The 115,343-nt window shown below is 70.6% G+C and carries 102 protein-coding genes and 1 pseudogene; 61 read left to right on the forward strand and 42 right to left on the reverse strand.

What is annotated here, in order from left to right; genetic code table 11:
* Positions 1–32 precede the first annotated feature (32 nt).
* The 3 genes from EF387_RS49760 to EF387_RS18980 form a co-directional block, all read right to left on the reverse strand.
* Complete coding sequence (locus EF387_RS49760; protein WP_128377760.1) at positions 33–500, reverse strand: hypothetical protein; 468 nt, start codon at positions 498–500, stop codon at positions 33–35.
* A gap of 323 nt (positions 501–823) precedes the next feature.
* Positions 824–1,288 (reverse strand): PaaI family thioesterase, encoded by a 465-nt coding sequence (locus EF387_RS18975; RefSeq protein WP_128377761.1) that lies wholly within the window; start codon positions 1,286–1,288, stop codon positions 824–826.
* 47 nt (positions 1,289–1,335) lie between these two features.
* The gene (locus EF387_RS18980; protein ID WP_128377762.1) at positions 1,336–3,618 is read right to left on the reverse strand and encodes an FdhF/YdeP family oxidoreductase; all 2,283 of its coding nucleotides are present in this window, start codon (positions 3,616–3,618) and stop codon (positions 1,336–1,338) included.
* Positions 3,619–3,821: 203 nt separating this feature from the next.
* On the opposite strand from EF387_RS18980, the gene polA reads away from it, so the two are divergent.
* Together polA and EF387_RS18990 are read left to right on the forward strand one after the other, a co-directional pair.
* Positions 3,822–6,545, forward strand: coding sequence for a DNA polymerase I (gene polA, locus EF387_RS18985; protein ID WP_128377763.1), 2,724 nt, complete (start codon positions 3,822–3,824; stop codon positions 6,543–6,545).
* A gap of 518 nt (positions 6,546–7,063) precedes the next feature.
* Entirely contained in the window at positions 7,064–7,558 is a 495-nt protein-coding gene (locus EF387_RS18990) for a hypothetical protein (protein ID WP_128377764.1), read from the forward strand.
* Here the strand turns inward: EF387_RS18990 and EF387_RS18995 are convergent.
* Positions 7,461–8,333, reverse strand: a complete 873-nt coding sequence (locus EF387_RS18995) for a DUF4184 family protein (RefSeq protein WP_128377765.1) — start codon at positions 8,331–8,333, stop codon at positions 7,461–7,463. The two genes, EF387_RS18990 and EF387_RS18995, sit on opposite strands and share 98 nt — an antisense overlap.
* Positions 8,334–8,689: 356 nt before the next feature.
* On the opposite strand from EF387_RS18995, the gene EF387_RS19000 reads away from it, so the two are divergent.
* From EF387_RS19000 to pgfA, 3 genes are all read left to right on the forward strand, one after another.
* On the forward strand, positions 8,690–10,444 hold the full coding sequence (locus tag EF387_RS19000) for a lytic transglycosylase domain-containing protein (RefSeq protein WP_128377766.1): 1,755 nt from the start codon (positions 8,690–8,692) through the stop codon (positions 10,442–10,444).
* 207 nt (positions 10,445–10,651) lie between these two features.
* Entirely contained in the window at positions 10,652–10,786 is a 135-nt protein-coding gene (locus EF387_RS19005; protein ID WP_128377767.1) for an SPW_0924 family protein, read from the forward strand.
* A gap of 36 nt (positions 10,787–10,822) precedes the next feature.
* Complete coding sequence (gene pgfA / locus EF387_RS19010; RefSeq protein WP_128377768.1) at positions 10,823–11,815, forward strand: cell envelope lipid trafficking protein PgfA; 993 nt, start codon at positions 10,823–10,825, stop codon at positions 11,813–11,815.
* A gap of 63 nt (positions 11,816–11,878) precedes the next feature.
* On the opposite strand, the gene hrpB is transcribed toward pgfA, so the two are convergent.
* Both hrpB and EF387_RS19020 read right to left on the reverse strand, forming a co-directional pair.
* Positions 11,879–14,398 carry an ATP-dependent helicase HrpB gene (hrpB, locus tag EF387_RS19015; RefSeq protein WP_128377769.1) on the reverse strand — a complete coding sequence of 840 codons (2,520 nt, stop codon included), beginning with the start codon at positions 14,396–14,398 and terminating at the stop codon, positions 11,879–11,881.
* Positions 14,399–14,402: 4 nt separating this feature from the next.
* Complete coding sequence (locus EF387_RS19020; RefSeq protein ID WP_128377770.1) at positions 14,403–15,242, reverse strand: class I SAM-dependent methyltransferase; 840 nt, start codon at positions 15,240–15,242, stop codon at positions 14,403–14,405.
* A 396-nt stretch (positions 15,243–15,638) separates the two neighbouring features.
* On the opposite strand from EF387_RS19020, the gene rpsA reads away from it, so the two are divergent.
* The 4 genes from rpsA to EF387_RS19040 all read left to right on the forward strand — a co-directional run bounded on the left by rpsA (position 15,639) and on the right by EF387_RS19040 (position 19,605).
* Positions 15,639–17,141: a 30S ribosomal protein S1 gene (gene rpsA / locus EF387_RS19025; RefSeq protein ID WP_128377771.1), complete on the forward strand. Its 1,503-nt coding sequence runs from the start codon at positions 15,639–15,641 to the stop codon at positions 17,139–17,141.
* Positions 17,142–17,506: 365 nt separating this feature from the next.
* On the forward strand, positions 17,507–18,445 hold the full coding sequence (locus EF387_RS19030) for a PAC2 family protein (RefSeq protein WP_128377772.1): 939 nt from the start codon (positions 17,507–17,509) through the stop codon (positions 18,443–18,445).
* Between the two features lie 120 nt (positions 18,446–18,565).
* Complete coding sequence (gene coaE / locus EF387_RS19035) at positions 18,566–19,174, forward strand: dephospho-CoA kinase (protein ID WP_128377773.1); 609 nt, start codon at positions 18,566–18,568, stop codon at positions 19,172–19,174.
* Positions 19,175–19,224: 50 nt separating this feature from the next.
* Positions 19,225–19,605 carry a tetratricopeptide repeat protein gene (locus tag EF387_RS19040; RefSeq protein ID WP_128377774.1) on the forward strand — a complete coding sequence of 127 codons (381 nt, stop codon included), beginning with the start codon at positions 19,225–19,227 and terminating at the stop codon, positions 19,603–19,605.
* A 5-nt stretch (positions 19,606–19,610) separates the two neighbouring features.
* Here the strand turns inward: EF387_RS19040 and EF387_RS19045 are convergent, their stop codons facing one another.
* Entirely contained in the window at positions 19,611–19,877 is a 267-nt protein-coding gene (locus EF387_RS19045) for a DUF6343 family protein (protein ID WP_128377775.1), read from the reverse strand.
* Positions 19,878–20,057: 180 nt separating this feature from the next.
* On the opposite strand from EF387_RS19045, the gene EF387_RS19050 reads away from it, so the two are divergent.
* Together EF387_RS19050 and EF387_RS19055 are read left to right on the forward strand one after the other, a co-directional pair.
* Positions 20,058–20,960, forward strand: a complete 903-nt coding sequence (locus tag EF387_RS19050; RefSeq protein ID WP_128377982.1) for an acyltransferase domain-containing protein — start codon at positions 20,058–20,060, stop codon at positions 20,958–20,960.
* 195 nt (positions 20,961–21,155) lie between these two features.
* A complete protein-coding gene (locus EF387_RS19055) occupies positions 21,156–21,617 on the forward strand; it encodes a DoxX family protein (RefSeq protein ID WP_128377776.1) in 462 nt (153 codons plus the stop codon).
* Positions 21,618–21,730: 113 nt separating this feature from the next.
* Here EF387_RS19055 and EF387_RS19060 read toward each other — a convergent pair whose 3' ends face one another.
* Positions 21,731–22,267: an RNA-binding S4 domain-containing protein gene (locus EF387_RS19060; RefSeq protein WP_128377983.1), complete on the reverse strand. Its 537-nt coding sequence runs from the start codon at positions 22,265–22,267 to the stop codon at positions 21,731–21,733.
* Positions 22,268–22,503: 236 nt separating this feature from the next.
* Between EF387_RS19060 and EF387_RS19065 the strand changes: the two genes are divergently transcribed.
* Both EF387_RS19065 and pip read left to right on the forward strand, forming a co-directional pair.
* Positions 22,504–23,247, forward strand: coding sequence for a uracil-DNA glycosylase (locus EF387_RS19065; protein ID WP_128377777.1), 744 nt, complete (start codon positions 22,504–22,506; stop codon positions 23,245–23,247).
* A 10-nt stretch (positions 23,248–23,257) separates the two neighbouring features.
* Positions 23,258–24,238, forward strand: coding sequence for a prolyl aminopeptidase (pip, locus tag EF387_RS19070; protein ID WP_128377778.1), 981 nt, complete (start codon positions 23,258–23,260; stop codon positions 24,236–24,238).
* Between the two features lie 174 nt (positions 24,239–24,412).
* On the opposite strand, the gene EF387_RS19075 is transcribed toward pip, so the two are convergent.
* Positions 24,413–25,069, reverse strand: a complete 657-nt coding sequence (locus EF387_RS19075; protein WP_128377779.1) for a GntR family transcriptional regulator — start codon at positions 25,067–25,069, stop codon at positions 24,413–24,415.
* A 190-nt stretch (positions 25,070–25,259) separates the two neighbouring features.
* Here EF387_RS19075 and EF387_RS19080 point away from each other — a divergent pair, with 190 nt between their 5' ends.
* Together EF387_RS19080 and EF387_RS19085 are read left to right on the forward strand one after the other, a co-directional pair.
* Positions 25,260–26,741 (forward strand): NCS1 family nucleobase:cation symporter-1, encoded by a 1,482-nt coding sequence (locus tag EF387_RS19080; RefSeq protein WP_128377780.1) that lies wholly within the window; start codon positions 25,260–25,262, stop codon positions 26,739–26,741.
* A 2-nt stretch (positions 26,742–26,743) separates the two neighbouring features.
* The gene (locus tag EF387_RS19085) at positions 26,744–27,466 is read left to right on the forward strand and encodes an aspartate/glutamate racemase family protein (protein ID WP_128377781.1); all 723 of its coding nucleotides are present in this window, start codon (positions 26,744–26,746) and stop codon (positions 27,464–27,466) included.
* A 57-nt stretch (positions 27,467–27,523) separates the two neighbouring features.
* Here EF387_RS19085 and EF387_RS19090 read toward each other — a convergent pair whose 3' ends face one another.
* Both EF387_RS19090 and EF387_RS19095 read right to left on the reverse strand, forming a co-directional pair.
* Positions 27,524–28,153: a gamma carbonic anhydrase family protein gene (locus EF387_RS19090; RefSeq protein ID WP_128377782.1), complete on the reverse strand. Its 630-nt coding sequence runs from the start codon at positions 28,151–28,153 to the stop codon at positions 27,524–27,526.
* A gap of 11 nt (positions 28,154–28,164) precedes the next feature.
* Positions 28,165–28,566, reverse strand: coding sequence for a RidA family protein (locus tag EF387_RS19095; RefSeq protein ID WP_128377783.1), 402 nt, complete (start codon positions 28,564–28,566; stop codon positions 28,165–28,167).
* Positions 28,567–28,902: 336 nt separating this feature from the next.
* Between EF387_RS19095 and EF387_RS19100 the strand changes: the two genes are divergently transcribed.
* The 6 genes from EF387_RS19100 (at position 28,903) to EF387_RS47495 (ending at position 36,110) form a co-directional block, all read left to right on the forward strand.
* Positions 28,903–29,286 carry a hypothetical protein gene (locus EF387_RS19100; RefSeq protein WP_128377784.1) on the forward strand — a complete coding sequence of 128 codons (384 nt, stop codon included), beginning with the start codon at positions 28,903–28,905 and terminating at the stop codon, positions 29,284–29,286.
* Positions 29,287–29,354: 68 nt separating this feature from the next.
* A complete protein-coding gene (locus EF387_RS19105) occupies positions 29,355–30,119 on the forward strand; it encodes a nucleotidyltransferase domain-containing protein (RefSeq protein WP_128377785.1) in 765 nt (254 codons plus the stop codon).
* Between the two features lie 326 nt (positions 30,120–30,445).
* Positions 30,446–31,177 (forward strand): DUF7873 family protein, encoded by a 732-nt coding sequence (locus tag EF387_RS19110; RefSeq protein WP_128377786.1) that lies wholly within the window; start codon positions 30,446–30,448, stop codon positions 31,175–31,177.
* A gap of 894 nt (positions 31,178–32,071) precedes the next feature.
* The gene (locus tag EF387_RS19115) at positions 32,072–33,925 is read left to right on the forward strand and encodes an FUSC family protein (RefSeq protein ID WP_128377787.1); all 1,854 of its coding nucleotides are present in this window, start codon (positions 32,072–32,074) and stop codon (positions 33,923–33,925) included.
* A gap of 373 nt (positions 33,926–34,298) precedes the next feature.
* The gene (locus EF387_RS19120; protein ID WP_128377984.1) at positions 34,299–35,648 is read left to right on the forward strand and encodes an amidohydrolase; all 1,350 of its coding nucleotides are present in this window, start codon (positions 34,299–34,301) and stop codon (positions 35,646–35,648) included.
* Between the two features lie 288 nt (positions 35,649–35,936).
* A complete protein-coding gene (locus EF387_RS47495; RefSeq protein ID WP_128377788.1) occupies positions 35,937–36,110 on the forward strand; it encodes a hypothetical protein in 174 nt (57 codons plus the stop codon).
* 276 nt (positions 36,111–36,386) lie between these two features.
* Here EF387_RS47495 and EF387_RS19130 read toward each other — a convergent pair whose 3' ends face one another.
* Together EF387_RS19130 and EF387_RS50040 are read right to left on the reverse strand one after the other, a co-directional pair.
* Positions 36,387–36,845: a hypothetical protein gene (locus EF387_RS19130; RefSeq protein WP_128377789.1), complete on the reverse strand. Its 459-nt coding sequence runs from the start codon at positions 36,843–36,845 to the stop codon at positions 36,387–36,389.
* A 61-nt stretch (positions 36,846–36,906) separates the two neighbouring features.
* Positions 36,907–37,332: pseudogene (locus EF387_RS50040) on the reverse strand (ATP-binding protein); the annotation flags it as partial.
* A gap of 407 nt (positions 37,333–37,739) precedes the next feature.
* On the opposite strand from EF387_RS50040, the gene EF387_RS19145 reads away from it, so the two are divergent.
* Positions 37,740–38,600 carry a helix-turn-helix domain-containing protein gene (locus EF387_RS19145; protein ID WP_128377790.1) on the forward strand — a complete coding sequence of 287 codons (861 nt, stop codon included), beginning with the start codon at positions 37,740–37,742 and terminating at the stop codon, positions 38,598–38,600.
* Complete coding sequence (locus tag EF387_RS19150; protein WP_128377791.1) at positions 38,601–38,855, forward strand: DUF397 domain-containing protein; 255 nt, start codon at positions 38,601–38,603, stop codon at positions 38,853–38,855.
* Between the two features lie 127 nt (positions 38,856–38,982).
* On the opposite strand, the gene EF387_RS19155 is transcribed toward EF387_RS19150, so the two are convergent.
* The 5 genes from EF387_RS19155 to EF387_RS19175 all read right to left on the reverse strand — a co-directional run bounded on the left by EF387_RS19155 (position 38,983) and on the right by EF387_RS19175 (position 44,734).
* Positions 38,983–39,723: a protein-tyrosine phosphatase family protein gene (locus EF387_RS19155; protein WP_238431591.1), complete on the reverse strand. Its 741-nt coding sequence runs from the start codon at positions 39,721–39,723 to the stop codon at positions 38,983–38,985.
* Between the two features lie 379 nt (positions 39,724–40,102).
* Positions 40,103–41,512, reverse strand: a complete 1,410-nt coding sequence (gene pdxR / locus EF387_RS19160) for a MocR-like pyridoxine biosynthesis transcription factor PdxR (protein WP_128377792.1) — start codon at positions 41,510–41,512, stop codon at positions 40,103–40,105.
* 322 nt (positions 41,513–41,834) lie between these two features.
* Entirely contained in the window at positions 41,835–43,316 is a 1,482-nt protein-coding gene (locus EF387_RS19165; RefSeq protein WP_128377793.1) for a glutamate synthase subunit beta, read from the reverse strand.
* A gap of 113 nt (positions 43,317–43,429) precedes the next feature.
* Complete coding sequence (locus EF387_RS19170) at positions 43,430–43,909, reverse strand: anthrone oxygenase family protein (RefSeq protein WP_128377794.1); 480 nt, start codon at positions 43,907–43,909, stop codon at positions 43,430–43,432.
* 138 nt (positions 43,910–44,047) lie between these two features.
* Entirely contained in the window at positions 44,048–44,734 is a 687-nt protein-coding gene (locus tag EF387_RS19175; RefSeq protein WP_128377795.1) for a DUF2293 domain-containing protein, read from the reverse strand.
* A 74-nt stretch (positions 44,735–44,808) separates the two neighbouring features.
* On the opposite strand from EF387_RS19175, the gene EF387_RS19180 reads away from it, so the two are divergent.
* Positions 44,809–45,450 carry a nucleoside/nucleotide kinase family protein gene (locus EF387_RS19180; RefSeq protein WP_128377796.1) on the forward strand — a complete coding sequence of 214 codons (642 nt, stop codon included), beginning with the start codon at positions 44,809–44,811 and terminating at the stop codon, positions 45,448–45,450.
* 379 nt (positions 45,451–45,829) lie between these two features.
* Positions 45,830–46,258, forward strand: coding sequence for a CBS domain-containing protein (locus tag EF387_RS19185; RefSeq protein ID WP_128377797.1), 429 nt, complete (start codon positions 45,830–45,832; stop codon positions 46,256–46,258).
* 64 nt (positions 46,259–46,322) lie between these two features.
* Here the strand turns inward: EF387_RS19185 and EF387_RS19190 are convergent, their stop codons facing one another.
* Positions 46,323–47,450, reverse strand: coding sequence for a magnesium and cobalt transport protein CorA (locus tag EF387_RS19190; RefSeq protein ID WP_128377798.1), 1,128 nt, complete (start codon positions 47,448–47,450; stop codon positions 46,323–46,325).
* Between the two features lie 187 nt (positions 47,451–47,637).
* On the opposite strand from EF387_RS19190, the gene EF387_RS19195 reads away from it, so the two are divergent.
* A complete protein-coding gene (locus tag EF387_RS19195) occupies positions 47,638–48,432 on the forward strand; it encodes a methyltransferase (RefSeq protein ID WP_128377799.1) in 795 nt (264 codons plus the stop codon).
* Between the two features lie 259 nt (positions 48,433–48,691).
* On the opposite strand, the gene EF387_RS19200 is transcribed toward EF387_RS19195, so the two are convergent.
* The 7 genes from EF387_RS19200 to EF387_RS19230 form a co-directional block, all read right to left on the reverse strand.
* Positions 48,692–49,636, reverse strand: a complete 945-nt coding sequence (locus EF387_RS19200) for a carbohydrate kinase family protein (RefSeq protein WP_128377987.1) — start codon at positions 49,634–49,636, stop codon at positions 48,692–48,694.
* Between the two features lie 26 nt (positions 49,637–49,662).
* Positions 49,663–50,601, reverse strand: a complete 939-nt coding sequence (locus tag EF387_RS19205; protein ID WP_128377800.1) for a pseudouridine-5'-phosphate glycosidase — start codon at positions 50,599–50,601, stop codon at positions 49,663–49,665.
* 109 nt (positions 50,602–50,710) lie between these two features.
* Positions 50,711–51,937, reverse strand: coding sequence for a formaldehyde dehydrogenase, glutathione-independent (gene fdhA / locus EF387_RS19210; RefSeq protein ID WP_128377801.1), 1,227 nt, complete (start codon positions 51,935–51,937; stop codon positions 50,711–50,713).
* A 131-nt stretch (positions 51,938–52,068) separates the two neighbouring features.
* Positions 52,069–52,338, reverse strand: a complete 270-nt coding sequence (locus EF387_RS19215; protein WP_128377802.1) for a GlsB/YeaQ/YmgE family stress response membrane protein — start codon at positions 52,336–52,338, stop codon at positions 52,069–52,071.
* A 197-nt stretch (positions 52,339–52,535) separates the two neighbouring features.
* Positions 52,536–53,828 carry an MFS transporter gene (locus EF387_RS19220; RefSeq protein WP_128377803.1) on the reverse strand — a complete coding sequence of 431 codons (1,293 nt, stop codon included), beginning with the start codon at positions 53,826–53,828 and terminating at the stop codon, positions 52,536–52,538.
* Between the two features lie 153 nt (positions 53,829–53,981).
* The gene (locus tag EF387_RS19225) at positions 53,982–54,536 is read right to left on the reverse strand and encodes a methylated-DNA--[protein]-cysteine S-methyltransferase (RefSeq protein WP_128377804.1); all 555 of its coding nucleotides are present in this window, start codon (positions 54,534–54,536) and stop codon (positions 53,982–53,984) included.
* Between the two features lie 78 nt (positions 54,537–54,614).
* The gene (locus EF387_RS19230; RefSeq protein ID WP_128377805.1) at positions 54,615–55,484 is read right to left on the reverse strand and encodes a glycerophosphodiester phosphodiesterase; all 870 of its coding nucleotides are present in this window, start codon (positions 55,482–55,484) and stop codon (positions 54,615–54,617) included.
* Positions 55,485–55,763: 279 nt separating this feature from the next.
* Here EF387_RS19230 and EF387_RS19235 point away from each other — a divergent pair, with 279 nt between their 5' ends.
* From EF387_RS19235 to EF387_RS19255, 5 genes are all read left to right on the forward strand, one after another.
* A complete protein-coding gene (locus EF387_RS19235; RefSeq protein ID WP_128377806.1) occupies positions 55,764–56,630 on the forward strand; it encodes an MHYT domain-containing protein in 867 nt (288 codons plus the stop codon).
* Between the two features lie 39 nt (positions 56,631–56,669).
* Positions 56,670–58,814, forward strand: a complete 2,145-nt coding sequence (uvrB, locus tag EF387_RS19240) for an excinuclease ABC subunit UvrB (RefSeq protein WP_128377807.1) — start codon at positions 56,670–56,672, stop codon at positions 58,812–58,814.
* Positions 58,815–59,044: 230 nt separating this feature from the next.
* Entirely contained in the window at positions 59,045–59,623 is a 579-nt protein-coding gene (locus tag EF387_RS19245) for a TerD family protein (protein ID WP_128377808.1), read from the forward strand.
* A 48-nt stretch (positions 59,624–59,671) separates the two neighbouring features.
* A complete protein-coding gene (locus tag EF387_RS19250) occupies positions 59,672–61,726 on the forward strand; it encodes a TerD family protein (protein ID WP_128377809.1) in 2,055 nt (684 codons plus the stop codon).
* A 292-nt stretch (positions 61,727–62,018) separates the two neighbouring features.
* Positions 62,019–63,029 carry a TerC/Alx family metal homeostasis membrane protein gene (locus EF387_RS19255; protein WP_128377810.1) on the forward strand — a complete coding sequence of 337 codons (1,011 nt, stop codon included), beginning with the start codon at positions 62,019–62,021 and terminating at the stop codon, positions 63,027–63,029.
* Between the two features lie 76 nt (positions 63,030–63,105).
* On the opposite strand, the gene EF387_RS19260 is transcribed toward EF387_RS19255, so the two are convergent.
* Complete coding sequence (locus EF387_RS19260; protein WP_128377811.1) at positions 63,106–64,383, reverse strand: MFS transporter; 1,278 nt, start codon at positions 64,381–64,383, stop codon at positions 63,106–63,108.
* A 93-nt stretch (positions 64,384–64,476) separates the two neighbouring features.
* On the reverse strand, positions 64,477–65,526 hold the full coding sequence (locus EF387_RS19265) for a S66 family peptidase (protein WP_128377812.1): 1,050 nt from the start codon (positions 65,524–65,526) through the stop codon (positions 64,477–64,479).
* A gap of 109 nt (positions 65,527–65,635) precedes the next feature.
* On the opposite strand from EF387_RS19265, the gene aroQ reads away from it, so the two are divergent.
* Positions 65,636–66,109: a type II 3-dehydroquinate dehydratase gene (gene aroQ / locus EF387_RS19270; RefSeq protein ID WP_128377813.1), complete on the forward strand. Its 474-nt coding sequence runs from the start codon at positions 65,636–65,638 to the stop codon at positions 66,107–66,109.
* 413 nt (positions 66,110–66,522) lie between these two features.
* Here the strand turns inward: aroQ and EF387_RS19275 are convergent, their stop codons facing one another.
* Positions 66,523–67,179, reverse strand: a complete 657-nt coding sequence (locus EF387_RS19275; RefSeq protein ID WP_128377814.1) for an MBL fold metallo-hydrolase — start codon at positions 67,177–67,179, stop codon at positions 66,523–66,525.
* A gap of 36 nt (positions 67,180–67,215) precedes the next feature.
* A complete protein-coding gene (locus EF387_RS19280; RefSeq protein ID WP_128377815.1) occupies positions 67,216–67,905 on the reverse strand; it encodes a maleylpyruvate isomerase family mycothiol-dependent enzyme in 690 nt (229 codons plus the stop codon).
* Positions 67,906–68,149: 244 nt separating this feature from the next.
* Between EF387_RS19280 and uvrA the strand changes: the two genes are divergently transcribed.
* Positions 68,150–71,143, forward strand: coding sequence for an excinuclease ABC subunit UvrA (gene uvrA, locus EF387_RS19285; protein WP_128377816.1), 2,994 nt, complete (start codon positions 68,150–68,152; stop codon positions 71,141–71,143).
* A gap of 214 nt (positions 71,144–71,357) precedes the next feature.
* On the opposite strand, the gene EF387_RS19290 is transcribed toward uvrA, so the two are convergent.
* From EF387_RS19290 to EF387_RS19300, 3 genes are all read right to left on the reverse strand, one after another.
* Positions 71,358–72,266: a carbohydrate kinase family protein gene (locus EF387_RS19290; protein ID WP_128377817.1), complete on the reverse strand. Its 909-nt coding sequence runs from the start codon at positions 72,264–72,266 to the stop codon at positions 71,358–71,360.
* The gene (locus tag EF387_RS19295) at positions 72,263–73,351 is read right to left on the reverse strand and encodes a LacI family DNA-binding transcriptional regulator (protein WP_128377818.1); all 1,089 of its coding nucleotides are present in this window, start codon (positions 73,349–73,351) and stop codon (positions 72,263–72,265) included. The genes EF387_RS19290 and EF387_RS19295 overlap by 4 nt, the downstream gene beginning before the upstream one ends.
* Before the next feature lie 373 nt (positions 73,352–73,724).
* Complete coding sequence (locus EF387_RS19300) at positions 73,725–74,669, reverse strand: hypothetical protein (protein WP_128377819.1); 945 nt, start codon at positions 74,667–74,669, stop codon at positions 73,725–73,727.
* A 509-nt stretch (positions 74,670–75,178) separates the two neighbouring features.
* On the opposite strand from EF387_RS19300, the gene uvrC reads away from it, so the two are divergent.
* From uvrC to EF387_RS50045, 12 genes are all read left to right on the forward strand, one after another.
* Positions 75,179–77,215: an excinuclease ABC subunit UvrC gene (gene uvrC, locus EF387_RS19305; protein WP_128377820.1), complete on the forward strand. Its 2,037-nt coding sequence runs from the start codon at positions 75,179–75,181 to the stop codon at positions 77,213–77,215.
* Positions 77,212–78,210, forward strand: coding sequence for an RNase adapter RapZ (gene rapZ, locus EF387_RS19310; protein WP_128377821.1), 999 nt, complete (start codon positions 77,212–77,214; stop codon positions 78,208–78,210). The genes uvrC and rapZ overlap by 4 nt, the downstream gene beginning before the upstream one ends.
* Positions 78,207–79,250 (forward strand): gluconeogenesis factor YvcK family protein, encoded by a 1,044-nt coding sequence (locus EF387_RS19315; RefSeq protein WP_128377822.1) that lies wholly within the window; start codon positions 78,207–78,209, stop codon positions 79,248–79,250. Before rapZ ends, EF387_RS19315 begins: the two co-directional genes overlap by 4 nt.
* Positions 79,241–80,230, forward strand: a complete 990-nt coding sequence (gene whiA, locus EF387_RS19320) for a DNA-binding protein WhiA (protein ID WP_128377823.1) — start codon at positions 79,241–79,243, stop codon at positions 80,228–80,230. Before EF387_RS19315 ends, whiA begins: the two co-directional genes overlap by 10 nt.
* 686 nt (positions 80,231–80,916) lie before the next feature.
* Positions 80,917–83,868, forward strand: a complete 2,952-nt coding sequence (locus EF387_RS19325; RefSeq protein WP_128377824.1) for a M14 family metallopeptidase — start codon at positions 80,917–80,919, stop codon at positions 83,866–83,868.
* 274 nt (positions 83,869–84,142) lie between these two features.
* Entirely contained in the window at positions 84,143–85,150 is a 1,008-nt protein-coding gene (gap, locus tag EF387_RS19330) for a type I glyceraldehyde-3-phosphate dehydrogenase (RefSeq protein WP_128377825.1), read from the forward strand.
* Positions 85,151–85,338: 188 nt separating this feature from the next.
* On the forward strand, positions 85,339–86,550 hold the full coding sequence (locus EF387_RS19335) for a phosphoglycerate kinase (protein ID WP_128377826.1): 1,212 nt from the start codon (positions 85,339–85,341) through the stop codon (positions 86,548–86,550).
* Between the two features lie 41 nt (positions 86,551–86,591).
* Positions 86,592–87,347, forward strand: a complete 756-nt coding sequence (tpiA, locus tag EF387_RS19340; protein ID WP_238431600.1) for a triose-phosphate isomerase — start codon at positions 86,592–86,594, stop codon at positions 87,345–87,347.
* A 153-nt stretch (positions 87,348–87,500) separates the two neighbouring features.
* The gene (gene secG, locus EF387_RS19345) at positions 87,501–87,731 is read left to right on the forward strand and encodes a preprotein translocase subunit SecG (RefSeq protein WP_128377988.1); all 231 of its coding nucleotides are present in this window, start codon (positions 87,501–87,503) and stop codon (positions 87,729–87,731) included.
* Positions 87,732–87,957: 226 nt separating this feature from the next.
* The gene (locus tag EF387_RS19350; RefSeq protein ID WP_128377828.1) at positions 87,958–88,293 is read left to right on the forward strand and encodes an RNA polymerase-binding protein RbpA; all 336 of its coding nucleotides are present in this window, start codon (positions 87,958–87,960) and stop codon (positions 88,291–88,293) included.
* A gap of 283 nt (positions 88,294–88,576) precedes the next feature.
* On the forward strand, positions 88,577–90,229 hold the full coding sequence (pgi, locus tag EF387_RS19355; protein ID WP_128377829.1) for a glucose-6-phosphate isomerase: 1,653 nt from the start codon (positions 88,577–88,579) through the stop codon (positions 90,227–90,229).
* A gap of 118 nt (positions 90,230–90,347) precedes the next feature.
* Positions 90,348–90,830 carry a DUF2087 domain-containing protein gene (locus tag EF387_RS50045; protein ID WP_128377830.1) on the forward strand — a complete coding sequence of 161 codons (483 nt, stop codon included), beginning with the start codon at positions 90,348–90,350 and terminating at the stop codon, positions 90,828–90,830.
* A gap of 48 nt (positions 90,831–90,878) precedes the next feature.
* On the opposite strand, the gene pgl is transcribed toward EF387_RS50045, so the two are convergent.
* Genes pgl through tkt form a run of 5 tightly spaced genes read right to left on the reverse strand, consistent with a single transcriptional unit; the run spans position 90,879 to position 97,676 of the window.
* Positions 90,879–91,661, reverse strand: a complete 783-nt coding sequence (gene pgl, locus EF387_RS19365) for a 6-phosphogluconolactonase (protein WP_128377831.1) — start codon at positions 91,659–91,661, stop codon at positions 90,879–90,881.
* Positions 91,658–92,881: a glucose-6-phosphate dehydrogenase assembly protein OpcA gene (opcA, locus tag EF387_RS19370; RefSeq protein WP_128377832.1), complete on the reverse strand. Its 1,224-nt coding sequence runs from the start codon at positions 92,879–92,881 to the stop codon at positions 91,658–91,660. Before opcA ends, pgl begins: the two co-directional genes overlap by 4 nt.
* Positions 92,878–94,416, reverse strand: coding sequence for a glucose-6-phosphate dehydrogenase (zwf, locus tag EF387_RS19375; RefSeq protein ID WP_128377833.1), 1,539 nt, complete (start codon positions 94,414–94,416; stop codon positions 92,878–92,880). The genes opcA and zwf overlap by 4 nt, the downstream gene beginning before the upstream one ends.
* 4 nt (positions 94,417–94,420) lie before the next feature.
* Positions 94,421–95,539, reverse strand: coding sequence for a transaldolase (gene tal / locus EF387_RS19380; protein WP_128377834.1), 1,119 nt, complete (start codon positions 95,537–95,539; stop codon positions 94,421–94,423).
* Positions 95,540–95,573: 34 nt separating this feature from the next.
* Positions 95,574–97,676, reverse strand: coding sequence for a transketolase (gene tkt / locus EF387_RS19385; protein ID WP_128377835.1), 2,103 nt, complete (start codon positions 97,674–97,676; stop codon positions 95,574–95,576).
* Positions 97,677–98,084: 408 nt separating this feature from the next.
* Between tkt and EF387_RS19390 the strand changes: the two genes are divergently transcribed.
* Genes EF387_RS19390 through EF387_RS19400 form a run of 3 tightly spaced genes read left to right on the forward strand, consistent with a single transcriptional unit; the run spans position 98,085 to position 100,609 of the window.
* Positions 98,085–99,032, forward strand: a complete 948-nt coding sequence (locus tag EF387_RS19390; RefSeq protein WP_128377836.1) for a heme o synthase — start codon at positions 98,085–98,087, stop codon at positions 99,030–99,032.
* A 57-nt stretch (positions 99,033–99,089) separates the two neighbouring features.
* Entirely contained in the window at positions 99,090–99,437 is a 348-nt protein-coding gene (locus tag EF387_RS19395) for a hypothetical protein (protein ID WP_128377837.1), read from the forward strand.
* Between the two features lie 56 nt (positions 99,438–99,493).
* Positions 99,494–100,609, forward strand: a complete 1,116-nt coding sequence (locus tag EF387_RS19400; protein ID WP_128377838.1) for an amidohydrolase family protein — start codon at positions 99,494–99,496, stop codon at positions 100,607–100,609.
* 110 nt (positions 100,610–100,719) lie between these two features.
* Here EF387_RS19400 and EF387_RS19405 read toward each other — a convergent pair whose 3' ends face one another.
* The 3 genes from EF387_RS19405 to EF387_RS19415 form a co-directional block, all read right to left on the reverse strand.
* A complete protein-coding gene (locus EF387_RS19405; RefSeq protein ID WP_128377839.1) occupies positions 100,720–101,736 on the reverse strand; it encodes a COX15/CtaA family protein in 1,017 nt (338 codons plus the stop codon).
* 66 nt (positions 101,737–101,802) lie between these two features.
* Entirely contained in the window at positions 101,803–102,576 is a 774-nt protein-coding gene (locus EF387_RS19410; RefSeq protein WP_128377840.1) for an ABC transporter permease, read from the reverse strand.
* 180 nt (positions 102,577–102,756) lie between these two features.
* The gene (locus tag EF387_RS19415) at positions 102,757–103,689 is read right to left on the reverse strand and encodes an ABC transporter ATP-binding protein (protein WP_128377841.1); all 933 of its coding nucleotides are present in this window, start codon (positions 103,687–103,689) and stop codon (positions 102,757–102,759) included.
* A gap of 216 nt (positions 103,690–103,905) precedes the next feature.
* Here EF387_RS19415 and EF387_RS19420 point away from each other — a divergent pair, with 216 nt between their 5' ends.
* The 8 genes from EF387_RS19420 to EF387_RS19455 all read left to right on the forward strand — a co-directional run bounded on the left by EF387_RS19420 (position 103,906) and on the right by EF387_RS19455 (position 110,611).
* Positions 103,906–104,715: a helix-turn-helix transcriptional regulator gene (locus EF387_RS19420; protein WP_128377842.1), complete on the forward strand. Its 810-nt coding sequence runs from the start codon at positions 103,906–103,908 to the stop codon at positions 104,713–104,715.
* Complete coding sequence (gene sufB / locus EF387_RS19425) at positions 104,712–106,133, forward strand: Fe-S cluster assembly protein SufB (RefSeq protein ID WP_128377843.1); 1,422 nt, start codon at positions 104,712–104,714, stop codon at positions 106,131–106,133. The genes EF387_RS19420 and sufB overlap by 4 nt, the downstream gene beginning before the upstream one ends.
* A gap of 90 nt (positions 106,134–106,223) precedes the next feature.
* Positions 106,224–107,447, forward strand: coding sequence for a Fe-S cluster assembly protein SufD (gene sufD / locus EF387_RS19430; RefSeq protein WP_128377844.1), 1,224 nt, complete (start codon positions 106,224–106,226; stop codon positions 107,445–107,447).
* Complete coding sequence (locus EF387_RS19435) at positions 107,444–107,773, forward strand: non-heme iron oxygenase ferredoxin subunit (protein ID WP_128377845.1); 330 nt, start codon at positions 107,444–107,446, stop codon at positions 107,771–107,773. Before sufD ends, EF387_RS19435 begins: the two co-directional genes overlap by 4 nt.
* A gap of 7 nt (positions 107,774–107,780) precedes the next feature.
* On the forward strand, positions 107,781–108,545 hold the full coding sequence (sufC, locus tag EF387_RS19440; protein ID WP_128377846.1) for a Fe-S cluster assembly ATPase SufC: 765 nt from the start codon (positions 107,781–107,783) through the stop codon (positions 108,543–108,545).
* The gene (locus tag EF387_RS19445; RefSeq protein ID WP_128377847.1) at positions 108,542–109,798 is read left to right on the forward strand and encodes a cysteine desulfurase; all 1,257 of its coding nucleotides are present in this window, start codon (positions 108,542–108,544) and stop codon (positions 109,796–109,798) included. The genes sufC and EF387_RS19445 overlap by 4 nt, the downstream gene beginning before the upstream one ends.
* Before the next feature lie 16 nt (positions 109,799–109,814).
* Positions 109,815–110,273, forward strand: a complete 459-nt coding sequence (gene sufU / locus EF387_RS19450) for a Fe-S cluster assembly sulfur transfer protein SufU (protein ID WP_128377848.1) — start codon at positions 109,815–109,817, stop codon at positions 110,271–110,273.
* A complete protein-coding gene (locus tag EF387_RS19455) occupies positions 110,270–110,611 on the forward strand; it encodes a metal-sulfur cluster assembly factor (protein ID WP_128377849.1) in 342 nt (113 codons plus the stop codon). The genes sufU and EF387_RS19455 overlap by 4 nt, the downstream gene beginning before the upstream one ends.
* A gap of 97 nt (positions 110,612–110,708) precedes the next feature.
* Here EF387_RS19455 and EF387_RS19460 read toward each other — a convergent pair whose 3' ends face one another.
* Positions 110,709–111,749 carry an AbfB domain-containing protein gene (locus EF387_RS19460; RefSeq protein WP_238431593.1) on the reverse strand — a complete coding sequence of 347 codons (1,041 nt, stop codon included), beginning with the start codon at positions 111,747–111,749 and terminating at the stop codon, positions 110,709–110,711.
* Between the two features lie 393 nt (positions 111,750–112,142).
* On the opposite strand from EF387_RS19460, the gene EF387_RS19465 reads away from it, so the two are divergent.
* From EF387_RS19465 to EF387_RS19485, 5 genes are all read left to right on the forward strand, one after another.
* Positions 112,143–112,406 carry a hypothetical protein gene (locus tag EF387_RS19465; RefSeq protein ID WP_128377850.1) on the forward strand — a complete coding sequence of 88 codons (264 nt, stop codon included), beginning with the start codon at positions 112,143–112,145 and terminating at the stop codon, positions 112,404–112,406.
* 384 nt (positions 112,407–112,790) lie between these two features.
* A complete protein-coding gene (locus tag EF387_RS19470) occupies positions 112,791–113,111 on the forward strand; it encodes a DMT family transporter (RefSeq protein WP_128377851.1) in 321 nt (106 codons plus the stop codon).
* Positions 113,111–113,647 carry a TetR/AcrR family transcriptional regulator gene (locus EF387_RS19475; RefSeq protein WP_128377852.1) on the forward strand — a complete coding sequence of 179 codons (537 nt, stop codon included), beginning with the start codon at positions 113,111–113,113 and terminating at the stop codon, positions 113,645–113,647. Before EF387_RS19470 ends, EF387_RS19475 begins: the two co-directional genes overlap by 1 nt.
* 345 nt (positions 113,648–113,992) lie before the next feature.
* Complete coding sequence (dapD, locus tag EF387_RS19480) at positions 113,993–114,994, forward strand: 2,3,4,5-tetrahydropyridine-2,6-dicarboxylate N-succinyltransferase (protein WP_128377853.1); 1,002 nt, start codon at positions 113,993–113,995, stop codon at positions 114,992–114,994.
* Positions 114,995–115,097: 103 nt separating this feature from the next.
* A complete protein-coding gene (locus tag EF387_RS19485) occupies positions 115,098–115,322 on the forward strand; it encodes a hypothetical protein (RefSeq protein WP_128377854.1) in 225 nt (74 codons plus the stop codon).
* Positions 115,323–115,343: the final 21 nt, after the last annotated feature.

Raw genomic sequence — 115,343 nt, forward strand, 5'->3', positions numbered from 1 at the left:
CCGCACTTCCGCTTGTGGGTGGCGGCCTGGGGCTATGGGGGGTCGCAGGCTGTGTGGAGCAGTCGGGAGAGGTCTCGGGCGAAGGTGCCGCTGAAGATGAAGGTGTGGCGCTGTATTGCGCGCATGTTACGCAGCGTTACGTCGAGAAAGGGCAGATCGGCGTTGAGGGGGAGTCCGGCGCAGGTTGCGACGGTGATGCGCACGCTGATGCGGTGGGGGTTCCAGCGCGGACGGTGAACGAGGCGTCGGGGTGGGTGCGGGGTGCGTAGGCCGGGTGCCGCGGTGGGTGGCCAGGGGTGCGGTGGTGGCGGTGGTGAGTGTGCGGCGTATACGGGGTGGGAGGTGGTCCAGCGTTCGCTGGGGGTGAGTTTGCCGTTGCCGTTGCCGTTGCCGTTGCCGACGCCGATGACGCCGGTGTGGGTGCCGAAGTCCGGTGCCATGTCGATCGGTTGGTCGGATGCGACGGAGTCCACGGGTTCCGCGGGGCCGATGCCTGTCATCGTGGCTGCCCCGTGGGGCCACGGAAGGGTCCGGCGGGGGCCCTTGCGCCTGCGGTCGGCGTCTGGGGCGGGGCCGCGCCGGACTCTCCGTCCTCGGTCATGGGGGTCCCCCCGCTCGAGCGAAGCCGAGAGTGGGGAGCGCTGTGTGTTTCACGGAGGGGCCTGGCTGGTTCGAGCGCCGGCCGCTGCGGGCGGAGAGTCCGGCACGTCCCCTTGCACCCGTGCACGGCTGCGGCTCGTCGGTTCTGCGGGTCGGCGCAATGCCTTGAGTCCGCTTGCGCTGGTGTGGGGTTGCGGGGCGTCGGTTCTGGGGGTTGGTGCGGCTAGGGCGTGGTGTCGGCGTCGCGGAGGAGGCACGTCAGGCGTGCGGTGCATACCCTTTTGTTGCTTTCGTCCGTGATGACGACTTCGTATGTGGCGGTGGAGCGGCCGCGGTGGAGGGGGGTGGCGACTCCGGTGACGAGGCCTGAGCGGACTCCGCGGTGGTGGGTGCAGTTGAGGTCGACTCCGACGGCGAGCTTGGAGCTTCCGGCGTGGAGCATGGAGCCGATGGAGCCGAGCGTCTCGGCGAGGGTGGCCGACGCGCCGCCGTGGAGGAGTCCGTAGGGCTGGGTGTTGCCTTCCACGGGCATGGTGCCGACCACGCGGTCCGCGGAGGCTTCGGTGATGTCGATGCCCATGCGGGTGCCGAGATGTCCGGCGGAGAAGAGGGCCACGAGGTCGATGCCGAGTGCCGCGTATTCGTCGATGACCTCTTGCGGGAACTTAACGTGGCGGTGTTCGCCCATCGGACCCTGCTCCGTTTCGTCGGGGATCGGTATGGCTGAGCAAACGCTCAGTCGGTCCTCGATTGTTCCAGGCGGACCACGACGGACTTGCTGGCGGGGGTGTTGCTGGTGTCGGCGGTGGAGTCCAGGGGGACCAGGACGTTGGTCTCGGGGTAGTACGCGGCGGCGCAGCCGCGTGCTGTCGGGTAGTGGACGACGCGGAAGCCGGGGGCGCGCCGCTCGATGCCGTCCTTCCATTCGCTGACGAGGTCGACGTAGGAGCCGTCGGCGACGCCGAGGGTGTGGGCGTCGTCGGGGTGGACGAGGACGACGCGGCGGCCGTTCTTGATGCCGCGGTAGCGGTCGTCGAGGCCGTAGATGGTGGTGTTGTACTGGTCGTGGGAGCGCAGGGTCTGCAGGAGGAGGCGGCCCTCGGGCAGTTCGGGGTATTCCACGGGTGCGGCGGTGAAGTTCGCCTTGCCGGTGGTGGTGGGGAAGCGGCGTTCGTCGCGAGGGGCGTGCGGCAGTGCGAAACCGCCGGGGTTCGAGGCGATGCGCGCGTTGAAGTCCTGGAAGCCGGGGACTACGCGGGCGATGCGGTCGCGGATCGTCGCGTAGTCCTTCTCGAACTCCTCCCAGGGGGTGGCGGAGTCGGGGCCGAGGACGCGGCGGGCGAGGCGGCAGACGATGGCCGGTTCGGACAGCAGCTCGGGGCTCGCGGGTTCCAGGCGGCCTCGGGAGGCGTGGACCATGCCCATGGAGTCCTCGACGGTCACGAACTGTTCGCCGCTGCCCTGCAGGTCTCGCTCGGTGCGGCCGAGGGTGGGCAGGATCAGGGCGCGGGCTCCGGTGACGGCGTGCGAGCGGTTGAGTTTGGTGGAGACGTGCACGGTCAGCCGGGCGCGGCGCATGGCTGCTTCGGTGACGTCGGTGTCGGGGGAGGCGGAGACGAAGTTGCCGCCCATCGCGAAGAAGACCTTCGCCTTGCCGTCGCGCATGGCGCCGATGGCGCGGACGACGTCGTAGCCGTGCTCGCGGGGCGGGGCGAAGCCGAACTCCTTCTCGAGGGCGTCGAGGAAGGCGGGTGCGGGGCGTTCGAAGATGCCCATGGTGCGGTCGCCCTGCACGTTGGAGTGGCCGCGTACGGGGCAGACGCCGGCTCCGGGGCGGCCGATGTTGCCGCGCAGGAGGAGGAAGTTGACCACTTCGCGGATCGTGGGCACGGCGTGCTTGTGCTGGGTCAGGCCCATCGCCCAGCACACGATGGTGCGCTCGGAGGTGAGGATCATGCGCAGGGCCTGGTCGATCCGGTCGCGGGTCAGGCCGGTCGCGGTGAGGGTCTCGTCCCAGTCGGCGGCGCGCGCGGCGGCGGCGAACTCTTCGTATCCGTGGGTGTGTTCGCGGATGAAGGCTTCGTCGACGGCGCCGTCGGTGTCGAGGATCAGCTTGTTCAGGAGGCGGAAGAGTGCTTGGTCGCCGCCGATGCGGATCTGCAGGAACAGGTCGGTGAGCGCGGCTCCCTTGAGCATGCCCTTGGGGGTCTGCGGGTTCTTGAAGCGTTCCATGCCCGCTTCGGGCAGCGGGTTCACGGTGATGATCTTCGCGCCGCCGGCTTTGGCCTTCTCCAGGGCGGAGAGCATCCGGGGGTGGTTGGTGCCGGGGTTCTGTCCGGCCACGATGATCAGGTCCGCCTTGTGGAGATCCTCGAGGAGGACGCTGCCCTTTCCGATGCCGATGGTCTCGGTCAGGGCGGAGCCCGATGACTCGTGGCACATGTTCGAGCAGTCGGGCAGGTTGTTGGTGCCGAACTCGCGGGCGAAGAGCTGGTAGAGGAACGCTGCTTCGTTGCTGGTGCGTCCGGATGTGTAGAAGAGGGCTTCGTCGGGGGAGCCGAGGGCGGTGAGTTCCTCGGCGATGATGTCGAAGGCCCGCTCCCAGCTGACCGGCTCGTAGCGGTCGGCGCCCTCGGCGAGGTACATGGGGTGGGTGAGGCGGCCTTGCTGGCCGAGCCAGTAGCCGCTGCGGCCGGCGAGGTCGGTGACGGGGTGCGCGGCGAAGAAGTCGGGCGTGACGCGGCGCAGGGTGGCTTCCTCGGCGACCGCCTTCGCGCCGTTCTCGCAGAATTCGGCCGTGTGCCGGTGGTCTCCCTCCGGCCAGGCGCAGCCCGGGCAGTCGAAGCCGTCCTTCTGGTTGACCCGCAGCAGGGTCAGCGCGGTGCGGCGCACGCCCATCTGCTGTTGGGCGATGCGCAGGCTGTGCCCGACGGCGGGCAGCCCGGCGGCCGCGTGCTTCGGCTCGGCGACCTGTGGCGCGTCCTGGACCGGATCGCCCTGCGGCGGCTTGGCTGCCATGATCGTCTCCCTTTGCGAGCGCGAGGCCTCACGCACATCCTGTACGTGTCCGGTGCTGGTCCTGTTCGCGGCCCCCTGCGTACGTCTCGATCCTGCCACGTCCGGCCACTGGTCATGCGGGGGCTGTGGACAACGTGTGTGCACGGTACACGCAGCGGTGCGGGCGGGCTCCGCTGTCAGTGGGCCGTGGCAGGATCGGAGGCGTGGCAGACACAGCATCGAAGAAGACCGAGAAGACCCCTGGCGGCGGCCGTCCGCGGCTGATGCTCATGGACGGGCATTCGCTGGCGTACCGCGCGTTCTTCGCGCTGCCCGCGGAGAATTTCACGACGGCGACGGGCCAGCCGACGAACGCGATCTACGGCTTCGCGTCGATGCTGGCGAACACGCTGCGCGACGAGGCGCCCACGCATTTCGCGGTGGCGTTCGACGTCTCCCGCAAGACGTGGCGCTCGGCGGAGTTCACGGAGTACAAGGCGAACCGCTCCTCGACCCCGGACGAGTTCAAGGGCCAGGTCGAGTTGATCTGCGAGTTGCTGGACGCGATGGGCGCGGCGCGGTTCGCGGTGGACGGCTTCGAGGCGGACGACATCATCGCCACGCTCGCCACGCAGGCCGAGGCCGAGGGCTTCGAGGTGCTGATCGTCACCGGTGACCGCGACTCCTTCCAGCTGGTCTCCGAGCACACGACGGTGCTGTATCCCACCAAGGGCGTCTCGGAGCTGACCCGGTTCACACCGGAGAAGGTGTTCGAGAAGTACGGGCTGACGCCGGCCCAGTATCCGGACTTCGCGGCGCTGCGCGGGGATCCGTCGGACAACCTGCCGGGCATTCCGGGGGTGGGTGAGAAGACGGCCGCGAAGTGGATCAACCAGTTCGGTTCGTTCGCGGAGCTGGTGGAGCGGGTCGAGGAGGTCAAGGGCAAGGCCGGGCAGAATCTGCGCGACCACCTGGAGGCGGTGAAGCTCAACCGCCGCCTCACCGAGCTGGACCGGCAGGTGGAGCTGCCGAAGCTGGTCACCGACCTGGAGCGTGCGGCGTACGACCGCAAGGCCGTCGCGATGGTCCTCGACACCCTGGAGATCCGTAACCCGTCGCTGCGGGAGCGGTTGTTCGCCGTCGACCCGGGCGGCGAGGAGGCCGAGGCCGCTCCGGTCGCCCAGGGTGTCGCGGTGGACGGGGTGGTGCTGGGCGCGGGTGAGCTGAAGCCGTGGCTCGCCGGGCACGGCGGGGCGGCGCTGGGTCTGGCGACAGTCGACTCCTGGTCGCTGGGGGCCGGTGCGGTGGCGGAGGTCGCGCTCGCGGCGGCCGACGGTGCCGCGGCCTGGTTCGATCCGGCGCGGCTGGACGAGGCCGACGAGAACGCGTTCGCGCAGTGGCTCGCCGATCCTGCCGCGCCGAAGGTGCTGCACAACGCGAAGGGTGTGATGCGGGTCTTCGCGGAGCACGGCTGGTCGGTGGAGGGCGTGTCCATGGACACCGCGCTCGCCGCCTACCTGGTCAAGCCGGGCCGGCGTTCCTTCGCGCTGGACGCCCTGTCGCTCGAGTACCTGGGCCGGGAGCTGGCGCCCGCGGCGGCGGCCGACGGGCAGCTGGCGTTCGGTGCGGACGAAGCCGCCGAGGCCGAGGCACTGATGGTGCAGGCCCGCGCGATCCTCGACCTGGGCGCGGCGTTCGAGGGGCGGCTCGTGGAGGTCGGTGCGGCGGACCTCATGCGGGATGTGGAGCTGCCCACGTCCGCCCTGCTGGCGCGTATGGAGCGGCACGGCATCGCCGCGGACCGGGCGCATCTGGAGGCCATGGAGCAGATGTTCGCGGGCGCCACGCAGCAGGCGGTGAAGGAGGCGCACGCGGCGGCGGGGCACGAGTTCAACCTGGGTTCGCCCAAGCAGCTCCAGGAGGTCCTCTTCGGTGAGCTGGCGCTGCCGAAGACGAAGCGGACGAAGACCGGCTACACCACGGACGCGGACGCGCTGGCATGGCTGGCCACGCAGACGGACAACGAACTGCCGGTGATCATGCTCCGGCACCGTGAGCAGGCGAAGCTTCGGGTCACGGTCGAGGGCCTGATCAAGTCGATCGCGGCGGACGGCCGTATCCACACGACGTTCAACCAGACCGTGGCGGCGACGGGCCGGCTCTCCTCGACGGACCCGAACCTGCAGAACATCCCGGTCCGTACGGACGAGGGCCGGGCGATCCGCCGCGGCTTCGTCGTCGGCGAGGGATTCGAGTCCCTCATGACCGCGGACTACAGCCAGATCGAACTCCGTGTGATGGCCCACCTCTCGGAGGACGAGGGCCTGATCGAGGCGTTCACTTCCGGCGAGGACCTGCACACGACGGCGGCCTCGCAGGTGTTCGGGGTCGACCAGTCCGCGGTGGACGCCGAGATGCGCCGCAAGATCAAGGCCATGTCGTACGGACTGGCGTACGGGCTGTCGGCGTTCGGCCTCTCCCAGCAGTTGAACATCGAGGCGGCCGAGGCCCGCGCCCTGATGGACGCGTACTTCGAGCGCTTCGGTGGCGTGCGGGACTACCTGCGCAGGGCGGTCGACGAGGCCCGGGCGACCGGGTACACGGCGACGCTCTTCGGGCGCCGCCGCTACCTGCCCGACCTCAACAGCGACAACCGCCAACGCCGCGAGGCGGCCGAGCGCATGGCCCTGAACGCCCCCATCCAGGGCACCGCGGCGGACATCGTCAAGATCGCCATGCTGAACGTGGACCGGGCACTGCGCGAGGCCGGTCTGACCTCCCGGATGCTTCTGCAGGTCCACGACGAGATCGTGCTGGAGATCGCTCCCGGCGAGCGGGCGAAGGCGGAGGAACTGGTCCGCCGCGAAATGGCGGGCGCGGTCCGGCTCCGGGCGCCGCTGGACGTCTCGGTGGGCTCGGGCGCGGACTGGGAGTCCGCGGCGCACTAGCCTGCGGCTCGCCGGGCCGCCCCGGGGTGACCACGCTGGGCTCACCCCGGGCCCCGCCCCCTGCGGTGTCTGCCGTGCGGCGGCCGTGGTGGCTGTCGTCCGGCCCGTGCGGGGTTGCCGTCCGGCCCCTGCGGGGTCCTGATTTCCGGCCCTGCGGGGGTTGCCGTCCGCGCTCTGCGGTGGCTGCTGTCCGGTTCCTGCTGTCCGCTCCGTGCGGGTGTGGTGGCTGTCGTCCGGCCCGTGCGGTCTGTTGTCCGGTCCCTGCTGTCCGGCCCGTGCGGGTCTGTTGTGGATCCCCGCTGTCCGGCCCGCACGGGGTCTGTTGTCCGGTCCCTGCGGGGTCCTGCTGTCCGGCCTCCGCGGGGGCCCTGCCGTCCGGCCTCCTCGGCGTCTCCCGTCCGGCTCCGGGGCGCCGGCCCCGTCACGGGTGGCGCAGGGGCTTGTCCTCGGCATGGCGCGTCACCCGCGCGGCCCCCGAGAAAAGGCCGCTCGGCAGGGACGGCGTCAGGATGCCTCGCATGAGGGTTCGTACCAGGCACCGCCGGTTGGCGGCAGGCGCGGCGGTGGTCGTCGCGTTGCTGGTGCCCATAGCCGTCGGTGCCGCCGGTGCCAGACGGGCGCGCGCCCCGGCGGCACTGTGCCGCTCCGCACGCGACCCCCGTCTCACCGCCCGGCCCCCCGCCCCGCTGCCGGGCAGGGGCACCGCGGTCATCGCCGTCCACGACAGCACGATCGATCCGGTCTGCGCCTTCGCCAACGAGCGCCGTCGCCCGCGACCCGTCGAGCGCCGCCGCCCGCGGCCCGCCGAGCGCCGGTGGCGGACCGTCCGGGCCCGCGGCCGACTGGTCCGGCTCCTGGTCCTGGCGCGCACGCGAGCGGCGTTCCGGCGCAGGAACCTCGCCCAGCGCCGTGGCCTCAGCGACGAGCGGGCCGGCCCGGCTCCGTACGGGACGACGCCGGACCCGAACCGGCCGGAACCGCGGGCGGGACCGGAACCGGACGCCACACCCTGACCCCGACGCCGTACAGCAGCAGTCCCAGGACCAGCCCGGCCCCCGCCCCGAAGCAAAGCGTCGGAATGATCTCCCAGGGCTTGGCGACCGACCCCCAGTACTCCCACCACCGCACCGTGCGCTGCACCGCCGCGACCGTCATGCACCCGGCGATGACCGCACAGGCCAGCCACCGGTCCCGCGCCGACAGTGCCGGGAGCCCCGCGGGGACCTCGGCCGGCATCCGGCGCAGGGCGCGAGCCACGAAGACCGCGATCACCAGGGCCGCCACCGCCGAACCCCCGTACTGCAGGTACCAGTACAGCGGTGATCCGGCGAACTCCTGGCCCAGCACGGGAAACAGGCGCATCCCCCACCGGTCGAGGTGGGTGAACGCGTCCCAGACGACATGAGTCAGCGCGCCGAGGGCCGCGGAGACGTACCACCACAGCGCGAGCGCGGGAGTCGGGCGGCCACGGGGGACACCGCAGCGCACCAGTGCGCCGACCCGCCCCCGCCAGGAATGCGGAAGCAGCGCCACCAGTGGTTCGCGCAGCATCAGCCACAGACCCACGAGCGCCCAGGTGATCAGCACGTCGACGGTGAACACCCCGGGGAAGGAGTGCGTGATGTCACCGAACTCCATGGCGTCGGGCAGCGCACTGGCCGCGTAGTAGGTCATATCGGGTGCGAACGACCCGGCGACGAGGACCGCGGGCACCAGCCGTCCGCGCCCGCCGCCGTCCCCGCGCACCCCGGGGAGCACCGCTGCGGCATGGCTGAGAGTGAACGGCAACTGGGCCCCCTGGTACTAGCGTTGGCCGGAGCCGGCCTGGCCCCTGTGATCAATGACGTTCAGTATGCGGCGGACGTTCCGTGACAGCGGAACGCCGTGAAAGTCCACAGGGAACGCACAGGGAACGCCTCCGTGCCGCCCGAGAAAAAACAATGTCGGAAACGGGAGGCGGACAACCGGTGAAAATCGGGCGTCAACCGGTGTTCCTGCAAAAGAAGTTGTCGTAGTGTCGCCTGGGTCGTCGCGCTTGGGGAATGCGGACCGACAACACACAGCCAGGTAATCAAGGAACAGCAACACCCAAGGAAACGCGCCCAGTGGAGCGCGGGCCGTCGTCGACAGGAGGGGTTCACTCAATGGGGGCGCAAGTGGGCAGGAGGCTGACAAGGACGGCGGCGACCACCGCTGTGGCAGCCGCCGCGGTGGCGGCGCTGACCGCCTCCCAGGCACCCGGCGTGGCCGACGTGGGCAGTGGTGAGACCGCGACGAGCCAGCCTTCGCCCGACGGGACCGGTGGGGGCGGCGACAGTACCGCGACGGGCGGTTCGCCGTACTACACCGATCTGCCGCCGCTCAACACCCCCAGCCCCTCGCCCACTTCGGGCAACGGTGGCACGTCCGCGCCCGGCGGGGAGGAGCACGCCGGCATACCGGCCACCGTCCTCGACGCCTACAAGAGGGCCGCGACGGCGCTGGGCGAGTCCAAGCCCGGCTGCAACCTGCCCTGGGAACTCCTCGCGGCCATCGGCAAGGTGGAGTCGGGCCAGGCCCGTGGCGGCAACGTCGACGCCGACGGCACCACGATCAGCCCGATCCTCGGCCCGGTCCTCAACGGCAACGGCTTCGCGAACATCAGCGACACCGACAATGGCGCCTACGACAACGACAGCACCTACGACCGCGCCGTCGGGCCCATGCAGTTCATCCCGTCGACGTGGAGCAGTTGGGGCCGGGACGGAAACGGCGACGGAGAGAAGAACCCCAACAACATCTACGACGCCGCTCTCGCCGCCGCGAACTACCTCTGCGCCGGCAACCGCGACCTGTCCGTGAGCTCCCAGCTGAAAGCCGCGATCCTCAGCTACAACCGCTCGACGGAGTACCTCAACACGGTCCTGTCCTGGCTGGAGTACTACCGCAAGGGCACGCACGAGGTGCCGGACGGTACGGGTGTGCTGCCGAAGTCGCCGACGCCCACGGGCGGATCGGGCTCCGGCTCGGGTTCCGGGTCGGGTTCGGGTTCCGGCGGGCCCAAGCCGTCGGACAGCCCCGCGAACCCGCCGAGCCCCGGGCCTTCCCCGAAGCCCGGCGGCACCCCGAAGCCGAGCCCCGGGGACCCCACGACGCCCAAGCCGCCCACGCCACCGGCGACCCCGCCCACCCCCACCGACACGGTGGACCACCTCGAGGACGCCGGTACCGGCAAGCTCACCGCCATGGCGGGCGACACCTTCGCCGAGAAGATCACCGTGCGGCCCGAGACCGAGGACGGCGAGGCGGTGGCGAGGGTCAGGATCCGGTTCGTCATCACCGGCGGCACCGACACCACGTTCGCGGGCGGCGAGAAGGTCGCCACGATCCTCACCTCCGCGGCGGGCACCGCGACCGCGCCCGCACTCGTCGCGGGGGAGGAGACCGGCGACTTCCAGGTGAGCGCCTCCGTCGTCGGCCGCACCCTGCCGGCCGTCAACTACGCCGCGACCGTCACCGCCCGTGCCGCCGACACCCTCGCCCGCACCACGGACACCGCGCTGACCTGCGTCGCGGGCGGGGAGTTCGCGAACGCCGTCGAGGTCAAGGCCACCTACGACGGTGCCGCCGCGGACGGTGTCGCGGCCACCGCGACGCTGATCAAGGCTGCGGACGACGCCACGGAGAACGACAAGGGCCCCTACTTCAAGGACGCGGACGGCAAGACGGTCCGCACGCTAACCGGCCTCAAGACCGACGCCGACGGTCTGCTGAAGCTCCCGAAGCTGTACGCGGACGACACCGCCGGCACGTACCTGCTGCGCATCACCACCACGGGCGGGGCGACGCTGACGGTGGAGCTGAAGGTGACGGCCGCGGCCACGGACACGCCTTCGCCTTCGGCGAGCGCCACGCCGTAACCCGAACGCGGCTGCCCTGCGGTAAGCCGGTACGGCCGTACGTCCCAGAGGGCGCCCTCCGCCATGCGGCGGGGGGCGCCCTCGTCCGCGTCCGCGTGCATGCGTGAACGCGGGTGTGTGCGACGTGTTCTCATCTCGCCCACCCGTTGCTACCGTGCCGGACCTGACGATGTATCAGGTATCGGTGTCGTACGCCGGGAGGCCCGCATGCGCGCCCTCATCGCCGCCGCGATCGGTCTCGCGGCCGCGTTCGCCCTGGTGCTCACGGTCACGGCCCTGGGCTCACCGTCCGGCAGGACGTCCCCCGAGCCGCTGCTGACCACGGTCCCCGCACATCCGTAGCGGCACGCCTGCCGCACGCACAGGGAGGACGCCGAGATGCGCCGCAAGGCCAGTCTGATCCTGCTCGCCCTCGCCGTGTTCTGCACGGCGTTGTCCCCGCTGCTGCGCTTCTACGCCTTCCCCAGGCTCGCCAAGATCCCCGCCGAGCGCTACCAGACCATGGTCCTGGAGGCGAAACCCGCGACTCTTCTCGACTACGGCACCATGCGGGCCAAGAAGGTCTCCAAGGTCACCATCGTGCAGACCCTCCGGGGCAACGTGGAGGCCTCCGAGCGGATCGAGGAGTCGGCGGGTCGCGACGTGGTCGTCTGGGACGGGCTGTCCTACGTGCAGGGGCCCGACGGGAAGATGGTCTCCAAGCTCCCCGAGCGGTACATCTTCGACGCCCACACCCAGGAACCCGTCCACGCCACCGGGGAGATGGTCGACGGCGACCCGGTAAAACGGCAGGGCATCGAGTTCAAGTGGCCGTTCCTGACCGAGAAGCGGGCCTACGAGTACTTCGACGCGCAGACCCGCACCAGCGCGCCCATCCACTACAAGGGCACCCGTGACTTCCGCGGCCTCGAGGTCTACTACTTCGAGCAGACCATCCCCTGGACGAAGGTGCCCTTCCCCAAGGTGATGCCCGTCGAGGGCATCACCCCGGAGTTCGTGGCCGGCACGGGAACGACCCGCTGGTACAGCACCGTCCGCAAGTTCTGGGTCGAGCCCGTGACCGGAGCACCTGTCTACGGCGAGGAGATCCACAAGGAGGAACTGCGCGGCGGCACCCTCCTGGGGGACCGCGACAAGGTCACCGCCTTCGCCGGGCACGTGAAGATGCGCGAGGACTACATCAGGTCGACGGTCGACCTGGTCAAGTCCCAGCGCCTGCTGGTCCTGCTGTTCACGACGTACCTGCCCTGGGGCCTGCCCCTGGTGGGCGCGGGCCTGCTGTCGTTGTCGCTGTACCTGGAGGCACGCGGCCGCCGCCCGGGCGACCCGGAACAGTCGGCGGTGGCGGAACCGGAGCCCGTCAACGCCTGAGGCAGGTGTGAACGTCAGCGCCCGAGCGGGTCAGCGAGGCCGGGGTGAGCGCCTGAGCGGGCGTCAGCGCTTGAGGCGGGCGTTGGTGTGCCGGGTCGGCTGGGCGGTCGCCGGGTCCTCGGGCCACGGGTGCTTCGGGTACCGCCCGCGCAGCTCCGCGCGCACGGCGCGGTAGCCGTCCCGCCAGAAGGAGGCGAGGTCGGCGGTGACGGCCGCGGGACGGCCTGCGGGGGACAGCAGGTGCACCAGTACGGGGACGCCGGCGATGCGCGGTGTCTCGGCCAGCCCGAACATCTCCTGGAGCTTCACCGCGAGGACGGGCCGGTCCGGCTCCGCGTAGTCGACCCGGATCCTGGACCCACTGGGGACCTCGATGCGCTCCGGGGCGAGTTCGTCGAGCCGGGCGGCGTCCCCGGACGACCACGGGAGCAGCCGCGCGAGCTGCTGCCCCGCGTCGAGCCGGGCCAGGTCGGCGCGCCGGCGGGCGCGGCTCAGCTCGGGCTCCAGCCATTCGTCCACGCGGGCGTGCAGCGCCTCGTCACGGACATCGGGCCAGGGGGCGCCCAGGTGCCGGTGGAGGAAGGCGAGCCGCTGCCGCAGCACCTCGGCGTCCCGCGACCATCGCAACAGACCCAACCCCTCCTGCCGCAGCCCCGCGAGGAGGGCCTCGCGGACGAGCCCGCCGTCGGGTTCGGCGAGGGGCCGCACGGTCAACTCCACGGCTCCGAGCCGCTCGACGCGCCGGGCCACGACATCCCCGCCGTCCCACGCGACCTGCACCTCGTCCCGGCGCAGGGCCCCACCGGCCCTCAGGGCCAGGCCCTCGTCGACGGCGGCACCGAGCCGCACGCGCGCGTGCCCCGCACCCACGCTCCGGTCGGCCACCGCCACGGCGATCCACTCCGCCCCGCGCAACCCCTCACCCACCTCCGCCCGCGTCCCGGACGCCATGAGGTACGAATCTCCCTGGCTGCCCTGGCTGCGGGCGATCCGCTCGGGATGGGCCAGGGCCGCGACGAGACCGGCCACGCCCTCGTCGCCGAGCGCCCTCCTTCTGCCCGCTCCGCCCGCCCCGGAACCGGCGGGGGAGAGGCGGCGGAGACGGTCTGCCTCGGTGCGCCAACGGGTGGCGTAGGCGTCCCTCGCGCGGCGGGCGGTGCGCCACGCCGCCGCGAGGTCGGTGCCGTACTCCCGCGGTGGTTCCTCGCTGAGCAGGGCCACCACCTCGGCGGCCCGTTCGGTGCCCACCTCGTCGGCGGCGTCCAGCAGGGCCCGGGCCAGCCGCGGATGCAGACCGAGCCGGGACATGGCCACCCCGCGCTCCGTGGCCCGGCCCCCGGAGTCCACCGCGCCGATCGCGGTCAGCACCTTCCGCGCCGCGGCGAGCGCACCCCGCGGCGGCGGGTCCAGCAACGCCAGCCCCGAGGCGTCGGGGTCGCCCCAGCAGGCCGCCTGGAGCGCGAACGCCGTGAGGTCGGCCAGTTCGATCTCCGGCGCCGGGAAGCGCGGCAGGCGCGCGTCCTCGGCCTCCGGCCAGCACCGGTACACCGTGCCCGGGGCCTGCCGCCCGGCGCGGCCCGCGCGCTGGCGCCCCGCGGCACGGGAGGCCCGTACGGTCGTCAGCGCGCTCAGACCCCGCGCGTGGTCCACGCGTGGTTCCCGGGCGAGCCCCGAGTCCACGACGACCCGCACCCCGGGAACCGTCAGCGACGACTCCGCCACCGCCGTCGCGAGGACCACCCGGCGCCGCGCGCCGGGGGACAGCACCGCGTCCTGCACGGCCGCCGGCGCCCGTCCGTGCACCTGCAGCACCTCGACCGCCCCCAGGTCACCGAGCTGCCCAGCGACCCGGGCGATCTCGCCGACGCCGGGCAGGAAGCACAGTACGTCGCCCTCGCGCTCGGCCAGCGCGCGCCGTACCACCGACGCCACATGCGCCGGCAGTGCCGGATCGACCCGCATCCCGTGCGGTGGCCGCAGCGGGCGCGCGGACGGCGCCCACACCACCTCCACGGGATACGACACGCCCTCGGCGGCGACCACCGGCACGTCGCCCAGCAGCCGCGCCCACCCCTCGGCGTCGGTGGTCGCCGAAGCCGCCACCAGCCCCAGCTCCGGCCGCAGCGTCGCCCGTACGTCCAGCAGGAACGCCGCCACGGTGTCCGCGTCCAGATGCCGCTCGTGGCACTCGTCGAGGACGACCACGTCGACACCCGCGAGTTCGGGGTCCCGTTGCAGCCGCTGCAGGAGCACACCGGTCGTGACGACCTCCACGCGCGCGTGGCGCCCCACGACCCGCTCGCCGCGCACGGTGTACCCGACGCTGTTTCCGGCCGTTTCACCGAGCAGCCACGCCATCCGCCGCGCCGCGGCCCGGGCCGCGATCCGCCGTGGCTCCGCCACCACCACCCGGCGCGCCGGCCCCTCGCCCAGCAGCCCCGCCAGGGCGAGCGGCACGAGCGTCGTCTTGCCGGTGCCGGGCGGCGCGACGAGGACTGCCCCGCCGTGCGCGTCGAGGGCGTCGTACAGGGTGGGCAGGACGGCACGGACCGGCAGCGCGTCCAGCGCGTCGACACGGATCACGTGCTCAGTCCCGTACGCAGACGAATATCGCCGTTCCCGGGATCAGGTTCCCGCGCAACGGGGACCAGCCGCCCCACTCGGAGGTGTTCCACGCCGGCCACTCCGGCTCGACCAGGTCCACCAGCCGGAAACCCGCCGCCACGACGTCCCGCACCCGGTCGCCGACGGTCCTGTGATGCTCGACGTAGACCGCGCGGCCCTTTTCGTCCTGCTCCACGTACGGCGTGCGGTCGAAGTACGAGGCGGACACGCTCAGCCCCTCCGGGCCGGGCTCGTCCGGGAACGCCCAGCGGATCGGATGGGTGACGGAGAAGACGAACCGGCCGCCCGGGCGCAGTACCCGGTGGACCTCCTTCAGGACCCTGACCGGGTCGGCGACGAAGGGCAGCGCGCCGTAGGCGGAGCAGGCCAGGTCGAAGGAGGCGTCGGCGAACGGCAGGGCGCCCGCGTCCGCCTGCACCAGCGGGATCGCGCCCCCGATCCGCAGCGCGTGCTGCAGCTGCCGGTGCGAGAGGTCCAGCGCCACCGGACGGGCGCCCCGGCCGGACAGCCAGCGCGAACACTGCGCCGCCCCTGCCCCGATCTCCAGGACGTCCTTGCCCTTCAGCTCCTCGGGCGGACCGAGGAGTTCGGCCTCCACCTCGTCGAGCCCCTCGGGACCCCACACGAAACGGTCGTCCCCGAGGAACGTGCCGTGCTCCACCTGGTAGTCGTCCGCGTTGCGGTCCCACCAGCCCCGGTTGGCGCGCACGCTCTCGGTGACGTCGGCGTCGCGGCGGGTCGCCTCCGGCTCGGGCAGCGCGAAGTCTTCACGGTCGTGACGGTCTTGGATGATCGGCTCCATCGTCGTATTCTCCGGTCGGACCGGTCGCGGACCTGCGGGGCATCCCCTGTGGTAGCCGGCACCGCGGAGCCTGGTGGGCCCCCTGTGGCCTTCTGCGGTGTGGCCTGATGCGACCGTTCTTGTGCCGGGTTTGCGGCAATCCGCCCCGGGTGTGCGCCTTCGCGCATTGACCCTGTCCGGCCGCCCCCGTATGCTACAAGTTGCGCTGCGGGCCTGCGCTCCTCAGACGTAGCAGGCTGCGCTCGCATCTGTTGTATGTCCCCTCGGTTGTCGAGGCGCCGTCCCCGGATCACCGGGTCGGCGCTTCCTTGGCTGTCCGGCTTCTGCAGAGCGAAAAGGGCTCTCGGCGCAAGCAGTGCCTACGACTTCAATGTCCGTACCGGAGCCCTTTCCCACATGACGAGCAGCACCGAGACCACCGCCACCACCCCGCAGGTAGCGGTCAACGACATCGGTAACGAGGAAGCCTTCCTCGCAGCGATCGACGAGACGATCAAGTACTTCAACGACGGCGACATCGTCGACGGCGTCATCGTGAAGGTCGACCGGGACGAGGTCCTGCTCGACATCGGTTACAAGACCGAAGGCGTCATCCCGAGCCGCGAGCTCTCGATCAAGCACGATGTCGACCCGAACGAGGTCGTCGCCGTCGGCGACGAGATCGAGGCCCTGGTCCTCCAGAAGGAGGACAAGGAAGGCCGCCTGATCCTCTCGAAGAAGCGCGCCCAGTACGAACGTGCCTGGGGCACCATCGAGAAGATCAAGGAAGAGGACGGCATCGTCACCGGTACGGTCATCGAGGTCGTCAAGGGTGGTCTCATCCTCGACATCGGCCTCCGTGGCTTCCTGCCGGCCTCCCTCGTCGAGATGCGCCGCGTCCGCGACCTCCAGCCCTACGTGGGCAAGGAGCTCGAGGCCAAGATCATCGAGCTGGACAAGAACCGCAACAACGTGGTCCTGTCCCGCCGTGCCTGGCTGGAGCAGACCCAGTCCGAGGTCCGCCAGACGTTCCTCACGACCCTCCAGAAGGGTCAGGTCCGTTCCGGTGTGGTCTCCTCCATCGTCAACTTCGGTGCCTTCGTGGACCTGGGTGGCGTCGATGGTCTGGTCCACGTCTCCGAGCTGTCCTGGAAGCACATCGACCACCCGTCCGAGGTTGTCGAGGTCGGCCAGGAGGTCACCGTCGAGGTCCTCGACGTCGACATGGACCGCGAGCGCGTCTCCCTGTCGCTGAAGGCGACCCAGGAAGACCCGTGGCAGCAGTTCGCCCGCACCCACCAGATCGGCCAGGTCGTGCCCGGCAAGGTCACGAAGCTGGTTCCGTTCGGTGCGTTCGTCCGCGTGGACGAGGGCATCGAGGGTCTGGTCCACATCTCCGAGCTGGCCGAGCGCCACGTGGAGATCCCGGAGCAGGTCGTCCAGGTCAACGACGAGATCTTCGTCAAGGTCATCGACATCGACCTCGAGCGCCGTCGCATCAGCCTCTCGCTGAAGCAGGCCAACGAGTCCTTCGGTGCCGACCCGGCGTCGGTCGAGTTCGACCCGACCCTGTACGGCATGGCCGCGTCGTACGACGACCAGGGCAACTACATCTACCCCGAGGGCTTCGACCCCGAGACCAACGACTGGCTCGAGGGCTACGAGAAGCAGCGCGAGGAGTGGGAGCGCCAGTACGCCGAGGCGCAGACTCGCTTCGAGCAGCACCAGGCGCAGGTCATCAAGTCCCGCGAGGCGGACGCCCAGGCCGCTGCCGAGGGCGGCGACGCCGCGGGTGGGGCTCCGGCCGCGTCCGGTGGCGGCGGGTCGTACTCCTCCGAGGGCGGCGACAACTCCGGCGCGCTGGCGTCGGACGAGGCACTGGCCGCGCTCCGCGAGAAGCTCGCGGGCGGCCAGAGCTGAAAGCTCGCCGCTGAGCGTTGACCGCTGACTGAGGCCCGCACCCACGAGGGTGCGGGCCTCAGTGCTGTGCTCGCGATAAGCCCGCTGTGCTCGCGGCAAGGCCTGCTGTGCTCGCGAGAGGCCCGCCTGCGCTCGCGAAAGCCCGCCGTGCCACGTTGCTTCACGGACAGGACAGACCGGCCCGCTGTGCTCATGAGTCCGGGACCGGTCCGCTGTGTTGACGAAGCCCCGGGACCGGCCGACAGCGGGCCGGCCGGTCCGAGAAGGCGGTAAGCGGCAAGAGGTACGGGGGAAGCGGTTCGGGGCGGGAATGCTTCTCCCACGGGGTGTGTTGAGCTGTACGAACACGAGGAGGAGCGGTCACAGTGCTTGATCCGCAGGGTTTGTACGCATGGGAGCCGAAGGGGCTGGCCGTCGTCGACGTGGCGCTGGCCCAGGAGTCGGCTGGACTGGTCATGCTCTACCACTTCGACGGATACATCGACGCGGGGGAGGCCGGCGACCAGATCGTCGAACGGCTGCTCGACTCGCTGCCGCACCAGGTCGTGGCCCGCTTCGACCACGACCGGCTCGTGGACTACCGGGCCCGCCGCCCCCTGCTCACCTTCAAGCGCGACCGCTGGGCCGCCTACGAGGAACCCACGATCGATGTGCGGCTCGTCCAGGACGCCACCGGCGCGCCGTTCCTGCTGCTGTCCGGACCGGAGCCGGACGTTGAGTGGGAGCGCTTCGCCGCCGCCGTCCAGCAGATCGTGGAACGGCTCGGCGTACGGCTGTCGGTGAACTTCCACGGCATCCCGATGGGCGTCCCGCACACCCGCCCGGTGGGCGTCACCCCGCACGGCAACCGCGTCGACCTGGTCCCCGGCCACCGCAGCCCCTTCGACGAGGCCCAGGTCCCCGGCAGCGCCGAGGCCCTCGTCGAGTACCGCCTCATGGAGGCCGGGCACGACGTCCTCGGCGTCGCCGCGCACGTCCCGCACTACATCGCCCGCTCCCCGTACCCGGACGCCGCGCTCACCGTCCTGGAGGCCATCACCGCGGCCACCGGTCTGGTGCTGCCCGGCATCGCGCACGCCCTGCGTACCGAGGCCCACCGCACCCAGACCGAGATCGAGCGCCAGATCCGGGAAGGCGACGAGGAACTGGTTGCACTCGTCCAGGGCCTTGAGCACCAGTACGATGCGGCGGCGGGCGCCGAGACCCGCGGCAACATGCTCGCCGAGCCCGCCGACATCCCCTCCGCCGACGAGATCGGCCGCGAGTTCGAGCGTTTCCTCGCGGAACGCGAGGGCGACGGCTGACCCGGCGCCGAACGGGAGACCGAGGGTGACGGCCGGCCCGGCGCCGAACGGGACACCGAGGACTTGGGCCTGGGGGACCTGGGGCGGATGCCGTCCCCGTCAGGCCCTAAGCTGCCGGTCATGCTGACAGTAGGCCTGACCGGTGGTATCGGCTCCGGCAAGAGCGAGGTGTCGCGGCTGCTCGTGGAGGCGGGAGCCGTACTGATCGACGCGGACCGCATCGCACGGGAGGTCGTGGCGCCCGGCACACCCGGGCTCGCCGCGGTCGTCGAGGCCTTCGGCGAGGGGGTTCTCGCGCCGGACGGCAGCCTGGACCGCCCCAAGCTGGGCTCGATCGTCTTCGCCGACCCCGACCGCCTCGCCGTACTGAACTCGATCGTGCACCCCCTGGTGGGCGCCCGCTCCCACGCACTCGAAACCGCCGCCCCCGAGGACGCCGTCGTCGTCCACGACGTACCGCTGCTCGCCGAGAACGCCCTGGCACCCCGGTACGACCTCGTGATCGTCGTGGACGCGTCCCGCGAGACCCAGCTGGACCGTCTGGTCCGCCTGCGGGGTATGACCGAGGCGGACGCACGCGCGCGGATGGCCGCACAGGCCACCCGGGAGAAGCGCCTGGAGATCGCGGACGTCGTGATCGACAACAACGGTTCCCTCGAGCAGCTCCAGCGCCGCGTACGGGACGTATGGGCGGATTTGGTGCGACGGGCCACCGAACGAACGGAATAGAGCTTCCTGTTCCGGGCGTTGAAGGGGCGCAGCAAGGGAAGGAATCGGCCGTGCCCGACACCAGCGGATCCACCGGACGTACTCCGGAGACGCACGTCATCGACTTCCGTGCCGCGGAGCAACTGCTCGCCGCGCGGGACCCTCAGGGTGCGGTGAAACTTCTCGACGGAGTCATCGACGCCCACCCGGAGAACACGGCGGCGCGGCTGCTGCGTGCGCGTGCCTTCTTCGCTGCCGCACAACTGCGACCCGCCGAGCTGGAGTTCACGATCGTCCTGGAGCGTGAGCCGGACAACGCGTTCGCGCACTTCGCGCTCGCCCGGACCTATGAGCGCCGGGGCCGCCCCGAGCAGGCCAAGCGGCACTTCCGGCTGGCGGCGGCGCTGGACCCGAAGCCCGAGTACCTGACGGCGGCACGGTTCGATTCCTGAGTCCCTCACCGGCTGTCGTGTTCCGGCGGCGGGTACGGCGGAACGTCCGGGCCCGGCTGGTAGTGCGGTCCCTGACGGATGTGCCGCAGGACCACCGCCAGGTCCACGGTGACGATCAGCCACAGTGCCCCGCACGCGGCGGCCCAGCCGGGCCGCCCCACGAGGGCGAACGCCACCGTCCCCGCGACCGCCCAGACCAGCCCCCACACACTGAGCCAGAGGCGCAGCCGCAGGGCACTGCGCGCGGTCGTCGGTTCACTGCCCGTACGCATGGCGATCACTACTCCCACTCGGAAACGTACTCTTCGTCGTGGACGTTGCAAGGGACGACCGACACATCCACCGAAGGACGGCGGGACGGGACTGTGCTGCTGGACGCACTGCGGGCGGACGAGAAGCTGGCCGGCTGGCTGAAGGACCTGGAGAGCTCGGACGCGCCGGGCGTGGCGGCGGTGCTGCCGGGCGCGGACGACCTGCCGGAGATCCTGCTGGACCTGGCCGTGCCGCACGAGGACATCAACGAACTGGTCGCGTTGCGCGGGCGGCTGGCAGCCGACCCGCAGGCGATGGACCTCCTTCAGCGATGCGTCGGCGTCTTCGTGCACCACATGGGGCAGATCGACCGGCGGATGGAAATGCGACTCCTCCCCGAGTCACTGGGGCCGCTGGGACGCTGTTTCCACGTGTTCGTCTTCGTGATGTCGCTGCCCTTCGTGCGCGCCTACCACGAGGAGCGCGGGATCCCGGCCGAGGTGTCGCGGCGGACCCTCGCCGACCTCGGCCGGAACATGGAGGTCCAACGCAGGCGGACGGGCACGTACGGGCTGCTGGTGCCGTGGTGGATCTCCCTGCACTTCCACGGGGAGCTGTACCAGCTGGGGCGGCTGCAGTTCCAGCGGGCGCGGCTCGGGGAGCGCACCGCGAAGGGGATCAGGGAGGCGGGGCGGGACGTCGGCCCGGGCGACCTGTGCCTGAGCGTGCACATCCCCGACCACCGGGGCCCGCTGTCACCCACGGCCTGCGACCGGTCGCTCGCGCTCGCCGCGGAGTTCTTCGCCCGCCACTACCCGGAGGAGCGCTACGAGGTGGCGGTGTGCCACTCCTGGCTGCTCGACCGGCAGTTGCAGCGCTACCTGTCCGCCGAGTCCAACATCGTCCGTTTCCAGAAGCGGTTCCGGACCGCGTATGAGGAGACCGAGCCGAACGACACCGGTCCCGTCGCGTTCGTCTTCGGCGACCCAGACCTGCCGGTGGCCCAACTGCCCGGGCGCAGCAGCGTGGAACGGGCGGTCGGGGACCATCTGCGGGCGGGCGGCCACTGGTACACCGGGCACGGCTGGTTTCCTCTGTCGTGACGTGATGCCCTCCGTTGTCGTGACGGCGATGCCCTCCGGTGTCGTTACGGGCGGGAGTTCTGGGTTCGTGGCGGCGGGAGTTCTGTATTCGTGACGCGGGGAGTTCTGGTCCCGTGGCGGCGATGAGTTCTGGGCGGTGGTCCGGTCTACCTCTGTGACAGCCACACGGCACTGCTTCACACCAGAGGGGACCTCATGTCCGAGACCACCGCTTCCGTCACCCACACAGCTTCCGCCTCCGCGATCGCCCGGAGCACGACGCCGACCGCCGTGAGCCGCCGGGCGGAACTCGGCCTGCGCGGACTGCAGATCGTGCTCGCGCTCTTCTACGGCGTCGCCAGCGCCTTCCCCAAACTGATCGCGCACCCGTCGGCCGCCGAGAGCTTCGAGAAGATGGGCTGGGGCAGCGCGGGCATGTACACCATCGGCGCGCTGGAACTGGCCGGGGCGATCGCGCTGGTAATACCGCTGCTGTCCTCGGTGTCCGCGGTGGCGCTGAGCGCGCTGATGGTCGGGGCGTTCATCACTCAACTCACGGTCTTCGACGGCCAGTACGCGGCGACACCAGTGATCCTGATGGTCCCGCTGACTCTGATCGCGTGGGCTCGTCGCGGGCAGACCGTCCGGCTGCTGCGGCTGATACGCAGTCGGGTGTGACGGCTGCCGGGCGTCGGCGCGGGAGTGTTCGCTCCCCCGACCGGTCCGCGTCCTCGACAACGCCGGACGGGCTGGTGAACACCAGCCCGTCCGGCGTTTTCACAGGAGTCCGGTCATTGTCCCTGGCTGCCGAAGCCGCCCCTTGCGCCGCCCGCTCCGCGCAGGCGTTCCATCTCGCGGCGGTCGCGCTTGGTGGGGCGGCCCGTGCCACGGTCGCGGACACCGGCCGGGGCGACGGCCTCGCGCGGGGGCGGCGGCGGGGAGTTGTCGACATAGCATTCGGCCGCGACCGGGGCTCCGACCCGTTTGCGGATCAGCCGCTTCACGACGACGATCCGCTCCCGGCCCGCGTGCCGCAGCCGGACCTCGTCGCCGACGCGCACGGCGTACGCGGGCTTCACACGCTCCCCGTTCACGCGGACGTGACCGCCCTTGCAGGCGGTCGCACCCATGGACCGCGTTTTCACAAGCCGCACGGACCAGATCCAGCTGTCGATCCGTACGGTGCCACCCTCGGCGGGCCCCGCGGCCTCGGCGGCGGCCACCGTGGCGGCGGATCCGCCCTGTCGGCCCTGCCCGCCCGATGCCGCACGCTCGGCGCCGGAGTCGCCCGGCCCGGCGAAGTCCTCCTGCCCGGCGGACTCGTCCAGCCCGCGCGAGCCTTCCCGCCCGGTGGAGTCGCCCTGCCCGGCGGTGGCCCCCCGCTCGGCAGGAGCACCTCGCTCCGCAGCGGCGCCCCGCCCACCGGAGGCGTTCCGCTCGCCGGAGGCGCTCCGCCCATCAGAGGCGCTTCGCGTCTCCTCCACCACCTCGTGCGCACCTTCAGAAGCCATACCTCGACCTTAGTCCCCGGTCGCACGGCGGGCCCCGGTCGTACGGTTGTCGCATGGAAGGCGGGCTCGGGGAACTGGATCGGCGGATCGTGGGCTGTCGGGCCTGCCCGCGTCTCGTGGCATGGCGGGAAGAGGTGGCGCGGACCAGGCGGGCCGCCTTCGCCGACTGGACTTACTGGGGCCGCCCGGTGCCCGGCTTCGGGCCGGCCGACGCCTCGCTGCTGGTCATCGGCCTCGCACCCGCCGCGCACGGCGCCAACCGTACCGGCCGGATGTTCACCGGGGACCGTTCCGGCGACGTGCTGTACGCCGCGCTGCACGACCTGGGACTCGCCTCCAGCCCGGTCGCCGTGAGCGCCGACGACGGGCTGACCCTGCGCGGTGTGCGCATCACTTCGCCCGTGCACTGCGCTCCGCCGGCGAACAAGCCGACGGTCGGGGAGCGCGACGCCTGCCGGCCCTGGCTGGTCCGGGAGCTGACGCTGCTGCGGCCCACCCTGCGGGCCGTCGTGGTGCTGGGGGCGTTCGGCTGGCAGGCCGCGCTGCCCGCCCTCGCCGAGGCGGGCTGGACCGTGCCCCGGCCGCGCCCCGCCTTCGCGCACGCCGCCCGCCACACCCTCGACGCCCTGGACGGCGAGCCGGGCAGGCTGGAACTCTTCGGCTGCTTCCACGTCAGCCAGCGCAACACCTTCACCGGACGGCTCACCCCCGACATGCTGCGGGACGTGCTGCGCGCTGCGGCACGGGCGGCGGGGCTGCCGGAAAATGACCGCCCTCCGGGCGCCCGACGGGGCTAGGGTCGCGCGGGTGACTCTCTACCCGGACACAGAACCGTACGAGCACGGCATGCTCGACGTCGGCGACGGCAACCACGTCTACTGGGAGACCTGCGGCAATCCGGACGGTAAGCCCGCCGTCGTGCTGCACGGCGGACCGGGTTCCGGCTGCACCCCCTACTTCCGGCGGTTCTTCGATCCGGCCGCGTACCGGATCGTCCTGCTGGACCAGCGCGGCTGCGGCCGTTCGACACCGCACGCGAGCGTGTACGAGACCGACATGAGCGTCAACACCACCGCTCATCTCATAGCCGACCTCGAACGGTTGCGCGTGCATCTGGGTATCGAACGGTGGCTGGTGTGGGGCCTCTCGTGGGGGTCCGTGCTCGGGCTGCGGTACGCGCAAGTGCACCCGGCGGTCGTGTCCGAACTGGTGCTCACTTTGGTCGCCACCGGATCGAACGCCGAAGTGGCCCTGTTGACCAGGGGGTTGGGGAAGATCTTCCCGGAGGCGTTCGAACGGTTCGTCGCCGAGGTGCCGGAGGGGGAGCGGAACGGCGATCTGGCCGCCGCGTACAACCGGCTGATCGAGTCGCCCGACCCAGAGGTGCGGGCGCGGGCCGCGCGGGCTTGGACCGACTGGGAAACGGCCATCGTCCCCGCGCCACCACGCTCGGTCGAACGCTACGAGGACCCGGTGTTCCGTATGGCGTTCGCGCGGACCGTCACCCACTACTTCGGCAACGACCACTTCCTCGGCGAGGGCAACGGCGAGGGCGAGGGCGAGGGCGAGGGGGTGGTGCTGCGGGACGCGCCGCTGCTCGAGGGCATACCCGGCACCCTCATCCAGGGCAGCCTCGACCTCGGCAATCTGCTGGGCACCGTGTGGCGGCTGCGGCAGTACTGGCCAGGCAGTGAGCTGGTCGTGGTCGACGAGGTGGGGCACAACGCGGGCGCGCCGGCGATGGCCGAGGCGCTGGTCGCGGCCACGGACAAGTACGCCCTGCGCTGATCCGGTCGGCCCGGTGCGCTGAACCGTCCGGCCTGGCTCCGGTCGGCCCGGTGCGCTGAACCGTCCGGACTGGCTCCGGTCGGCCCGGTGCGCTGAACCGTCCGGCCTGGCTCCGGTCGGCCCGGTGCGCTGAACCGTCCGGCCTGGCCCCGCTCCGGTCCGGCCGGTCCGGTGCTAGTCCGTCCCGTTCTCCTCGAACAGATGGCGCACGGTCGAGCGGTAGTTGGCCTGGACGTGGGCAAGGGCGTGGGCGCGGGCCTTGTCCGGGTCGCCGGAGGCGATCGCCTCGTACAGTTCGCGGTGTTCGGCGAGGAGCTGCGGCCACTCCTCGTTCCGCCGGGTCAGCCAGCGCAACCGGCCGTCGACAGGGTCCATCACGGAGATCAGCAGACCGTTGCCGGCCATGGCGAGGATGCGGTCGTGGAAGCGGGTGTTGATGTCGGTGATCGCCTCGGCGTCCCCGACGGCCGTGGCTGCCGCGGCCTCCTCCAGCAGCATCGAGAGGTCCGCGAGGGCCTGGGGGGTGGCGCGGGCGGCGGCGAGGCCGGTCGCGTAGACCTCCAGGGCCTCGCGCAGTTCGAAGAGCTCCTTGACGTCCGTCGGGGTCAGCCTGCGTACGACCGTGCGGCGCGGGGTCTCGAAGTGCACGAAGCCCTCGCCGACCAGCGCCCGGATCGCCTCCCGCACCGGCACCCGGGACACCCCGAAACGCTCGGCCAGCTCCCGCTCCACGAGCCGGTCGCCGGGCCGCAGCCGGCCGGCGATGATGTCCTGCCGCAACTCCACCAGGACACGCTCGCGCACTGCCCCCAGCGGTTCCACCGTCGTCATGGGGCCATCTTCTCCGACCGGCGGGTGTTCGCCGACCGGCGGGTGTTTTACGGATCCGTAACCGTACGGACATGGCCAGGAACCATCGACAGCGAGACCATGGCGTGCACGTTTGGTATACCAAAGTGGTTGCCGGACCACCCCCACAGCAGCGACAGTGCCCTCCGTCCCCTCGCCTCGTGGAGGCCTCGTGTCCCTCGCCGACCGTGCCGAAGCCACCGGCACCCCAGCGTTCGTCCCCGACCCCCGCCTCACCAACGAAGACCTGGCGCCCGCCACCGAGCGCAAGTGGAAGGTCTTCGACCTCTTCGCCCTGTGGATGTCCGATGTCCACAACCTCGGCAACTACACCTTCGCCGCCGGACTGCTGGTCCTCGGCATGAACGTCTGGCAGGTCTTCACCTCCCTGCTCGTGGGCTTCGTGCTCATCTACATCGGGATGAACTGGATGGGCAGGATCGGGCAGCGCCACGGCGTGCCTTTCCCGGTCGTCAGCCGGATCAGCTTCGGTGTCTGGGGCGCCAACATCCCCGCTCTGATCAGAGCCGTGATCGCCATCATGTGGTACGGCATCCAGACCTACCTCGCGTCCGTCGCCGTCAACGTGATGCTGCTCGCCGCGTGGCCGGGCCTCGAGTCCTGGACGCACAGTTCCTTCCTCGGGCTCCACGCGCTCGGCTGGGTCTCCTTCGTCTCACTCTGGATCATCCAGGCGCTGATCATCAGCCAGGGCATGGAGTCGGTGCGCAAGTTCCAGGACTTCTGCGGTCCGGCCATCTGGATCGTGATGATCGCGCTCGCCGTGTGGATCCTCGCCAAGGCCGGCTGGACCATCTCGCTCACGACCACCCCGCACCCGGTGTCCGCCGGCGAGCAGTGGCGGCAGTGGTTCGGCGCGATCGGGCTGATTCTCGCCACGTACGGCACGCTGATGCTCAACTTCTGCGACTTCTCGCGCTTCGCGCCCGACTACCGGACCGTCAAGCGGGGCAACTTCTGGGGCCTGCCGATCAACTCGACGGCCTTCGTCGTCGTCTCGGTCATCGTCACGGCCGGTTCGCTGGAGGTCTTCGGCGAGGCCATCACCGACCCGGCCGAACTCGTCGCCAAGGTCGGCAACACCTGGATCCTGGTCCTGGCCGCGCTGACCTTCGCCATCGCCACCATGGGCGTCAACATCGTCGCCAACTTCGTCTCGCCGGCGTACGACCTGGCCAACGTCTGGCCGCAGAAGATCACCTTCAAGGTCGGCGGCATGATCAGCACGGTCGCCGCGCTGGTGGTGACCCCGTGGAACCTCTTCTCCAACCCCACCGTCGTCAACTACTTCCTCGGTGGTCTCGGTGCCTTCCTCGGCCCGCTGTTCGGTGTGATCATGCTGGACTACTTCTGGGTCAAGCGCGGACGCATCGACGTCGACGAACTGTTCAACGCCGAGCCGGGATCCCGCTACTACTACCGCAAGGGCGTCAACCCGAAGGCGCTGTGGGCGTTCCTGCCCGCGGCGGCGGTGTCGGCGGTGCTCGCGCTCGTGAAGGACTTCAGCGCCGTGGCCCCGTACTCGTGGTTCATCGGTACCGCGCTGGCGGCCGTCCTGTACGGGCTGCTGTGCCGCCCCGAGCGCGCCGCCGCCACGGCCGCGACCCCCGAGCCCACGGCCGTGGAGGGCTGAGCGTGCACATCGTCGTCACCAACTGCAACACCACGCAGGAGATGACCGAGGAGATCGTACGAGGTGCCCGGGCCGCCGCAGGCCCGGGCACCACCGTGACCGGACTGACCCCCGCGTGGGGCCCCGAGTCCGCGGAGGGCTGGCTCGACAGCTACCTCTCGGCGGCGGCGGTGCTCGACACACTGCGGACGTACGAGGGCGAGTACGACGCCGTCGTCATGGCCGGGTTCGGGGAACACGGGCGCGAGGGGGCACGCGAACTGCTGGACGTCCCGGTCGTCGACATCACCGAGGCCGCGGCGCACCTGGCCTGTCTGCTCGGGAGGCGCTACGGAGTCGTCACCACGCTCGAACGCTCCCGCGGACAGATCGAGGACAGCCTGTACACGGCGGGGGTCGCCCAGAACTGTGCCGCCGTGGTCGGCACGGGCCTCGGCGTCCTCGACCTCGGCGACGACCGGCGCACCGAGGAGGCCTTCATCGCCGCCGCCGAACGCGCCCGGGCGGCCGGCGCGGAGGTCCTGGTCCTCGGCTGCGCCGGGATGACCGGGCTGCAGCGGGCGGTGGGGGAGAAGCTCGGCCTGCCCGTGGTGGACGGGGTGAGCGCGGCCGTCAAGCTCGCCGAGTCGCTGGTGGCGTTGGGACTGACGACAAGCCGGGCCGGGAGCTACGCGAAGCCGCTGCCGAAACGGAGGGTGTGGCCGGGGACGCCGGGTGAACCCTGAGGGCTGCCCAACATCCCCATTCCTCAGCCCTCACCGGCGCCGCCGTCCTCGCTCACCTCACTCACCTCGGTCACCTCGCCAAACCTCGTTCGTCTCGCTGAGGACGAGGTCGTGCCGGTGGGAACCGTAGAAGGCGCTCTGCCGGGCCATGATCTCGCGCATCGACGTACCGCGTGGGACCCCGTACACCGTGCCCGGGAAGTCCAACTCCCGCTGCACCGCCCAGATGTCGTCATGCCGGTCGGGCGAGAAGAGCTGAGCCGGATCACCCACGGCGATCCAGCCGATCGGCACGACGGCCCCGGGCGCCAGCCGGGAGTTGACCTGCAGCACCCCATTGATCCGTACCTCGGCGCCCGCGCCCACGACCGCTCCCGGGAACAGGGAGGCACCGGTCGCGATGAAGGCCTCGTCCCCGACGGTCGCGCCGTTGACGTGGGCGTGCGGTCCGATCATGACGGCGTCGCCGATCACGGCTGTGTGCCCGGACCGCCCGCGCACGAGCGCGTTCTCCATCACGACCGTGTCCGCGCCCACCCGGACCTCCCCGTCCTCGGCGGTCAGCACGGCTCCGTGCAGTACGCGCGCCCCCTCGCCCAGCACCACGGCACCGCACAGGGTGGCGGACGGCGCGACATAGGCGGAGCCGGGGACGACGGGTCTGCGCCCGCGATGCTCGATCAGCATGCGTGTCTCCTTCAGGCGGGTACGACAGCGGTCGCGGTGATCTCGACCAATTGCCCGGTGTACCCGAGACAGGAGACCCCGATCAAGGTCGAGGAGTGCGGACCCGTGCTGAGCCGCGACGCCGTCACCACGTCCCAGACCGCGGAGAGCACGGCGGGCTCGTCGCCCACGACGTACACGTCCGTGTAGACCACGTGCTCGAGGTCGCTGCCCGCCGCCCGGAGTTGCTCGCCGAGATTGGCGATCACCTGCGCGGCCTGCCGCACGACGTCTCCGTCCCCGACGAGCCCGCCGTCCGCGTCGAGCGGCACGGCCCCGGCGAGGAACGCCAGCCGTGTCCCCGCCTCGACGACGGATGCGTGGGAGTAGCGGGGAGGCGTGAAGAGGCCGGGGGCGGTGACGCGTCGAATCATGGCGGGCTCCTGGTTCGGGGGCGGTGCGGGACCCGCAGATGATGCGTTGCTCATCTGCCTGACCGCATCCGGTTTACGTGCTCCTGGCGTCGCCCCGCTCCAACCGCATCCGGTTTACGTGCTCCTGGCTCGCCCCGGTCCGCCCGCACGCGCGGTGTGCGGTTCACCGGCCGTACCCGAAGCGCGATGCCGGTCGATCACGGAAAACCGGTGGACACCCCCAGCAGGGAAAAACCATCCTGCTCCCATGCGCACCAAATACCTGGGACGTTTCGCCGGTGCCGACGTCTAGGTCGGCCACGCCGGAAGGACCGGCGGGCCCGCCGAAGGTCGCTTGTGTCACGCACCGTCCACCACGTCCCCTGGCGTCACCGAACGCTCACCGCGTACTGGCCCCAGGGCCTCGCGGGCCCCTGGACCGCCCACTCCCTGGTCGAACTCCGGTACAGCGAGGCGGAGTTGAGGAGAGCGCAGCGAGCGGGCCGGCGTCCGGCCCCGGCACTCCTCACACGCACGTTCGCCTCGTACACGTTCCCGCGCGCCATGAACGAGCGTTTCCGCGACCCCTATGAGTCCCGGGCCCGGGCGAAGCTGCGGGCCTTCCGCACGGCGGCCCGCAAGCACCTCCGAGCCGCCCCCGCGGGCGCCCTCCGCACAGCGGCCGAGGACCTGGACCACCCGCCGACCCGCCACCGGCACCGGAACATCTGGGAGTGCTGACGGGTATGCCGTCGCCGGGGGCGTGACCCCGTAACCACCACGACTCCGCAAGGGAGCACGGTCCTGTGATGGACGATTCCGCCTTTCTCCACCACCTCACCGAGCGCCTGGCCGCGCTCCCCGCCGTCCGGGCGGTCGCCCTCGGCGGATCCCGCGCGCAGGGCACCCACACGCCCGGCAGCGACTGGGACCTCGCGGTGTACTACCGCGGTGACTTCGACCCGGCCGACCTCAGATCCATCGGCTGGGAGGGCGAGGTCTCGGAGATCGGCGGCTGGGGCGGCGGCGTCTTCAACGGCGGAGCGTGGCTGACCGTCGAGGGCCGGCGCGTCGACGTCCATTACCGCGACCTCGACGTCGTGGAACACGAACTGTCCGAGGCCCGGGAGGGCCGCTTCCGCATCGAGCCGCTCCTCTTCCATCTCGCCGGGATCCCGAGCTATCTGGTGGTCGCCGAGCTGGCCGTCAACCGGGTGCTGAGCGGTTCCCTGTCCCGGCCGTCGTACCCGGACAGACTCCGTCGCACCGCCGCCGACCGCTGGCGCGGTGCCGCCCGTGCCACCCTCACCTACGCGAAGGCCAACCACGCCCCTGCCGGACGGACCACCGAGGTCGCCGGCGCCCTCGCCCTGGCCGCACTGCAGACGGGGCACGCGGTACTGGCGGCTCGCGGCGAATGGGTGACCAACGAGAAGCGGTTGCTGGAGCGGGCGGGATTGCGGGAGGTCGACGGCATCGTCGCCTCCCTCACCGCTTCCGGCCCGGCCCTGGTGCGGGCCGTCGAGGCCGCTGAATCGGTTCTGGAGGCGAAGGCCGCGCCACCTACTCCGTAACGTTGACGCGCGGAGTCGTTCGTGCCCGTTCCCCCTTTTGGCTGCGAAGCCTCGGTTGTGAGGCCTTTGTTGCGAGGCCCTGGTTTGGAAGCCTCGGTTGCGAGGCGCTGGTTGCAAAGCCTTGGTTGCGAGGCGCTGGTTGCAAAGCCTTGGTTGCGAGGCGCTGGTTGCAAAGCCTTGGTTGCGAGGCGCTGGTCGTGGAAGCCCCGTTGCAAAGCCTTGGTTGCGAGGCCTAGGTTGCGGAAAGCCGGCCGTGAAATCCCACCGCGCCGTGAATGCGAATAATCCTTCGAAAACCTTGGCTTTCCCTTGCTACCGTCACCCACGTGGCGAAACTCAATCAGATCATTGCCGTCGAGAAGGGCATCAAGTCCAAGTCCCATCAGGACCTGACGGCTGCTCATCATGGGCTCCAGAAGCCCGCGTTGCTGGCCGGAATCTCGCGTACGTACCAGCCCAAGGACGAGGAGGGCGAGCAACTGCCGCCGGAGTCCACGCGAGTTCAGGTGCAGGCCGAGGACGTGCTGCGGCAGACCGCGGCCACGCTGACCCGGCTGTTCGACGTGACCGCCACCAAGGACTGGGCCAACTGCACCGCGAAGGCGGACGTGAAGGTGGACGGGCGGGTGCTCGTGGCCGACGTCCCCGTGGCGTACCTGCTGTTCCTGGAGAAGCAACTCGTCGACATCAACACGTTCGTGCGGAAGCTGCCGGTACTCGACGCTTCGGAGTCCTGGGTGCAGGATCCCTCCGCGGACGCGTGGAAGACCGAGCCCGTGCGGACCCTGCGCACCAAGAAGGTGCCGCGCAACCACGTCAAGGCGGAGGCCACCGACAAGCACCCGGCCCAGGTCGAGGTGTACTACGAGGACGTGCCGGTCGGGTACTGGACGACAGTGAAGTTCTCGGGCGCCCTGCCCGCACGGCGCGTCAACGAACTGCTCGACCGGGTGGAGAAGCTGCAGCAGGCGGTCAAGTTCGCCCGCGAGGAGGCCAACGGCGTGGAGGTCGTCGACCAGCGCGTCGGCGACGCAGTTTTCGGCTACCTGTTCGGGTAGCCTCGAAGGATCCCCGGCCCAGCGTGGCCGGGGTGCGCGAGGAGCGCAAGCTGAAACTGAAGCTTGTCGTGACTGCGCGGTTCCAGTGGAGGTTCGAGTCCTCCCCGCGGCATCAACGGCCTTCTGCCGAAGGCCCCTTCAGGCCGCGGTAGCCCAACCGGCAGAGGCAGACCGCGATCAATCTCAGACTCTCGCTCCAGACTCAGCATTCGCCGCCGATCGCCGGATCGACCGGGCCCAGGCCCCCGGGCGTCGAAATGCCGGTTCAAGTCCGGCCCGCACAGCTCGATGTGCGGTGGTCCAAAGGCAGGACGCGGCGACATCACGACTGACCTGGGTCCTCAAGCGTGCCGGCGTGCCATATGGCGGCATCACAGGGCCCGGGGGCCGGCTACGCCCTCGGGCCCGCTTCTCTTTCCCCGCCCCGCCCCGCCCCGTCCCGCTCGCCGAGGCGTGCCGATGCCCGTGGTGAAGCCACCGGAAGCCCCGGAGTTGCCCGCAGTGCCCCGGAGTGCCCTGGAATTGCGCGGAGTTCGCCGGAGTCCCCGGAGCTGCGCGGGGTTCCCGAGGGGTGGTGCCCGCCGGTTCCGCAGGGATCAGCGGTGTTCCCCGGGATTGCGCGCCGTTCCGCCCCGTTCCGCGGGTGGAGCGTCGCAGATTGCGTACATAAAGAACACGGCCTCCCCGCCCCAAGTCACAGCGCGGAAACGTAGGCGTCCCCTACGCTCCAGAAGGACCCCCTGCGGTGGCTTCCCCCGTCCACCGCAGGGGAACCGCCGCCGCCGCGGTGGCCGCAAACCCCTGCGGAGGGGGTATCCCCACCGTTCAGACCGCCCTCAGCCCGGCCGACGTCGCCCGAAGGCACCCTCGCGCCCTCGTCCCGACAGGAGCCCCGTGCAGTTCTCCGCGCCCCTCTGGCTCACCCACGCCCTGCGCGCACAGCGCGGACCCGTGCCGTGGAACGCCGTCGTGCGCGGGGCGCTCGCCGCCGGACCGTTGCTGCTCGCCGGCGTGCTGACCGGGCGTACCTCCGCGGGAGTCGTCGCCGCCCTCGGCGCCATGCTCGCCGGGATCAACGACCGCCCGGGCAGCCGGCGCGCCGCCGTACGACGCCTCGGTGTGCCCGCGCTCGCCGGAGCCGCCGGACTGTTCGGCGGATCGTACGTCGGCGACCACACCGGCCCGGTGGCCCTGACCGTGGTCCTGGCCGGCCTCGGACTGTTCGCCGGAGCCGTCAGCGCCATCGGGCCCGTCGCCTCCGCCTCCGGCACACAGCTCCTGGTCGGAGCCGCCATCGGCACCGGGATGCCGCTGCCCGAACCCGGCTGGCAGCGGGCGCTGCTCTTCCTCGGCGGAGCCGGCTGGCTGATCCTCCTGCGGCTGGCGCTGCCGACCCCCGGCGCCATCGCCGACGACTTCCGCTTCGACGGCGAACGCGACGCCGTCGCCGCGGTCTACGACGCCATCGCCGCCCTCCTCGACGCCACTGCCGGACCCGACGCGACCGGGCGCCGGGCCGCGCTGACCGCCGCGCTCGACCACGCCCAGGACGCACTCACCGGGCCGAGACTGCGCCGTCACGCCAGCTCCGCCGCCGAACGCCGACTGCACGCCCAGTACGCGGCGGCGCTCCCGCTCGCCGAAGCCGCGACCGCGCTCGCCTGGGAGGGGGAGCCGATTCCCGCGCGCGCCGCCGAGGGCCCGCGCCGTCTCGCCGGGGCCGTCCGCACCGGCGGCACGGCCGGCCCGCTCCCCGCCCCCGCTCGTTCCGCCGCCGGTCTGCGTGCCCTGGACGATGCCCTGCTCCGTGCCGCCGAGGCCTTCGACCGGGGCGTACGCCCCCCGCGGCGCGAGGACGCCCCGGACGCGGCGCCCGCCCGGCCCCGTAACGCCAGGACCCTGCTGCGCACCGCCCTCGGCACCGGCGGACGCGAGTACGGCATGAGGGTCGCGCTCTGCTTCGGCACCGGCGCCGCCGTGGCCCAGGCACTGCACCACGCCCACTGGTACTGGCTTCCCGCCACCATCGTCTTCCTGGTCAAGCCCGACCTCGGACCGCTCGTGTCGCGCGTGCTGTCCCGGGCGGCCGGGACCGTGCTGGGGGCCGTCCTCTTCGCCGGGCTCGCCGCCCTGGTGCCCCGGCCCGCCGGACTCGTCGTCCTCGTCACGGTGTGCGGTGCGCTGATCCCCGTGGCCATACGGCACTTCGCCGCGCTCACCGCCGTGGTGACCGTGCTCGTGCTGGCTCTCGTCATGGTGGGCGGCGAACCCCAGGCCTCCTGGAGCCGGATCGGCGAGACCCTGCTGGCCTGCGCCATCGTGCTGCTTGTCGGTCACCTTCCGGCGCCGGGACAGAAGGGCGGCGGTGTACGGGCCCGGCTCACGCTCGCGGCAGAGGCGGCGCACGCCTACCTCGAGCAGGTCCTGGGCGGCCCCGATGACCGCGAGGTCCGCTGGGCGCTGCGCCGCGAGGCCTACCGCACACTGGCCGAGGCCCGTGCCGCGATCGCCCTCGCCGCGGCCGAACTGCCCACCCTGGCCCGGCACTCGGAGGGCACCGACGAGATCGCCGTCACCCTGGAACGGCTTGTCGACACGACGACGGCCTGCGCCGTGCACCTCGACGACGCCGGGCACCTCACCCCGCAGCACACCAAGCGTCTGACCGCCCTGCTCGCCGAACTCGACGCCTTCCGCGAGCGTGAGGGCCTCACCGCCCCGAAGCCGGATCTGCCCGTCGGAGTCTGAAACCTGGCTGTTTATGGCGGTTTGTGGAACCAGGTCGGTTTGCGGCGGTCTGGAACCAGGTCGGTTTGCGGCGGTCTGGAACCGGGTCTGTTTGTGTCGGTTTGCGCCGGGTCTTCACTGGCGGTCCGGAGGCGGGTCGGGGCCGCACGGTCCTGCCGCAGCCCCGTCGGCCCGGGAGGAAGCGGCGGCCGCGGGATGAGGGGAGCGAAACCCGCGGCTGCCGGGTCTCCGGGGCCTTTTCTCCCCAGGGGGGAGCGCCAGAGTGCCAGGTCCCGCGCGGCGCGGACAGGGGGCTGTGCGGAATGGCCGGTCCTGCTACCGCGGGATCAGGCCACCGTCGTACGGTGGCGTGGTGACCGAGTCTCCCGTCGATGTGACCGAGTCCCCCGCCGACCTCGTCATCACCCGCTGTACCGCCCTGGTGCACGGCGACCAGGAGGAGGTCCGTTTCCTCGAGGACGCCACCGTCGTCGTACGGAACGGAGTCATCGAGGCGGTCCGCGCCGGCCGTGCCGACGACGGGAGGGAGGCCGTCGAGCACATCGACGCCCAGGGTGGGCTCGCCATGCCCGGACTCGTGAACTGCCACACCCACTCGCCGATGGTCGCCCTGCGCGGGATCGCCGAGGACGTGCCGGTGGAGGAGTGGTTCAACGACCTCATCTGGCCCATCGAGTCCAACCTCACCCCCAGGGATGTGGAACTGGGTGCCCGGCTCGCCTGCGCCGAGATGATCCGCGGAGGCGTCACGTGTTTCGCCGACCACTACTTCTCGATGGACACGGTCGCCGCGGTCGTGGCGGACTGCGGACTGCGCGCCCACCTCGGTGAGGCCTACTTCTCCTCGCAGGGTCCCCGAGGGCGGGAGAAGTCGCTGGAGTTCGCGCTGCGGCACCGGGACTCCGCCGACGGCCGCATCACCACCGCGCTCGCCCCGCACGCCCCGTACACCGTGGACGACACCGATCTCGCCGCGACCGCCGAACTCGCCCGCGCGCACGGGCTGCCCGTGCACATCCACGCCGCCGAGAGCCGCGAGCAGACCGACAACAGCGTCGCCAGGCTCGGCCGGACGCCCATCGAGGCGCTGGAGCGCGCCGGACTCCTCGACACCGACCTCCTCATCGCGCACGGCACCGGCATCATCGAGCGCGATCTGCCGGTTCTGCGGCGTGCGACCGGCCGGGTCGCCGTCGCCACCGCGCCCCGCGGGTACCTCAAGTTCGCCTGGAGCCCGACCCCGGTGCGTGCCCTGCGGGACGTCGGCATCCCGGTCGGCCTGGCCACCGACGGAGCGGCGTCCAACAACTCACTCGACGTGTGGGAATCCATGGCCCTGACCGCCCTCGTGCAGAAGGAGGCCGAGGGCGACCCCCGGTGGCTGACCGCCCGGCAGGCGCTGCACCACGCGACGCTGCAGAGCGCGCGGGCCGTAGGGCTGGGGGAGCGGATCGGCAGCCTAGCGCCCGGGCACCGGGCGGACATCGTCCTGGTCGACCTCAGCGGCCCGCACACGCAGCCGGTGCACGATCTCGCCGCCACCCTGGTGCACAGCGCCCGCTCCGCCGACGTCCGCACCACCATCGTGGACGGCCGTGTCCTGATGCGGGACCGCGAACTGCTGACTCTCGACCTGCCGTCCGTCGTACGGGAACTGGAAGAGCGCATGCCGGCCCTGCTCGACCGGAGCCATGGGCAGCGGATCCAGGACTACGAGGGCTGACCCGCGCACGTACTGGACCTGCATGAACCCGCCGATGCGTGGTAGGCGTACACCAGTACCCCACGCCGCCGGGGGGCAGCGGCAGGAGCGCGCAGGGAGGTGGGAGCCTACTCACCGGCAGGGCGCGCGAGTGAGACGCCGATCACACGCGAAAGTAGGAATTGAGACATGTTTCACACAGTCGTGTTGACCGCGTGTCAGTAAAGTCTCATTGCTGTTACTTCAGGAGCCGCTTCCCTCATGGTTGGCGTTTAACTCTTCGAGAGCAGCGCTACATGGAGGTGTCAGGTGAACGGGCGAACGGTGCTGGAGCGCTTCCCCGCCGGTGGGCCGCGTGGATCGTGGCCCGCGGAGGAGTTCGCCGCGGCGCGCCGCATGGAGGGGCAGCCCGCGGAGGTCGTCATGGACATCGCTACGGACGCTTTCCTGGTGATCGTACGGGCGGGCGACGCCACCGAGTGAACACGCTGTGCGGTCAGCCGGCCCCCCGGCCGACGGGTCTACTGGCCGACGAGTTTCCTGGCCGGCGGGCCTGGCGGCCGACAGGTGTGGCCGACGGATTCCCGGCGGGCTCTCATGGTCTCCCGGTCGACGGCCTCATGCCCTGGCAAGCTGACGGCCTCCCGCCCGGGCAGCGGTGAGTAGCGGCAGCCACAGGCGCGGTGAGCGCAGGAGAGCGTTCGGGGCCCCGTTCAAGGGCCCCGCCGAGGATCACGCAAACGGCCGCTATGGCGGCGATCAGGCGCTGATCGGGCGCGACCAGGACGGGGTCGTGCCCGTGACCCGGCACAGCGCCAGATACAGCGGTATGGGCGGAGTGTAGGGAATCGTTCCGTCAGGCTGGTGGATGAGGGCGGGGGCGGGCTGCCCGCCGGGCGCGACCGTCCCACCGGTGTACACCGCCCCGGTCGCGTACTCCGCGGGCGCCGGCCATTCCAGCGCGACGTCGGAGTCCGACGGCACGATCCACCACCAGTGCGTTCCGTCCTCGTAGACGCACCCCACCCTCGGCAGGCGCGCCAGCAGCAGTCTGCCGACGACCGCGGGAACCACCACCGCGTCGCACCCGAGCGGCGCGGTCATGCCGTCGGGCATCGACAGCCGCACCGGTTCCGGTGCGGCGGACACCCGCCGTCGGCGCTTCATCCGGACCAGCGTGTCCAGACTCACCACCGGTGAGGTGGTCCTCACACTCATTCGGCCCCCGATCTCACACCCACTCAGGCCCTGTTCCGTGGCTCCGCTCCGTGTCGACGGCGTCCGCCGCCCGCGGTAGTTCCGCCCAGACCAGCAGTCCGGGCCCGGTCTCCTGGGCGCCCCAGGCGCTGCACATCGCCGCGACCAGGAGCAGTCCCCTGCCGTGTTCCTCCTCCGGCCGCTTCGGCGACGGATGCGGCTCACCCGGCGCACACCCTTCATCACGTACCGCGATCCGGACCAGTTCATGGTCATCGAGAAGTTCGCACACGATCTGCCGGCTCGCGGTGTGCACGATGGCGTTGGTGACCAGCTCGGAGATGACCAAGGCAGCCGTGTCACAGGTGTCGTCGGCGATCGACCAGCCGGTCAGCCGGTCCCGGGTCAGGCGCCGGGCCTTGGCCGCGGAGCCGGGGTGGGCGGCCAGCTCGAAGCGGAACCGGCGTTCGACGGCGACCTCGGGTTGCGGGTTCCCGGCTTCGGGCAGCCGGTTCCCGGCTTCGGGGCGCGGGTGCCCGTCGACGGGACCTGAATCCCCGTCAACGGGACGTGGGTCCCTTTCAGCGGGACGTGGGTCCCCGTCGACGGGACCTGGCTCCCCGTCAGCGGGACGTGTGTCCCTGGTGTCGGGGTGCGGGTCCCCGGAGGCGCGCAGACGTATCCGGTCTTCGGCGGCGTCTGTTCCTAAGGACGCGGACGGAATCACGCTTGCCACTATCTCCCCGCCGTGAACACTTGGCAAGGGTCACTCTGAAAAATGCAGAGTGCAGTGTGCCGTGTGGAAGGGCCATGGCACACTGCTCGCAACAGCACAGCGTATGGCGCCAGTTGAGGTTTCTCCGGATTTGCCCCAGCGGCGCTTTCCCGGCTGTTCAGGACTAGGAGAGGTGGGACGTGAGCGAACCGCGGTCTGCGCCGACGGTCGGCCAGGTCGTCCTCGGCCGGCGCCTCCTCGACCTGCGTGAACGCGCGGGGCTCAAGAGGGAGGAGGCCGCGCAGGTCCTCCGCGTCGCCCCCGCCACGGTCCGCCGCATGGAAACGGCCGAGGTCGCGCTCAAGATTCCGTACCTCCAACTGCTGCTGAAGGCCTACGGCGTCGGTGACGAAGAGGCCGAGGTGTTCGTCGCACTCGCCGAAGAGGCGAACAAGCCCGGCTGGTGGCAGCGTTACCACGACATCCTGCCGGGCTGGTTCTCGATGTACGTCAGCCTGGAGGGCGCGGCGAGCCTCATCCGCTCGTACGAACCGCACTTCGTGCCCGGGCTGCTGCAGACCGAGGCCTACGCGCGCGGCGTCCTGCAGTCCGGTGCCATCGGTGCCACCCGGCCCGAGGACATCGAACGCCATGTCGCCCTCCGAATGCAGCGGCAGTCGCTGCTCACCCGGGAGGACGCCCCGCGGATCTGGGCGGTGATGGACGAGACCGCGATTCGCCGCACGGTCGGCTGCCGCGAGGTGATGGGCGCTCAGATCGACAAACTTCTCGAGGTCACGGAACTGCCCAACGTGACCCTGCAGATCGCCCCCTTCTCGGCGGGACCGCACCCGGGTACGTACGGCCCAGTCGTGCTCTTCCGATTCGCCATGCCGGAACTTCCGGACATGGTCTACAGCGAGTACCTGACCGGCGCCGTCTATCTGGACGCGCGCATCGAGGTGACCAGCTACCTCGAGGTCATGGACCGCATGGCGGCGCAGGCCGCCACAGCACATCGCACGAAGGAGATCCTTCGGGATCTCCGCAAGGAGCTGTGAATGAATCGCATCAAGCAGCGGATTCACGTCTACAACGGCATGCCCGCCCGAGACCTGGGAACCGAGGGCTGGCACAAGCCGTGGAGCGGTGGGAACGGCGGCAACTGCCTGGAGGCCATGAAGCTCGCCGACGGACGCATCGCCGTGCGTCAGTCCACCGATCCGGACGGTCCCGCGCTGATCTACACCCCGGACGAGATGACGGCGTTCATCGAGGGCGCCAAGGCCGGAGAGGCGGATTTCCTGCTGTCATGACAACGTTGGTCCTCGCCTGCGGCACGCCGTAAGGCCTGGTCCAGCACGCGGCGACGCGCCGCGCACCCCAGGGACACGGGCCCGGCCAACAGGGGGCCGGGCCCGTACTCGTACTCCAATATCCGAGCTATAGCCATGACCAGAGCCGGCGCGGAGCGTCCACCAGCCGGCTCACCACGCTCACCGCGACCGGAGGACGGCTCGCGCGGGTCCGGGTCAGGGTCAGCCCGTAGTAGAGCTGCTCGATCGACGGCGGCCCCACCGCGAGATCGAGCCGGACGGCCGCCGCCGGTGACTGCTGTCCGGTGCGGACGAGATAGGCCGCCGCCATCGACCCTGCACGGCCGACTCCGGGCCCGCAGTGCACGAAGACCCGCCCGGGGGCGGTACGCACCACGTCGAGCAGCCGCCGCACCTGGGCGGGAGTGGGTGTCTGCCCGTCCCGGATCGGCAGCCGTACGACCTCGAGCCCGGCACGGCGCGGTTCGGCCCGCCGACTCGCGCTCACCCGCTCCGCACGCAGATCAACAACGGTCGTGAACCTCCGCCATGTCAGCTCCACGTATCCGCGCCGCGAGGGTGCGGACCCGCGCCACAGCTTTCCGTCGACCGGCTGGAAGTGCTGGATGCCCCGGACCGTACGGGCCCCCTCGGGCGGCGGGGTCTCCTGGCGTGCCCAGTGCGACAGCGCGAGGATGCCCAGCGCACCGGTCGCCCAGAGTGCGAGATAGGCGAGTACGAGGCCGATGAGGACGCGCCGCGCCACGCGCAACAGCCGCCGGGCGGGCACGCCGGGCCCGGAGGTCGCGGAGATGACATCCATGGACGGCCCGGGGGGTTCGGGGGTGGGGAGCAGACGCCCCGGCATCGTAACTTCGTGCCGTGCGCAGGGTGGTGACCTGCGGGATCGAGACCACACCAGGCACCCGAAAGGCTCAGCGCCGACGCGCTGGCCCACCACGAACATGGCGGGCCCGGACCCGGCTCGCGCCGCGTGCCTCGCCCGTCTTCGGTTCGCGCCGCGTGCGTGGCCCGGGGCTGGTTCGCGCCGCGTGCCTTGCCCGTCTTCGGTTCGCGCCGCGTGCGTGGCCCGGACCCGGCTCGCGCCGCGTGCCTCGCCTGCCTCCCGTTCGCATACGGATCACGCGTGCTTGGCCCGGGGTCCGGTTCGGACCGCATGCCTCGTCCGCCTCCGGCTCACGTTGCGCGCCTCGCCCGGGTCCTGTTCGTACCGGCGGCACCCGCGCTCACCCCGGTGGCAGCACCCCGCACAAGGCCTCCAGCGCGGCACCATAGGCGTGTTCGGCCGGTGTCGCGTAGCCCACGACCAGACCGTCCCGCGCCGGCACGGTCGCCTCCGGATGCCGGAACGCGGCGAGCCCGTCCAGTGCGATCCCCTGCCACGCCGCCGCCTTGACCACCGACGACTCGGTCCCGTCCGGCAGTCGCAGAACCGCGTGCAGTCCGGCCGCGATCCCGGTCACCTCGATGTGCGGAGCCCGCGCGGCGAGCGCCTCGACGAGACGGTCACGGCGGCGCCGGTACCGCTGGCGCATGCGCCGCACATGACGGTCGTAAGACCCGGAGACGATGAAGTCCGCGAGCGCCAACTGGTCCAGGACGCTCGCCCACGCCTCCCGTTCGCCCTTAGCCGCGAGCACGTCCTCGACGCAGTGCTCGGGAAGCACCATCCAGCCGAGCCGCAGCGCCGGCGACAGACTCTTGCTCACCGAGCCGATGTGCACGACCCACTCCGGGCCCAGCCCCTGAACCGCCCCCACGGGCTTGCGGTCGTAGCGGAACTCCCCGTCGTAGTCGTCCTCGAGGACCACGGCCCCCCGCGCGCGTGCCCAGTCGACGACCGCCGTCCGCCGGGTGGCGTGCAGCGGCCCGCCGGTAGGGAACTGGTGTGCGGGCGTGAGGAGCACGGCGCGCTCCTTCCCCAGCTGCCCGACCCGCGCCCCGTCCTCGTCCAACGGCAGCGGAACGGTGCGTACAGCGGCGGCGGCCAGCACCTGCCGGTGGAAGGCCAGCCCGTACGACTCCACGGCCAGCGGCCCTCGCACGACGGCCGGGAACAGCAGCCGGAGCGCGTGCGCGAAGCCGGAGCAGATCACGATGCGCGCGGGATGGGTCCGAACTCCCCGCGCACGTGCCAGATACTCGGCCAGTGCCGTGCGCAGCTCGATCCGCCCGGCCGGATCGCCGGGCCCGAACGCCTCGTTGGCCGCGGCGCCCACCGCCCGCCGGTACGACGCCAGCCAGGCCGTCCGCGGGAACGACGCTGCGTCCGGGGTGCCCTGCCGAAGATCGTGCCGTGGGGCCCGCGGGCGCGGAGGTGCCTTCTTCGGCACGCGCGTGGGGGTGCCGGGTGGTCCGGCGCGCTCGGCCACGCGGGTTCCCGAGCCCTGACGGGCGGTCAGCCAGCCCTCCGCGACGAGTTCTGCGTACGCGTCGGCGACCGTGTTGCGCGCGACCCCGAGGTCGCCCGCGAGCGAGCGGTACGGCGGGAGCCGGGTGCCCGGGGTGAGCCGGCCCGAGCGCACGGCCTCGCGCAGCGCGTGGATGAGGGCCGCCCGGCGGCCACCGCCCCCGCTCACCTCGAGATGCAGATCGACACCGAGGATCTCAGCCGGATTGACCCACGATTCCTCCATGGAATCGCACCTTACCCGGGGTCTTTACGGTCCGTGGATTCATCGTCATGACGACGAGAACGACGACGGACGCACCAACGAAGACGCAGGTGAACACGCAGGTGGAGACGCAGATGAACACACCGACGAACACGGCGACTCCGGCCGCTCCGACGGGACCGCCCGCCTCGACGGGCTAGTGGCCCGGCAACCGCCGGGGCACTGGCGTCGGCGCTGAGCCGGTGCCCGCGGATCGGTCCCTCCGGTCGGTCGGTGAGTCGCCTTCGCGGGGCGGGGACCCGCGAGCCGCCCTCCGGCCGCCCTGCCGGCCGTCCCGTGGGCCTCAGGCTCTGAGGGGTTGGTCATGGGGGCGGATCGGGGCGGGCAGGCGGGACGAGCCCATGAGGTGCCGGTCCACCGCGGCGGCCACCGCCCGCCCCTCGGCGATCGCCCACACGATGAGGGACTGTCCCCGGGCCGCGTCCCCGGCCGCGAAAATCCCGGGCACATTGGTGGCGAACTCCCCGTCACGGGCGATCGTCCCACGGGTGTCCAGCGCCAGCCCGAGCTGGTCGATGAGGCCGTCGTCGTGCGAGGGGCCGGAGAAACCGAGCGCAAGCAGGACCAGGTCGGCGGGCAGCGTACGCCCGGTGCCCGGGACCGGGCGCCGCTGTGCGTCGACCTCCATGAGGTTCAGGCCCCGCACCCGCTCCTCCCCGAGGAAGCGGAGCGTCGACGCCGCGAACAACCGCGCGTCGGCGTCCGCGGCGGGCGCGGTACCGAGATCGCGGGCTTCCTCGTGCGCCGCGGACAGCCGGTAGATCTTGGGATAGGTCGGCCAGGGCTCGACGTCCTCGTCGCGTTCCGCCGCCGGCAGTGGATAGATGTCCAACTGGGTTACGGAAGCGGCCCGTTCACGTACCGCCGTGCCCAGACAGTCCGCTCCCGTGTCGCCGCCCCCGACGATCACGACGTGCTTCCCCTCCGCGGACAGCGGAGACCTCTCCAGGTCCCCCTCGCATACCCGGTCGGCCAGCGGCAGATACTCCATCGCCTGGTGTATGCCGGCCAACTCGCGTCCTGGCACCGGTAGTTCCCGCCACGCCGTGGCCCCCACCGCGAGGATCACCGCGTCGTACCGCGCCCGCAGCTCCGCCGCCCCGATGTCCCGCCCGACCTCCGTGGAGGTACGGAACTTCGTCCCCTCCGCCCGCATCTGCTCCAGTCGGCGGTCCAGGTGCCGCTTCTCCATCTTGAAGGCCGGTATCCCGTACCGCAGCAGTCCGCCGATCCGGTCCGCCCGCTCGTACACGGCGACGGTGTGCCCGGCCCGGGTCAGTTGCTGAGCCGCGGCGAGCCCGGTCGGCCCGGACCCCACCACGGCGACGGTCCTCCCGGACAGCCGGTCCGGCGGCCGGGGCGGTGCGAAGCCCAGTTCCCACGCCCGGTCCGCGATTGCCACCTCGACGTTCTTGATGGTCACCGCCGGCTGGTTGATCGCCAGCACACAGCCCGCCTCGCACGGTGCCGGACACAACCGCCCGGTGAACTCGGGGAAGTTGTTCGTGGCGTGCAGGCGCTCGCTCGCCGCCCGCCAGTCGTCGCGGGAGACCAGGTCGTTCCAGTCCGGGATCAGATTGCCCAGCGGACAGGCGTCATGGCAGAACGGTATGCCGCAGTCCATGCAACGGTCGGCCTGTTTGTTGATGATCGGCAGCAGCGCCCCCGGAACGTAGACCTCGTTCCAGTCCCGGACGCGCTCCTCGACCGGGCGGCGCGGCCATTCCTCACGTGATGTGGTCAGAAAACCCTTGGGATCGGCCATGGCCGTCCCCCTTGCGTACGTCTTCGGACGTTTCCCGCCACAATACGACGCCTCCGACGCCGACACGATGCCTCCGACCTCGGCAGCACGCCTGGCGACCTCGGCAACCGGGCTCAGGTCAGGGCGAGGACGTACGAGACCATCGCGGCGGCCGACGCGACCCCCCGGACGTGGTTCCACATCGTCCACTCGCGCACGTATGCGGGCCAGTAGGCGGCGGCCTCCGCGGTGCCGGGGTCCAGCTTCAGCAGTGCCTCGTTGCGCGGCACGTTCGCCAGGATGGTGAGCCCGAAGGTGCCGAAGAGGTACAGCGCGCTCCCGAGCAGCAGTTCCACCGACCCCTCCGCCGGCAACACCACGAAGGTGATCACGGCCAGGACGGAGCACAGCACCGCCGAGCCGACGAACACGATCATGAACGGTGGCTTCAGCGCCGCCACGTTGATCGCGTTCATCGTGGCGACACCCCGCGCGGGCGGCAGTGAGGCGAGTCCCCTCATCACGAACGTCGAGAACGCGCAGAAGACCCCGGCCACCAGCCCGGTGCCGAGCACGCCCAGCATCGTGAGGACGAAGTACGGTCCATCGATCATGTCAGCTCCCGCCTCGGTCGGCCCGGCCTGCCGTGCCGCTTCCAGTGAAACCCCGTGCGGGGAGGGTGACCATGGTCGAGGGACGCGGCTCCATGTTCGAGCGTCCACGCGAGGGGCGTGTGCCGTACCGCGTGGGGTTCACTCCCGCGTCGGGCGCCACCCCCGAAGCACCGCCTCGACGGTGGACGCCGTCCGCCGGCGCGCCTCCGGCCGCGGCACCCCGCTCATCAGCAGCTGGTCGTACGGCGTGTCCGCGTGCCGTACCGCGGCGATCACCGCCGAGGTCACCGCGAACTCACTGAGGGCACGCCCCGCCGCACTACGGCCCACCCGTCCGCTGCCCCGTAATGAGGCGTGCGCGGCGATCGCCCGCGCCCGTTCCTGCGGGCAGCCGGGGAAAAGGCGCAGAATCGTGTCCCCGAACGCCTGCGTGAAGAGCATGTCCTGCGCCGCCCGCCGTCGCGCGTCCCGCGCCCGCCGCCGTCTGCGGGCCTCCGCGTCCGCCAGGCACCGCTCCTCGGCCCGGGCGAGGGCGGCCTCCTCCACCAGGACTCCCTGCCGCTCATAACGGCTCTTGCGCCGGTTGAACCGTACGACCACCGCCGACAGTCCGCTCTCCTCCCGTGAGCGGCGGGTGAGCGCGGTGTCGCCGCGCGGCAGGAAGACCAGGTGCCCGAGGTCCGCACAGTCCAGACAGCGCGGCACGCCCTCCTCCAGGACCAGCAGGGCGAGCGGCCCGGTCCGGCACTCGGCGCAGTGCCGGCGCTTCACGGCCTGGAAGACGAGAAGCCCGGCGCGCGCCGGGGGAGTGGCCGTGGTGGTCATGTGCGGTTCATTCCCCCTCCGCGCACGTCCGGCACGCTGCCCGGCCCCGTCCCGGGCTGGGGCCACCCGGCATCATGGGCCGTGTGCGACTCGAACCGATCACCTGGGAACGCCTGGCCGACCGTATCGCCGACCGGCTGCTCGGCCCCCGGCCCGACGAGGGCGGTCCCTGGACCCGGGTCGCCTTCGACGGCGCCCCGGCCGCCCGTCCCGGGGACCTCGCCGAGCGCGTCGCCGAGGCGCTGCGCGTGCGCGGTCGCCATGCCCTCGTCACCGCGGCGGAGGGCTTCCTGCGGCCCGCCTCGCTCCGCTTCGAGCACGGCCGCCGGGACCCGGACGCCTACTACGACGGGTGGCTCGACACCGGCGCTCTGTGGCGCGAGGTCTTCGGCCCACTCGAGCCGGGCGGCACCGGACGCGTCCTCCCCGACCTCTGGGACCCGTCCGCCGACCGCGCCACCCGCAGCCCGTACGTCCAACTCCCGCCGGGCGGCCTGCTGTTGCTGCACGGACCGCTGCTGCTGCGGCACTGGTTCCCCTTCGACCTGACCGTCCATGTGCTGCTGACCCCGGGAGCCCTGCGGCGCCGCACCCCCGACAGCGAGCACTGGACGCTGCCCGCCTTCGAGCGCTACGAGGCCGAGACGGACCCCGCCGCCACGGCCGATGTCCTGGTACGCGCCGACGACCCGCGGCATCCCGCCTGGAGCGGCTGACGGTGCTGGTACGCGGACACCGCCGCCGCGGGACCGGGGCTCCCTTCCGCCCCGGCGGGTGCCACGCCCCGGCCGGTGCCGCACCCCGACCCGTGCCGTCCCGACTCCGAGCACGCACCCCCGAACTCCGGGTACGCGTCCCCCGGACTCCGGGTGCGCACCCTCCGGACTCCGAGCACGCACCCGCCGAACTCCGAGCACGCACCCCCCGAACTCCGAGCACGCACCCCCCGAACTCCGGGTACGCGTCCCCCGGACTCCGGGTGCGCACCCTCCGGACTCCGGGTGCGCACCCTCCTGCGCCCGGCGAGAATGAGGACGCCGGGACTAGCGGTGCGTCCCGCGCCGCGCCGGCCCTCCGGGCAATGGGAGGTAGCACATGACGACCGCCGGAGACATCATGCACCGCGGCGCCCAGTGGATCAGCGCCGACGAGACCCTGGACCGCGCCGCCCAGATGATGCGCGACATGGGGGTAGGGGCCCTTCCGATCAGCGACGAGAACGAACGGCTCTGCGGCATAGTCACCGACCGCGACATCGTGATCGAGGCCGTGGCCCGGGGCAAGGACCCCTCCCGCGTCACCGCGGGCGAGCTGGCTCACGGCACCCCGCGCTGGGTCGACGCGAACGCCGACGTGAGCGAGGTACTCCGGGAGATGCAGCAGCACCAGATCCGTCGGCTGCCGGTGATCGAGAACAAGCGCCTGGTCGGCATGATCAGCGAGGCCGACCTGGCCCGGAACCTCGGTGAGGACCAGATCGCGTCCTTCGCGGAGAGCGTCTACGCCAAGGGCAAAGGACGCTGACCCGTCTCCCACGGTAGGTCCCGTCACGCCGGGCGGCGGCGTGTCTGCCGCCCGGCCCCGGGCGTCACAGCCAGCCGTTGCGCCTGAAGCTCCGGTACAGCGTCAGGCAGATCACCGATATGACACCGATGACCATCGGATAGCCGAACCTCCAGCGCAGCTCCGGCATGTACTCGAAGTTCATGCCGTACAACCCGCACACCATCGTCGGCACGGCGATCATGGCGGCCCACGCCGTGATCTTCCGCATGTCCTCGTTCTGCGCGACGGTGACCTGCGCCAGGTGCGCTTGCAGGATCGAGTTCAGCAACTCGTCAAAGGCCGCTATCTGTTCGGTGACCCGCAGCAAATGGTCGGCGACGTCCCGGAAGTAGGCTTGTATCTCGGGGTCGACCACCTTGAGCGGTCGGCCGGCCAGTTCCTGGATCGGGCGGGCCAGCGGGGCCACGGCCCGCTTGAACTCCAGGAGTTCACGCTTGAGCTGGTAGATGCGGCCCGGATCGGCCCGTGCGCCGTTCTCGGCGAAGACGTCCGTCTCGACCTGGTCGATGTCCTGCTGGACCGAGTCCGTCACCTCCACATAGCTGTCCACCACGTGGTCCGCGATCGCGTGCAGCACGGCGGCCGGGCCCTTGCCGAGTTGCTTGGGGTCCGCTTCCAGCTCCTCGCGCAGCGGGCCCAGTGAGCCGTGCCGACCGTGCCGGACCGTGATCACGAAGTCCTCGCCGACGAACACCATGATCTCGCCGGTGTCGACCACCTCGCTGGTCGCCGTCAGTTCCTTGTGCTCGACGTAGCAGACGGTCTTGAAGACCGCGAACAGCGTCTCCCCGTACCGCTCCAGCTTCGGGCGCTGGTGCGCGTGCACCGCGTCCTCCACCGCCAGCGGATGCAGATCGAAGAGATCCGCGATCCCCACGAACTCCCGCTCCGTCGGCTCGTGCAGCCCCAGCCAGACGAAGCCGTCGCGCGCCTTGCGGACGTGCTCCACCGCTTCCAGCAGATCATCGCCCGCGGTGACCCGCGCTCCGTTCTGGTAGGTCACGCAGTTCACCACGGAGGAACCCAGCGGGGACCGGGCGGGATGGCTGAGGTCGACCTTGGCGCGGCGCCGCGCCAGTCGTGCCATCTTGCGGAGGCCGCCGACCCTGTCTAGGCCCGTGACCTTCCGCAGATTCCCTGCCATGGACATCTGGATCTCCTTGCTGGATCTCCTCGCGCCGCTCGTTGCGCCTTGTCGCGCCAGTGTGCCAGCAGGCGTCGGCGGCCAGGAAAAGTTGTGGGAACGGATCATTCCGTTCCGCTGTGTTCCGTTGTGTGGATGGAGGCGGTGCGCGTCAACCATCCCGGGTAAGCGGGGCGAATGGGATGATCTCCGCATGATGCGAACCGACGGCTATCTCCTCGACAACCGGCAGGCCGAGGCGGGACCGCGCTTCGACGCCCTGGCCGCCGTCTTCGACCCCACCACGTTCCGGCACCTGGAGGGACTGGGCGTCGGCCCTGGCTGGCGCTGCTGGGAGGTGGGCGCGGGGGGCACCTCCGTCGTGACCTGGCTGGCGAAGAAGGTCGGCCCCACCGGACGCGTACTGGCGACCGACATCGACACCTCGTGGGTGGAGCCGGCCGCACGTCAGCCGGTCGAGGTCCGTCGGCACGACGTGGGCGTGGACCAGCCGCCGGGGGAGGGCTTCGACCTGGTGCACGCACGGCTCGTCCTGCTCCATGTGCCGGAGCGGGAGCGGGCGTTGCACTCGATGGTCAAGGCGCTGCGGCCGGGCGGGCGGCTGCTCGTCGAGGACGCCGACCCCGCCCTGCAGCCGTTGGTCTGCCCGGACGAGCACGGCCCCGCCGAGCAACTGGCCAACCGGATCCGGCAGGGCCTGCGCACGTTGCTCGCCGAACGCGGCGCGAACCTCTCCTACGGCCGCCGTCTGCCCAGGCTGCTCCGCGAGGCGGGCCTGCACCGGGTGGAGGCCGACGCCCACTTCCCCATCGCGTCCCCGGCCGGCGCCACCCTGGAGGCTGCGACCGTCCGTCAGGTCCGCGACCGCCTGATCGCGGCTCGCCTGGCCACGCAGGAGGAGGTCGACCGTCATCTGACCAACGTGGCGTCGGGGGCCATGGACCTGGCCACGGCACCGATGATCTCGGCGTGGGGGCGCAAGCGGTAGACAACGCCGACCCAGCTTCGGCGCCGACCCGGCTCTCGTGCCGACCGTGACCCGGCTCTCGTGCCGACCGTTCTCTTGCCGACCGTGATCCGGCTCTCGGGGGCTGGTCCGGCTCTCGTGTCGACGGTGATTTGGCCTCCTTGCTGCGCCGGCCCGGCTCTTGTGCCGGCCATGTCCGGCTCCGTTGCGGCGCCGGCCCGGCTTTCGTGGCGGGCCGGGATCCGCCCCCCTGCGGCGCTGGTCCAGCTCTGACCCGGACCTATCCCTCGCCACCACGGGTGGGCCTGCCGCCCACCTGTTCCACCGCCAGCGCTCCCGCCCGGCACCCCGCCGCGGCGGCCGCCTCCGGCTCCGCGCCCGTCAGCAGTGCGGTCAGGAACGCCCCCGTGAAGGCGTCGCCCGCGCCCGTGGTGTCCCGAGGCGTCGCCGGTACCGCGGGAACATGGGCCCGGACAGTACCTGACCGGGCCACCAGCGCTCCGTCCCGGCCCCGCTTGCACACCACCAGCGGCACCTGGCGGCTCAACTTGACCGCCGCGTCCTGCGGATCGGGCAGTCCGGTGAGCAGGGCCGCCTCGTCACGGCTCGGCAGCAGTACGTCCACACCCTCGGCCAGCGCCAGGAACCGCTCGACCCCCAGCCGGGCGAGGAACCCCGCCGAGGCCGGGTCCACGCTCACCGGCACCCCTCGCGCGCGTGCCGACTCCAGGGCCACCGCGACCAGCGCCCGGCTCGGCTCGGAGAAGAAGAGATAGCCGGACAGGTGCAGCCACGCGACCCCGTCCAGCAGGCTCGGCGACCAGTCCTCCGGGCCGGCCCGCAGACTGGCGCCGCTGTCCGTGAGGAACGTCCGCTCGGCCGAGGCCTCGGCGTCCACCAGACAGATCACCGTGCCCGTCGGTGCCTCCGGGTCCACGACCAGCCGGGGCCGCACACCGGATGCGACCAGCTCCCGTTCGTGCCACGCCACCCCCTCGGCACCGACCCGGCCGAGCAGCCGTACGTCCGGCCACCCCCAACGTGCCGCCCAGCACGCCACATTGGCGCCCGCGCCACCCGGCACGGTCCGGATGACTGCCGCCGTGTCGGTCCCCGCCGCGAGCGGCCCCCGGTGCCGGGCCACCACGTCCGTGACGACATCGCCGACCACCAGCAGCGCACCCGCCCCACCCGTCGCCGTCGGCCGTCGGGCCGACCCGCTCACCCCGGGACCGTCGCCGTCGCCGTCGTTCACGCCCCGGCCCAGGCCGCCGCGATACGTGCCGCCAGCCGCACGTTGCCGCGCACGGCCGCGAGGTTGGCGCTCAGTGACGCACCGTCGGTGTGCCGCACCAGGTAGTCGAGCAGGAACGGGGTCACCGCCTGCCCGGTGACGCCCTCCTCCTCGCACGCCCGCAGCGCGTCGGCGAGCACGCGCGCGTGGAGTGCCGGATCGAGCTGTTCGGCTTCCGGGACCGGATTGGCGACGATCAGCGCCGACTCGGGACCGCCGAGCCCGTCCTGCGCGCGCATGACCTCCGCCACCGCGTCCGGCGAGTCCAGCGTCCACTCCACGGGGAAGCCGGAGTCGGAGAGGTAGAAGCCGGGGAAACGATCCGTCGCGTATCCGGCCACCGTCACACCCAGGGTTTCCAGACGCTGCAGTGTCGCCGGCACGTCCAGGATCGACTTGACCCCCGCGCACACCACGGTGATCCGGGTGCGCGCCAGCAGCCCGAGGTCGGCGGACTCGTCCTGGGTCACCGTCCACTCCCGGTGCACTCCGCCGAGCCCGCCCGTCGCGAACACCCGTACGCCCGCGCGAGCGGCCAGCAGCGCGGTCGCGGACACCGTCGTCGCGCCGCTCGCGCCCGCCGCCACCGCCGGCGGCAGATCACGGTGACCCAGCTTGCGGATGCCGTCCTCGTTGGCGACGCGCTCCAACTGCTCCTTGTCGAGCCCCACATGAGGCCGTCCGTCGAGCACGGCGATCGTCGCCGGTACGGCACCCTCCGCGCGTACGACGGCCTCCAGCTCGAGCGCCACCTGGAGGTTGCGCGGGCGCGGCAGCCCATGGGCGATGATCGTGGACTCCAGGGCCACCACCGGCCGGCGGGCGGCGAGCGCCTCCCGGACCTCTTCGGACACCACCAGCACGCGTGTGCCTCCCGTCTGTCGGTCTCCTCTCATCCCTGGCGGGAGACGGGCCCGGTCAAACCCCGCCGGAGGGTGAGGACAGCCACGCGCGCGTGGGCGATGACTCACCCACGCGCGCGCAGCCCGATGCTCCAGGGGTCTGTCAGACGGGCTGCAGCTCCCTCAGCGTCTCGTGCGGATCGAGCACGTACTTGCGGCTCGCGCCCTGGTCGAACTCGGCGTAACCGCGCGGTGCGTCGTCGAGGGGGATCGGAGTGGCGTTGACGGCCTTGGCGATGTGCACCTTCTCGTGCAGGATCGCCTCCATCAGCTGACGGTGGTAGCGCATCACGGGGCACTGGCCCGTGGTGAAGCGATGGCTCTTCGCCCAGCCCAGGCCGAGCCGGACCTTCAGCGTCCCGGTCTTCGCGTCGTCGTCGACCCCACCGGGGTCCTCGGTGACGTACAGTCCGGGAATGCCGAGGGCGCCGCCCGCGCGCGTGACGGTCATGAGCGCGTTGAGGACGGTCGCGGGTGCCTCCTCGGCGTCGGGCTTGTGCGCCCGGGCCTCGAAGCCGACCGCGTCGACGGCGCAGTCCACCTCCGGCTCGTGCAGGATCTCGGCGATCTGGTCGCCGAGGTCGCCCTGGCTGAGGTCCACGGTCTCGCAGCCGAAGCTACGGGCCTGTTCCAGCCGCTCCTTGTTGAGGTCTCCGACGATGACCACGGCCGCGCCGATCAGATGCGCCGACGCCGCGGCAGCGAGACCGACGGGTCCCGCCCCGGCGATGTACACCTTCGACCCGACCTCGGCTCCCGAGCTGTACACACCGTGGAAACCGGTCGGGAAGATGTCGGAGAGCATGGTCAGGTCGAGGAGCTTCTCGCGCGCCTGCGCCGAGTCGGGGAACTTCAACAGGTTGAAGTCCGCGTACGGGACCATGACGTACTCGGCCTGGCCTCCGACCCAGCCGCCCATGTCGACGTAGCCGTAAGCGGCTCCGGGGCGGGAGGGGTTGACGTTCTCACAGATTCCAGTCTTGCGCTCCTTGCAGTTGCGGCACCGGCCGCAGGCGATGTTGAACGGCACGGACACGATGTCACCCTCATGGATGAACTCCACATCCGGTCCGCGCTCCACCACCTCTCCGGTGATCTCGTGCCCGAGTACCAGGCCCTCGGGTGCGGTGGTGCGGCCGCGGACCATGTGCTGGTCGCTGCCGCAGATGTTGGTGGCCAGTGACTTGAGGATCACGCCGTGCGGGACCTTCCGGCCGATGTTCTCCTTGGCGACCCCCGGCCCGTCCTGGAGTTCCAGCGTCGGATAGTCGGTGGTCTGTACTTCAACCGTGCCCGGCCCCATGTACGCGACTGCCCTGTTTCCGGTCATGCATATTCGCCGCCCTTCGGCTCCGTTGATGGCGGATGCCAGTGGCTGTTCGCACTTTCCACTCTGCTACCGACGTCGCCGTCCGGCTACTGCTGCCGCACCCGATCCTCAACGAGTCGCGAAATCCCAGGTCAGCGGCGGCGCGATGGGGTCCTTCGATCCACCAGCGCGACTCCCAGCGCGGCCAGTCCGATCTGCATGAGCCACTCGATCCAGTCCATGCCCCTGGTGTCGGCCACCCCGAAACCCGCCGCGAGCGCCGAGCCGAGCAGGGCCGCCACGATCCCGACGCCGATCGTCGCCAGGATCCCGATCCGCTGACGTCCCGGGAGCGCCAGCCGCCCCAGGACGCCGATCACGATGCCGATGAGAACGGCACTGAAAACGCCGGAGATCTCCATGTCGTCCGACTCCCTCTGCCTCCGGCGCCGGCCCGGCACACCCATCCGCGCGACGGGTCTCCCACGCGCCCCCATCCGAGGCCTCTACGGGTCCCCTTCCCCGTCGGGCCGCCGCCAGTCCGCGCCGTGGCTGCCCGGGCGGAGCGCTCTCGGCGGCGAACGCCGGCGCATGCGCACGCCCGAGCCCCCCGCCGCGGTCACTTCCCGCCCGCGTCCGCCGTATCCCGCCCCCGTGCTTCGCGTGTGAACAACGCGAGCGCCCCGAGAGGCACCAGCAGGCACACCGCCACCGCGTTCAGCCAGCCATACCCCGCACCCGCCATCACGAGCCCGGCCGCCGCCCCGCCGGCGCCCGCAGCCGTGTTCATGGTCAGATCCGACAGGCCCTGCGCGGCCGCCCGCGCGGCCTGCGGAACGGAGTCCGTGAGCAGCGCCGAGCCGGAGACCAGCGCGGACGACCAGCCGAGCCCCAGCACGAAGAGCCCGGCCGCGGTCTGGCCCGGACGGCCGCCGGCGGTCCCCGCGAGCGCGGCGGCACACGCCAGCAACCCCACCGCGAGTCCGATCCCGGAAAGACGGCCGAGCCGGTCGGCCAGCCGCCCCATGATCGGTGAGAAGGCGTACATGCCCGCGATGTGCCCGCTGATGACCAGCCCGATCAGATCGATGCTCGCCCCGTGGTGGCCCAGTTCGACGGGTGTCATCGACATGACGGAGACCATCGCGGTGTGCGCGACGGCCACGGTCAGCAGCGCAAGCCGGGCGCGCGGCGAGGCCGCGACGGCTCTCAGGCCCGCCCGTATGGAACGTGCCTCGGCGGTCCGCTCCTCGGCGGGTGCGAGCGCCCGCGCGGTCAGCAGCGGATCCGGTCGCAGCAGTACGGCCACGAGCAGTGCCGACAGCAGGAAGACGCCCGCCGCCCACAGAAAGGGACCCGCCGTTTCCGGAATCCCGAGCCCGGAGACGCTGCGTCCCGCCGGCGCCGCGATGTTGGGCCCCAGCACCGCGCCGAGGGTGGTGGCCCACACGACGTTGGAGATGGCCCGCGCCCGCCGCTGCGGCTCCGCCAGGTCCGCCGCCGCGAACCGCGCCTGCAGATTCGCCGACGAGGCCGCTCCGAACCCCGCCATCCCGAGCAGCAGCAGCGGAAAGCTCCCCACTGCGGACGCGACCACCACGACAGCCGCTCCCAGCGCACCGATGAGATACGCCAGGACCAGCCCGGGGCGCCGCCCGCGCGCGGTCATCAGTGCCGCCAGCGGAACGGAGAGGACCGCCGTTCCGGCGACGGTCGCCGTGGGCGCGAGCCCCGCCAGCGACTCCGTACCGCTGACCTCCTCGGCCAGTACGACGGCGAGCGCGATCCCGGTGGCGACCCCCAGCCCGCCGAGGATCTGACTGGCGATCAGCACGGCGGACGTCCGGCGCCGCAGGGCGGGTAGCGAGGCCGCGTCGACGGCCCCGGCGGCCGGCCGCTCGACCGCGGTCACCGGGCATCCCGGCACGGACGGGACGGGCGACGCGTCCGGCTGCGCGGCTGGCGTGGGTGGACGAGGAAACGGGTGTACGAGGACGTGGTCACCGGCGCAGTGTCGCAGCCGCCACCGACAGCGGGACAGGGCTTTTTCCAGCAGCAGACGGCTTCAGAACAGCGGCTCCGGCAGCACCCCCTCCAGAGCGAGCAGCCTCCGCTTGGTCTCCAGCCCCCCGCCGAACCCGCCGATGCCCCCGTCGCTCTCCACCACCCGGTGGCACGGCACGACCACGGGCAGCGGGTTGGAACCCATGGCCGTCCCCACGGCCTGTGCCGCACCGGGCTGTCCGACCCGGCCGGCCAGATCGCCGTAACCCACGACGGATCCGTACGGGACCCCGGACGCCAGCTCGCGCAGCACCTGGCGGTTGAAGCCGGTGATCAGGGTCCAGTCCAGCGGCAGCTCGAAGTCGCGGCGCTCGCCCGCGAAGTACTCCGCCACCTGGCGTATCGCGTCCGCCAGCAGCGGCGAGCGCGGTGCCTCGACCGGCTCGCCGCCGAGCCGGGAGGCGAGCCGGTCCAGTGCCTTGTCGCGGACCGCGTCCGTGGCGTGGAAGACGACGTTCACCAGGCCCTCGTCCGTCGCGGCCAGCAGCAGCGGACCGATGCCGCTGTCGACGACGGTCCACACGACCTGCTGTTCGTACTGCGCGTGGCTGTCCATGGGCCCACCGTACGGCGCACCACTGACAACGCCCTTGGCGCGGAGCGTTTCGGCCCGGTCCGTGCCCGGTGCCTAGGATCAGCCGTCCAGCGCGGCCTCGACGACGTCGGGGAAGTTGGTGATGATCCCGTCCACGCGGAAGCCGGCCACGCGCCGGGCTCCCGGCGCGTCGTTGACGGTCCACGTGAAGATCTCCAACGGTGCGCCGTGCGGCCCCTGGAAGGAGTGGAGGGTGCTCACGTAGTCACCGGTGATCGAACGGTGCGAGGCGTTGATCTGATCGGCGAACTCGCTGTACGCGGGCAGCTCCGCGGCCGAGGGTGTCCCGAGGAAGCCCGTCTTCACCTCGGGCCGCAGCACGTGCACCGCCCGCACACTGGCCGCGCTGAAGCTCTGCACGACCAGCCGGTCGCGCACATGGTCCGGCGCCAGCCACCCCGCCCTGTCGAGCAGCTTGAGGGTCTGGTGTTCGATGCCCGGGTAGAGTCGCGGGTTCTTGATCTCCAGAACCAGTTTCTGACCGTGGTGCGAGACACGGCGCATGTACTGCTCCAGCGTCGGTACGTGTTCGCCCGCGTACGCGGCGCCGAACCAGCTCCCCGCGTCCAGCCGGGCGATCTCCGCCGCGGTGAAGTCCCGGACTCTCCAGGGGGCGCGATCGGGATACAGCTCCTCCACATCGGTCGTGCGCTTCAGGGTCTCGTCGTGGATCACCACGAGCGTGCCGTCCTTGGTGCGCTGGACGTCGTTCTCGACCCAGTCGAAGCCGAGGCCGGCGGCCTTGTCGACGGCGGCGAGAGTGTTCTCGGGGGCGTAGGCGGAGGCGCCGCGGTGGGCGATGACCAGAGGTCTGGCGATCTCGGCGGCCCGCGCGGGTGCGGTCGGACAGCCGCTCGCGGCGATGGCGAGAAGCGCGGTGGTGGTGGCAGCTGCCGCGCGCGCGTACATGCGTGCTCCTGACGTCGTGCGGTCACAGACGGTCTCAGGGTGACAGCAGAGGGTCACGAGTCATGGCAGCGTGTGCCCACAAAATGAACGGAGTTGTCCAAGGACACTCACCAACACCGCACAGGTGGGTCAAGGACGTGATTCTTTGCCGGAAAGTCGTTCGAGCAATCCATCCGGGGACATACTCTCTGCCTCAACCCTCGCTGCTCACGCGGCCCATGGGGGCTGGGGGCAAACCAGAAAATTCCGGGACGCAACAGGGCGGGAGGGTAGCCGCGTATGCAGGGCACGGTCGACGGCTTCAGCTATGGACTCGTCACCCCGGTGGTGGCGTATCTCATGGCCTGCCTCGGTGGAGCGCTCGGTCTGCGCTGCACCACCAGGTCGCAGCTGGCCCGCCGTTCGAGACGGTCGGGCTGGCTCGCGCTGGGCGCCGCGGCGATCGGCTCCGGCATCTGGACCATGCACTTCATCGCGATGATGGGATTCTCCGTCAGGGAAACCCCCGTGCACTACGACAAGATGATGACCTTCGCGTCTCTCGCGGTTGCGATCCTGATGGTCGGCATCGGGATCTTCATCGTCGGCCACCGCGGCGCGACCGGAACGGCCCTCTTCACCGCGGGAGCCATCACGGGGCTGGGCATCGCCTCGATGCACTACCTGGGCATGGCCGGCATGCGGCTCAACGGAAAGCTCGAGTACAACACCTTCACGGTCTCCGCCTCGGTGGTGATCGCCGTCGTCGCGGCGACCACGGCCCTGTGGGCCGCGGGCCAGGTGCGCGGCTTCCTGTGGAGCGTCGGCGCCAGCCTCGTCATGGGTCTCGCCGTCAGCGGTATGCATTACACGGGGATGGCCGCCCTGAGCGTCCATCTCCACAGCACCGTCGACACCCCGACCGGCGACTCACCCGCCACCCTGCTCGCGCCCTTGATGATCGGCCCCCTGGCGTTCCTGATCCTCGCCGGCTTCGTGGTGATGGTCGACCCGATGATGGTCACGGGCGGGAGCGACCACAGGCGGCGCGCGGAGAAGCGTCCCGGAGTCGCCGCGCACACGGTCCCCGACCCGGGTCTGAGGCCTCCGCACCGCACGGGCCAGCCGTCCCGCGCCCACCGCTCGCGGACGCCCCAGAACTGGTAGCCGGCCCCGTTGTCAGTGCCGGGTCGTACCGTGGATGACATGCGGCCCGTATCCCACATCGAACGCACCATGGCGCCTTTCGAGGTCGTCAGCCCCTATCGGCCCAGCGGTGACCAGCCGACGGCCATCGCCGAGCTCGAGCAGCGCATCCGCGCAGGTGAGAAGGACGTCGTCCTGCTGGGTGCGACCGGTACCGGAAAGTCGGCCACCACCGCCTGGATGATCGAGAAGCTCCAGCGCCCCACGCTGGTGATGGCCCCGAACAAGACCCTGGCGGCCCAACTGGCCAACGAGTTCCGGGAGCTGCTGCCGAACAACGCGGTCGAATACTTCGTCTCGTACTACGACTACTACCAGCCCGAGGCGTACGTACCGCAGTCGGACACCTACATCGAGAAGGACTCCTCGATCAACGAGGAGGTCGAGCGGCTGCGCCACTCCGCGACCAACTCGCTGCTCACCCGACGAGACGTCATCGTGGTCGCCTCCGTCTCCTGCATCTACGGTCTCGGCACACCGCAGGAGTACGTGGACCGCATGGTCACGCTCAAGGTCGGCGACGAGCACGACCGGGACGAACTGCTGCGCCGCTTCGTCGACATCCAGTACACGCGCAACGACATGGCGTTCACCCGGGGCACCTTCCGGGTACGCGGGGACACCATCGAGATCTTCCCGGTCTACGAGGAGCTGGCCGTCCGCATCGAGATGTTCGGTGACGAGATCGAGGCCCTCTCCACGCTGCACCCGCTCACCGGCGAGGTCATCAGCGACGACCAGCAGCTGTACGTGTTCCCGGCCTCCCACTACGTCGCCGGCCCCGAGCGCATGGAGCGGGCCGTCAACGACATCGAGAAGGAGCTGGGGGAGCGCCTCGCCGAGCTGGAGAAGCAGGGCAAGCTCCTGGAAGCGCAGCGGCTGCGCATGCGCACCACGTACGACATCGAGATGCTCCGCCAGATCGGCTCCTGCTCGGGTGTGGAGAACTACTCGATGCACTTCGACGGCCGCTCGCCCGGTTCTCCGCCGAACACGCTGCTCGACTACTTCCCGGAGGACTTCCTCCTCGTCATCGACGAGTCGCATGTCACCGTCCCTCAGATCGGCGCCATGTACGAGGGTGACGCCTCCCGCAAACGCACCCTCGTGGACCACGGCTTCCGGCTGCCCTCCGCGCTGGACAACCGCCCGCTGAAATGGGAGGAGTTCCAGGGGCGTATCGGTCAGACCGTCTATCTGTCGGCGACCCCCGGGACGTACGAGCTCTCGCGCTCGGACGGGCAGGTGGAGCAGATCATCCGACCCACGGGCCTGGTCGACCCCGAGGTCGTGGTCAAGCCCACCGAGGGCCAGATCGACGACCTGGTGCACGAGATCCGGCGCCGCACCGAGAAGGACGAGCGCGTCCTGGTCACCACGCTCACCAAGAAGATGGCCGAGGACCTCACGGACTACTTCCTGGAACTGGGCATCCAGGTGCGCTACCTGCACAGCGACGTCGACACCCTGCGCCGCGTCGAGCTGCTGCGCGAGCTGCGCTCCGGCGAGTTCGACGTCCTGGTCGGCATCAACCTCCTCCGTGAGGGCCTCGACCTGCCGGAGGTGTCGCTGGTGGCGATCCTCGACGCCGACAAGGAGGGTTTCCTGCGCTCCGGCACCTCACTGATCCAGACCATCGGTCGCGCGGCGCGCAACGTCTCCGGCCAGGTCCATATGTACGCCGACAAGATCACCCCGGCGATGGAAAAGGCCATCGAGGAGACCAACCGCCGCCGGGAGAAGCAGATCGCGTACAACAAGGCGAAGGGCATCGACCCTCAGCCGCTCCGCAAGAAGATCAACGACATCGTGGCGCAGATCGCCCGTGAGGACGTCGACACGGAGCAGCTGCTCGGCACCGGCTACCGCAGAACGAAGGACGGCAAAGCCGCCAAGGCGCCGGTGCCCTCGCTCGGCGCCCATGCGGCGAAGGGCGCCAAGTCCGCGAAGGGCAAGGCCAAAGCCAAGGAGACGGTGCCCACGGACCGCCCGGCCGCCGATCTCGCCGAGCAGATCGAGGAAATGACGGAACGCATGCGTGCCGCCGCCGCCGACCTCCAGTTCGAGATCGCCGCCCGGCTGCGCGACGAGGTGTCGGAGATGAAGAAGGAACTGCGGCAGATGAGGGAGGCAGGCCTGGCCTGAGGGACGGCGTTCCAGCGGCGCCGTCGCCCCCGTGCGGGTCGTCCGTGCGGGGGCCACCGCGGGTCGGAGGCCCTGGCAGGGAGGGCCGGGGAGTCACCGTCCAGACGCGGTGTGTTGCAAGACCGACACAAAGTGCGAACCAGGGTTCGGCACCGTCAGTGCCCCTGCGTAGGGTTCTGAGCAACCGCACGTTCTGCGGCAACAGGGGACGGTTCGAGAGGGGATCGCGCGTGACGGTCAACATGACCAAGGGTCAGGCCATCAGTCTGCAGAAGAACGACGGAGGCGCCCTGACCGCGGTGCGCATGGGACTCGGCTGGCAGGCGGCCCCGCGGCGCGGCCTGTTCGGCTCGCGCACCCGCGAGATCGACCTCGACGCCTCCGCGGTGCTCTTCGCGGACAAGCAGCCGGTCGACGTGGTGTTCTTCCGCCACCTCGTCAGCGACGACGGCTCCGTACGGCACACCGGGGACAACCTCGTCGGCGGTGTGGGCCAGGGCGGCGACGACGAGGCGATCCTCGTCGACCTCTCCCGCGTGCCGGTCCACATCGACCAGATCGTCTTCACCGTGAACTCCTTCACGGGCCAGACGTTCCAGGAGGTGCAGAACGCCTTCTGCCGCCTGGTCGACGAGACCAACGGCCAGGAGCTGGCGCGCTACACGCTGGACGGCGGCGGCAACTACACCGCCCAGATCATGGCGAAGGTGCACCGTTCGGGAGGCGGCTGGCAGATGACGGCCCTCGGAACCCCGGCCAATGGCCGCACCTTCCAGGACCTGATGCCGGCGATGCTGCCGCACCTGTAGGCGCACCGGCACCGAACACAGGGACATCGACACAGGGGGACAGAGGCGATGACGGCCGAGCTGGTCCGGGGGCAGAACCATCCGCTTCCCCAGGCCCGTCTGGAGATCCGGGTTTCGGCCGGCACGCCGATCGTGGCCGGCGCCACGCTCGGCGACGAGCGCGGCCAAGTGCACGGCGTCGAATGGGTGGCCCACCCGGGCGCACCCTCGCTGCCCGGCCTCGAGGTCTCCAAGCAGGCCGCCGCCGACCACCGCCTGGCGGTCGACCTCGACGCCCTGCCGCAGGCCGTGCACCGGGTGAGCGTGCTGCTGGCCCTGCCGGTCGGTGTGGGCGGCGGTCCGGTGCGGTTCGGCGCGCACGCCGCCCCCTTCGTCGCGGTCACCGGACTCGACGGCTCCGAGGTCGCCAGCTACACCATCACCGGCCTGGAGTCCGAGTCCGCCGTCGTCGCCCTGGAGCTCTACCGCAGGCAGGGTGCCTGGAAGGTGCGCGCCGTCGGCCAGGGGTACGCGGGCGGCCTCGCGGCCATGCTCACCGACCAGGGCCTCGCCCAGGCGCAGCAGTTCGCGAGCACGATCAACGAAGCGGTGGCCCAGGGCATGGCCCGTTCCGTGGCGGCACCTCCGCCGCGTACTCCGGAGTCGGACCGCGCACGGCACGCCGGCGCACAGGGCGCCTCGGGGCACGCCGTGCCACAGGCGGGATACCCCGGCGGCCAAGGAGCACCTCAAGGCGGCTACCCAGCGGGAACGGGCCCCCAGATGGGCCTGCCGGGCGCCCCCGGGCAGGGAGCCGGCCAGGGAGCCCCGCAGCCCGGCTACCCGGGAGGGCACCCGGCATCCGACCCGGGCGCCGTCAGCCCGCCGCCCGTGCCCGGCGGCGGCATCAACTACAGCCACCCCGGCCGGCAGACCGCGGCCCCTCCGCCGCCCCCGCCGACCGCGCCCCCGGCCCAGCCCGGACAGCCCGCCCAGCCCGTGGCGGGCGACGCGACCGGCTGGTCCATGGAGGAGCGGCTCTACAACCAGGTGTGGGGCATGTTCGAGGACCTCGCCCGCACCACGGCCGCGTATCGCAGCGCGGTGGACTTCGCCGAGTCCCGTATGGAGCAGGAGCTCGACAAGATCCTCTCCGACCCGCGCAGCCGGATCGGCGGCCAGGGAGACGCCGCCCGCGAGGCGGCCCGCGCCAAGCGGACCCAACTCGTCGACCAGGCCCGGGCGGCCCTCGACCGAGACCTCGCGCAGCTCACCGCCGAGGCCGATGTCGTGGAGCCCGCGCTGCCGCCGGCCTTCGCGAGCTGGGACAACCCGGTCTGGCACGCCTACCGGGTCCCGATGGAGATACCGATGGCGTTGCGCCTGGGCGATCTACGGCTGCCCGAGAGCGGTGGGCTGAGCATCCCGATGCTGGTGCGGCTCCCGCTGGAACGGGGTCTGTGGATCGACAGCGGGCGCTCGGGTTCCACGGACGCCGTGCTCGTCGACTCGGACGAAACACGCCGACTGGCCATGACCACCGCAGTGGCGCACGCGGCGCGGCTCCTCGCGGTCTACCCGGCGGGCGAGTTCACGGTGCACGTCATCGACCCGGCGGGCTCGGGTGCGGACGCGCTGGCGCCGCTGGTGCGGTCCGGGGTGCTGGCCGGTCCGCCCGCCGCGGGGGCGGCGGGCGTCACGGACGTGCTGGCCCGGCTCACCCAGCGTGTCGACCTGGTGCAGATGGCGGTCCGCGGGGGCGCGGCCGACTCGCTGCCGCCGGGTTTCGACACGTCCGAACAACTGCTGATCGTCAATGACTTCCCGCACGGCTTCGACGACCGCGCGGTGACCCAGCTGCGCTATCTCGCGGACGAGGGCCCCGCCGTCGGCGTGCATCTGATGATGGTCGCCGACCGAGAGGAAGCCTCCGCGTACGGGCCGTTGCTCGACCCGCTGTGGCGTTCGCTCCTGCGACTCACCCCGCTTCCCGACGATCACCTCGCCGACCCCTGGGTGGGTCATGCCTGGACGTATCAGCCGTCGCTCGTGCCGGCCGGCAGCGAGGTGCTGCAGCTGGTGCTCACCCGGGTCGCCGAGGCCCGGCGGCCCTGGAACCACTGACCCACGGCGGTCGGCAACCTCTCCACCAAGACCTTGCAAAGTGCTCTGAGCTGGCAATTTGGAGCTTCTTTTACCTAAACCTTTACCATTCCTTGGTGATTGGGGTACTGTCTTTCTCACGGAGGGGAGTACTCCTACGTGTTGCGGCGCACCCGTCAATACGGATCCGGCTGGATCCCGGGGCGTCGGCCCGAGGACACCGGGCGCATTCCGCGCCCCGGCCGTCCCGGGTGGAAGAGACCTCCGGTGGCGACGACGCTGACATTTGCCGTTACGTACTGCCGGAGGCGCAGTGGATGTTTCGATGGCCCTTTGGGCCGTGACTGTTCTGGGGCTGGCCGCGCTCATCGCGGTCGACTTCTTCATCGGCCGCAAGCCCCATGACGTGTCGATCAAGGAAGCAGGGATCTGGACCGTCGTCTGGATCGTGCTGGCCGCTCTCTTCGGGCTGGGCCTGCTCGTGTTCGCCGGCGGACAGCCCGCCGGGGAGTTCTTCGCCGGCTTCATCACCGAGAAGTCGCTGAGCGTCGACAACCTCTTCGTGTTCGTCCTCATCATGGGGAAGTTCGCGGTCCCCTCGCAGTACCAGCAGCGCGTACTGCTCGTCGGTGTGCTCATAGCGCTCGTGCTGCGCGCGATATTCATCGCGGCCGGTGCCGCGATCATCGCCAGCTTCGCGTGGGTGTTCTACATCTTCGGCGCGTTCCTGATCTGGACCGCGTGGAAGCTGATCCAGGAGGCCCGAGCCGACGAGCCGGAGGAGGAGTACGAGGAGAACAAGCTCCTCAAGGCGGCCGAGCGGCGGTTCGGCGTGGCCGACCGGTATCACGGCACCAAGCTGTGGATCGAGCAGAACGGCAAGCGCGTGATGACGCCGATGCTGGTCGTGATGCTGGCCATCGGCACCACCGACGTGCTCTTCGCGCTCGACTCCATCCCGGCGATCTTCGGTCTGACGCAGGATCCGTACATCGTCTTCACGGCCAACGCGTTCGCGCTGATGGGTCTGAGGCAGCTGTACTTCCTCATCGGCGGTCTGCTGAAGAAGCTGGTCCACCTCAGCTACGGCCTGTCGATCATCCTGGGCTTCATCGGCGTCAAGCTGGTGCTGCACGCGCTGCACGAGTCGGGTGTCCACGTCCCGGAGATCTCCATCCCGGTCTCGCTGGGCGTCATCTGCACCGTCCTGATCGTCACCACGATCACCAGCCTGATGGCCTCCAGGAAGCAGGCCGCGACCGAGCAGGGTGGACAGCCCGCGGAAGCGGAGGGGACGCAGAAGGACAGCATCGACGTGAAGTAGGCACAGCGCCGACGGTCACATGACCCGGTTGGGCCGCCCCTCGGGGCGGCCCAGCGTGTGTGCCACGCGGCGGACCTCACGTCGGCTCGGGCTCCGGCTGCGCGGCGACCACGGTCGGCACCGGCCGGGTCTCCGGCAGCAGGGCGAAGCACGCCAGGCTCAGCAGCCCGATCGCCGTCAGATACGCGGCCACGCCCCACGGCACCCCGGGCCCCTCGGCCACCGCGGTCGCCACGATCGGCGTGAGCGCCCCGCCCAGCACCCCGCCCAGGTTGTAGCCCACCGCGGCGCCCGTACAGCGCACCCGGGGCTCGTACAGCTCGGGCAGATACGCGGCGATCACCGCGAACATCGTGATGAACGCGATCATCGCGACCACGAAACCCAGGAACATCAGCAACGGCTCACCGGTCGACAGCAGTCCGATCATCGGGAACATCCACAGCGTGGTGGCGGCGGAGCCCACGAGACACAGTGGGCGCCGACCGTAGCGGTCGCCGAGGACCGCCATCAGCGGCGTCAGAGCGCCCTTCACGACCACGGCCGCCATGATGCAGGCCAGCATGACCGTGCGGCTCAACCCGAGCCGTTCCACGCCGTACGCCAGGGACCAGGTCGTCACCGCGTAGAACACGGCGTAACCGATGGCGAGTCCGCCGGCGGTCAGCAGAACGAGCCGCCAGTGGCCGCGCACCACTGCGGCGAGCGGCACCCGCACGGGCCGCTCGATCCCCAGGAAGTCGGGGCTCTCCGCGAGCGAACTGCGCAGCCACAGCCCCGCCGCCGCGAGCACCCCCGCGGCCCAGAACGGCACCCGCCACCCCCAGGACGCGAACTGGGCCTCCGAGAGCGTCGCCGACAGGCCCAGCATCACGCCGTTGGCGAGCAGGAATCCCACCGCCGGGCCGATCTGCGGGAAGCTCGACCACAGCCCGCGCCGATCGGCGGGCGCGTGCTCCGTGGTCAGCAACACGGCCCCGCCCCACTCACCGCCGAGTCCGAGACCCTGCAGAAAGCGCAGCACCAGCAGGAGTACGGGAGCGGTCACACCGATCGCGTCGTACGTCGGAACGCAGCCGACGGCGACGGTCGCCGCGCCGGTCAGCAACAGGGAGACGACCAGGACCGGCCGCCGTCCGTGCCGGTCCCCGATGTGCCCGAACAGCACGGAACCGAGCGGCCGGGCCACGAAGCCCACCCCGAACGTCGCGAAGGCCGCGAGGGTGCCCGCGACCGGGGAGAACGTGGGGAAGAACAGCGGTCCCAGGACCAGGGCGGCCGCGGTCCCGTAGATGAAGAAGTCGTAGAACTCGATGGCCGTCCCGGCGAGCGAGGCCGTCGCCAGCCGGAACATGGAGGGTCTTCTCACGGACCGTGCATCGCGCATGCCGCGACAACTACCCACCGTGATCGACGGTTACGGGGGCGTGCGGGGGCGCGTACGAGATCAGTAGGTGACGGTCACGCGCCGGGCCGCGCCGTCCACGCGGACCAGTCCTCCATAGGGGATGACGAGTTGGGGGTCCGTGTGACCGAAGTCCACGTCGAAGACGACCATCGTCTCCGGGGCGTACCTGTCCACGGCCCGCAGCACGGCCTCCCGCTGGTCCCGCGCGTAACGCAGCCTCGCCTCGGTGTCGTTGGGCCTGTCGAAGGACCATCGCTTGGGGCGGCCCCACAGCAGGGCCGGGAAAGCGCCGAGCAGTCCCCGTTCACCCATGCTGCGCAGGATCCGGAACACTTCGTCGGCGCCGGGCATGTCCTCGGAAGTCTCCAGGAACAGCACTCCGCCCGCGGATTCGTCGACGATCTCCCGGTCGGCCATCAGCAGCCAGGACAGAATCTCGATGTTGCCGCCCCAGGAGCGGCCCTCCACCACCCGCTCGGGGCCGTGCCACGTCCAGCCGGTGCCCTCCTCCGTGGGCGGCTCCGAGGCAAAGCTCTCCGGGTCCTCCCAGGGCAGGTCCACATCCCGGAACCGCTCCGCGGGCCGCAGTTCGTACGGTCCCGACGAGAACAGCGCGGCCCGCAGGGAGTCGGCGGTGAGCGGGGCCATGGCTCCCGGGCGGCCCAGTTCGCACATGACGGTCGCGCCGTGGTAACCGACGATCCCGCTGGTGCGCAGGTACGCCAGCAGGTTGGTGTTGTCGCTCATACCGAAGAACGGCTTCGGGTTGGCCCGCAGCAACTCCCGGTCGAGGAACGGCAGCACCGTGATCTGGTCGTCTCCGCCGATGCTCGCGATCACCGCCTTCACGGTCGGATCGGCGAAGGCCGCGTGGATGTCGTCGGCACGCGCCCGTGGGCTCGCGCCCATCACCCGGGTCGCCGGATACTCGACCGGTTCGAGCCCGAACTCCTTCCGCAGCCGCTCGAGTCCCAGTTCGTACGGGAGCGGAAAGAGCCCCGGCAGCCCGGCGGACGGGGAGATCACCGCGATACGGTCCCCGGGCGCGGGCTTGGGCGGGTACACCGGTACGGGTAACGCGCTTGTCATGAGCGGAGCCTACGGCCCGCTCACGTGTCGTCGCACCGTGATAAACCGGAGCTACGAACACAGCCTTCGAGCCTGTGCACATGGCTCGGGCCACAGGACCGGAGGAACAGTGCCCCGCACTCTCGCCAACGCCCCCATCATGATCCTCAACGGGCCCAACCTGAACCTGCTCGGCCAGCGCCAGCCCGAGATCTACGGCTCCGACACGCTCGCCGACGTGGAGGCGCTGTGCGCGAAGGCTGCGGCGGCACACGGCGGCACGGTGGACTTCCGCCAGTCCAACCACGAGGGGGAACTGGTCGACTGGATCCACGAGGCACGGCTGAACCACGTCGGCATCGTGATCAACCCCGGCGCCTACTCCCACACTTCCGTCGCGATTCTGGATGCCCTCAACACCTGTGACGGGCTGCCGGTGCTGGAGGTCCACATCTCCAACATCCACAAGCGGGAGGAGTTCCGCCACCACTCCTACGTCTCCCTGCGCGCCGACGGGGTCATCGCCGGATGCGGGGTGCAGGGGTACGTGTTCGGCGTCGAGCGGGTGGCGGCGCTGGCGGGGGTGGCGTCGGCGGACGCTTGACGGGCGGTGGGTGTCGCTCGGCCTGCGGGTGATGGTGGGCCCTGTGGACGGTGGCGACCACCGGGTGGCGGCGGCACCGCACGCAAGGCCGGCCGCCACCGCGGCGGGGCCGCCGGCCGAGGGCGGGGATCGGAGAGGCCGACGGCCCACCGCGCAGGAGCCGTCATCCTGTGCGGTACTGAACCAAGTTGAGCGCGCAACCGTCTGCGCGGGGAGCGCGTGCGGGGCGCCAACGTGTGCGCTCGTTTCACACGGGGCGCGCGACCGCGCGGGGACTTCCGCGCCCGCACGCCGATCGCCGGGGCGGGTGAGGACCGCGGGAGCACTGACCGGTGCGTGGGGCCGGGGTGCCGGGCCCGGGACCGGGAGCCTGGGCCTGGCCCTTCGGCGGGTCGAGGTAGGGCGTTGTGCGGCTACCAGCCCCGCGCGCGCCACTCCGGAAGCTGCGGTCGTTCCGCGCCCAGCGTGGTGTCGTTGCCGTGGCCGGGGTAGACCCAGGTCTCGTCGGGCAGCACGGCGAAGATCTTGGTCTCCACGTCGTGCAGCAGACTGGCGAAGGCGTCCGGGTCCTTGCGGGTGTTGCCGACGCCCCCCGGGAACAGACAGTCCCCGGTGAACACGTGCGGGTGTCCATGCGGGTCGTCGTAGACCAGGGCGATCGAACCCGGAGTGTGGCCCACCAGGTGGCGGGCGGTGAGCTCCACGCGTCCCACCCGGATCACATCGCCGTCCGAGACGAGGACATCGGTCGCTACGGGGATGCCCTCGGCGTCGTCGCGGCCCGCGTAGGTGCGCGCGCCCGTGGCCGCCACCACCTCTTCGAGCGCCTGCCAGTGGTCGCCGTGCCGGTGCGTGGTGACGACGGACGCGATGCCGTCGTCACCAATCAGCCGCAGCAGCGTCTCGGGCTCGTTGGCCGCGTCGATCAGCAGTTGCTCGTCGGTGGCCCGGCAGCGCAGCAGATAGGCGTTGTTGTTCATGGGGCCGACCGCGACCTTCGAGATCATCAGGTCCTTCAGCTCATGCACATCCGCAGGGCCGCCGACCGTCACCGCTCCGCTGTACGTCATACCGGTCACCCTATAGCGAGCGAAGGACCGGTCACCCTACAGCGGGGGAAGGACGGGGAGAGGGCCGCCGTGGGTGGTCAGCGCCGATCCGTCGCGCCGGCCTGCGAGCCAGCCCAGCAGGTCGGGTGCGGGCCCCGTCACCGTGATCGCGGGTTCGCCCGCCCGGCCCGTGCGCCACGCGCGCGTGCCGTCCGTCAGGCGCACCGGGGCCACCCCCGCGCCGAGGCTCCCGCTGAAGCGGTCGGCGAGGAAGGTGATCTCCCGCTCGGTGAACTCCTCGGGCAGGTCCTCCAGCTCGTAGCCGATGCCGAGGTCCGCGTGATGGATCTCGATCTCGATCCAGCGCCGGAAGGGCAGGCGCGAGGCAGTGTCGGTGACGCCGTTGCGCAGTTCCACCGTGCGGGACCAGTCGGCGTAGGCGGACGTCGTCTCCTGGAAGCGTGCCGCGCTCTCCCGCAGGTCGGCGAGGTGTGCCTCGAGCGGGCGGGACGCGTCACGTTCGATCTCGGCGTCCCGGGCGCCTTCCGAGGAGTACATGGGCCGCCCCCGGAGGACGTTCACGAGCGCGTCCGCGTTGCGGGCGAGGTGGGCGAGGACATGGCCGCGGCTCCAGCCGGGCAGCCGGGACGGCCCGGCGGCCGCCGCGTCGTCGAGTTTCGCGGCTGCGGTCAGCAGCCGCTCGGTCGCGTCACGTACAGACGCCAGGTCGCGCACATGATCGTTCATGGCGCCGACGATAGTCCCGCCACCCGATCGGGTGAAGGTGGCTCACCCCGACCCTAAATCGAAAGTGCGTGCTATAGGCTCGGTCGAGGCGTCGGGCATGCTGGGTGGTCCGGGATTGTTCTCATCCACCGGGATTGTTCTCATCCAATGGGAAACCAGACCGGCGCTGTCAGTGGGTCCCCCTAGTCTGTGAAGGACGGGGGCCTCGCCCCTGTCACATCTCCCAAGAAAGGTGCGGACCGGCGTGGCCGACCGTCTCATCGTCCGTGGCGCGCGCGAGCACAATCTCAAGAATGTCTCGCTCGACCTCCCGCGTGACTCGCTCATCGTCTTCACGGGCCTGTCCGGGTCGGGCAAGTCCTCGCTGGCGTTCGACACGATCTTCGCCGAGGGCCAGCGGCGCTACGTGGAGTCGCTCTCCTCGTACGCCCGGCAGTTCCTCGGCCAGATGGACAAGCCGGATGTCGACTTCATCGAGGGCCTCTCCCCGGCGGTCTCCATCGACCAGAAGTCGACCTCGCGCAACCCGCGCTCCACGGTCGGCACCATCACCGAGGTCTACGACTACCTGCGCCTGCTGTTCGCCCGCATCGGCAAGCCGCACTGCCCCGAGTGCGGCCGGCCCATCTCGCGCCAGTCGCCGCAGGCCATCGTCGACAAGGTTCTGGAACTGCCGGAGGGCAGCCGCTTCCAGGTGCTGTCGCCGCTGGTACGTGAACGCAAGGGCGAGTTCGTCGACCTCTTCGCCGACCTCCAGACCAAGGGCTACAGCCGCGCCCGGGTCGACGGGCAGACGATCCAGCTGACCGAGCCGCCGAAGCTGAAGAAGCAGGAGAAGCACACCATCGAGGTGGTCGTCGACCGCCTCACCGTCAAGGACAGCGCCAAGCGCCGGCTGACCGACTCCGTGGAGACCGCGCTCGGCCTCTCCGGCGGAATGGTCGTGCTCGACTTCGTCGACCTCCCCGAGGACGACCCCGAGCGCGAGCGCATGTACTCGGAGCACCTGTACTGCCCGTACGACGACCTGTCCTTCGAGGAGCTCGAACCCCGCTCCTTCTCCTTCAACTCGCCCTTCGGAGCCTGCCCCGAGTGCACCGGTATCGGTACGCGCATGGAGGTCGACCCCGAGCTGATCGTCCCCGACGAGGAGAAGTCCCTCGACGAGGGCGCCATCCACCCCTGGTCGCACGGCCACACCAAGGACTACTTCGGCCGCCTCATCGGCGCCCTCGCCGACGCACTGGGCTTCCGCACCGACATTCCCTTCGCGGGTCTGCCGCAGCGCGCGAAGAAGGCGCTGCTGTACGGCCACAAGACGCAGATCGAGGTGCGTTACCGCAACCGCTACGGCCGCGAGCGGGTTTACACGACCCCCTTCGAAGGGGCGGTGCCCTTCGTGAAGCGGCGGCACAGCGAGGCCGAGAGCGACGCGAGCCGCGAGCGCTTCGAGGGCTATATGCGGGAAGTGCCCTGCCCCACCTGTGAGGGCACGCGCCTGAAGCCGATCGTCCTGGCGGTCACCATCATGGAGAAGTCGATCGCCGAGGTCTCCGCGATGTCCATCAGTGACTGCGCGGACTTCCTGGGCGAGCTGAAGCTCGACGCACGCGACAAGAAGATCGCCGAGCGGGTGCTGAAGGAGGTCAACGAGCGGCTGCGGTTCCTGGTCGACGTCGGCCTGGACTACCTCTCCCTGAACCGCGCGGCCGGCACCCTCTCCGGCGGCGAGGCCCAGCGCATCCGCCTGGCCACCCAGATCGGCTCCGGCCTGGTCGGCGTCCTCTACGTCCTCGACGAGCCCTCCATCGGCCTGCACCAGCGCGACAACCACCGGCTGATCGAGACGCTGGTCCGCCTCCGTGACATGGGCAACACGCTGATCGTCGTCGAGCACGACGAGGACACCATCAAGGTCGCCGACTGGGTCGTCGACATCGGCCCCGGCGCCGGTGAGCACGGCGGCAAGGTCGTGCACAGCGGCCCGCTGACGAAGCTGCTGGCCAACGCGGAGTCGGTGACGGGGCAGTACCTGTCCGGCAAGAAGTCCATCGCCCTACCGGACATCCGCCGCCCCGCCGACCCCTCCCGCAGGCTCACGGTGCACGGAGCCCGCGAGAACAACCTCCAGGACATCGACGTGTCGTTCCCGCTGGGGGTGCTCACGGCCGTCACCGGTGTCTCCGGATCCGGCAAGTCCACGCTGGTCAACGACATCCTGTACACGCACCTGGCGCGCGAACTGAACGGTGCCCGCAGCGTTCCCGGCAGGCACACGCGCGTGGACGGCGACGACCTCGTCGACAAGGTCGTCCACGTCGACCAGTCGCCCATCGGACGCACCCCGCGGTCCAACCCGGCGACGTACACCGGAGTCTTCGACCACGTTCGCAAGCTGTTCGCGGAGACCACCGAGGCGAAGGTGCGCGGCTACCAGCCGGGCCGGTTCTCCTTCAACGTCAAGGGCGGTCGCTGCGAGAACTGCTCCGGTGACGGCACCATCAAGATCGAGATGAACTTCCTGCCGGACGTGTACGTCCCCTGCGAGGTCTGCCACGGGGCGCGCTACAACCGGGAGACGCTGGAGGTCCACTACAAGGGCAAGTCCATCGCCGAAGTCCTGGACATGCCGATCGAGGAGGCACTCGGGTTCTTCGAGGCGGTGCCCGCGATCTCCCGCCATCTGAAGACGCTCAACGACGTCGGCCTGGGGTACGTCCGCCTCGGTCAGCCCGCGCCGACGCTCTCCGGCGGTGAGGCGCAGCGCGTGAAGCTCGCGAGCGAACTGCAGAAGCGGTCCACGGGACGCACGGTGTACGTGCTGGACGAGCCGACCACCGGTCTGCACTTCGAGGACATCAGCAAGCTGATCTCGGTGCTGTCCGACCTGGTCGACAAGGGCAACACGGTCATCGTCATCGAGCACAACCTCGACGTCATCAAGACCGCCGACTGGGTCGTCGACATGGGGCCCGAGGGCGGCAGCGGCGGTGGCCTCGTCATCGCCGAGGGCACCCCGGAGCAGGTCGCCGCGGTACCGGCCAGCCACACCGGCAAGTTCCTGCGCGAGATCCTCGGCGCCGAACGGATCAGTGACGCGGCCTCCGTCAAGGCCCCGCGCAAGACCACCGCAAGGAAGGCCGTGCCTGCCGGCCGGGCGACCGCGAAGAAGACGGTGAACAACACGGTCGCCAAGAAGGTCCCCGCGCAGAAGACCACGCGGGCACGCAAGGCCTGAGGAGGCGCTGCGCCGCGGGCGGACAAGCCGCGCCCGCGGCGCAGCGCCTTCTTCACCGTTACGGTAGGTGCCCTGGCGATCTCAAGGCTCAAGGAGCCGACGAAAGCGCGGCCGCCCGCGCCGCTGCCGGGGCGGTGCCGTGCTTCCGCGGGCCCGCGGACGTGGCGGTGGCCGTGCCGGTGGCGCCGGCAACGGTGGCAACCACCTGAGCGTCCTAAGCCAGTTCGGAGGCGTACGGCGGCTCCGCGCCCGCCCGTGAACAGGTGATCGCCGCCGCGCGCGCGGCCAGCCGCAGCAGTTCGCCCCAGCCCGTGGCGCCCAGCCCGGTCAGGGCTTCGGCGGAGAGCGCGTCTCGGGTGGCCAGGCCGTGCAGCAGCGCCGCGTTCACTGTGTCGCCGGCGCCGATGGTGTCCACCACGTCGACCCGTTCACCGGGGACGGTGTACTCGGTCCCGTCCCGGGTGAACGCGGTCAGTCCGTCGCCGCCCCGGGTGACCACTACGGCCGCCGGTCCGGCCGCCAGCCACTCGCGCGGCGAACCGCCCAGCCACTGGGCGTCCTCCTGGGAGAGCTTGAGCAGCGAGACCGAGGGGAGCCAGCTCTTGAAACGGGCCCGGTAGGCGTCGGCGTCCGGGATCAGACCGGCCCGGATGTTGGGGTCCAGCGCCGTGAACAGACCTCGCGCGGAAGCACCGCGCATCAGTTCCTCGTACGCGGTCGCGCCCGGTTCGAGGACGAGCGAGCACGTGCCGAAGGACACCGCCCGCGCTCCGGTGGGGAGTCCGCCCACCCCGCCGTCGAAGAGCCGGTCGGCCGTGCCGTCGACGTAGAAGGAGTAGCGTGCGGAGCCGTCCGCTCCGATCGACGCGACCGCCAGCGTCGTCGGTTCCCCGCCGCGCTGTACCTGCGTGACGTCGACACCCGCCGCGCGCAGCCCGTCGAGCAGGGCATCACCGAAGGCGTCGTGGGAGACGCGGGAGCAGAAGGCAGTGGGGGAGCCGAGGCGGCCGAGGGCCACGGCGGTGTTGTAGGGGCCGCCGCCCAGGCGCGGACTCAGCGCGGCGAGCGCGCCCGCTCCCTGCGGTACCAGGTCGATCAGGGCCTCACCGGCTACGACGATCACGAGACGGTTCCTTTCCCGGAGCAGCCGCACGACGTGCGGTGGACGAAGGTGCAGGGCAGCCGGAGAGTGCGGGAGGGGCGGCCGGGGGCGGCCAGCCGGTCCAGCAGGAGCCGGACGGCCTCGGCGCCGATCTCCCGGCTGGGCTGGGAGACCGCGGTGAGCCGGGGCTCGAACAGGTCTGCCCAGGAGAAGTCGTCGAAGCAGCAGAGCGCCACGTCACCGGGAACCGACAGGTTCCGCTCACGCAGCGCGCGCAGGGCGCCGATCGTCATCGTGTTGTTGGCGGTGATCAGCGCGGTGGGCGGGGCGGTGCCGGAGAGCAGGGCACGGGTCGCGCGCTCGGCCGACTCCGCCTCGGAGTTGCCGGGCGCCACCAGGTCCTCGTCGTAGGGCAGCCCGGCGGCGGCGAGACCGCGCCGGTAGCCTGCGGTCCGCTCGGTCGTGGTGCTCAGCCCGGGCAGTCCCGCGACCAGACCGATCCGCCGGTGCCCGGCCTCCGCGAGGTGTCCCACGAGCCGCACCACCGGCTCGGTGTTCTCCGCGCCGACCTGATCGAAACGGAATCCCGTCCCGTCGTCGGCTTCGATTCGGTCGGCTGAGCCTCGGTCGGCTTCGTCCCGGCCGGCTTCGTCCGTCCCGCCTACCAACCGGTCGACGAACACCGTCGGTACCGCGTGGCGTGCCAGGTAGCCGAGCAGTTCGTCCGGCTCCGGCGAGGGAGCCACGATCATGCCGTCGACACGGCGCTCGTGGAGCAGTTGGACGACCGTGCGCTCATGCCGGGGGTCGTCGTGCGGATCGGCGATCAGCAGACTGTAGCCGTGCCGCAGGGCCCCGGCCTCCACACCCTGGAGGATCTCCGTGAAGTAGGGATTGCTGATCGCCGAGACCGCCAGGCCGATGGACCGCGTCCGGGAGGTGACCAGGGAGCGGGCGAGGGTGTTGGGCGTGTAGCCGAGCTCGTCGATCGCGTCGAGCACCGCCCGGCGGGTGTCCGGCAGCACCCGGCGGGTGTCGTTGAGGACGTGCGAGACCGTCGCGACGGACACACCCGCGCGCCGGGCCACATCGGCCATGGTGGCCATCCGAACCTGTTCCTCTCGACGCGGGAAGGCCTCGGGAAGTCCCCGCCGACCTCGGGAAGCCCTGACAACCTCAGGAGATCCCTGACGACCTCGGGAAGCCCCCCACTTCCACCGACCTCAGGAAGTCCCTGACGACCTCGGAAGCCCCCGTGGACGGCCGTCGCACGACAGGCGTCGGGAAGCCTCGGTGCAGTCGACGGGAACGTACCTCATCCGGGGCCGGACGTAAACGCTTGCGCAAGCGTTTACGTCATCACCTGGTCCCTCGGACCTCATTTCGTCACCGAGCCATGTCCCGACGCCCCGACGCCCCGACGCCCCGACGCACCGACGCCCTGGCGTCCCGACGCCCCAGCGTCCAGGCGTCCCGGCGTCACTCCCACTCCCACGCGATCCCGACCATCCCCGACCGCACCCGTGGTTCCACCAGGTGCACCGAGTGGTGCGGCCCGCTAAGCGGCAGTTCCTGGCGGCCGCTGCGCGGGGCCGCCGCCGAGTGCTGGGTGAAGCGGTGGCAGCGCAGCGGGAGGGCCTCCTCGGCGAAGCTGACCTGCAGCGCGTACTGGCCGCCCGCGAGGCCGAAACCGCGTACGTACTCGCTCGAGGGCCCGGCCGTGCCGTCCTCGAAGCAGTAGCGGAACAGAAAGGTGTCGCCCGCCCGCAGCCGGGTGCCGAAGAGCAGTTCGGCCACGACCACCCCGGTCTCCGCGTGCCAGCGCACCCGCCCGGTACGGCAGTTCTCCAGCGCGCGCACCGTCATGCCGTCGGGCGCGCAGCCCGGGTCGCCGTGGTGGACGGCCACGTACCGGTCCACACCGTCCCGCGCGGCGCGCACGATGTGATGGGAGTCCCGGGCGGCGAGCTCACGCCGCGGGCCGATGCGTACGTGCTCGTGGTGGCCGATGGTGTGCAGCCCGCCGTCCGGTGAGGCCTCCAACTCGGCGAGCAGTCGCTCCAGTACCCCGGAGGCCGCCACCAGGGAACGGTAGGAACGGGCCGGCCGCTCCGGACCGCAGCGTTCGTCGGGCCGTGCGAGCAGGCGTATCAGGGACTCGTCCGGCAGTTGGAGGATTTCCTCCAGGGCGCGTACGGCGCGCAGCGACTCGGGGCGCTGCGGACGCCGGGCGCCCTGCTGCCAGTAACTCAGGCTCGTCACGCCGACCTTGACGCCGTATCGCGTCAGATGGTGCTGGACGCGCTGCAGCGGCAGTCCACGGGCGGCGATCGCGGCGCGCAGCGCGACGTGGAAGGGGCCGCCTTCGAGAGCCGTCTCCAATTTCGGCAGGGCGGGGTCCGCGTGCTGTATGCCGTACCGCATGCAGGGGCCTTTCCGTTCTGGGTCCCAAGTCACCCCGCATTGAAGCGCTTTGATCGGTACCGGACAACATTCGGTGCCCGAGCGTGGCGATCTACCTGCCTCGCGGACCGGAAACAGGGGCATGTCCCGGGCGGGTGGCGTGATTCCGCATCCTCGTTGCCCGGTACGGCCGACCGCGGATTCCAGCAGGTCGGCGCGTCCGCGCCCCGGAGGAGCCCCCTTCCGGGAAACCGGACGCCGGGTTTCCGGAGGGCCGACCTCCGGGGTCCGCGGACATGGCCGAAACGGGGCGACGGGATCGGCGGAATGCACCGGGGGAGAGGCGCTGCCTGGTAAGGGGCGTACGGCTGGAGGAGCGCCCCTTACCGGCGCTCTCGCCCCGCCCCCGTCCCACCTCGGCCTCGCCCGCGGTTCGCCCGCACGGCGCCCCGAACCCGGCCCGTGATCCGGTGGGTATGGGCTGTCCACAGGGCCGCCGCACTGTCACTCCGCGCAAGTAGGGTGTGGACATGGCCGACCCCTCCAGCTACCGCCCCCAGCCGGGACAGATTCCCGACTCGCCCGGGGTGTACAGGTTCCGTGACGAGCACCGCCGGGTGATCTACGTCGGGAAGGCGAAGAGCCTGCGCAGCCGCCTGGCCAACTACTTCCAGGACCTCGCGGGCCTCCATCCGCGCACCCGCACCATGGTCACCACGGCCGCGTCCGTGGAGTGGACGGTGGTGTCCACGGAGGTCGAGGCGCTGCAGCTGGAGTACTCCTGGATCAAGGAGTTCGACCCCCGTTTCAACGTCAAGTACCGCGACGACAAGAGCTACCCCTACCTCGCGGTGACCATGAACGAGGAGTTCCCGCGCGTGCAGGTGATGCGCGGTCACAAGAAGAAGGGTGTCCGCTACTTCGGGCCGTACGCGCACGCGTGGGCGATCCGGGACACCGTCGACCTCCTGCTGCGCGTCTTTCCCGTGCGCACCTGCTCCGCCGGCGTCTTCAAGAACGCCGCGCGCACCGGCCGCCCCTGTCTGCTCGGCTACATCGGCAAGTGCTCGGCCCCCTGCGTCGGCCGGGTCTCCGCAGCGGAGCACCGCGAACTCACCGAGGAGTTCTGCGATTTCATGGCCGGCCGCACCGGCACGTACATCCGTCGTCTGGAGAAGCAGATGACCGAGGCGGCCGAGGAGATGGAGTACGAGCGGGCCGCCCGCCTCCGGGACGACATCGAGGCCCTGAAGCGGGCCATGGAGAAGAACGCGGTGGTGCTCGCCGACGCGACCGACGCCGATCTGATGGCGGTCGCGGAGGACGAACTGGAGGCGGCCGTACAGATCTTCCACGTCCGCGGCGGCCGGGTGCGCGGCCAGCGGGGCTGGGTCACGGACAAGGTGGAGGCCGTCACCACCGGCGACCTCGTCGAGCACGCGCTCCAGCAGCTCTACGGGGAGGAGACCGGCGACTCCGTCCCCAAGGAGGTGCTGGTCCCGGCGCTGCCCGACCCTCTGGAGCCGGTTCAGCAGTGGCTCACCCAGCGCCGCGGGTCCAACGTCTCCCTGCGCATACCGCAGCGCGGCGACAAGAAGGCCCTCATGGAGACGGTGCAGCGCAACGCCCAGCAGGCGCTCGTACTGCACAAGACCAAGCGCGCATCCGACCTGACCACCCGCTCGCGTGCCCTGGAGGAGATCGCCGACGCCCTGGAGCTGGACAGCGCGCCCCTGCGGATCGAGTGCTACGACGTCTCGCACCTCCAGGGCGACGACGTGGTGGCCTCCATGGTCGTCTTCGAGGACGGGCTGGCCAGGAAGAGCGAGTACCGGCGCTTCCAGATCAAGGGATTCCGGGGCCAGGACGACGTCCGCTCCATGCACGAGGTGATCACCCGCCGCTTCCGGCGCTACCTCGCGGAGAAGGAGCAGACCGGGGAGTGGACCGACGGCGAGAACCCGCTGACCGAGGACGACGGCCGTCCCAAGCGCTTCGCCTACCCGCCGCAGCTCGTCGTCGTGGACGGCGGACAGCCGCAGGTCGCGGCGGCCAAGAAGGCCCTGGACGAGCTGGGCATCGACGACATCGCCGTCTGCGGTCTGGCCAAGCGCCTCGAAGAGGTCTGGATGCCCGGCGAGGACGACCCGGTGGTGCTGCCCCGCACCAGCGAAGGGCTGTACCTTCTGCAGCGCGTGCGCGACGAGGCGCACCGCTTCGCGATCACCTACCAGCGCACCAAGCGGGCCAAACGGTTCCGGGCGAGCCCCCTCGACGACGTAGCGGGACTCGGTGAGACCCGAAAGCAGGCCCTGATCAAGCACTTCGGCTCGGTGAAGAGGCTGCGGTCGGCCACAATCGACCAGATCTGCGAAGTGCCCGGCGTAGGGCGCAAGACCGCGGAGACCGTCGCCGCGGCCTTCGCGCGGGCGGCCCCCACCGCACCCGCCGTGAACACAGCAACCGGAGAGATCATGGAAGACGACGAGCCCGAGACCACGGCGGGCACCCCGGAGGAGCCCGTCACCGCGGGCGCCCCGGACGAACCACGGGGGCAGGAGACATGAACGACCCAGAGGGCCACGAAGGCCGACAGCGTCCAGAGGGCCCCGAGCCCCCGAACGGCCGAGAACGACCGGAACGCCAAGAGCACGGAGCACAGGTGAGCAAGCCCATCGAATCACCCGGGGTACCCGAGGCGGCCATCCCCGAGCTGGTGATCATCTCCGGGATGTCGGGCGCCGGGCGGTCCACCGCCGCCAAATGCCTTGAGGACCTCGGCTGGTTCGTCGTCGACAACCTGCCGCCCGCGCTGATCCCCACCATGGTGGAGCTCGGCGCCCGCTCGCAGGGCAACGTCGCCCGGATCGCGGTCGTGGTCGACGTCCGCGGGCGCCGCTTCTTCGACAACCTCCGCGAGTCCCTCGCCGACCTGGACAGCCGCCATGTCACCCGGCGGATCGTCTTCCTGGAGTCCTCCGACGAAGCCCTCGTGCGGCGCTTCGAGTCCGTGCGCCGTCCGCACCCCCTCCAGGGCGACGGCCGCATCGTCGACGGCATCGCGGCCGAGCGCGAGCTGCTGCGCGAACTGCGCGGCGACGCCGACCTGGTGATCGACACCTCCAGCCTCAACGTGCACGAGCTGCGGGCCAAGATGGACGCCCAGTTCGCGGGGGAGGAGGAGCCCGAGCTTCGGGCCACCGTCATGTCCTTCGGCTTCAAGTACGGCCTTCCGGTCGACGCCGACCTCGTCGTGGACATGCGTTTCCTGCCCAACCCGCACTGGGTCCCGGAGCTGCGCCCGTACACCGGTCTCAACGAGGAGGTGGCCGCGTACGTCTTCAACCAGCCCGGCGCCAAGGAGTTCCTCGACCGGTACTCCGAACTGCTCCAGCTCGTCGCCGCGGGCTACCGCCGCGAGGGCAAGCGATATGTGACCATCGCCGTTGGCTGCACCGGCGGCAAGCACCGCTCCGTCGCCACCTCGGAGAAGCTCGCCGCGCGCCTCGCCGCCCAGGGTGTGGAGACGGTCGTCGTCCACCGGGACATGGGCCGCGAATGACCAGACGCTCCCTGCGGCTGAGCACGCTGCGGCGCGTCGCTCCCGAGGGCCGCGGCGGCCGGGTGCGCCGTCGTGGCACCCAGCCCAAGGTCGTCGCCCTCGGCGGCGGCAGGGGCCTGTCCGCCTCCCTGGCGGCCCTGCGCCGCATCACCGGTGATCTCACCGCGGTCGTCACGGTCGCCGACGACGGCGGCTCCAGCGGACGCCTGCGCGACGAGCTGGGCGTGCTGCCGCCCGGCGACCTGCGCAAGGCGCTGGCCGCGCTGTGCGGCGACGACGACTGGGGACAGACCTGGGCCCGGGTCATCCAGCACCGCTTCCAGTCCAAGGGCGACCTGCACGAACACGCGGTCGGCAATCTGCTGATCGTCGCCCTGTGGGAGCAGCTCGGCGATCACGTACAGGCGCTCGACCTGGTCGGCAAACTGCTGGGCGCCCACGGCCGGGTGCTTCCGATGTCCGCCGTACCTCTGCAACTCCAGGCACTGGTCAAAGGACACGACCCCGCCCGGCCCGACGAGATCGACACCGTGCGGGGCCAGGCCACGGTCGCGCTCACCCCGGGCGAGGTGCAGTCCGTGCACCTGGTGCCGAACAACCCGCCCGCCGTGCCCGAGGCCGTCGCCGCGGTCCTCGACGCCGACTGGGTGGTTCTCGGGCCCGGTTCCTGGTTCTCTTCCGTCATCCCCCATCTACTGGTGCCCGAGCTGCTGGACGCCCTCACGGAGACCAAGGCACGCCGCGTGCTCTCGTTGAACCTCGCCCCGCAGCCGGGCGAAACCGAAGGGTTCTCACCGCAGCGTCATTTGGAGGTTTTGGGACGACACGCCCCTAAACTCGCCCTGGACGTGGTGCTGGCCGACGAGGCCGCCGTGCCCGACCGCGAGTTGCTCACCGCAGCCGCCGAACGGTTCGGGGCCGCGGTCGAGCTGGCACCGGTGGCCCGGACCGACGGCTCCCCGACGCATGACCCGGAGCTGCTGGCCGCTGCGTACGACCGTATTTTTCGGATGCATGGAAGGATCGGCCCATGGCGATGACGGCAGCGGTGAAGGACGAGATCTCCCGTCTTCCCGTCACCCGGACCTGCTGCAGAAAGGCGGAGGTCTCGGCCATCCTGCGGTTCGCCGGCGGGCTGCACCTGGTGAGCGGACGGATTGTTATCGAGGCGGAGCTGGACACCGCGATGGCGGCGCGGCGGCTCAAACGGGACATCCTGGAGATCTTCGGTCATGCGTCCGAGTTGATCGTGATGGCCCCGGGCGGTCTGCGGCGCGGCTCGCGGTACGTCGTTCGGGTGGTGGCGGGCGGTGACCAGCTGGCCCGCCAGACGGGTCTGGTGGACGGCCGCGGCCGACCGATCCGCGGGCTCCCGCCGCAGGTGGTCTCGGGGGCCACCTGCGACGCCGAGGCCGCCTGGCGCGGAGCGTTCCTCGCCCACGGCTCGCTCACCGAGCCGGGCCGCTCGTCCTCCCTCGAGGTGACCTGCCCGGGCCCGGAGGCCGCGCTCGCGTTGGTCGGCGCGGCCCGCCGGCTGTCGATCGCCGCGAAGGCCCGCGAGGTACGGGGCGTGGACCGGGTCGTCGTACGGGACGGGGACGCGATCGGCGCCCTGCTGACCCGCCTCGGCGCGCATGAGTCGGTGCTGGCCTGGGAGGAGCGGCGGATGCGCCGGGAGGTGCGCGCCACGGCGAACCGGCTCGCCAACTTCGACGACGCCAATCTGCGCCGCTCGGCGCGGGCCGCCGTCGCGGCCGGCGCGCGGGTGCAGCGGGCGCTGGAGATCCTCGGCGAGGAGGTGCCCGAGCACCTCGCCGCGGCCGGCCGGCTGCGCATGGAGCACAAGCAGGCCTCCCTGGAGGAACTGGGCGCGCTCGCCGACCCGCCGCTGACCAAGGACGCGGTCGCCGGACGGATCCGAAGGCTGCTGGCCATGGCCGACAAGCGAGCCCAGGACCTCGGCATCCCGGGAACCGAGTCCAGCATCACCGAAGAGATGGCCGACAACCTCGTGGGCTGACGCCGCAGGGCTCGTGGGCCCGTGGGGCCGAAGGCGACTGCTCTTGTTGGCAGATGCCGCCGGGCTCTGAGGCCGATGCCGCCGGGCTCGTGGGCTGGGGCGACCGGTCTGGTTGGCTGACGGCGCCCGGGTTGTGGAGCTGACGCCGCAGGGCTCGTGGGCTGGGGCGACCGGTCTGGTTGGCTGACGGCGCCCGGGTTGTGGAGCTGACGCCGCAGGGCTCGTGGGCTGGGGCGACCGGTCTGGTTGGCTGACGGCGCCCGGGTTGTGGAGCTGACGCCGCAGGGCTCGTGGGCTGGGGCGACCGGTCTCGTTGGCTGACGCTGCCGGGTTCTGGCTGACGTCGCCGGGTTCGTTGGCTGATGAGGACCGGGCCCTGAGGCCGATGCCCCAGGCTCCTGGGCCGACGTCGTCGTTGGGAGAAACCTCTCGGGCTGACTCCACGGACATGGGCCAGAACGGCGGACAACACGGGGCTGAAAACGCCGACAACCGGCCAAAGATCACCGGGATCGGAAGTCCTGTCGGGTACAACGGGGTCCCTCACCAGGAACAAGTCGCCGTCGCCCAGCCGGCGGCGGCGACTTCCTGCCACCCCACCCCCGGAAGGCCGTGTTGACATGATCATGAGGTCCTATGAGCCTTTCGTCTGGCGTAGAAGTGCCGGACAACTACAAGGGGGGCTCATGAGACGAAGAGCGAGATCCGTTCTTGTCACGGGCGCGCTCATCCTCGGTACGGCGGCGGTCGCACCCGTCGCCCAGGCCAAGGCGGAAGGACCTACCGACCAGGGTGCCGACGCGATCAAGGTGTTCCGTGCCGAGGTCACCCAGAACCAGGTGCCACTGCTCATCGAGGCCGGCCAGGACAGTCACGAACTCTCCGAGCAGGTCCCCGAGAAGGGCAGTGCCACGGTCGAGGTCTTCCTCACCGACAAGCAGGCCGACGAACTCGAGGACAAGGGCGTCGAGCTGACCGAGCACAGGCTGTCGGCGAAGGCCGAGGCCCGTGTCAAGGCCGCCGGGGACGGGGTCTTCCGGCCGTACAGCGGAGCGGGCGGCCTGAAGGAGGAGATCGTCAGGACCGGTCAGGCCCACCCCTCGCTGACCAAGGTCGTCTCCATCGGCAAGACCACGGGCGGGCAGGACATCCTCGCGCTCAAACTGACCAAGGGCGCCAAGAAGACCAAGGACGGCGCCAAGCCGTCCGTGCTGTACGTGTCCAACCAGCACGCCCGCGAGTGGATCACGCCCGAGATGACCCGTCGGCTGATGCACCACTACCTGGACAACTACGGCAAGGACAAGAAGATCACCAAGCTGGTGGACTCCACCGAGCTGTGGTTCGTGCTCTCCGCCAACCCCGACGGCTACGACTTCACCCACGCCGACCCCGCCAACCGCCAGTGGCGCAAGAACCTGCGGGACAACAACGGCGACGGCACCATCACCACCGGCGACGGCGTCGACCTCAACCGCAACTTCTCCTACAAGTGGGGCTACGACGACGAGGGTTCGTCCCCCAACCCGACCAGCGAGACCTACCGTGGCGCGTCCCCGAGCTCCGAGCCCGAGACCCGGGCGCTCGACGCCTTCGAACGACGCATCGGGTTCGAGTACGGCATCAACTACCACTCCGCCGCCGAACTGATCCTCTACGGCGTCGGCTGGCAGGTGGCCACGCCCAGCCCGGACGACGTCCTCTACAAGTCCCTGGCCGGCACACCGGAGAACCCCGCGGTCCCCGGCTACCACCCGCAGGTCTCCTCGGAGCTGTACACCACCAACGGCGAGGCCGACGGACACGCCTCCAACGTCAATGGCATCGCGATGTTCACCCCCGAGATGTCGACCTGCCAGACGGCATCGAACGTCGACCCCAACGACGCCTGGAACGCGGCCGACTGCGAGTCGATCTTCACCTTCCCCGACGACGAGAAGCTGATCCAGCAGGAGTTCGCCAAGAACGTCCCGTTCGCGATCTCCGTCGCCGAGTCCGCGGTCCGTCCGGACCAGCCGTCCTCCTCCGTGGGCATCGCCGCACCCGACTTCACCCCGGCCCCCTTCACGACGTCGTACTCCCGCGGCGCCGACCAGGAGGTCTCCGTCGTGGCCCGCAAGTCCGTACGCGACAGGGACCTCAAGTACCGCGTCAACGGCGGCCGTATCGAGAGCGGGGCGCTGAAGGCCTGGAAGGGCGGCGAGACCTACGGCGGCGACGACAACCTCTACTTCGACGAGTACCGGGGCAAGGTCGACGACGGCGAGCCCGGTGACAAGGTCGAGGTGTGGTTCACCGGCGAGACCGAGAATGGCAAGGAGATCTCCAGCGAGCACTTCACGTACACCGTCGCCGAGCGCCCCAAGGCCGACACCCTCGTCGTGGCCGAGGAGGGCGCGAGCGCGACGCAGGCGCAGACGTACGTGGACGCGCTGAAGGCCAACGGCCGCAAGGCGATCGTCTGGGACGTCGCCACCCAGGGCGCACCGGACGCGCTGGGCGTCCTCGACCACTTCAAGACCGTCGTGCACCACACCGGCGCCAACCGCCCCGGCATCGCCGCCCAGCTCCAGCTGCGCTCGTACCTCAACGAGGGCGGCAAGCTGATCGAGGCCGGTGAACTCGCGGGCGGCTCGGTCGTCATCGGCGACACCTCGACGAACGACTTCAGCCAGTACTACCTGGGCGCCTACTCCCGTACGTCGACGGCCGGCGTCACGGGCCTCACCGGTTCCGGGAAGCTCGCGGGTGTCGCGCCGACCCTTCAGGACGCGCCGGGCAACCCGCTCAACCAGGCGGGCACCTTCAGCGTCACCTCCGACTCGCTGCCCGCCGCGAACTACCCGCAGTTCGCCAGCGCGGGCGGCGGTCAGTTCGCGGGTTCCGTCAACCCCTATGGCCCTTACGAGGGATCCTGGATGGCGGCGGCGGTGCACACCGACGACGCCTGGAAGCGCCTCAGCCGCACCATCGACCTCACGAAGGTCACCGCGGCCGACAAGCCGACCCTGCGCACACAGTTGCTGTGGGACACCGAGCCCGGCTACGACCACGCCGTGCTCGAGGCCCGCACCGCGGGGGCCGACGACTGGACCACACTGCCGGAGGCCGGCGGCGCCTCGAAGCCCACAGTGCCCACCGAGTGCGAGGCCGGGTTCCTCCTCCGGGAGCACCCCGCGCTGAAGCGCTATCTGACCATCGGACCCGACGGCTGCACCGGCACCGGAACCTCCGGTACCTGGAACAGCCTCACGGGTTCCTCCGACGGCTGGCGGCAGGTGAACTTCGACCTCAGCGCGTATGCGGGCAGGACGGTCGAGGTGTCGCTGGGCTACATCACCGACCCGGGCACCGGCGGCCGCGGCGTCCTCGCCGACAACACCTCGCTCGTCGTCGGTGGCACCGCCACCGGAACCGAGGGGTTCGAGACCTCTCTGGGCCCGTGGAGCGTCCCCGGACCGCCCGCGGGCAGCCCGGCGGTGCTGAAGGACTGGACGCGTGCCGGAGAGCTGTTCAAGACCTACGGTGCGGTCACCACGGACGACACGGTGCTGCTGGGCTTCGGCCTGGAACACGTCGCCACGGCCGCCGAACGGACGGCCCTGATCGGCAAGGCGCTTGCGGCGCTCAAGAGTTGATCTTGGAGAGTACCTCATGAGCCGGCCGGCCCGTGCCCGCGCGAGCCGTCCGGGGCGTCACCGCCGTTGACCCAAGCGTCACCGCGCGGTGGACAGAACGTAAAGAAAACGGCGGTCCGTACCTCTACTGGTGGGTACGGGCCGCCGTGCCGTGTATGGCCCGTGGCCGATGTCACCACGCGGGCCTCAGGGAGGTAGGGTCGTAGGCGGTCGGGGACATCCCATACAACTCGCCGGCGTCGAAACCCGGCGTACCTAACGAGGAGATCGGTTCGTGACGATCCGCGTAGGCATCAACGGCTTTGGCCGCATCGGTCGTAACTACTTCCGCGCGCTGCTGGAGCAGGGTGCAGACATCGAGATCGTGGCTGTCAACGACCTGGGTGACACCGCGACCACCGCTCACCTGCTGAAGTACGACACCATCCTGGGCCGCCTGAAGGAGGAGGTGTCCCACACCAAGGACACCATCACCGTCGGCGGAAAGACGATCAAGGTGCTGTCCGAGCGCAACCCCGCCGACATCCCGTGGGGTGAGCTGGGTGCCGACATCGTCATCGAGTCGACCGGCATCTTCACGAACAAGGAAGACGCCGAGAAGCACATCGCCGGCGGCGCCAAGAAGGTCATCATCTCGGCTCCGGCCAAGAACGAGGACATCACCGTCGTGATGGGCGTCAACCACGACAAGTACGACCCGGCGAACCACCACGTCATCTCCAACGCCTCCTGCACCACCAACTGCGTGGCGCCGATGGCCAAGGTCCTCGACGAGAACTTCGGCATCGTCAAGGGTCTGATGACGACGGTGCACGCCTACACCAACGACCAGCGCATCCTGGACTTCCCGCACAAGGACCTGCGCCGCGCCCGGGCCGCCGCGGAGAACATCATCCCGACCACCACGGGTGCCGCGAAGGCCACCGCCCTGGTCCTGCCGCAGCTCAAGGGCAAGCTGGACGGCATCGCCATGCGCGTCCCGGTCCCGACCGGCTCGGTGACCGACCTGGTCCTCGAGCTCGGCCGCGAGGTCACCAAGGAAGAGATCAACGCCGCCTTCCAGAAGGCAGCCGAGGGCGAGCTCAAGGGCATCCTCGAGTACACGGAGGACGAGATCGTCTCCTCCGACATCGTCAACGCCCCGGCGTCCTGCACCTTCGACTCCTCCCTGACCATGGTCCAGGAGGGCAAGAACGTGAAGGTCATCGGCTGGTACGACAATGAGTGGGGCTACTCCAACCGTCTCGTCGACCTCACCGTCTTCGTCGGCGGCCAGCTCTGAGTCCCGGAGCAGGCACCTCGATGTGAGTGCCGGGCTCGGGCAGCGCAGCGTCGCGCTGTCCGAGCCCCCTTTTTGCGGCTGAACCGCCGCCGCTCCCGCGGACCCGGTCGCTTCGCCCATCATGGTTGCCCCGTCGATGGCCGAACCGTTCGCGGGAAAATACTCAGAGTCCCCTCAGGAGTCACTGAATGAAGACGATCGACGAACTTCTCGCCGAAGGGGTCGCGGGCAAGCGGGTCTTCGTCCGAGCCGACCTGAACGTACCGCTGGCCGACGGCCGCATCACCGACGACGGCCGTATCCGCGCCGTGCTGCCGACCGTCAAGGCGCTGGCCGACGCGGGCGCCAAGGTCGTCGTCGCCTCGCACCTCGGGCGTCCCAAGGGCGCACCGGACCCCGCCTTCTCGCTGCGGCCCGCCGCCGAACGGCTCGGCGAACTCCTCGGCGCGGACGTGCACTTCGCCACGGACACCGTCGGCGAGTCCGCCACGTCCACGGTCGCCGGTCTCCCCGAGGGCCGCGTCGCGGTCATCGAGAACCTGCGCTTCAACCCGGGCGAGACCGCCAAGGACGACGCCGAGCGCGGCGCGTTCGCCGATCAGCTCGCGGCCCTCGCCGACGTCTACGTGAGTGACGGCTTCGGCGCCGTGCACCGGGGGCACGCCTCGGTGTACGACCTCCCGGCCCGCCTGCCGCACTACGCCGGATACCTCATCGCGAACGAGGTCGGCGTCCTGAAGAAGCTCACCGAGGACGTCAAGCGCCCCTACGTCGTCGTGCTCGGCGGCGCCAAGGTCTCCGACAAGCTCGCCGTCATCGACCAACTGCTCGGCAAGGCCGACCGACTGCTCATCGGCGGCGGCATGGCGTACACCTTCCTCAAGGCCAAGGGGTACGAGATCGGCGGCTCCCTCCTCCAGGAGGACCAGCTCGCGGCGGTCACGGAGTACATCGAGCGCGCCGAGAAGACGGGTGTCGAACTGGTGCTGCCCGTCGACGCGCTCGTCGCCCCCGAGTTCCCGGACCTCAAGACCAAGGCGCCGGCGAGCCCGGCCACGGTCGCCGCGGACGCCATCCCGGCCGACCAGATGGGTCTGGACATCGGTCCGGAGACCCGCAAGCTGTACGCCTCGAAGATCACCGATGCCGCCACCGTCTTCTGGAACGGCCCGATGGGCGTCTTCGAGCACCCCGATTTCGCCGAGGGCACCAAGGCCGTCGCCCAGGCACTTCTCGACTCGTCGGCCTTCACGGTCGTCGGTGGCGGTGACTCCGCCGCGGCCGTGCGCATCCTGGGCTTCGACGAGTCGGCATTCGGCCACATCTCGACCGGTGGCGGCGCCTCCCTCGAATACCTCGAGGGCAAGACGCTCCCCGGCCTCGCCGCACTGGAGGACTGACCCCGATGTCCGCATCCGTTTCTGCCGGGCGCACGCCGCTGATGGCGGGCAACTGGAAGATGAACCTCAACCACCTCGAGGCCATCGCGCACGTCCAGAAGCTCGCCTTCGCCCTAGCCGACAAGGACTACGAGGCCGTCGAGGTCGCCGTCCTGCCCCCCTTCACCGACCTGCGCTCCGTGCAGACCCTGGTCGACGGTGACAAGCTCCGGATCAAGTACGGCGCGCAGGACGTCTCCGCGCACGACTCCGGCGCCTACACCGGCGAGATCTCCGGCCCGATGCTGGCCAAGCTGAAGTGCGCCTACGTGGCCGTGGGGCACTCCGAGCGGCGCCAGTACCACAACGAGACCGACGACGTCGTCAACGCCAAGGTCAAGGCGGCCTTCAAGCACGGCCTCACGCCGATCCTGTGCGTCGGTGAGGAACTGGAGGTCCGCGAGGCGGGCAACCACGTCACGCACACCCTCACCCAGGTCGAGGGCGGCCTCAAGGACGTCCCGGCCGAGCAGGCCGAGTCGGTCGTCATCGCCTACGAGCCGGTGTGGGCCATCGGTACCGGCAAGGTCTGCGGTGCCGACGACGCCCAGGAGGTCTGCGCGGCGATCCGCGGCAAGCTCGCCGAGCTGTACTCGCAGGAGCTGGCCGACCAGGTCCGCATCCAGTACGGCGGCTCCGTGAAGGCGGGCAACGTCGCGGAGATCATGGCGAAGCCCGACATCGACGGCGCGCTGGTCGGCGGGGCCTCACTGGACGCGGACGAGTTCGTCAAGATCGTGCGGTTCCGCGACCAGTGAGTGATCGACTGCTGCGACCGGTGAGTAGGCCGTAGCGGCGATACGTCGTACCCTTGCGGGGGTCGGAGCAGGAACCGGGCGTGCGGCGCCCGGTCGGCAGGCTCCGGCCCCCGTCGTCCATCCGAATCCTAGGAAGTTGGTCCAGCCGTGGTTTTGGGGTTCTCGATCGCCCTGATCGTCTTCAGCCTGCTGCTGATGCTGCTGGTGCTGATGCACAAGGGGAAGGGCGGCGGCCTCTCCGACATGTTCGGTGGCGGCATGCAGTCCTCCGTCGGCGGCTCCTCGGTCGCCGAGCGCAACCTCGACCGCATCACCGTCGTGGTCGGTTTGCTGTGGTTCGCGTGCATTGTCGTGCTCGGAATCATGATGAAGATCAACAACTGATCTCCCGTTGATCTCCTATTGATCTCCCATCGGTGTCGATACGGCCGTCTTAAGGGCCCATGTACCGGTACGCGCCCCCAAGTGCGGCCTATCATGGGCCCAGCGTCCAGGGGCGGGTGTAACTCCAATCACTGGACGCGCGTTGGGCCTTACGTAGACTGAGGCGCTCGCAGCGAAGCGACACGCCGACTCGCTTTGCGGCACCATCACGCAGGGAGTTACGACCGTGGCAAGTGGCAACGCGATCCGTGGAAGCCGGGTCGGGGCGGGGCCGATGGGCGAGGCCGAGCGTGGCGAGTCCGCGCCGCGGCTGCGCGTCTCCTTCTGGTGCTCCAACGGGCACGAGACGCAGCCGAGCTTCGCCAGCGACGCGCAGGTTCCCGACAACTGGGACTGCCCCCGCTGCGGCTTTCCGGCCGGACAGGACCGGGACAACCCGCCGGACCCGCCGCGCACCGAGCCGTACAAGACGCACCTCGCGTACGTACGGGAGCGGCGCAGCGACGCGGACGGCGAGGCGATCCTCGCGGAGGCGCTTGCCAAACTGCGCGGCGAAATCTAGGAGTTGGAGCCGGCCGGGCACCTGAGGGTGTCTGGCCGGACGCGTTGACAGGGCACGGCGGGGGCGCCCCGGTGGGCCCGCGCCCCGGCTCGTCTTCTTCTCCTGTCCGCCCTGATACCGGTCCGCGGCCGCGTTGATACCGGCGCGCCGACCGGACGTACCTGTTGTTGCACCGCACGACGGCGCGATGACTGCTCGTGTACCGCCCTGATCAATTAGGTTGGGACCGGCAGTGGGCAAGGTACGCAGAGCACCACAGGCAGGAAAGAGGCGGAAGTCCGAGATGAACGCAGACAGCCGTACCAGGCTCAACCAGACGCCCGAGTGGACCGCGCTGGCCAAGCACCGCGAAGAGCTCGACGGCACCCATCTGAGGGACCTGTTCGCGGCCGACCCCGGACGCGGCTCCGGATACACCCTCCAGGTCGGTGATCTGCACGTCGACTACTCCAAGCACCTGATCACCGACGAGACACTCCGGCTGCTGCGCGAGCTGGCCGCGGCGACCGATGTGTTCGGCCTCAGGGACGCCATGTTCCGCGGCGAGAAGATCAACACGACGGAGGACCGCGCGGTGCTGCACACCGCGCTGCGCGCCCCCCGGGACGCGGTCGTCGAGGTCGACGGCGAGAACGTGGTGCCGGGCGTGCACGCCGTGCTCGACAAGATGGCCGACTTCTCCGAGCGTGTCCGCTCCGGAGCCTGGACCGGCCACACCGGCAAGCGCATCAAGAACGTCGTCAACGTCGGCATCGGCGGCTCCGACCTCGGCCCTGCCATGGCCTACGAGGTGCTGCGCTCCTACACCGACCGCGACCTCACTGTCCGCTTCGTGTCGAACGTCGACGGCGCCGACCTGCACGAGGCCGTACGGGACCTCGACGCCGCGGAGACACTCTTCATCATCGCCTCGAAGACGTTCACCACGATCGAGACGATCACCAACGCGACCTCCGCCCGCGACTGGCTGCTCACCGAACTGAAGGCCGGACCGGAAGCCGTCGCCAAGCACTTCGTCGCGCTGTCCACGAACGCCGAGAAGGTCGGCGACTTCGGCATCGACACGGCGAACATGTTCGAGTTCTGGGACTGGGTCGGCGGGCGCTACTCCTACGACTCCGCCATCGGCCTCTCCCTGATGATCGCCATCGGCCCGGACCGCTTCCGGGAGATGCTCGACGGCTTCCGACTGGTCGACGACCACTTCCGGACCGCGCCCGCCGAGGCCAACGTGCCGTTGCTGCTGGGCCTGTTGGGCATCTGGTACGGCAACTTCCACGACGCGCAGTCGCACGCCGTACTGCCGTACAGCCACTACCTCTCCAAGTTCGCCGCCTACCTCCAGCAGTTGGACATGGAGTCCAACGGCAAGTACGTCACCCGTGACGGACAGGAGGTCGACTGGCAGACCGGACCGGTCGTCTGGGGCACGCCCGGTACCAACGGGCAGCACGCCTACTACCAACTCATCCACCAGGGCACCAAGTTGATCCCGGCCGACTTCATCGGCTTCGCCGAGCCGGTCGCCGATCTGCGGCCGGGACTGGTGGCTCAGCACGACCTGCTGATGGCCAACTTCTTCGCGCAGACCCAGGCACTGGCCTTCGGTAAGACGCCGGACGAGGTGCGTGCGGAGGGTGTGCCCGAGGAACTGGTCGCGCACAAGACGTTCAAGGGAAACCACCCGACGACCACGATCCTCGCGCGTGAGCTGACCCCGTCGGTCCTCGGCCAGCTCATCGCCCTCTACGAGCACAAGGTGTTCGTCCAGGGCGCCGTGTGGAACATCGACTCCTTCGACCAGTGGGGCGTCGAACTCGGCAAGGTCCTCGCCAAGCGTGTCGAGCCCGCGCTGACCGAGGGCGTGGAGGTACCCGGACTGGACCCGTCGACGACGGCACTGGTCGCCAAGTACCGGGAGCTGCGCGGGCGTTGAGCCGCCGTCAGCGACCGGACCTGGCGGCGGTCAAATGGGGTGCACGGGGGTGGTTCTCCGGGCGACACTGCGGCACTGTGATCTCCCGGAGAACCGGAAGTACCGGAAGGACCCCCTCATGGACCAGCTGCTGTCCGCGCTCGCGGATCCCGAGCGACTGAAGCTGTACGCGCGGATCGTGCTGGACGACCTCCCACCGCGTGAGGAGGACTCCGCGGCGGTGCGCAGACACCTGGGGAGGCTGGTGAAGGCGGGACTCGTGGAACGGGACGAGGACGGCAATCTGCACGCCGATCCCGCCGTGTTCCGGCGCGGACGCAGCGCCGAGCCCGCGCCCTCCGGGGTGCCGCGCCGGCTCGTGGGTTTCTTCGCACAGGGGCGGCTGACGTCGATACCGGTGCGCCCGGTGGTCCGCCGGGAACTGCTGGTCCATCTCACCGGCACGCTCTTCGACGCGGACCGCAGCTATACCGAGCGCGAGATCAACGAGGCCTTCCGAACGGTCCACGACGACACCTCGGCGCTCCGCAGATACTGCGTCGAGACCGGTCTCCTGATACGGGAGCGGGACGGTTCCAGCTACCGCAGGGCGGAAGCGTAAGGGCCCGGCACCTCGTGGTGCCGGGCCCTTGTCACTGACGGGAGGACGTCACGCCACCGCCGGCGGATACAGCTCCGGAGGCAGTTGTGCGGCCGCCGCCGCGTCCAGCAGCCACAGCGTGCGTGACCTGCCGTACGCGCCGGCGGCGGGGGCCTGGATCTCGCCCGCGCCCGACAGGGCGATGGCCACCGCCTTCGCCTTGTCCTCACCCGCCGCCAGCAGCCACACCTCACGGGCCGCCCGGATCGCCGGCAGCGTGAGCGAGACACGTGTGGGCGGCGGCTTGGGCGCGCCGTGCACGCCCACCACCATGCGTTCCGTCTCCCGTACGGCCGGGTGTTCGGGGAACAGGGAGGCCACGTGGGTGTCCGGACCGACGCCGAGCATCAGCACGTCGAACGACGGCACCGCGCCGTGGTTCTCGGGCCGCGAGGCCTTCGCCAGCACGGCGGCGTACGCCTCGGCGGCGGAGTCCGCGTCGGCGCCCCACGGCCCGTCCGCGGCCGGCATCGCGTGCACCCGGGCGGGATCCAGCGGCACCGAGTCAAGCAACGCCTGGCGTGCCTGGGTGACATTGCGCTCCGGGTCGCCCTCCGGCAGGAACCGCTCGTCGCCCCACCACAGGTCGATCCGGCCCCAGTCGATGGCGTCCCGCGCGGGCGCCGCGGCGAGCGCCGCCAGCACGCCGTTGCCATTGCGGCCGCCGGTCAGCACGATCGACGCCGCGCCGCGTGAGGCCTGCGCGTCGACCACCTTGGTGATCAGCCGGGCCGCCGCGGCCTGGGCCATCAGCTCCTTGTCGCGGTGGACGACCAGTTGCGGGGGGCTCACTGCGGTGTCTCCGCCTTCTTGACCGGGGGCATCTGTGCCGGGGTCGGCCGGCTGACATCGCTGTCGTCCGAGGCGTCGCCCGACGCGTTTCCCGATGTGCTCCCCGACGGGGGGACGGGCGGGGTGGCGGGCCGGGACAGAGGCGGTGCGGCGGGCGGCAGCGCCGGCGGGGACACCCGGTCCAAAGCCGCCGAGGCCTCGGAGGACGCAGCGGAGGACACCGCGTCCGGCAGGCCCGGAGTTCCACCGGTCGCCGGGGTTCGCGCCGCCGGGACCCTGGACACGGCCGGCCTGGCCCCGCCCAGCCGGTCCACCCCGAACCGCAGGGCGGACGCGTAGGTGTCGTCCGGGTCGAGCCGCCGCAGCTCCTCCGCGATCAGCTCGGACGTCTCACGGCGTTTGAGCGCCACCGCGCGGTCCGGCTGGCCAGGCAGCGCCAGCGTGGCCATCGCCCCGTCCGGCCGGTGCAGGGTAATGGGCCCACCGGTCGTCTCCAGCCGCACCTCGGTCAGGCCGGGGCCCGCGGAGACCCCGCGCCGGACGTGCACACGGAGCCGGTCGGCGAGCCACATGGCCAGCAGTTCCACGCTCGGGTTGAATTCCTCGCCCCACACCTCGGCGGAGATGACCTCGCAGGTCACCTGGTCGAGGGCGGCGGCCAGCATGGAGCGCCACGGGGTGATCCGGGTCCACGCCAGGTCGGTGTCGCCGGGCTCGTAGCTCTCGGCGCGGGCCCGCAGCTCATCGACGGGCTTCTCCGCCGCGTAGCTGTCGGTGACCCGGCGCTGCCCCAGGGCACCCAGCGGGTCCTTGGCCGGGTCGCGCGGGGCGCCCACCGACCACCAGACCACGACCGGGGCGTCCGGAAGCAGCAGCGGAAGCACCACGGAGTCGGCGTGGTCGGCCGTCTCGCCGTACAGCCGCAGCACCACCGTCTCGCCGGTGCCCGCGTCCGCGCCCACCCGGACCTCGGCGTCCAACCGGGACTGCGTGCGGTCGCGGGGGGTGCGCGAGACCCGCTTGATGACGACCAGGGTGCGCGAGGGGTGCTCGCGCGAGGCGTCCCCGGCCGCCTTCAGGGCGTCGTAGGCGTTCTCCTCGTCGGTGACGACGACGAGGGTGAGCACCATGCCCACGGCGGGTGTGCCGATGGCCCGGCGGGCCTTCACCAACGCCTTGTTGATTTTGCTGGCAGTGATGTCCGTGAGGTCTATCTTCATGGCCGGCGCCAGCTCCGTCCGTTGCGCTGCAGCATCTCGTCCGCCTCGACCGGGCCCCAGGTGCCCGCCGGGTACTGTGCGGGCTTGCCGTGCTTGTCCCAGTACTGCTCGATCGGGTCGAGGATCCGCCAGGACAGCTCGACCTCCTCGGTCCTCGGGAAGAGGTTCGAGTCGCCGAGCAGCACGTCCAGGATCAGGCGCTCGTACGCCTCCGGGCTGGACTCGGTGAAGGACTCGCCGTAGGCGAAGTCCATCGACACGTCCCGGATCTCCATCGAGGTGCCCGGCACCTTGGAGCCGAAGCGGACCGTGACGCCCTCGTCGGGCTGGACGCGGATCACGACCGCGTTCTGGCCCAGTTCCTCGGTGGCGGTGGTGTCGAAGGGGGAGTGCGGGGCGCGCTGGAAGACGACCGCGATCTCGGTGACCCGGCGGCCGAGCCGCTTGCCGGTGCGCAGGTAGAAGGGGACGCCCGCCCAGCGGCGGTTGTCGACCTCGAGCTTGATCGCGGCGTAGGTGTCCGTCTTGGAGTCGGGGTCGGTGCCCTCCTCCTCGAGGTAGCCGACGGCCTTCTCGCCGCCCTGCCAGCCGGCCGCGTACTGCGCGCGCACGGTGTCCCTGCCCAGGTCCTTCGGCAGCTTGACCGCGCCGAGCACCTTGGTCTTCTCGGCCGCGAGCGCGTCCGCGTCGAAGGAGGAGGGCTCCTCCATGGCGGTCAGCGCCATCAGCTGCAGCAGGTGGTTCTGGATCACGTCACGGGCGGCGCCGATGCCGTCGTAGTAGCCCGCCCGGCCGCCGATGCCGATGTCCTCGGCCATCGTGATCTGGACATGGTCGACGAAGGACCGGTTCCAGATCGGCTCGAACATCTGGTTGGCGAAGCGCAGCGCCAGGATGTTCTGGACGGTCTCCTTGCCCAGGTAGTGGTCGATGCGGAAGACCTGGTCCGGGGCGAAGACCTCGTGGACGATCTCGTTCAGCTCCTGGGCGCTGGCGAGGTCATGGCCGAACGGCTTCTCGATGACCGCGCGCCGCCAGGAGCCGTTCGTCTGGTCGGCCAGCCCGTGCTTCTTCAGCTGCTGGATGACCACGGGGAAGGACTTCGGCGGTACGGAGAGGTAGAAGGCGAAGTTGCCGCCCGTGCCCTGCGCCTTGTCGAGCTCCTCGATGGTGGAGCGCAGCCGTTCGAAGGCCTCGTCGTCGTCGAAGGTGCCCTGGACGAAGCGCATGCCCTGGACGAGCTGCTGCCAGACCTCCTCGCGGAAGGGGGTGCGGGCGTGCTCCTTGACGGCGTCGTGGACCTCCTGCGCGAAGTCCTCGTGCTCCCACTCGCGGCGGGCGAACCCGACGAGGGAGAAACCCGGCGGAAGCAGCCCACGATTGGCGAGGTCGTACACGGCGGGCATCAGCTTTTTACGTGACAAATCGCCCGTAACGCCGAAGATGACCAGGCCCGACGGCCCCGCGATACGCGGGAGCCGTCGGTCCGCGGCGTCACGGAGCGGGTTCGCTCCGGTGACCGGGGAAGGGGTCAAGGTCTCAGCCCTCCGAGGGGGCGAGGCGCTGCAGCTCCGCCTCGGTCGACTTCAGCAGGTCGTTCCAGGAGGCCTCGAACTTGTCGACGCCCTCGTCCTCGAGCAGCTGGACCACCTCGTCGTAGGAGATCCCGATCTTCTCCAGCGCGGCGATCTCGGCGCGGGACTGCTCGTAGGTGCCGGCGATGGCGTTGCCGCGGATCTCGCCCTGCTCGGCGGTGGCCTGCAGGGTGGCCTCCGGCATGGTGTTCACCGTGTTCGGCGCGACCAGCTCGTCGACGTACAGCGTGGCCTTGTAGGCCGGGTCCTTCACACCGGTGGACGCCCACAGCGGACGCTGCTTGTTGGCGCCCGCGTTCTCCAGCGCGCTCCAGCGATCGGTGGAGAACACCTCTTCGTACGCCTGGTAGGCGAGCCGGGCGTTGGCGACACCCGCCTTGCCGCGCAGTGCCTTGGCCTCGTCGGTGCCGAGCGCGTCGATGCGCTTGTCGATCTCCGTGTCCACGCGGGAGACGAAGAAGGACGCCACCGAGTGGATCTTGGAGAGGTCCAGGCCGCGCTCCTTGGCCTTCTCCAGACCGGACAGGAAGGCGTCCATGACCTCGCGGTAGCGCTCCAGCGAGAAGATCAGCGTGACGTTGACGCTGATGCCCAGGCCGATGACCTCGGTGATCGCCGGCAGGCCCGCGCGGGTGGCCGGGATCTTGATGAGCGTGTTGGGGCGGTCCACCAGCCAGGCCAGCTGCTTGGCCTCGGCGACGGTCGCCTTGGTGTCGTGCGCGAGCCGCGGGTCGACCTCGATGGAGACCCGGCCGTCCTGGCCGCCGGTCGCCTCGAAGACCGGGTGCAGGATGTCGGCGGCGTCACGGACGTCCGCCGTGGTGATCATCCGGATGGCCTCTTCGACGGTGACCTTGCGGGCGGCGAGGTCGGAGACCTGCGCGTCGTAGCCGTCGCCCTGCGAGATCGCCTTCTGGAAGATCGTCGGGTTGGTGGTCACGCCCACGACGTGCTGCTGGTCGATCAGCTCGGCGAGGTTGCCGGACGTGATCCGCTGGCGCGACAGGTCGTCCAGCCAGATCGCGACGCCTTCCTCGGAGAGGCGCTTCAGTGCGTCTGTCATGGAAAATGCATCTCCTACGTGTCGTATATCAGCGTCAGCGCTGGGCTGCGGCGAGGGATTCCCGGGCGGCGGCGACCACATTCTCCGGAGTGAAACCGAACTCGCGGAAAAGGACCTTGCCGTCGGCCGACGCGCCGAAGTGCTCGAGGGAAACGATGCGACCGGTGTCGCCCACGAAACGGTGCCAGGTCAGCCCGATGCCGGCCTCCACCGCGACCCGGGCCTTCACCGACGGCAGAAGGACGCTGTCCCGGTACCCCTGGTCCTGCTCGTCGAACCACTCCACGGACGGCATGGAGACGACCCGCGTCGGGGTTCCCGCGGACTGCAACTGCTCGCGCGCCTCGACGGCGATGTGCACCTCGGAGCCGGTGGCGATCAGGATCACCTCGGGCTCGGCGGTCTTCCCGTCGGCGCCCTCCGCCTCGAACAGCACATAGCCGCCCCGCGCGGTGCCCTCGTTGGGCTCGTACGTCGGCACGCCCTGGCGGGTCAGCGCGAGGCCGTGCGGGGCGCCCTTGCCGAACTCCTTGGTGTACCGCTTGAGGATCTCGCGCCAGGCGATGGCGGTCTCGTTGGCGTCGGCCGGGCGGACGATGTTCAGACCCGGGATGGCACGCAGCGAGGCGAGGTGCTCGATCGGCTGGTGGGTGGGGCCGTCCTCGCCCAGACCGATGGAGTCGTGCGTCCACACGTACGTCACCGGCAGGTGCATCAGCGCCGACAGACGTACGGCATTGCGCATGTAGTCGGAGAAGACGAGGAACGTGCCGCCGTAGATACGGGTGTTGCCGTGCAGCGCGATGCCGTTCATCTCCGCGGCCATCGAGTGCTCGCGGATGCCGTAGTGGATCGTGCGGCCGTAGGGGTTGGCCTCCGGCAGCGGGTTGTCGGCCGGCAGGAACGAACTCGTCTTGTCGATCGTGGTGTTGTTGGAGCCCGCCAAGTCGGCCGAGCCGCCCCACAGTTCGGGGATGACACCACCGAGCGCCTGCAGTACCTTGCCGGACGCCGCCCGCGTGGCGACCCCCTTGCCCGCCTCGAAGACCGGGAGCTTCTCCTCCCAGCCGGTGGGCAGCTCACCCTTGCTGACGCGGTCGAACTCCGCGGCGCGCTGGGGGTTGGCGGTGCGCCAGGCGGCGAAGGACTTCTCCCACTCGGCGCGGGCGTCCCGGGCGCGCTCGCCCAGCGAACGGGTGTGCTTGATGACGTCGTCCGCGACGTCGAAGGACTTCTCCGGGTCGAAGCCCAGGACGCGCTTGGTGGCCGCCACCTCCTCGTCGCCGAGGGCGGAGCCGTGGGCGGCCTCGGTGTTCTGCGCGTTCGGGGCGGGCCAGGCGATGATCGAACGCATCGCGATGAAGGACGGCTTGTCGGTGACCGCCTTGGCCTCCTCGATCGCCGCGTAGAGCGCGGCCGGATCCAGGTCGCCGTTGTCCTTCGGCGCCACCCGCTGCACGTGCCAGCCGTACGCCTCGTACCGCTTCACCGTGTCCTCGGAGACGGCCGTCTCGGTGTCGCCCTCGATCGAGATGTGGTTGTCGTCCCACAGCAGGATCAGATTGCCGAGCTTCTGGTGGCCGGCGAGCGAGGACGCCTCCGCTGAGATGCCCTCCTGCAGACAGCCGTCACCCGCAATGGCGAAGACGTGGTGGTCGAAGGGGGAGGTGCCCGGCTCGGCGTCCGGGTCGAACAGACCGCGCTCGTAGCGGGCCGCCATGGCCATGCCCACCGCGTTGGCCACGCCCTGGCCGAGTGGGCCGGTGGTGGTCTCCACACCCTTGGTGTGGCCGTACTCCGGGTGACCGGGCGTCTTGCTGCCCCAGGTACGGAAGGCTTCCAGGTCCTCCAGCTCAAGGCCGAAACCGCCCAGGTACAGCTGGATGTAGAGGGTCAGGGACGAGTGGCCCGCGGACAGCACGAAACGGTCCCGGCCCGTCCAGTCGGTGTCCGACGGGTCGTGCCGCATCACCTTCTGGAAGAGGGTGTAGGCGGCCGGAGCCAGGCTCATCGCCGTACCCGGATGGCCGTTGCCGACCTTCTGTACGGCATCGGCGGCCAGGATGCGAGCCGTGTCGACGGCCCGCTGGTCCAACTCGGTCCACTCGAGGTCTGTGGTGGTCGGCTTGGTGCTCACCCTGGGTCAGGGCTCCTCTCCACATACATGTCGAATGCCGGTGTTCTGGGACGCACCGGCCGTTGTCGAGCCTACCCCTGTGAGTACGCGCGTTTTTTCGAGTCGTCCCAGACTGCCGGACTGTCGGCGATCCGCCTCCCGCCACCGGGTGAGGCCCCTTCTGATGGATCTCCGAGCGTCGTTCTGGGTTTCGGCCATGGAATACGCAGCGGTTGATCGGAGTGCTCAATGCGGCCCGCGTGTTCCCCTCCGGCGCGTCCGCGCGCGCCGTCCCGGCCGCCTCTCCCAACACGGCCACCCCCCCCGCGAAGGCGGGTCTGGGCAACGTCTAGAGTGGCGTGGTACGCGCGAGCCTTTACCGGGTGTTCACACCCGGTGCTCGCTGGGATGTCTGTGTCAGGGGTGTGCGTGACGGCCGTCGAATCCCGTCCACCGGGAGTGCTCGCATCGAGCAGCAGCCGGGGCCAGCGGCCGTTTGGGGCCCGTGTCAAAGCGTTCGTGGCGTTGACCAAGCCGCGGATCATCGAGCTTCTGCTGATCACCACGGTCCCGGTGATGTTCCTGGCCGAGCAGGGCGTACCGGACCTCTGGCTGGTGCTGGCCACGTGCATCGGCGGCTACCTCTCGGCGGGCGGCGCCAACGCGCTCAACATGTACATCGACCGGGACATCGACGCGCTCATGGCGCGTACGTCACAGCGGCCGCTGGTGACGGGCATGGTCTCGCCGCGCGAGGGCCTGGTCTTCGGCCTCATCCTCGCGGTGGTCTCCACGATGTGGTTCGGTCTGCTCGTCAACTGGCTGTCCGCATGCCTGTCGCTCGGAGCGCTGCTCTTCTACGTCGTCGTCTACACGATGATCCTCAAGCGGCGTACGTCGCAGAACATCGTGTGGGGCGGCATCGCAGGCTGCATGCCGGTACTGATCGGCTGGTCCGCCGTCACCGACTCCATGTCGTGGGCCGCGGTCATCCTCTTCCTCGTCATCTTCTTCTGGACGCCGCCGCACTACTGGCCGCTGTCCATGAAGGTGAAGGAGGACTACGCGCGCGTGGGTGTGCCGATGCTTCCGGTCATCGCCTCCAACAAGGTGGTCGCCCGGCAGATCGTGATCTACAGCTGGGTGATGGTCGCCGTCTCGCTGCTGCTCACGCCGCTCGGGTACACCGGCTGGTTCTACACGGCGGTCGCCCTCGTCACGGGCGGCTGGTGGCTCTGGGAGGCGCACGCGCTGCAAAACCGCGCCAAGGACGGCACGACGGGCGCCAAGCTCAAGGAGATGCGCCTGTTCCACTGGTCCATCACCTATGTGTCACTGCTGTTCGTGGCGGTGGCGGTGGACCCGTTCCTGCGCTGACGTACGTCACAGGGGCCTGCTCTCGCCAGGCGATCTACCCGTCGGTAGCATCCCGGTATGGCAGAAACCCAGCAGGCAGACGGCGCCAGGCAGGCGGCCAGGGACGAGCGCCGGGCCGCCAGGCTCGCCCAGCAGATCGGTGCCTTCGCCAAGGCGCACGGCGGTGCCGAGGCGCAGGTCGCGTACATCGGACGACGCGGCGTCCGGATCGTGCTCGTCGGTGTGGACGGCGGCTGGGGCGACCTCGTGGCGCCCAGCCAGGCGATCGCCGATCAGGCCGTGCAGAAGGCCGGGATCACCGTTCACGAGTCCTTCGACGGTGACTTCGCCGCCAAGGTGAGGACCGGTCCGTACGAGTGGTCGCGGATGGCCGGGATCCAGCTCGGAGGACCCAGCAACACCTGAGGGCGGTCTCACCCGTTAGGACCGTAGGGAGCGCGGTCCAGCGACGGGGAGTCCGGATGATCGAAACGCCCGCCCTGGTGGATCAGTACTGCCACGGGGTGCTTCGTACGGAGCTGGGCCTCGGCACGTTCGAGGCCCACCTCGCGCGCACGGAGGGGCCGCCCGCGGCGGGCACCACCCTCTTCGACACGCAGACCGGCTTCGCGGTACGCCGCTGGTGTCCGCCCCTGCTCGGTCTGGAGCCACACTGTCCGCCGGCCCGTTATCTCGCCCGGCGGCGGGAGCTGGGCGCCCTGGAGGCGAGCCGGCTGCTGCTGCGCGGCAGCGGCATCACGACCTACCTCGTCGACACGGGGCTGCCCGGCGATCTCACCGGCCACCGTGAGATGGCCTCGGACGGGGACGCCGCGGCACACGAGATCGTCCGGCTGGAGCAGCTCGCGGAGCAGGTCGCCGACACCTCGGGCACGGTCGAGTCGTTCCTCGCCAACCTCGCCGAGTCGCTGCACGGGGCCGCCGCGAACGCCGTCGCCTTCACCTCGGTGGCGGGCGTACGGCACGGGCTCGCGCTCGCGCCGGAGCCGCCCGGCCCCGGTGAGGTGCGGGGCGCGGCGGGCCGCTGGCTGGCCGGGCGCAGCGTGGGCGGCACCCTGAGCGACCCGGTCCTGCTGCGGCACCTGCTGTGGATGGCCGTGGCCTCCGGCCTGCCCCTCCAGCTCCACGCCGGCCTCGGCGAACCGGGACTGCGCATCGACCGCACCGATCCCGTGCTGCTCACCGACTTCGCCCGGGCCACCGCCGGACTCGGCACCGATCTGGTCCTGCTGCACGGCTACCCGTACCACCGTCACGCGGCCCATCTCGCCGGGGTCTTCCCCCATGTCCACGCCGACCTGGGCGCGGCACTGGTCCGCACGGGCGCGCGGGCGGCGGCCGTCCTCGCGGAGATCCTGGAACTCGCGCCCTTCGGCAAGCTCCTCTTCTCCAGCGGCGCGCACGGTCTGCCGGAACTGCACGTCGTGGGCGCCCATCTGTTCCGCGAGGCACTCGCGCGCCTGCTCGGCAACTGGGTCGCCGAGGGGGCGTGGTCCCTCGGCGACGCACAACGCGTGGCGGGCATGATCGCTGCGGAGAACGCGCGGCGGGTGTACGGGCTGGACGGGGAGGGGTGACCCGGCCCGGGGAGGTCACGCGCGAGTGGCGGGGCACCTCGCCTGGCGTGGCGGGTCTGTCAACGCGCGCGTGGCGGGTCGGTTCGCTCAACGCGCGAGTAGCGGGTCGGTCAGCTCAAGGCGTGCGTGGCCGCCGCGGACTCCGTCGCCGGACGCGGCACTTCCGTGGTGTCGTACGGGCGTTCGCGCAGCGCGAGCTGGACGCGCAGCAACGCGATCCACATCAGGGCCGAGCCCAGCATGTGCAGGCCGACCAGGATCTCCGGCAGCTCGGTGAAGTACTGGACGTAGCCGATGGCACCCTGGGCGAGCAGGATCAGGAACAGGTCGCGGGTGCGCCGCAGCGGCTCCGGTGGCGCGTCGACTGCCTTCAGGACGAACCACAGGGCGAAGGTCAGCGTCACCACGATCCAGGCCAGCACGGCGTGCAGCTTGCTGACGGTCTCCCAGTCCACCGGCATGCGCTCGACCTCGCTTGAGCTTCCCGCGTGCGGGCCCGCGCCGGTGACCACCGTGCCCACCGCTATCAGCAGCACGGACGCGGCGATCAGGAACCACACCAGCTGCCGCACCGCCGTGCCGACCAGCGGACGCGGTGCCCCGTCCCCCTCACGGGTGCGCTGCCACATCAGCACGGCGACCGTGATCAGGGCCGACGTCAGCATGAAGTGGGCGGCGACCGTGTACGGGTTGAGACCGACCAGGACCACGATCCCGCCGAGCACCGCGTTGCCCATGACGATCCAGAACTGCGCCCAGCCCAGCCGGGTGAGGCCCCGCGGCCAGGGCTTCACGGAGCGGGCGGCGATGATCGCCCAGCCGACCGCGGCGCAGAGCACGTACGTCAGCATGCGGTTGCCGAACTCGATGACGCCGTGCAGGCCCATCTCACGGGTGGCGGTGAGCGAGTCCTCGGTGCACTTGGGCCAGGTCGGGCAGCCGAGTCCGGACCCGGTGAGCCGGACGGCACCGCCGGTGCCCACGATGACCACCGCCATGACGAGGGCGGCGAGGGCCGCCCGCCGAACGGTCCGCGGCGTCGGCGTCCAGCGGTCGGCGATGAAGGCGAGGGGGTTGCGTGCGGCGCGTGCCGCGTCCGCGGGGGTCAGCTCTGGCACGCCCACCATCGTAGGCCGCCGCTTGTGCACGGCTTCACGAGGCCCCCGCCCACCCCCGTCGTCCCTGGTCCGCCGCTACTCCCAGCGGAAGAGCTTCGCCGCGGCCGAGAGCCCCGCGACCGCCCACACGGCCAGGATCCCGAGCTCCCGCCAGGGCACTCCCGCCCCGTGCTGCAGCACGTCCCTGAGCCCGTCCGAGAGGGCCGCGATCGGCAGCAGGCCGAGCACTGCTCGGGCGGCGTCCGGGAACTTGTCCAACGGGACGATCACCCCGCCGCCGACCAGCAGCAGGATGAAGACCAGGTTCGCGGCGGCCAACGTCGCCTCCGCCTTCAGCGTGCCGGCCATCAGCAGTCCGAGTCCGGAGAAGGCCGCCGTGCCGAGGACCAGCAGCAGGAGGACGGAGAAGGGGTTTCCGTGCGGGGACCAGCCCAGCGCGAACGCGATCACCGTCAGTAGCACGATCTGGAGGACCTCGGTGACCAGCACGGACGCCGTCTTCGCGGCCATCAGGCCCCAGCGGGGGAGCGGTGAGGACGCGAGCCGCTTGAGGACCCCGTAGCGCCGCTCGAAGCCGGTCGCGATGGCCTGCCCGGTGAACGCGGTCGACAACACGGCGAGCGCCAGGATGCCGGGCGCCAGGAAGTCGACGGCCTCGCCCTCGCCGGTGTCGACGATGTCCACCGCGCTGAACAGGACCAGCAGCAGGGTGGGGATGACCACCGTCAGCAACAGCTGCTCGCCGTTGCGCAGCAGCATCCTGGTCTCCAGGGCCGCCTGCGCCGCGATCATGCGGGGCAGCGGGGCCGCCCCCGGCTTCGGCGCGTACGTACCACTACCGGCGCTCATCCGTGCAACTCCTTGCCGGTCGGCTCCAGGCTGTGTTTTCCCGGGGGGCGACCCCCGGACCCCCGGCAGAACGCCGTGCGGGCCGCGGTCATGAGCGCAACTCCTTGCCGGTCAGCTCCAGGCTGTGTTTTCCCGGGGGGCGACCCCCGGACCCCCGGCAGAACGCCGTGCGGGCCGCGGTCATGAGCGCAACTCCTTGCCGGTCAGCTCCAGGAACACGTCTTCGAGGGTGTGGCGTTCGACCGATATCTTCTCGGGCATCACCCCGTGCTGGGCGCACCAGGTGGTGACCGTGGCCAGCAGCTGGGGATCGACCTTGCCGGTCACCCGGTACGAGCCCGGGGCCATCTCCGCCGCCGTGCAGTCCGCCGGGAGCGCCTTGAGCAGGGAGCCGCAGTCGAGGCCGGGGCGGCCGGAGAAGCGCAGGGTGTTCTCCGCGCCGCCGCGGCACAGCTCCTCCGGGGAGCCCTGGACGATCACCCGGCCCGCGTCGATGATCGCCACGTCGTCCGCGAGTGTCTCCGCCTCGTCCATGTGGTGGGTGGTCAGGATCACCGAGACGCCGTCGGACCGCAGGTCGCGTACCAGGTCCCAGGTCGCGTGGCGGGCCTGGGGGTCCAGGCCGGCGGTCGGCTCGTCGAGGAAGACCAGCTCGGGGCGTCCGACGATGGCCATCGCGAGCGCCAGGCGCTGCTGCTGGCCACCGGAGAGCCGCCGGTAGGTGGTGCGGCCGCAGGAGCCGAGGCCGAGGCGCTCGATGAGCGCGTCCACGTCCAGGGGATGGGCGTGCAGCCTGGCGACGTGGCGGAGCATCTCGTCGGCGCGGGCGCCCGAGTAGACCCCGCCGGACTGGAGCATCACGCCGATCCGGGGACGCAGTGCGGGGCCCTCGCGGAACGGGTCGAGGCCGAGGACGCGGACGGTGCCGGAGTCCGGCCTGCGGTAGCCCTCGCAGATCTCCACGGTCGTCGTCTTGCCCGCGCCGTTCGGCCCGAGTACGGCGGTGACACCCGCCTGGGCCACCAGGCGGAGGCCGTCCACCGCGGTCTTCGAGGTCTTCTTCCCGTATCGCTTGACCAGACCTTCTACCTGGACCACGGGCTCACTTCGCATGGGCGCCAAGTCTAGGGACGTGGGCGGGCGTGCTGGGGGGCGGGTCGGGGGCGCCAGGGTGCGGGGTTGTTCCCCCCACGCCGCGCCAGGCCCGACGTCTGATCGATCAAAGATCATCTCTGCAGGTCAGCTTAGGTATGCCTAAGTGATGCACGGCACCATCGGGCGTCCGGGCGCGGCTTGCCGCTGTCTGAGGAATTACGCAACAATGGCGTTGTGAAAAACGTCGGCGAGGCTCAGGAGGCTCCCACGGGAGCCCCGCAGGAGGAACTCGCGACCGGTGAGCGCTCGACGCGCAACCGGGTCGCGCGGTCCATCCTGGATCACGGCCCGTCGACCGTCACCGAACTCGCCGGCCGGCTCGGACTCACCCCGGCGGCCGTACGGCGTCACCTCGACGCACTCGTCGCGGACGACGTCGTGGCACCTCGTGAGCAGCGCGTCTACGGCGCGCGTACGCGCGGGCGGCCCGCCAAGGTGTTCGCCCTCACCGACTGCGGGCGAGACGCGTTCGACCAGTCCTACGACAAGCTCGCCGTGGACGCGATGCGCTGGATCCAGGAGCAGTTCGGCGGCGACGAGGCAGTCGTCGCCTTCGCGCGCGCCAGGATCGCCGCCCAGACGGTGGCGTACCGCGCGGCCGTCGAGGCCGCCGCCCCGGAGGAGCGCACCGAAGCCCTGGCCAAGGCGCTCAGTGCGGACGGGTACGCTGCTACGGCGCGCAGCGCGCCCCTCCCGCACAAGGGCGAGCAGCTGTGCCAGCACCACTGCCCGGTCGCCCACGTCGCCGAGCAGTTCCCGCAGCTGTGCGAGGCGGAGACGGAATTTTTCGCCCAACTGCTCGGTACACATGTGCAGCGGCTGGCGACGATCGCCCACGGCGACGGCGTCTGCACGACGTTCATCCCCAAGGTCGAGCACACGGCCGACCACAAGGCCGGGAAGACGCCCACAGCCGCGAGCCCGAAGATTTCCAGGACCACCCACAACACTTCTGCAAGCACGGCCGGGAGGAACCCCGCATGACTCTCCCCACGGAGACTGCCCACCCTGAACTCGAGGGTCTGGGCAAGTACGAATACGGCTGGGCCGACTCCGACACCGCCGGCGCTTCAGCCAGGCGCGGCCTGAACGAAGAGGTCGTCCGCGACATCTCCGGCAAGAAGTCGGAGCCGGAGTGGATGACCAAGCTGCGCCTGAAGGGCCTGAGGCTCTTCGAGAAGAAGCCCATGCCGAACTGGGGCTCGGACCTGTCGGGCATCGACTTCGACAACATCAAGTACTTCGTGCGCTCCACGGAGAAGCAGGCGGAGTCCTGGGAGGACCTGCCCGAGGACATCAAGAACACCTACGACAAGCTGGGCATCCCGGAGGCGGAGAAGCAGCGCCTCGTCGCCGGTGTCGCCGCCCAGTACGAGTCGGAGGTCGTCTACCACCAGATCCGCGAGGACCTGGAGGAGCAGGGCGTCATCTTCCTCGACACCGACACCGCGCTGAAGGAGCACCCGGAGCTCTTCAAGGAGTATTTCGGAACCGTCATCCCCGCGGGTGACAACAAGTTCGCGGCCCTGAACACCGCAGTGTGGTCCGGCGGCTCGTTCATCTACGTGCCGAAGGGCGTGCACGTCGAGATCCCGCTGCAGGCCTACTTCCGCATCAACACGGAGAACATGGGCCAGTTCGAGCGGACCCTGATCATCGTCGACGAGGGCGCCTACGTGCACTACGTCGAGGGCTGCACCGCCCCGATCTACAAGTCGGACTCACTGCACTCCGCGGTCGTCGAGATCATCGTCAAGAAGAACGCCCGCTGCCGCTACACGACCATCCAGAACTGGTCGAACAACGTCTACAACCTGGTCACCAAGCGCGCCGTCGCCTACGAGGGCGCGACCATGGAGTGGGTCGACGGCAACATCGGCTCCAAGGTGACGATGAAGTACCCCGCCGTCTACCTGATGGGCGAGCACGCCAAGGGCGAGACCCTGTCCATCGCCTTCGCGGGCGAGGGTCAGCACCAGGACGCCGGCGCAAAGATGGTCCACATGGCGCCGAACACGTCGTCCAACATCGTCTCCAAGTCGGTGGCGCGCGGCGGTGGCCGTACCTCCTACCGCGGTCTGATCGAGATCGGTGAGGGTGCCCCGGGCGCCAAGTCGAACGTGCTGTGCGACGCACTGCTCGTCGACACGATCTCGCGGTCCGACACCTACCCGTACGTCGACGTCCGCGAGGACGACGTGTCCATGGGGCACGAGGCGACCGTCTCCAAGGTCTCCGAGGACCAGCTCTTCTACCTGATGAGCCGCGGCCTCTCCGAGGACGAGGCGATGGCGATGATCGTGCGTGGCTTCGTCGAGCCGATCGCCAAGGAGCTGCCGATGGAGTACGCGCTGGAGCTCAACCGGCTGATCGAGCTGCAGATGGAGGGCGCGGTCGGCTGACCGCCGCCCTGCCCCGCAGCTGGTGGCCCGCCCGATCCAGGGCGGGCCGAAGATCGCAACCGAACTGAGGAAGAGAGCAGACCGACAGCCATGGCTGAGGCTCAGAACTCCCCCAAGCACTCGACGCCGCTCGTGCAGGGGGGACCCCTACCGGTGGGCTCCACCACCGCCGGCTCGATCGCCGTCGCGGCCGAGTCGACCGTCGCCACGCGCATGAGCGCGCCGCCGTCCTTCGACGTGGCGGACTTCCCCGTGCCGCACGGCCGCGAGGAGGAGTGGCGGTTCACCCCGCTTCAGCGGCTGCGCGGACTGCACGACGGCACCGCCGTCGCCACCGGCACCGGCGTGAAGGTCGACGTCGAGGCCCCCGAGGGCGTCGTCGTCGAGACCGTCGGCCGGGACGACCCGCGCCTGGGCAAGGCCGGCACCCCGGTGGACCGAATCGCCGCCCAGGCCTACTCGGCGTTCGAGAAGGCCGGCGTGGTCACCGTCCCCAAGGAGACCGTGCTCAGCGAGCCGATCCGGATCGCCGTGCACGGCGAGGGCGGGGTCGCCTACGGCCACCAGGTCGTCGAGCTGGGCGCCTTCGCCGAGGCCGTCGTCGTCATCGACCACACCGGTGACGCGGTGCTCGCCGCCAACGTCGACTACATCCTCGGCGACGGCGCCAAGCTGACCGTCGTCTCCGTCCAGGACTGGGACGAGAAGGCCGTGCACGTGGCCCAGCACAACGCACTGGTCGGCCGGGACGCGAGCTTCAAGTCGATCGTCGTCACGTTCGGCGGCGACGTCGTACGCCTCCACCCGCGCGTGAAGTACGCCGGCCCCGGCGGTGAGGCCGAGCTCTTCGGCCTCTACTTCACCGACGCCGGCCAGCACCAGGAGCACCGCCTCCTCGTCGACCACAACACCCCGCACTGCAAGTCCAACGTCGCCTACAAGGGCGCACTCCAGGGCGACGAAGCACACGCCGTGTGGATCGGTGACGTCCTCATCGAGGCAAAGGCCGAGGGCACCGACACCTACGAGATGAACCGCAACCTGGTGCTGACCGACGGCGCCCGCGTCGACTCCGTACCGAACCTCGAGATCGAGACCGGCGAGATCGTCGGCGCCGGCCACGCGTCCGCCACCGGCCGCTTCGACGACGAGCAGCTCTTCTACCTGATGGCCCGCGGCATCCCGGAGCACGAGGCCCGGCGCCTGGTGGTCCGCGGCTTCTTCGCCGAGCTGGTCCAGCAGATCGGTGTCCAGGACATCGAGGAGCGCCTCATCGCCAAGATCGAGGAAGAGCTGGAGGCCTCGGTCGCATGACTGAATCATCGGCGTTCGTACGCGTCTGCGGGCTGGGCGAGCTCGAGGAGGACACCCCGAAGCGGGTGGAACTCGACGGCACGCCGATGTCCATCGTGCAGACCGAGGGCGAGGTGTTCGCCATCCACGACATCTGCTCGCACGCGAACGTCTCCCTGTCCGAGGGCGAGGTCGACGACTGCCACATCGAGTGCTGGCTGCACGGCTCGCGCTTCGACCTCCGCTCGGGCAAGCCCGACGCCCTCCCGGCGACGCGCCCCGTCCCCGTATACCCCGTCAAGATCGAAGGGGACGACGTGCTCGTCTCCCTCACCCAGGAGTCCTGAGGCACCCATGGCAACGCTTGAAATCCGAGACCTGCACGTCACCGTCGAGGCCGACAACGCCACGAAGGAGATCCTCAAGGGCGTCGACCTCACCGTGAAGCAGGGCGAGACGCACGCCATCATGGGCCCCAACGGCTCGGGCAAGTCGACCCTCGCCTACTCCCTCGCGGGTCACCCCAAGTACACGATCACCAGCGGCAGCGTCACCCTCGACGGTGAGGACGTCCTGGAGATGTCCGTCGACGAGCGCGCCCGCGCCGGACTGTTCCTCGCCATGCAGTACCCGGTCGAGGTCCCCGGCGTTTCGGTGTCCAACTTCCTGCGCACCTCCGCCACCGCCATCCGCGGCGAGGCCCCCAAGCTGCGCACCTGGGTGAAGGAGGTCAAGGAGGCCATGCAGCGCCTCAACATGGACCCCTCCTTCGCCGAGCGCAACGTCAACGAGGGCTTCTCCGGCGGTGAGAAGAAGCGCCACGAGATCCTCCAGCTCGAACTGCTCAAGCCGAAGATCGCGATCCTCGACGAGACCGACTCCGGCCTCGACGTCGACGCGCTGCGGGTCGTCTCCGAGGGCGTCAACCGCGTCCGCGAGACCGGCGAGGTGGGCACCCTGCTCATCACCCACTACACGCGCATCCTGCGCTACATCAAGCCCGACCACGTCCACGTCTTCGCGGGCGGCCGGATCGCCGAGTCCGGCGGCCCCGAGCTCGCGGACAAGCTGGAGAACGAGGGCTACGAGGCATACGTGAAGGGTGGCGCATCCGCGTGACGACTCTGCCGGGCCTCCTCGACACCGAGGCGATCCGTAAGGACTTCCCCGTCCTGGACCGGCTGGTCCACGACGGCAAGAAGCTCGTGTACCTGGACAACGCGGCGACCTCGCAGAAGCCGCGCCAGGTACTGGACGCCCTGAGCGAGTACTACGAGCGCTACAACGCCAACGTCCACCGCGGTGTGCATGTGCTCGCCGAGGAGGCCACGGCGCTGTACGAAGGTGCTCGGGACAAGGTCGCCGCGTTCATCAACGCGCCCAGCCGCGACGAGGTGATCTTCACCAAGAACGCCTCCGAATCCCTCAACCTCGTGGCCAACATGCTCGGCTGGGCCGACGAGCCCTACCGGGTGGACCACGAGACCGAGATCGTCATCACCGAGATGGAGCACCACTCCAACATCGTGCCGTGGCAGCTGCTGTCGCAGCGCACGGGCGCGAAGCTGAAGTGGTTCGGCCTCACGGACGACGGCCGGCTCGACCTGTCGAACATCGACGAGATCATCACGGAGAAGACGAAGATCGTCTCCTTTGTGCTGGTGTCGAACATCCTCGGCACGGTCAACCCGGTCGAGGCGATAGTGCGCCGGGCGCAGGAGGTCGGCGCGCTGGTACTGATCGACGCCTCGCAGGCCGCGCCGCACATGCCCCTCGACGTCCAGGCCCTCCAGGCCGACTTCGTGGCCTTCACCGGCCACAAGATGTGCGGACCGACGGGCATCGGTGTGCTGTGGGGCCGCCAGGAACTCCTCGAGGACCTGCCCCCGTTCCTCGGCGGCGGCGAGATGATCGAGACCGTGTCGATGCATTCGTCGACGTACGCTCCCGCGCCGCACAAGTTCGAGGCGGGCACCCCGCCGATCGCGCAGGCGGTCGGTCTGGGAGCGGCCATCGACTACCTGTCGTCCATCGGCATGGACAAGATCCTCGCCCATGAGCACGCGCTCACCGAGTACGCGGTGCGGAAGCTGATCGAGGTCCCCGACCTGAGGATCATCGGCCCGACGACGGCCGAGGACCGCGGTGCGGCGATCTCGTTCACGCTCGGCGACATCCACCCGCACGACGTGGGCCAGGTCCTGGACGAGCAGGGCATCGCGGTCCGGGTCGGCCACCACTGCGCGCGGCCGGTCTGCCTGCGCTACGGAATTCCTGCGACCACCCGGGCGTCGTTCTATCTGTACTCGACGCCGGCCGAGATCGACGCACTGGCTGACGGGCTCGAGCACGTACGGAACTTCTTCGGCTGAGGGGCGTGCTGGAATCGTGAAGCTTGATTCGATGTACCAGGAAGTCATCCTGGACCACTACAAGAACCCCCACGGGCGTGGTCTCAGAGATGGCGATGCCGAGGTGCACCACGTCAACCCGACGTGCGGTGACGAGATCACGCTGCGCGTGAAGTACGACGGAACGACCATCAGCGATGTCTCGTACGAGGGCCAGGGCTGCTCGATCAGCCAGGCGAGCGCGTCCGTACTGAACGAGCTGCTGGTCGGCAAGGATCTGGCGGACGCGCGGAGGATCCAGGAGACCTTCCTGGAGCTGATGCAGTCCAAGGGCCGTGTCGAGCCGGACGACGCGATGGAGGACATCCTGGAGGACGCGGTCGCGTTCGCCGGGGTGTCCAAGTACCCGGCCCGGGTGAAGTGTGCCCTGCTGAGCTGGATGGCATGGAAGGACGCGACGGCCCAGGCCTTCGCGGAGGAGGCGAAGACCGGATGAGTGAGACCACCCAGACCGCCGAGATGAAGCCGGCCTCGGAGGAGGAGCTCCGCGAGGCACTGATGGACGTCGTCGACCCCGAACTGGGCATCGACGTCGTCAACCTCGGCCTGATCTACGGCATCCACGTCGACGACGCGAACATCGCGACCGTCGACATGACCCTGACCTCGGCGGCCTGCCCGCTGACGGACGTCATCGAGGACCAGGCCAAGTCCGCCACGGACGGCCTCGTCAACGAACTCCGCATCAACTGGGTGTGGATGCCGCCGTGGGGGCCGGACAAGATCACCGACGATGGGCGGGAGCAGCTTCGGGCGCTCGGGTTCAACGTCTGAGGTTTGTCCGACCTCTGAGGTTCGGTCCTTGGGAACTGACACGTGTGGCCCCCGGCGTTATGCCGGGGGCCACAGTCGTCTGCTGGTTCGGCTCCGCTCAGCCGAGGCCCTGCACCATGCGGAACGAGAAGTCCGGCCGGTTGGTGGTGTTGTAGCCCCACGGGTCCAGGCGCATCTCGAAGTTCCTGTGACGCAGGATGCGGCCGGGGTAGTTCACCGACTCCAGCATCACGGCGCCCGAGTGCCCGGACGGCTGCGGGCAGAAGGTGGCGTCCTTCCGGAACAGGTCCGAACCGTCGTGGCGGTCGGCGCGCAGCACGAAGTTCCGGTGGCGCAGATAGCGGCCGTCCTTCGTCATGAAGGAGTAGCAGGACGACCTGTCGAGGCCGGAGACGATCTTGAAGGTGGAGTCCGACCTGCTCTCGCTGCCGCCCACCGGGTCGAGCCGGACCACGCCGTTGCTCAGATGCCAGTAACGGTCGGGGTAGTTGACCGCCTGGAAGGACTTCCACGTCCCGCTGGACGAGGAGCCCGATCCCGATCCCGATCCCGATCCGGAGCCGGAACCCGACCCGGATCCCGAGCCGGAACCGGAGGACTTGCTGGGCTCGCCGGCCGGCTTGGACGGATCGGTCGACGTCTTGGAGCCGGAGCCCTCGCCCTTCCGGGACGGGTCCGAGGCGGAGCCCTTCGAGCCGGGGCCGGCGGAGTTCGAGTTCGGCGAGGACAGACCGCTCTTGCCGCCCGGGGCCGAGGTGGCGCCGGAACCGGCCGTTCCGCCGGTGACGCTCGGACTGGGGACGACCGCGTCGCCCGCGGACGTAGTGCGGCCCTTCCGGCTCTCCGACGGGTCGTCACCGCTGTTGTCCATCAGGGCGATGGTGGTGACGCAGGCGATGATGACCGCCCCGGCGAGCGCGCCGGCCAGCCAGAGCCGGCGCGTCCCGGGTATCCGCTCCCCGCCCGGGGCCTCGCCCGTCTCCCACGACATCGGACGCTGCTCCGCGAAGAGCCGCAGGTCCGCCGGACTGGCGGCGATGTGCGTGCGGGGCGGGCCCGAGGCACCTCCTGGGAATGAGGCGGGGGCGGACTTCTCGTCCGGAGCGGCTCCGGAAGGTCCGGTCTTCTTTTTCGGCATGCGCGGTTCCTCCAGCGTCGCCGGGGCGAACGCGGATTCGTCATGTGCTTGCGGCACGAGAGGAAGCGAAAGCAAGCACTCGGGCGGCTGTGGCCGTGAAAACCGAGTGCTTGATAGGTGAAACAGTAGTGGACTCCGTGGGGTGGGATCAGCACTTTGACGGTGTGAACTGGGGGACGTTATCGATCTGTTGGGGCGGGCGCGGCCAACGCCGGGCTTGTGGTGTTTCGCCTGCAGGTGAGGCGGCGGCCCGGCCTTGGGGGCGGCCTCCGCGGTTTGCGGTGGGGCGGCCTCTCGTCTTGCGGTGGGTGGCCGGTGCGCCTTTGCGATGGGTGGCCGGTGAGTCTTGCGGGGCGGGCCCGTGTGTCACGGGCGGGTGGCGAATCCGGACGGGTGGCTGCCGACGGAGGGCGGGAGGGGACCCGTACCGAGACCACGGTCTCGGTGACCGCGGTGACCGCGGTGACCGGCGAGGTGGAGGCGACCGGGGTCTCGGTGCGGTCCGTGGCGGCGTCCGTGGTGTCGGTGTCGGTGTCGGTGGCGGCGGTGGCGTCGGCGGCCTGTGAGCCGACGGCTGTGGAAGCGCCGACGGCCGTGGGGGTTGTGAACTGCTGGTGGTCGTCTGTGCACGAGCGTGTTTCTGGTGCATATGAGTGAGTGTCCGGGCTGCGGCACATGCGGCCCCGTGGGGGTGAACGAAGGTTCTTTGGTCGAATGTGTGACCTTTGCCTGTGGCGGTCGTTGAGCGCGGTGCGGGGTTTTTCGACCGGTGTGGGGGCGGGGGGTGGATGGATGGGCGGGCTGCGGGAGAGGGCGGCACCGTTCGTCGCCCTGGGGCCGTCCGGTGTGGCGGTCCGCGACCGGCTCAGGCACCTGACTGCCGAGGACGAGAACGTACTGCGCCTGGTCAGTAAATCCAGCGGTGACAGCGGTGTTCCAGGAGGAGAGCCGAGCAACCCGGGCTGCTGATTCCGTGCGCGCACGCAGGGGTGCGCGGCGACGTGTGTACGACCGTACATATCGATGTGTACTCTTGTACACATGGGTTACGTTCTGCTCGCCGGCGCGATCGCCGCGGAGGTCCTCGCCACCACGACCATGAAGTACAGCGACGGGTTCAGCCGGTTGTGGCCGTCACTGATCACCGCGCTCGGGTACGTCGTCTCCTTCGCGCTCCTCGCGCAGACGCTGAAGACGGTGTCGGTAGGCACGGCGTACGCCATCTGGGCCGGGTTCGGCACCGCCGCCATCGCCACCATCGGGATCGTCTTCCTCGGCGAGGGCGTGAGCCTCGCCAAGGTCGCCGGGATCGCGCTGATCATCGGCGGGGTCGTCGTGCTCAACCTGGCGGGCGCGCACTGATGGCCCGCCGGTACGACCCCGAGCGACGCCAGCGGATCATCGACGCCGCGATCCGGGTGGTGGGCGCCAAGGGGCTCGCGGGCCTGAGTCATCGCTCGGTCGCCGCCGAGGCGGACGTCCCGCTGGGCTCGACCACGTACCACTTCACGACCCTGGACGAGCTGATGGTCGCCGCACTGCGCCAGGCCAGCGAGGGCTTCGCGAAGGTCGTGGCGGCGCGGGGCGCGCTGCAGGACGAGCGGGCCGACCTCGCCGGCGAACTGGCCGCGCTGCTCGGCGAGTGGCTGGCCGGGGACCCCACGAGCGTCGAGCTCGAGTACGAGCTGTACCTCGCCGCACTGCGCCGGCCCGCACTGCGACCCGTGGCCGCCGAGTGGTGCGAGAGCCTCGCCGACGTGCTCGCCCGGCGCACGGACCCCGTCACCGCACGGGCCCTGGTGGCGCTGCTGGACGGGATCTGTCTGCAGGTGCTGCTGACGGGGACGCCGTACGACGAGGCGTACGCGCGGGAGGTGCTGGACCGGGTGATTCCCTGAGCGGGGACCGCCCCCGAGAGTGTGCCGCACCGCGTGAGCCATTCGCCGACACCTTGCGGCCGACGGGCGAGTGGCTCCTCGACCCGGAGACCTGTCGGATCGTCGGTCTGCGTCATCTCGACGAGGACGGCAAGGCCGCCATCGGTACCTCGGTGGTGACCAGGGCGGTGGTCGACGAGGCCGGGCAGCGTGGCTGGCCCGCGAGCACGGACGGGCCGCGCCCCGGGGGTGCGCGGGCCGCCCGAGCGTCCCGGCGGACCGCCGGGCAGGAGGCCCACGCCCGTTCTCTGAGACGGCCCCCTCAGGCATTGGCCCGGACGGCCCCCCGCCGGTTAGGTTTCCCCCATGACCGACACGACTGCTTCTCGCACCACCGGCGCCGTCGCCGCAGGCCTCGCCACCATCGCCGCCGACGGCACCGTCCTCGACACCTGGTACCCCGCGCCCGAACTGTCCGCTGCGACCGCCGAGGCCCCCGGCCCGGCCGGTACCGAGCGGCTGTCCGTCGAACGGGCCGTGGAGCTGCTGGGCGAGGGTGCCGCGAAGGCGATCGGCCCGGACGCGCGCCGGGACGTCGAAGTGGTCGCGGTCCGTACGGTCATCGCCTCGCTGGACGACAAGCCGATCGACGCGCACGACGCCTACCTGCGCCTCCACCTGCTCTCGCACCGCCTGGTCAAGCCGCGCGGCGCCAACCTGGAGGGCCTGTTCGCCCACCTCGCCAACGTCGCCTGGACCTCCCTCGGCCCGGTGGCGGTGGACACCCTGGAGCAGGTGCGGCTCAACGCCCGCGCCGAGGGCCTGCACCTGCAGGTCACGTCGGTCGACAAGTTCCCGCGCATGACGGACTACGTCGCCCCGAAGGGCGTCCGGATCGCCGACGCCGACCGCGTCCGCCTCGGCGCGCACCTCGCCGAGGGCACCACCGTGATGCACGAGGGCTTCGTCAACTTCAACGCGGGCACGCTCGGCACCTCGATGGTCGAGGGCCGCATCTCGGCCGGTGTGGTGGTCGGCGACGGCTCGGACATCGGCGGCGGCGCCTCCACCATGGGCACCCTCTCCGGCGGCGGCAACGTCCGCATCACCATCGGCGAGCGCTGCCTTGTCGGCGCCGAGGCGGGCGTGGGTATCGCCCTCGGCGACGAGTGCGTGGTCGAGGCGGGCCTGTACGTCACGGCCGGCACCAGGGTCACCATGCCCGACGGCCAGATCGTCAAGGCCCGCGACCTCTCCGGAGCCTCCAACATCCTCTTCCGCCGCAACTCGGTCACCGGCACCGTCGAGGCCCGTCCGAACAACGCGGTCTGGGGCGGCCTGAACGACATCCTGCACAGCCACAACTGATCTCGTACCTTTGACCGGCCGTGACCTCACAGCGGTTTTTGCAGATGAACGGGTGGACGCAGGGTCCGATCACCTGTCGAACCGAAGAGTGAGGGGCTGGACGATGAGGAACGAGCGCGCGAGGGCCGTGACCCGTTGGCTGACCGGGGTGCCGGCCGCGGCGATGATGTGCTGGCTGCCGGCCGGGGCCGCGCACGCCGACGAAACCAACACGGCCTCCCACAACGGCCCCCGGGTCGGGCTGATCAACGCCGGGCAGATCGACGACCCGGCGGAGGACGTGCTGGAGCACGGCGTGCTGCTCGGCGACGGGTACCGCTGGGGCTGACCCGTCGCTCGGCAAGCCGGG

It is taken from the genome of Streptomyces cavernae (genome assembly GCF_004023625.1).
Classification (GTDB): domain Bacteria; phylum Actinomycetota; class Actinomycetes; order Streptomycetales; family Streptomycetaceae; genus Streptomyces; species Streptomyces cavernae.

Excerpts from the sequence above, each read along its gene's own strand:
- EF387_RS49760 (WP_128377760.1), bottom strand. The coding sequence starts at position 500 with ATGACAGGCATCGGCCCCGCGGAACCCGTGGACTCCGTCGCATCCGAC.
- EF387_RS18975 (WP_128377761.1), bottom strand. The coding sequence starts at position 1,288 with ATGGGCGAACACCGCCACGTTAAGTTCCCGCAAGAGGTCATCGACGAA.
- EF387_RS18980 (WP_128377762.1), bottom strand. The coding sequence starts at position 3,618 with ATGGCAGCCAAGCCGCCGCAGGGCGATCCGGTCCAGGACGCGCCACAG.
- EF387_RS18990 (WP_128377764.1), top strand. The coding sequence starts at position 7,064 with ATGAGGGTTCGTACCAGGCACCGCCGGTTGGCGGCAGGCGCGGCGGTG.
- EF387_RS19000 (WP_128377766.1), top strand. The coding sequence starts at position 8,690 with ATGGGGGCGCAAGTGGGCAGGAGGCTGACAAGGACGGCGGCGACCACC.
- EF387_RS19005 (WP_128377767.1), top strand. The coding sequence starts at position 10,652 with ATGCGCGCCCTCATCGCCGCCGCGATCGGTCTCGCGGCCGCGTTCGCC.
- pgfA (WP_128377768.1), top strand. The coding sequence starts at position 10,823 with ATGCGCCGCAAGGCCAGTCTGATCCTGCTCGCCCTCGCCGTGTTCTGC.
- EF387_RS19020 (WP_128377770.1), bottom strand. The coding sequence starts at position 15,242 with ATGGAGCCGATCATCCAAGACCGTCACGACCGTGAAGACTTCGCGCTG.
- rpsA (WP_128377771.1), top strand. The coding sequence starts at position 15,639 with ATGACGAGCAGCACCGAGACCACCGCCACCACCCCGCAGGTAGCGGTC.
- coaE (WP_128377773.1), top strand. The coding sequence starts at position 18,566 with ATGCTGACAGTAGGCCTGACCGGTGGTATCGGCTCCGGCAAGAGCGAG.
- EF387_RS19045 (WP_128377775.1), bottom strand. The coding sequence starts at position 19,877 with ATGCGTACGGGCAGTGAACCGACGACCGCGCGCAGTGCCCTGCGGCTG.
- EF387_RS19055 (WP_128377776.1), top strand. The coding sequence starts at position 21,156 with ATGTCCGAGACCACCGCTTCCGTCACCCACACAGCTTCCGCCTCCGCG.
- EF387_RS19065 (WP_128377777.1), top strand. The coding sequence starts at position 22,504 with ATGGAAGGCGGGCTCGGGGAACTGGATCGGCGGATCGTGGGCTGTCGG.
- EF387_RS19075 (WP_128377779.1), bottom strand. The coding sequence starts at position 25,069 with ATGACGACGGTGGAACCGCTGGGGGCAGTGCGCGAGCGTGTCCTGGTG.
- EF387_RS19090 (WP_128377782.1), bottom strand. The coding sequence starts at position 28,153 with ATGCTGATCGAGCATCGCGGGCGCAGACCCGTCGTCCCCGGCTCCGCC.
- EF387_RS19095 (WP_128377783.1), bottom strand. The coding sequence starts at position 28,566 with ATGATTCGACGCGTCACCGCCCCCGGCCTCTTCACGCCTCCCCGCTAC.
- EF387_RS19105 (WP_128377785.1), top strand. The coding sequence starts at position 29,355 with ATGGACGATTCCGCCTTTCTCCACCACCTCACCGAGCGCCTGGCCGCG.
- EF387_RS19130 (WP_128377789.1), bottom strand. The coding sequence starts at position 36,845 with ATGAGTGTGAGGACCACCTCACCGGTGGTGAGTCTGGACACGCTGGTC.
- EF387_RS19150 (WP_128377791.1), top strand. The coding sequence starts at position 38,601 with ATGAATCGCATCAAGCAGCGGATTCACGTCTACAACGGCATGCCCGCC.
- EF387_RS19155 (WP_238431591.1), bottom strand. The coding sequence starts at position 39,723 with ATGCCGGGGCGTCTGCTCCCCACCCCCGAACCCCCCGGGCCGTCCATG.
- pdxR (WP_128377792.1), bottom strand. The coding sequence starts at position 41,512 with ATGGAGGAATCGTGGGTCAATCCGGCTGAGATCCTCGGTGTCGATCTG.
- EF387_RS19165 (WP_128377793.1), bottom strand. The coding sequence starts at position 43,316 with ATGGCCGATCCCAAGGGTTTTCTGACCACATCACGTGAGGAATGGCCG.
- EF387_RS19170 (WP_128377794.1), bottom strand. The coding sequence starts at position 43,909 with ATGATCGATGGACCGTACTTCGTCCTCACGATGCTGGGCGTGCTCGGC.
- EF387_RS19175 (WP_128377795.1), bottom strand. The coding sequence starts at position 44,734 with ATGACCACCACGGCCACTCCCCCGGCGCGCGCCGGGCTTCTCGTCTTC.
- EF387_RS19180 (WP_128377796.1), top strand. The coding sequence starts at position 44,809 with ATGGGCCGTGTGCGACTCGAACCGATCACCTGGGAACGCCTGGCCGAC.
- EF387_RS19185 (WP_128377797.1), top strand. The coding sequence starts at position 45,830 with ATGACGACCGCCGGAGACATCATGCACCGCGGCGCCCAGTGGATCAGC.
- EF387_RS19190 (WP_128377798.1), bottom strand. The coding sequence starts at position 47,450 with ATGTCCATGGCAGGGAATCTGCGGAAGGTCACGGGCCTAGACAGGGTC.
- EF387_RS19195 (WP_128377799.1), top strand. The coding sequence starts at position 47,638 with ATGATGCGAACCGACGGCTATCTCCTCGACAACCGGCAGGCCGAGGCG.
- EF387_RS19205 (WP_128377800.1), bottom strand. The coding sequence starts at position 50,601 with ATGAGAGGAGACCGACAGACGGGAGGCACACGCGTGCTGGTGGTGTCC.
- fdhA (WP_128377801.1), bottom strand. The coding sequence starts at position 51,937 with ATGACCGGAAACAGGGCAGTCGCGTACATGGGGCCGGGCACGGTTGAA.
- EF387_RS19215 (WP_128377802.1), bottom strand. The coding sequence starts at position 52,338 with ATGGAGATCTCCGGCGTTTTCAGTGCCGTTCTCATCGGCATCGTGATC.
- EF387_RS19225 (WP_128377804.1), bottom strand. The coding sequence starts at position 54,536 with ATGGACAGCCACGCGCAGTACGAACAGCAGGTCGTGTGGACCGTCGTC.
- EF387_RS19230 (WP_128377805.1), bottom strand. The coding sequence starts at position 55,484 with ATGTACGCGCGCGCGGCAGCTGCCACCACCACCGCGCTTCTCGCCATC.
- EF387_RS19235 (WP_128377806.1), top strand. The coding sequence starts at position 55,764 with ATGCAGGGCACGGTCGACGGCTTCAGCTATGGACTCGTCACCCCGGTG.
- uvrB (WP_128377807.1), top strand. The coding sequence starts at position 56,670 with ATGCGGCCCGTATCCCACATCGAACGCACCATGGCGCCTTTCGAGGTC.
- EF387_RS19250 (WP_128377809.1), top strand. The coding sequence starts at position 59,672 with ATGACGGCCGAGCTGGTCCGGGGGCAGAACCATCCGCTTCCCCAGGCC.
- EF387_RS19260 (WP_128377811.1), bottom strand. The coding sequence starts at position 64,383 with ATGTTCCGGCTGGCGACGGCCTCGCTCGCCGGGACGGCCATCGAGTTC.
- EF387_RS19265 (WP_128377812.1), bottom strand. The coding sequence starts at position 65,526 with ATGACAAGCGCGTTACCCGTACCGGTGTACCCGCCCAAGCCCGCGCCC.
- EF387_RS19275 (WP_128377814.1), bottom strand. The coding sequence starts at position 67,179 with ATGACGTACAGCGGAGCGGTGACGGTCGGCGGCCCTGCGGATGTGCAT.
- EF387_RS19280 (WP_128377815.1), bottom strand. The coding sequence starts at position 67,905 with ATGAACGATCATGTGCGCGACCTGGCGTCTGTACGTGACGCGACCGAG.
- EF387_RS19295 (WP_128377818.1), bottom strand. The coding sequence starts at position 73,351 with ATGGCCACCATGGCCGATGTGGCCCGGCGCGCGGGTGTGTCCGTCGCG.
- EF387_RS19300 (WP_128377819.1), bottom strand. The coding sequence starts at position 74,669 with ATGCGGTACGGCATACAGCACGCGGACCCCGCCCTGCCGAAATTGGAG.
- uvrC (WP_128377820.1), top strand. The coding sequence starts at position 75,179 with ATGGCCGACCCCTCCAGCTACCGCCCCCAGCCGGGACAGATTCCCGAC.
- rapZ (WP_128377821.1), top strand. The coding sequence starts at position 77,212 with ATGAACGACCCAGAGGGCCACGAAGGCCGACAGCGTCCAGAGGGCCCC.
- EF387_RS19315 (WP_128377822.1), top strand. The coding sequence starts at position 78,207 with ATGACCAGACGCTCCCTGCGGCTGAGCACGCTGCGGCGCGTCGCTCCC.
- whiA (WP_128377823.1), top strand. The coding sequence starts at position 79,241 with ATGGCGATGACGGCAGCGGTGAAGGACGAGATCTCCCGTCTTCCCGTC.
- EF387_RS19325 (WP_128377824.1), top strand. The coding sequence starts at position 80,917 with ATGAGACGAAGAGCGAGATCCGTTCTTGTCACGGGCGCGCTCATCCTC.
- EF387_RS19335 (WP_128377826.1), top strand. The coding sequence starts at position 85,339 with ATGAAGACGATCGACGAACTTCTCGCCGAAGGGGTCGCGGGCAAGCGG.
- tpiA (WP_238431600.1), top strand. The coding sequence starts at position 86,592 with ATGGCGGGCAACTGGAAGATGAACCTCAACCACCTCGAGGCCATCGCG.
- pgi (WP_128377829.1), top strand. The coding sequence starts at position 88,577 with ATGAACGCAGACAGCCGTACCAGGCTCAACCAGACGCCCGAGTGGACC.
- EF387_RS50045 (WP_128377830.1), top strand. The coding sequence starts at position 90,348 with ATGGACCAGCTGCTGTCCGCGCTCGCGGATCCCGAGCGACTGAAGCTG.
- opcA (WP_128377832.1), bottom strand. The coding sequence starts at position 92,881 with ATGAAGATAGACCTCACGGACATCACTGCCAGCAAAATCAACAAGGCG.
- tal (WP_128377834.1), bottom strand. The coding sequence starts at position 95,539 with ATGACAGACGCACTGAAGCGCCTCTCCGAGGAAGGCGTCGCGATCTGG.
- EF387_RS19395 (WP_128377837.1), top strand. The coding sequence starts at position 99,090 with ATGGCAGAAACCCAGCAGGCAGACGGCGCCAGGCAGGCGGCCAGGGAC.
- EF387_RS19400 (WP_128377838.1), top strand. The coding sequence starts at position 99,494 with ATGATCGAAACGCCCGCCCTGGTGGATCAGTACTGCCACGGGGTGCTT.
- EF387_RS19405 (WP_128377839.1), bottom strand. The coding sequence starts at position 101,736 with ATGGTGGGCGTGCCAGAGCTGACCCCCGCGGACGCGGCACGCGCCGCA.
- EF387_RS19410 (WP_128377840.1), bottom strand. The coding sequence starts at position 102,576 with ATGAGCGCCGGTAGTGGTACGTACGCGCCGAAGCCGGGGGCGGCCCCG.
- EF387_RS19415 (WP_128377841.1), bottom strand. The coding sequence starts at position 103,689 with ATGCGAAGTGAGCCCGTGGTCCAGGTAGAAGGTCTGGTCAAGCGATAC.
- sufB (WP_128377843.1), top strand. The coding sequence starts at position 104,712 with ATGACTCTCCCCACGGAGACTGCCCACCCTGAACTCGAGGGTCTGGGC.
- sufD (WP_128377844.1), top strand. The coding sequence starts at position 106,224 with ATGGCTGAGGCTCAGAACTCCCCCAAGCACTCGACGCCGCTCGTGCAG.
- EF387_RS19435 (WP_128377845.1), top strand. The coding sequence starts at position 107,444 with ATGACTGAATCATCGGCGTTCGTACGCGTCTGCGGGCTGGGCGAGCTC.
- sufC (WP_128377846.1), top strand. The coding sequence starts at position 107,781 with ATGGCAACGCTTGAAATCCGAGACCTGCACGTCACCGTCGAGGCCGAC.
- EF387_RS19455 (WP_128377849.1), top strand. The coding sequence starts at position 110,270 with ATGAGTGAGACCACCCAGACCGCCGAGATGAAGCCGGCCTCGGAGGAG.
- EF387_RS19460 (WP_238431593.1), bottom strand. The coding sequence starts at position 111,749 with ATGCCGAAAAAGAAGACCGGACCTTCCGGAGCCGCTCCGGACGAGAAG.
- EF387_RS19470 (WP_128377851.1), top strand. The coding sequence starts at position 112,791 with ATGGGTTACGTTCTGCTCGCCGGCGCGATCGCCGCGGAGGTCCTCGCC.
- EF387_RS19475 (WP_128377852.1), top strand. The coding sequence starts at position 113,111 with ATGGCCCGCCGGTACGACCCCGAGCGACGCCAGCGGATCATCGACGCC.
- dapD (WP_128377853.1), top strand. The coding sequence starts at position 113,993 with ATGACCGACACGACTGCTTCTCGCACCACCGGCGCCGTCGCCGCAGGC.
- EF387_RS19485 (WP_128377854.1), top strand. The coding sequence starts at position 115,098 with ATGAGGAACGAGCGCGCGAGGGCCGTGACCCGTTGGCTGACCGGGGTG.